Annotated in this window: 107 protein-coding genes, 7 tRNA genes, 1 rRNA gene and 2 pseudogenes (1 of these 117 running past the window's edge); 46 read left to right on the top strand and 71 right to left on the bottom strand. The window is 62.2% G+C overall.

What is annotated here, in order from left to right:
* The 4 genes from I8746_RS13940 to ycaC all read right to left on the bottom strand — a co-directional run.
* Positions 1-966 carry the 5' portion of an AI-2E family transporter gene (locus I8746_RS13940; RefSeq protein ID WP_003247421.1) on the bottom strand. 132 nt of this gene lie to the left of the window's left edge, so only the first 966 of its 1,098 coding nucleotides appear in the window; the start codon lies at positions 964-966; its stop codon lies beyond the left edge, outside the window.
* Between the two features lie 41 nt (positions 967-1,007).
* Positions 1,008-2,204 carry a monovalent cation:proton antiporter-2 (CPA2) family protein gene (locus I8746_RS13935; RefSeq protein WP_012051174.1) on the bottom strand — a complete coding sequence of 399 codons (1,197 nt, stop codon included), beginning with the start codon at positions 2,202-2,204 and terminating at the stop codon, positions 1,008-1,010.
* Between the two features lie 36 nt (positions 2,205-2,240).
* Complete coding sequence (ppk2, locus tag I8746_RS13930) at positions 2,241-3,056, bottom strand: polyphosphate kinase 2 (protein WP_012051173.1); 816 nt, start codon at positions 3,054-3,056, stop codon at positions 2,241-2,243.
* A gap of 106 nt (positions 3,057-3,162) precedes the next feature.
* Positions 3,163-3,783, bottom strand: coding sequence for an isochorismate family cysteine hydrolase YcaC (gene ycaC / locus I8746_RS13925; protein WP_003247424.1), 621 nt, complete (start codon positions 3,781-3,783; stop codon positions 3,163-3,165).
* A 211-nt stretch (positions 3,784-3,994) separates the two neighbouring features.
* On the opposite strand from ycaC, the gene I8746_RS13920 reads away from it, so the two are divergent.
* The 5 genes from I8746_RS13920 (at position 3,995) to I8746_RS13900 (ending at position 9,216) form a co-directional block, all read left to right on the top strand.
* Positions 3,995-4,384 carry a nuclear transport factor 2 family protein gene (locus I8746_RS13920; RefSeq protein WP_004575697.1) on the top strand — a complete coding sequence of 130 codons (390 nt, stop codon included), beginning with the start codon at positions 3,995-3,997 and terminating at the stop codon, positions 4,382-4,384.
* A gap of 92 nt (positions 4,385-4,476) precedes the next feature.
* Positions 4,477-5,976 (top strand): cytosine permease, encoded by a 1,500-nt coding sequence (locus I8746_RS13915; protein ID WP_192907557.1) that lies wholly within the window; start codon positions 4,477-4,479, stop codon positions 5,974-5,976.
* A 13-nt stretch (positions 5,977-5,989) separates the two neighbouring features.
* A complete protein-coding gene (locus I8746_RS13910) occupies positions 5,990-7,420 on the top strand; it encodes an aldehyde dehydrogenase family protein (RefSeq protein WP_221100764.1) in 1,431 nt (476 codons plus the stop codon).
* A 17-nt stretch (positions 7,421-7,437) separates the two neighbouring features.
* On the top strand, positions 7,438-7,599 hold the full coding sequence (locus I8746_RS13905) for a hypothetical protein (protein ID WP_158249204.1): 162 nt from the start codon (positions 7,438-7,440) through the stop codon (positions 7,597-7,599).
* A 399-nt stretch (positions 7,600-7,998) separates the two neighbouring features.
* Positions 7,999-9,216, top strand: coding sequence for a DUF3422 domain-containing protein (locus I8746_RS13900; protein ID WP_119714157.1), 1,218 nt, complete (start codon positions 7,999-8,001; stop codon positions 9,214-9,216).
* A 25-nt stretch (positions 9,217-9,241) separates the two neighbouring features.
* Here I8746_RS13900 and I8746_RS13895 read toward each other — a convergent pair whose 3' ends face one another.
* The 3 genes from I8746_RS13895 to I8746_RS13885 are packed head-to-tail and all read right to left on the bottom strand — an operon-like array spanning position 9,242 to position 13,436.
* A complete protein-coding gene (locus I8746_RS13895; protein WP_221100763.1) occupies positions 9,242-11,653 on the bottom strand; it encodes a DUF3772 domain-containing protein in 2,412 nt (803 codons plus the stop codon).
* Positions 11,654-11,709: 56 nt separating this feature from the next.
* Positions 11,710-12,762, bottom strand: coding sequence for a bifunctional DNA-binding transcriptional regulator/O6-methylguanine-DNA methyltransferase Ada (gene ada, locus I8746_RS13890; protein WP_012051167.1), 1,053 nt, complete (start codon positions 12,760-12,762; stop codon positions 11,710-11,712).
* A gap of 47 nt (positions 12,763-12,809) precedes the next feature.
* Entirely contained in the window at positions 12,810-13,436 is a 627-nt protein-coding gene (locus I8746_RS13885; RefSeq protein ID WP_041168291.1) for a DNA-3-methyladenine glycosylase, read from the bottom strand.
* A gap of 171 nt (positions 13,437-13,607) precedes the next feature.
* Between I8746_RS13885 and I8746_RS13880 the strand changes: the two genes are divergently transcribed.
* Positions 13,608-14,123, top strand: a complete 516-nt coding sequence (locus I8746_RS13880) for a sigma-70 family RNA polymerase sigma factor (protein WP_047605086.1) — start codon at positions 13,608-13,610, stop codon at positions 14,121-14,123.
* The gene (locus tag I8746_RS13875; protein ID WP_012051165.1) at positions 14,110-15,066 is read left to right on the top strand and encodes a FecR domain-containing protein; all 957 of its coding nucleotides are present in this window, start codon (positions 14,110-14,112) and stop codon (positions 15,064-15,066) included. The genes I8746_RS13880 and I8746_RS13875 overlap by 14 nt, the downstream gene beginning before the upstream one ends.
* Positions 15,067-15,073: 7 nt before the next feature.
* Here I8746_RS13875 and I8746_RS13870 read toward each other — a convergent pair whose 3' ends face one another.
* The 3 genes from I8746_RS13870 to I8746_RS13860 all read right to left on the bottom strand — a co-directional run bounded on the left by I8746_RS13870 (position 15,074) and on the right by I8746_RS13860 (position 17,770).
* Positions 15,074-16,231: an MFS transporter gene (locus I8746_RS13870; protein ID WP_221100762.1), complete on the bottom strand. Its 1,158-nt coding sequence runs from the start codon at positions 16,229-16,231 to the stop codon at positions 15,074-15,076.
* An 83-nt stretch (positions 16,232-16,314) separates the two neighbouring features.
* On the bottom strand, positions 16,315-16,452 hold the full coding sequence (locus I8746_RS13865) for a hypothetical protein (RefSeq protein WP_003247435.1): 138 nt from the start codon (positions 16,450-16,452) through the stop codon (positions 16,315-16,317).
* A 103-nt stretch (positions 16,453-16,555) separates the two neighbouring features.
* On the bottom strand, positions 16,556-17,770 hold the full coding sequence (locus I8746_RS13860; RefSeq protein WP_161774983.1) for an MFS transporter: 1,215 nt from the start codon (positions 17,768-17,770) through the stop codon (positions 16,556-16,558).
* 193 nt (positions 17,771-17,963) lie between these two features.
* On the opposite strand from I8746_RS13860, the gene I8746_RS13855 reads away from it, so the two are divergent.
* Positions 17,964-18,887: a FecR domain-containing protein gene (locus tag I8746_RS13855; protein ID WP_017148091.1), complete on the top strand. Its 924-nt coding sequence runs from the start codon at positions 17,964-17,966 to the stop codon at positions 18,885-18,887.
* 95 nt (positions 18,888-18,982) lie between these two features.
* Positions 18,983-19,059, top strand: a tRNA-Met gene (locus tag I8746_RS13850).
* 130 nt (positions 19,060-19,189) lie between these two features.
* On the opposite strand, the gene I8746_RS13845 is transcribed toward I8746_RS13850, so the two are convergent.
* Positions 19,190-19,804 carry a LysE family translocator gene (locus I8746_RS13845; RefSeq protein WP_012051161.1) on the bottom strand — a complete coding sequence of 205 codons (615 nt, stop codon included), beginning with the start codon at positions 19,802-19,804 and terminating at the stop codon, positions 19,190-19,192.
* A gap of 227 nt (positions 19,805-20,031) precedes the next feature.
* Here I8746_RS13845 and I8746_RS13840 point away from each other — a divergent pair, with 227 nt between their 5' ends.
* Positions 20,032-20,949: a LysR substrate-binding domain-containing protein gene (locus tag I8746_RS13840; protein WP_012051160.1), complete on the top strand. Its 918-nt coding sequence runs from the start codon at positions 20,032-20,034 to the stop codon at positions 20,947-20,949.
* Here I8746_RS13840 and I8746_RS13835 read toward each other — a convergent pair.
* The 3 genes from I8746_RS13835 to I8746_RS13825 form a co-directional block, all read right to left on the bottom strand.
* Positions 20,889-21,464, bottom strand: a complete 576-nt coding sequence (locus I8746_RS13835; RefSeq protein WP_033725220.1) for a D-Ala-D-Ala carboxypeptidase family metallohydrolase — start codon at positions 21,462-21,464, stop codon at positions 20,889-20,891. The genes I8746_RS13840 and I8746_RS13835 overlap by 61 nt on opposite strands.
* Before the next feature lie 138 nt (positions 21,465-21,602).
* The gene (gene rimI, locus I8746_RS13830) at positions 21,603-22,058 is read right to left on the bottom strand and encodes a ribosomal protein S18-alanine N-acetyltransferase (RefSeq protein WP_004575708.1); all 456 of its coding nucleotides are present in this window, start codon (positions 22,056-22,058) and stop codon (positions 21,603-21,605) included.
* Positions 22,055-22,840, bottom strand: a complete 786-nt coding sequence (locus tag I8746_RS13825) for a hypothetical protein (RefSeq protein ID WP_003247448.1) — start codon at positions 22,838-22,840, stop codon at positions 22,055-22,057. Before I8746_RS13825 ends, rimI begins: the two co-directional genes overlap by 4 nt.
* Positions 22,841-23,078: 238 nt before the next feature.
* Between I8746_RS13825 and mksB the strand changes: the two genes are divergently transcribed.
* The 3 genes from mksB to mksF are packed head-to-tail and all read left to right on the top strand — an operon-like array spanning position 23,079 to position 27,893.
* Complete coding sequence (mksB, locus tag I8746_RS13820) at positions 23,079-24,368, top strand: Mks condensin complex protein MksB (protein ID WP_003247449.1); 1,290 nt, start codon at positions 23,079-23,081, stop codon at positions 24,366-24,368.
* Complete coding sequence (gene mksE, locus I8746_RS13815; RefSeq protein WP_003247452.1) at positions 24,358-25,065, top strand: Mks condensin complex protein MksE; 708 nt, start codon at positions 24,358-24,360, stop codon at positions 25,063-25,065. Before mksB ends, mksE begins: the two co-directional genes overlap by 11 nt.
* Entirely contained in the window at positions 25,062-27,893 is a 2,832-nt protein-coding gene (mksF, locus tag I8746_RS13810; RefSeq protein WP_041168289.1) for an Mks condensin complex protein MksF, read from the top strand. The genes mksE and mksF overlap by 4 nt, the downstream gene beginning before the upstream one ends.
* A 257-nt stretch (positions 27,894-28,150) precedes the next feature.
* Here mksF and I8746_RS13805 read toward each other — a convergent pair whose 3' ends face one another.
* The 5 genes from I8746_RS13805 to rplU form a co-directional block, all read right to left on the bottom strand.
* A complete protein-coding gene (locus I8746_RS13805; RefSeq protein WP_012051156.1) occupies positions 28,151-28,612 on the bottom strand; it encodes a CreA family protein in 462 nt (153 codons plus the stop codon).
* Positions 28,609-29,727, bottom strand: a complete 1,119-nt coding sequence (gene proB / locus I8746_RS13800; protein WP_003247458.1) for a glutamate 5-kinase — start codon at positions 29,725-29,727, stop codon at positions 28,609-28,611. Before proB ends, I8746_RS13805 begins: the two co-directional genes overlap by 4 nt.
* A gap of 85 nt (positions 29,728-29,812) precedes the next feature.
* The gene (gene cgtA, locus I8746_RS13795; protein WP_003247460.1) at positions 29,813-31,039 is read right to left on the bottom strand and encodes an Obg family GTPase CgtA; all 1,227 of its coding nucleotides are present in this window, start codon (positions 31,037-31,039) and stop codon (positions 29,813-29,815) included.
* Positions 31,040-31,227: 188 nt separating this feature from the next.
* Complete coding sequence (gene rpmA / locus I8746_RS13790; protein ID WP_003247464.1) at positions 31,228-31,485, bottom strand: 50S ribosomal protein L27; 258 nt, start codon at positions 31,483-31,485, stop codon at positions 31,228-31,230.
* A gap of 38 nt (positions 31,486-31,523) precedes the next feature.
* Positions 31,524-31,838, bottom strand: a complete 315-nt coding sequence (gene rplU / locus I8746_RS13785; protein WP_003247466.1) for a 50S ribosomal protein L21 — start codon at positions 31,836-31,838, stop codon at positions 31,524-31,526.
* 244 nt (positions 31,839-32,082) lie between these two features.
* Here rplU and I8746_RS13780 point away from each other — a divergent pair, with 244 nt between their 5' ends.
* The 3 genes from I8746_RS13780 to I8746_RS13770 all read left to right on the top strand — a co-directional run bounded on the left by I8746_RS13780 (position 32,083) and on the right by I8746_RS13770 (position 33,882).
* A complete protein-coding gene (locus I8746_RS13780; RefSeq protein ID WP_003247469.1) occupies positions 32,083-33,051 on the top strand; it encodes a polyprenyl synthetase family protein in 969 nt (322 codons plus the stop codon).
* Between the two features lie 159 nt (positions 33,052-33,210).
* Entirely contained in the window at positions 33,211-33,552 is a 342-nt protein-coding gene (locus tag I8746_RS13775) for a zinc ribbon domain-containing protein YjdM (protein WP_003247477.1), read from the top strand.
* Positions 33,553-33,636: 84 nt separating this feature from the next.
* Entirely contained in the window at positions 33,637-33,882 is a 246-nt protein-coding gene (locus I8746_RS13770; RefSeq protein ID WP_010951938.1) for a hypothetical protein, read from the top strand.
* A 26-nt stretch (positions 33,883-33,908) separates the two neighbouring features.
* Here I8746_RS13770 and I8746_RS13765 read toward each other — a convergent pair whose 3' ends face one another.
* The 5 genes from I8746_RS13765 to I8746_RS13745 form a co-directional block, all read right to left on the bottom strand.
* Positions 33,909-34,526 carry an FKBP-type peptidyl-prolyl cis-trans isomerase gene (locus I8746_RS13765; RefSeq protein ID WP_003247482.1) on the bottom strand — a complete coding sequence of 206 codons (618 nt, stop codon included), beginning with the start codon at positions 34,524-34,526 and terminating at the stop codon, positions 33,909-33,911.
* A gap of 85 nt (positions 34,527-34,611) precedes the next feature.
* Entirely contained in the window at positions 34,612-34,917 is a 306-nt protein-coding gene (locus I8746_RS13760) for a DUF6482 family protein (protein WP_012051153.1), read from the bottom strand.
* A 217-nt stretch (positions 34,918-35,134) separates the two neighbouring features.
* Entirely contained in the window at positions 35,135-35,623 is a 489-nt protein-coding gene (locus tag I8746_RS13755; RefSeq protein WP_003247486.1) for a TIGR00645 family protein, read from the bottom strand.
* Between the two features lie 188 nt (positions 35,624-35,811).
* Entirely contained in the window at positions 35,812-36,150 is a 339-nt protein-coding gene (locus I8746_RS13750) for a hypothetical protein (protein ID WP_003247487.1), read from the bottom strand.
* Between the two features lie 162 nt (positions 36,151-36,312).
* Complete coding sequence (locus tag I8746_RS13745) at positions 36,313-38,751, bottom strand: Lon protease family protein (RefSeq protein WP_004575710.1); 2,439 nt, start codon at positions 38,749-38,751, stop codon at positions 36,313-36,315.
* Positions 38,752-39,000: 249 nt separating this feature from the next.
* Here I8746_RS13745 and I8746_RS13740 point away from each other — a divergent pair, with 249 nt between their 5' ends.
* The 4 genes from I8746_RS13740 to I8746_RS13725 all read left to right on the top strand — a co-directional run bounded on the left by I8746_RS13740 (position 39,001) and on the right by I8746_RS13725 (position 42,437).
* Positions 39,001-39,489 carry a DUF3015 domain-containing protein gene (locus I8746_RS13740; protein WP_003247492.1) on the top strand — a complete coding sequence of 163 codons (489 nt, stop codon included), beginning with the start codon at positions 39,001-39,003 and terminating at the stop codon, positions 39,487-39,489.
* Positions 39,490-39,560: 71 nt separating this feature from the next.
* A complete protein-coding gene (locus I8746_RS13735; protein WP_221100761.1) occupies positions 39,561-41,414 on the top strand; it encodes a DUF4105 domain-containing protein in 1,854 nt (617 codons plus the stop codon).
* Positions 41,415-41,515: 101 nt separating this feature from the next.
* Positions 41,516-41,872, top strand: coding sequence for a hypothetical protein (locus I8746_RS13730; protein ID WP_004575712.1), 357 nt, complete (start codon positions 41,516-41,518; stop codon positions 41,870-41,872).
* A 67-nt stretch (positions 41,873-41,939) separates the two neighbouring features.
* Positions 41,940-42,437 (top strand): GreA/GreB family elongation factor, encoded by a 498-nt coding sequence (locus tag I8746_RS13725; RefSeq protein ID WP_221100760.1) that lies wholly within the window; start codon positions 41,940-41,942, stop codon positions 42,435-42,437.
* Between the two features lie 198 nt (positions 42,438-42,635).
* On the opposite strand, the gene gdhA is transcribed toward I8746_RS13725, so the two are convergent.
* The 3 genes from gdhA to I8746_RS13710 form a co-directional block, all read right to left on the bottom strand.
* Positions 42,636-43,976 carry an NADP-specific glutamate dehydrogenase gene (gene gdhA, locus I8746_RS13720; protein WP_003247498.1) on the bottom strand — a complete coding sequence of 447 codons (1,341 nt, stop codon included), beginning with the start codon at positions 43,974-43,976 and terminating at the stop codon, positions 42,636-42,638.
* Between the two features lie 222 nt (positions 43,977-44,198).
* Positions 44,199-45,866, bottom strand: a complete 1,668-nt coding sequence (gene ettA, locus I8746_RS13715; protein WP_003247499.1) for an energy-dependent translational throttle protein EttA — start codon at positions 45,864-45,866, stop codon at positions 44,199-44,201.
* Between the two features lie 302 nt (positions 45,867-46,168).
* Entirely contained in the window at positions 46,169-46,567 is a 399-nt protein-coding gene (locus tag I8746_RS13710; RefSeq protein WP_088513535.1) for a hypothetical protein, read from the bottom strand.
* Between the two features lie 248 nt (positions 46,568-46,815).
* On the opposite strand from I8746_RS13710, the gene I8746_RS13705 reads away from it, so the two are divergent.
* From I8746_RS13705 to I8746_RS13695, 3 genes are all read left to right on the top strand, one after another.
* Positions 46,816-50,646, top strand: a complete 3,831-nt coding sequence (locus I8746_RS13705) for an EAL domain-containing protein (protein WP_221100759.1) — start codon at positions 46,816-46,818, stop codon at positions 50,644-50,646.
* 305 nt (positions 50,647-50,951) lie between these two features.
* Positions 50,952-52,205: a serine hydroxymethyltransferase gene (glyA, locus tag I8746_RS13700; protein ID WP_003247505.1), complete on the top strand. Its 1,254-nt coding sequence runs from the start codon at positions 50,952-50,954 to the stop codon at positions 52,203-52,205.
* Between the two features lie 288 nt (positions 52,206-52,493).
* Complete coding sequence (locus I8746_RS13695; protein WP_221100758.1) at positions 52,494-53,447, top strand: arsenic resistance protein; 954 nt, start codon at positions 52,494-52,496, stop codon at positions 53,445-53,447.
* A gap of 28 nt (positions 53,448-53,475) precedes the next feature.
* Here I8746_RS13695 and I8746_RS13690 read toward each other — a convergent pair whose 3' ends face one another.
* The 9 genes from I8746_RS13690 to I8746_RS13650 form a co-directional block, all read right to left on the bottom strand.
* Positions 53,476-53,823 (bottom strand): RidA family protein, encoded by a 348-nt coding sequence (locus tag I8746_RS13690; protein ID WP_256596083.1) that lies wholly within the window; start codon positions 53,821-53,823, stop codon positions 53,476-53,478.
* Positions 53,824-53,838: 15 nt separating this feature from the next.
* Positions 53,839-55,257, bottom strand: a complete 1,419-nt coding sequence (locus I8746_RS13685; protein ID WP_221100757.1) for an aldehyde dehydrogenase family protein — start codon at positions 55,255-55,257, stop codon at positions 53,839-53,841.
* Between the two features lie 12 nt (positions 55,258-55,269).
* Positions 55,270-56,313 (bottom strand): homoserine dehydrogenase, encoded by a 1,044-nt coding sequence (locus I8746_RS13680; RefSeq protein ID WP_221100756.1) that lies wholly within the window; start codon positions 56,311-56,313, stop codon positions 55,270-55,272.
* A 198-nt stretch (positions 56,314-56,511) separates the two neighbouring features.
* A complete protein-coding gene (locus tag I8746_RS13675) occupies positions 56,512-56,949 on the bottom strand; it encodes an Lrp/AsnC family transcriptional regulator (RefSeq protein WP_010951921.1) in 438 nt (145 codons plus the stop codon).
* Complete coding sequence (locus I8746_RS13670; protein ID WP_070096318.1) at positions 56,946-58,334, bottom strand: threonine synthase; 1,389 nt, start codon at positions 58,332-58,334, stop codon at positions 56,946-56,948. The genes I8746_RS13675 and I8746_RS13670 overlap by 4 nt, the downstream gene beginning before the upstream one ends.
* A 24-nt stretch (positions 58,335-58,358) precedes the next feature.
* On the bottom strand, positions 58,359-59,243 hold the full coding sequence (locus I8746_RS13665) for a LysR substrate-binding domain-containing protein (protein ID WP_014859427.1): 885 nt from the start codon (positions 59,241-59,243) through the stop codon (positions 58,359-58,361).
* Positions 59,244-59,288: 45 nt separating this feature from the next.
* Positions 59,289-60,728, bottom strand: a complete 1,440-nt coding sequence (locus I8746_RS13660) for an amino acid permease (RefSeq protein ID WP_010951918.1) — start codon at positions 60,726-60,728, stop codon at positions 59,289-59,291.
* Between the two features lie 142 nt (positions 60,729-60,870).
* Positions 60,871-62,142 carry a cystathionine gamma-synthase family protein gene (locus tag I8746_RS13655; protein WP_047605107.1) on the bottom strand — a complete coding sequence of 424 codons (1,272 nt, stop codon included), beginning with the start codon at positions 62,140-62,142 and terminating at the stop codon, positions 60,871-60,873.
* A gap of 167 nt (positions 62,143-62,309) precedes the next feature.
* Positions 62,310-63,194 carry a homocysteine S-methyltransferase family protein gene (locus I8746_RS13650; RefSeq protein ID WP_181318755.1) on the bottom strand — a complete coding sequence of 295 codons (885 nt, stop codon included), beginning with the start codon at positions 63,192-63,194 and terminating at the stop codon, positions 62,310-62,312.
* A gap of 118 nt (positions 63,195-63,312) precedes the next feature.
* Here I8746_RS13650 and I8746_RS13645 point away from each other — a divergent pair, with 118 nt between their 5' ends.
* Positions 63,313-64,134 (top strand): ABC transporter substrate-binding protein, encoded by an 822-nt coding sequence (locus I8746_RS13645; RefSeq protein ID WP_003247511.1) that lies wholly within the window; start codon positions 63,313-63,315, stop codon positions 64,132-64,134.
* Positions 64,131-64,952, top strand: a complete 822-nt coding sequence (locus I8746_RS13640) for an amino acid ABC transporter permease (RefSeq protein ID WP_003247513.1) — start codon at positions 64,131-64,133, stop codon at positions 64,950-64,952. Before I8746_RS13645 ends, I8746_RS13640 begins: the two co-directional genes overlap by 4 nt.
* Before the next feature lie 104 nt (positions 64,953-65,056).
* Here I8746_RS13640 and I8746_RS13635 read toward each other — a convergent pair whose 3' ends face one another.
* The gene (locus I8746_RS13635; protein ID WP_049586352.1) at positions 65,057-65,986 is read right to left on the bottom strand and encodes a malate dehydrogenase; all 930 of its coding nucleotides are present in this window, start codon (positions 65,984-65,986) and stop codon (positions 65,057-65,059) included.
* A gap of 432 nt (positions 65,987-66,418) precedes the next feature.
* Here I8746_RS13635 and I8746_RS13630 point away from each other — a divergent pair, with 432 nt between their 5' ends.
* Positions 66,419-67,804: a GntP family permease gene (locus I8746_RS13630; protein ID WP_221100755.1), complete on the top strand. Its 1,386-nt coding sequence runs from the start codon at positions 66,419-66,421 to the stop codon at positions 67,802-67,804.
* Positions 67,805-67,868: 64 nt separating this feature from the next.
* On the opposite strand, the gene I8746_RS13625 is transcribed toward I8746_RS13630, so the two are convergent.
* From I8746_RS13625 to I8746_RS13585, 10 genes and pseudogenes are all read right to left on the bottom strand, one after another.
* Complete coding sequence (locus I8746_RS13625) at positions 67,869-68,096, bottom strand: hypothetical protein (protein WP_003247523.1); 228 nt, start codon at positions 68,094-68,096, stop codon at positions 67,869-67,871.
* A gap of 678 nt (positions 68,097-68,774) precedes the next feature.
* Positions 68,775-69,185: an NUDIX domain-containing protein gene (locus I8746_RS13620; protein WP_088513546.1), complete on the bottom strand. Its 411-nt coding sequence runs from the start codon at positions 69,183-69,185 to the stop codon at positions 68,775-68,777.
* 87 nt (positions 69,186-69,272) lie between these two features.
* Positions 69,273-69,728 carry a GFA family protein gene (locus tag I8746_RS13615; protein WP_010951906.1) on the bottom strand — a complete coding sequence of 152 codons (456 nt, stop codon included), beginning with the start codon at positions 69,726-69,728 and terminating at the stop codon, positions 69,273-69,275.
* A 181-nt stretch (positions 69,729-69,909) separates the two neighbouring features.
* Entirely contained in the window at positions 69,910-70,380 is a 471-nt protein-coding gene (locus I8746_RS13610) for a helix-turn-helix domain-containing protein (RefSeq protein WP_088513547.1), read from the bottom strand.
* A complete protein-coding gene (locus tag I8746_RS13605; RefSeq protein ID WP_088513548.1) occupies positions 70,377-71,798 on the bottom strand; it encodes a type II toxin-antitoxin system HipA family toxin in 1,422 nt (473 codons plus the stop codon). Before I8746_RS13605 ends, I8746_RS13610 begins: the two co-directional genes overlap by 4 nt.
* 190 nt (positions 71,799-71,988) lie before the next feature.
* Entirely contained in the window at positions 71,989-72,378 is a 390-nt protein-coding gene (locus I8746_RS13600; RefSeq protein ID WP_121782825.1) for a hypothetical protein, read from the bottom strand.
* Positions 72,371-73,771: pseudogene (locus I8746_RS13595) on the bottom strand (PAAR domain-containing protein). Before I8746_RS13595 ends, I8746_RS13600 begins: the two are co-directional and overlap by 8 nt.
* A 118-nt stretch (positions 73,772-73,889) precedes the next feature.
* Positions 73,890-74,048 (bottom strand): annotated as a pseudogene (locus I8746_RS27590) (Fic family protein); the annotation flags it as partial.
* Between the two features lie 251 nt (positions 74,049-74,299).
* Positions 74,300-74,375, bottom strand: a tRNA-Thr gene (locus I8746_RS13590).
* Between the two features lie 71 nt (positions 74,376-74,446).
* Complete coding sequence (locus tag I8746_RS13585; RefSeq protein ID WP_012051131.1) at positions 74,447-74,857, bottom strand: pilin; 411 nt, start codon at positions 74,855-74,857, stop codon at positions 74,447-74,449.
* A 216-nt stretch (positions 74,858-75,073) separates the two neighbouring features.
* Here I8746_RS13585 and I8746_RS13580 point away from each other — a divergent pair, with 216 nt between their 5' ends.
* Genes I8746_RS13580 through yacG form a run of 4 tightly spaced genes read left to right on the top strand, consistent with a single transcriptional unit; the run spans position 75,074 to position 77,971 of the window.
* A complete protein-coding gene (locus I8746_RS13580; RefSeq protein WP_221100754.1) occupies positions 75,074-76,282 on the top strand; it encodes a type II secretion system F family protein in 1,209 nt (402 codons plus the stop codon).
* 2 nt (positions 76,283-76,284) lie between these two features.
* Positions 76,285-77,151 carry an A24 family peptidase gene (locus tag I8746_RS13575; RefSeq protein ID WP_221100753.1) on the top strand — a complete coding sequence of 289 codons (867 nt, stop codon included), beginning with the start codon at positions 76,285-76,287 and terminating at the stop codon, positions 77,149-77,151.
* Positions 77,151-77,774 (top strand): dephospho-CoA kinase, encoded by a 624-nt coding sequence (gene coaE, locus I8746_RS13570; RefSeq protein ID WP_004575721.1) that lies wholly within the window; start codon positions 77,151-77,153, stop codon positions 77,772-77,774. The genes I8746_RS13575 and coaE overlap by 1 nt, the downstream gene beginning before the upstream one ends.
* Positions 77,771-77,971 carry a DNA gyrase inhibitor YacG gene (gene yacG, locus I8746_RS13565; RefSeq protein WP_003247540.1) on the top strand — a complete coding sequence of 67 codons (201 nt, stop codon included), beginning with the start codon at positions 77,771-77,773 and terminating at the stop codon, positions 77,969-77,971. The genes coaE and yacG overlap by 4 nt, the downstream gene beginning before the upstream one ends.
* A 184-nt stretch (positions 77,972-78,155) precedes the next feature.
* Here yacG and I8746_RS13560 read toward each other — a convergent pair whose 3' ends face one another.
* Positions 78,156-78,863, bottom strand: coding sequence for an energy-coupling factor ABC transporter permease (locus I8746_RS13560; RefSeq protein WP_019437917.1), 708 nt, complete (start codon positions 78,861-78,863; stop codon positions 78,156-78,158).
* 86 nt (positions 78,864-78,949) lie between these two features.
* Here I8746_RS13560 and I8746_RS13555 point away from each other — a divergent pair, with 86 nt between their 5' ends.
* The 4 genes from I8746_RS13555 to I8746_RS13540 all read left to right on the top strand — a co-directional run bounded on the left by I8746_RS13555 (position 78,950) and on the right by I8746_RS13540 (position 81,752).
* On the top strand, positions 78,950-79,381 hold the full coding sequence (locus I8746_RS13555; RefSeq protein ID WP_012051128.1) for a hypothetical protein: 432 nt from the start codon (positions 78,950-78,952) through the stop codon (positions 79,379-79,381).
* Positions 79,382-79,436: 55 nt separating this feature from the next.
* The gene (locus I8746_RS13550) at positions 79,437-80,066 is read left to right on the top strand and encodes a DUF1780 domain-containing protein (protein ID WP_003247546.1); all 630 of its coding nucleotides are present in this window, start codon (positions 79,437-79,439) and stop codon (positions 80,064-80,066) included.
* A gap of 132 nt (positions 80,067-80,198) precedes the next feature.
* Positions 80,199-80,372: a DUF3094 domain-containing protein gene (locus I8746_RS13545; protein ID WP_008091951.1), complete on the top strand. Its 174-nt coding sequence runs from the start codon at positions 80,199-80,201 to the stop codon at positions 80,370-80,372.
* A gap of 84 nt (positions 80,373-80,456) precedes the next feature.
* A complete protein-coding gene (locus I8746_RS13540; RefSeq protein WP_014755235.1) occupies positions 80,457-81,752 on the top strand; it encodes an NAD(P)/FAD-dependent oxidoreductase in 1,296 nt (431 codons plus the stop codon).
* Between the two features lie 192 nt (positions 81,753-81,944).
* Here I8746_RS13540 and I8746_RS13535 read toward each other — a convergent pair.
* The 8 genes from I8746_RS13535 to rluD all read right to left on the bottom strand — a co-directional run bounded on the left by I8746_RS13535 (position 81,945) and on the right by rluD (position 87,346).
* Positions 81,945-82,020 (bottom strand) — tRNA-Lys (locus I8746_RS13535).
* Between the two features lie 5 nt (positions 82,021-82,025).
* Positions 82,026-82,102: transfer RNA gene (locus I8746_RS13530), tRNA-Pro, on the bottom strand.
* A 46-nt stretch (positions 82,103-82,148) separates the two neighbouring features.
* Positions 82,149-82,224 (bottom strand) — tRNA-Lys (locus tag I8746_RS13525).
* Positions 82,225-82,230: 6 nt separating this feature from the next.
* Positions 82,231-82,307: transfer RNA gene (locus I8746_RS13520), tRNA-Pro, on the bottom strand.
* Positions 82,308-82,311: 4 nt separating this feature from the next.
* Positions 82,312-82,387: transfer RNA gene (locus tag I8746_RS13515), tRNA-Asn, on the bottom strand.
* A 444-nt stretch (positions 82,388-82,831) separates the two neighbouring features.
* Positions 82,832-85,396, bottom strand: a complete 2,565-nt coding sequence (gene clpB, locus I8746_RS13510; protein ID WP_012051127.1) for an ATP-dependent chaperone ClpB — start codon at positions 85,394-85,396, stop codon at positions 82,832-82,834.
* A 250-nt stretch (positions 85,397-85,646) separates the two neighbouring features.
* Positions 85,647-86,387: a peptidoglycan editing factor PgeF gene (gene pgeF / locus I8746_RS13505; RefSeq protein ID WP_012051126.1), complete on the bottom strand. Its 741-nt coding sequence runs from the start codon at positions 86,385-86,387 to the stop codon at positions 85,647-85,649.
* On the bottom strand, positions 86,384-87,346 hold the full coding sequence (gene rluD, locus I8746_RS13500; protein WP_003247554.1) for a 23S rRNA pseudouridine(1911/1915/1917) synthase RluD: 963 nt from the start codon (positions 87,344-87,346) through the stop codon (positions 86,384-86,386). The genes pgeF and rluD overlap by 4 nt, the downstream gene beginning before the upstream one ends.
* Before the next feature lie 147 nt (positions 87,347-87,493).
* On the opposite strand from rluD, the gene I8746_RS13495 reads away from it, so the two are divergent.
* From I8746_RS13495 to I8746_RS13450, 10 genes are all read left to right on the top strand, one after another.
* On the top strand, positions 87,494-88,513 hold the full coding sequence (locus tag I8746_RS13495) for an outer membrane protein assembly factor BamD (protein ID WP_192907582.1): 1,020 nt from the start codon (positions 87,494-87,496) through the stop codon (positions 88,511-88,513).
* A gap of 94 nt (positions 88,514-88,607) precedes the next feature.
* Positions 88,608-88,838 (top strand): PP0621 family protein, encoded by a 231-nt coding sequence (locus I8746_RS13490; RefSeq protein WP_014755231.1) that lies wholly within the window; start codon positions 88,608-88,610, stop codon positions 88,836-88,838.
* Between the two features lie 267 nt (positions 88,839-89,105).
* The gene (locus I8746_RS13485; RefSeq protein WP_010951884.1) at positions 89,106-89,870 is read left to right on the top strand and encodes a FadR/GntR family transcriptional regulator; all 765 of its coding nucleotides are present in this window, start codon (positions 89,106-89,108) and stop codon (positions 89,868-89,870) included.
* A gap of 90 nt (positions 89,871-89,960) precedes the next feature.
* The gene (locus I8746_RS13480) at positions 89,961-91,163 is read left to right on the top strand and encodes an ABC transporter substrate-binding protein (protein WP_003247562.1); all 1,203 of its coding nucleotides are present in this window, start codon (positions 89,961-89,963) and stop codon (positions 91,161-91,163) included.
* 65 nt (positions 91,164-91,228) lie between these two features.
* The gene (locus I8746_RS13475) at positions 91,229-92,089 is read left to right on the top strand and encodes a branched-chain amino acid ABC transporter permease (RefSeq protein WP_003247565.1); all 861 of its coding nucleotides are present in this window, start codon (positions 91,229-91,231) and stop codon (positions 92,087-92,089) included.
* Position 92,090: 1 nt separating this feature from the next.
* A complete protein-coding gene (locus I8746_RS13470) occupies positions 92,091-93,110 on the top strand; it encodes a branched-chain amino acid ABC transporter permease (RefSeq protein WP_003247567.1) in 1,020 nt (339 codons plus the stop codon).
* Positions 93,110-93,862 (top strand): ABC transporter ATP-binding protein, encoded by a 753-nt coding sequence (locus I8746_RS13465; protein WP_012051121.1) that lies wholly within the window; start codon positions 93,110-93,112, stop codon positions 93,860-93,862. Before I8746_RS13470 ends, I8746_RS13465 begins: the two co-directional genes overlap by 1 nt.
* On the top strand, positions 93,862-94,557 hold the full coding sequence (locus I8746_RS13460) for an ABC transporter ATP-binding protein (RefSeq protein WP_010951881.1): 696 nt from the start codon (positions 93,862-93,864) through the stop codon (positions 94,555-94,557). The genes I8746_RS13465 and I8746_RS13460 overlap by 1 nt, the downstream gene beginning before the upstream one ends.
* Positions 94,558-94,670: 113 nt before the next feature.
* Positions 94,671-95,948, top strand: coding sequence for a Zn-dependent hydrolase (locus I8746_RS13455; RefSeq protein ID WP_259674147.1), 1,278 nt, complete (start codon positions 94,671-94,673; stop codon positions 95,946-95,948).
* A 1-nt stretch (position 95,949) separates the two neighbouring features.
* Entirely contained in the window at positions 95,950-97,359 is a 1,410-nt protein-coding gene (locus I8746_RS13450) for an amidase (protein ID WP_221100752.1), read from the top strand.
* Positions 97,360-97,571: 212 nt separating this feature from the next.
* On the opposite strand, the gene thiO is transcribed toward I8746_RS13450, so the two are convergent.
* The 5 genes from thiO to I8746_RS13425 are packed head-to-tail and all read right to left on the bottom strand — an operon-like array spanning position 97,572 to position 100,393.
* The gene (gene thiO, locus I8746_RS13445; protein ID WP_014755228.1) at positions 97,572-98,669 is read right to left on the bottom strand and encodes a glycine oxidase ThiO; all 1,098 of its coding nucleotides are present in this window, start codon (positions 98,667-98,669) and stop codon (positions 97,572-97,574) included.
* 54 nt (positions 98,670-98,723) lie between these two features.
* On the bottom strand, positions 98,724-99,113 hold the full coding sequence (locus I8746_RS13440) for a type IV pilin protein (protein WP_003247577.1): 390 nt from the start codon (positions 99,111-99,113) through the stop codon (positions 98,724-98,726).
* Position 99,114: 1 nt separating this feature from the next.
* Positions 99,115-99,579 (bottom strand): hypothetical protein, encoded by a 465-nt coding sequence (locus I8746_RS13435; RefSeq protein ID WP_221100751.1) that lies wholly within the window; start codon positions 99,577-99,579, stop codon positions 99,115-99,117.
* Entirely contained in the window at positions 99,576-100,214 is a 639-nt protein-coding gene (locus tag I8746_RS13430; RefSeq protein WP_012051115.1) for a PilW family protein, read from the bottom strand. Before I8746_RS13430 ends, I8746_RS13435 begins: the two co-directional genes overlap by 4 nt.
* Positions 100,211-100,393 carry a prepilin-type N-terminal cleavage/methylation domain-containing protein gene (locus tag I8746_RS13425; RefSeq protein WP_221100750.1) on the bottom strand — a complete coding sequence of 61 codons (183 nt, stop codon included), beginning with the start codon at positions 100,391-100,393 and terminating at the stop codon, positions 100,211-100,213. The genes I8746_RS13430 and I8746_RS13425 overlap by 4 nt, the downstream gene beginning before the upstream one ends.
* A gap of 109 nt (positions 100,394-100,502) precedes the next feature.
* On the opposite strand from I8746_RS13425, the gene I8746_RS13420 reads away from it, so the two are divergent.
* Complete coding sequence (locus I8746_RS13420; RefSeq protein WP_012051114.1) at positions 100,503-100,985, top strand: GspH/FimT family pseudopilin; 483 nt, start codon at positions 100,503-100,505, stop codon at positions 100,983-100,985.
* A 76-nt stretch (positions 100,986-101,061) separates the two neighbouring features.
* On the opposite strand, the gene ispH is transcribed toward I8746_RS13420, so the two are convergent.
* The 6 genes from ispH to murJ form a co-directional block, all read right to left on the bottom strand.
* A complete protein-coding gene (gene ispH, locus I8746_RS13415) occupies positions 101,062-102,009 on the bottom strand; it encodes a 4-hydroxy-3-methylbut-2-enyl diphosphate reductase (protein ID WP_004577287.1) in 948 nt (315 codons plus the stop codon).
* A 14-nt stretch (positions 102,010-102,023) separates the two neighbouring features.
* Complete coding sequence (fkpB, locus tag I8746_RS13410) at positions 102,024-102,461, bottom strand: FKBP-type peptidyl-prolyl cis-trans isomerase (RefSeq protein ID WP_003247607.1); 438 nt, start codon at positions 102,459-102,461, stop codon at positions 102,024-102,026.
* A complete protein-coding gene (gene lspA, locus I8746_RS13405; RefSeq protein WP_003247609.1) occupies positions 102,454-102,969 on the bottom strand; it encodes a signal peptidase II in 516 nt (171 codons plus the stop codon). The genes fkpB and lspA overlap by 8 nt, the downstream gene beginning before the upstream one ends.
* Entirely contained in the window at positions 102,962-105,793 is a 2,832-nt protein-coding gene (gene ileS, locus I8746_RS13400; RefSeq protein ID WP_221100749.1) for an isoleucine--tRNA ligase, read from the bottom strand. The genes lspA and ileS overlap by 8 nt, the downstream gene beginning before the upstream one ends.
* Positions 105,790-106,740: a bifunctional riboflavin kinase/FAD synthetase gene (gene ribF / locus I8746_RS13395; RefSeq protein ID WP_029611809.1), complete on the bottom strand. Its 951-nt coding sequence runs from the start codon at positions 106,738-106,740 to the stop codon at positions 105,790-105,792. The genes ileS and ribF overlap by 4 nt, the downstream gene beginning before the upstream one ends.
* Positions 106,741-106,858: 118 nt before the next feature.
* The gene (murJ, locus tag I8746_RS13390; protein ID WP_004577288.1) at positions 106,859-108,397 is read right to left on the bottom strand and encodes a murein biosynthesis integral membrane protein MurJ; all 1,539 of its coding nucleotides are present in this window, start codon (positions 108,395-108,397) and stop codon (positions 106,859-106,861) included.
* Positions 108,398-108,647: 250 nt separating this feature from the next.
* Between murJ and rpsT the strand changes: the two genes are divergently transcribed.
* Positions 108,648-108,926 (top strand): 30S ribosomal protein S20, encoded by a 279-nt coding sequence (gene rpsT / locus I8746_RS13385; protein WP_003247625.1) that lies wholly within the window; start codon positions 108,648-108,650, stop codon positions 108,924-108,926.
* A 235-nt stretch (positions 108,927-109,161) separates the two neighbouring features.
* Here the strand turns inward: rpsT and I8746_RS13380 are convergent, their stop codons facing one another.
* The 4 genes from I8746_RS13380 to rrf all read right to left on the bottom strand — a co-directional run.
* Positions 109,162-111,462: a PqiB family protein gene (locus I8746_RS13380; protein ID WP_004577289.1), complete on the bottom strand. Its 2,301-nt coding sequence runs from the start codon at positions 111,460-111,462 to the stop codon at positions 109,162-109,164.
* The gene (locus I8746_RS13375; protein WP_012051109.1) at positions 111,455-112,078 is read right to left on the bottom strand and encodes a paraquat-inducible protein A; all 624 of its coding nucleotides are present in this window, start codon (positions 112,076-112,078) and stop codon (positions 111,455-111,457) included. The genes I8746_RS13380 and I8746_RS13375 overlap by 8 nt, the downstream gene beginning before the upstream one ends.
* Entirely contained in the window at positions 112,065-112,724 is a 660-nt protein-coding gene (locus tag I8746_RS13370; RefSeq protein WP_012051108.1) for a paraquat-inducible protein A, read from the bottom strand. The genes I8746_RS13375 and I8746_RS13370 overlap by 14 nt, the downstream gene beginning before the upstream one ends.
* Before the next feature lie 241 nt (positions 112,725-112,965).
* Positions 112,966-113,051, bottom strand: a 5S ribosomal RNA gene (rrf, locus tag I8746_RS13365); the annotation flags it as partial.

Here is a 113,051-nt window from a genome sequence, read left to right as displayed (position 1 = left end):
TGCGCCGATCAGTACCACCGGCATTGGTACATCGACCCCGCGCCCCAGCAGCAGCGGCTTGAGCACGTTGTCGGCAAGGCCGGCGACAAAGGTGTAGACGGCAAAAATGATGGTCGCCACCGTGAAGCCTTCGGCGTTGAACACATAAATGATCACCGGCAAGGTCACCAGCGTCGCCGGGGCCTGTGCAATGCCCAGCATGAGGATGACGATGGCCAGCATCCCGGCACCGGGAACCCCTTTGACGATAAAACCAACACCGATCAGCAGCATCTGGATGAAGGCAATGCCAATCACCCCTTGTGCCACCGCGCGAATGGTAGCCGTACACAGCGTGGCCAGGGGTTTACCGCGCTCTGCGCCTGAAACCCGCATGGCGATGCGCTGGGCAGCGATTTCACCGCGTTCACCGAAGGCCATGATGACCCCGGAAATGATGATTGCGCCGATGAACAGAAGGAAAGCCCCACCGGCGCTGGCCGCAGCGCCCAGCACCGTTAGCCCGGCCCCCTTGATCTGGGGCATCCACTGATTCAGCACACTGGCCATGTTTTCGGAGGCCGCCAACCACAGCGCATGCACCTTCGGCCCGATCAGTGGCCAGGTCGCCACGGAATCAGGCGGGACCGGCACGCTCCAGGCGCCGCTCTTGAGTAGCGTCACCAGGCTGTCCACCGATTCGCCAATCGACATCATCACCAGGTAGATAGGCACCAGCAGCAGCACCAGAACCAGTAGCACCACCAGCGTCGCCACATAGCCTTGCTTGAGCCCGGTGCGGCGCTGGATACGGCAATGCAACGGGTACAACGTAACCGCCAGGATCACCGCCCACATCATCAACTCCAGGAACGGCTGAAACACCTGGAAAGCGAAGATCACCAAGGCTGCCACCAGACCGGCCTTGATGAGCACATCGAGCAAGCCCCGCGAAAGGGCGCTGTCCAGCTTGAAACTCGACTGCATGATTTCACCTCCCGATACTCAATGCGCCAGCAAGGCGCAATTCACTGCCCCGTTTCAGGGGATGCCTGTACAGGGCTGTCATCGCGCAGCTGCCGCGCCAGGGCCATCATGACCAAGGGCACCACCGCCATCGACAAGGTGATGGCCAGCACCAGCAGGTCGTGTACCTGTTGGGTGAGTACCTGGTGCTCCAGCGCCAGCTTGAACACCACGAAGGCAAACTCGCCGCCCGAAGCCAGCACTACGCCCAGGCATAACGCCTGGGCCTGGTTGAGCCCACCGACCGTATGCCCCAGGCCATACAGCAAGGGCAGCTTGATGGCCACCAGCAGCATGGTGAGGCCCAGCACCATCAGCGGCATGCCGAACAGCAGGCGCAGGTCGGCACTCATACCTACGCCAACGAAGAACAATCCAAGCAGCAGGCCTTTGATCGGCTCGATCTGGGTTTCCAGTTCGTGGCGGAACGGCGACTCGGCCATCAGCACACCGGCCAGAAACGCACCCAGCGCCATCGACACACCCACATGCTCCATCAACCAAGCGGTGCCCAGCACGACCAGCAAGGCCGTGGCGGTCGACAGCTCAGGCAGGCCCGAACCCACCGTCCACTTGAATATCGGGGTCAGCAGATAACGGCCAAAAACAATCAGCACACCAATGCCGACAGCTACAGCTAACAAAGGCCAGGCACCTTCGTCAGCAGTGCTGACATCGCCACCGAGCAGCGGCACCACGGCAATCAAGGGAATGGCGGCAATGTCCTGGAACAGCAGGATGGCCACGGCCAGGCGGCCATGGGGTTTGCCCAGGTCCTTGCGCTCGGCCAGTACCTGCAAGCCAAAGGCGGTGGACGACAGCGCCAGGCCCAGCCCCAGCACGATGGCGGCGGGTTTCGATTGGTCGAACAGCCAGAATGCCAGTAGCCCAAGCAGCACGGCGGTCAGCCCCACTTGCAAACTGCCGACGCCAAATAGCGCCCGGCGCATGGTCCACAGGCGCTTTGGGGACAACTCCAGGCCAATCACGAACAACAGCATGACCACGCCCATTTCCGACAGCCGCGCCACGTTGTCCGGGTTGCCGAGCAGGCCAAACACCGACGGACCAATCAAGATACCCGCCAAGAGATAGCCCGGTACTGCGCCCATTTTCAGACGCTGCGCCAGCGGTACCAGAAGCACCACAGCCAGAAGGAATACTACCGTCGCCTGCAACAGGCTGCCGTCATGTGGCATGAGCTCGTACCTTCGCAGCGCCCTGCAGGGAGGGGTTCAGAAACGTTCTTCGACGAACTTGAACGGGTAGGCGACCGCCTTGTACTTGCCGATCTTGCCGCGTTTGGGCAGCTTCACGTGCTGGTCGCGGGTTATATCCTTGTAGGGAATACGGCTGAGCAGATGGCTGATGATATTCAGCCGGGCGCGACGTTTGTCGTTGGAGTTGGCCATGAACCACGGCGCCCAAGCGGTATCCGACGCCTGGAACATTTCGTCACGCGCTTGGGTGTATTCATCCCAGCGGCTATACGACTTGAGGTCCATCGGTGACAACTTCCACAGCTTGCGGCCGTCGTTGATGCGATCCTGCAGGCGCCGGGTCTGCTCATCGGCGCTGACTTCAAGCCAGTACTTGATGAGGATGATCCCTGAATCGACCATGACCCTTTCGAACCCGGGTACTCCGGTCAGAAACTTGTCCACTTGCTCGCCAGAGCAAAAGCCCATTACCCGCTCAACGCCCGCACGGTTGTACCAACTGCGATCGAAGATCACCACTTCACCCGCCGCAGGCAGATGGCCCAGGTAACGCTGCACGTACATCTGGGTCTTTTCCCGCTCGGTCGGTGCGGGCAGCGCCACTACACGAAACACCCGCGGGCTGACACGCTCGGTAATGGCCTTGATGGTGCCACCCTTGCCGGCGCCATCGCGGCCTTCGAAGACAATGCATACCTTCAGGCCCTTGGCGACCACCCACTCCTGTAGCTTCACCAACTCTACATGCAGGTTCTTGAGCGCTTTTTCGTACGCCTTACCGCCCAGCTTTTCTGGCTGTTTTTTGAAGGGCTTCCTGGACGGCTTCGACATGACACGCTCCTGAAGGCGAATGAAGAGTGAGTATGGTCGATTAATGCCAGTTTGCCGCTTCGCTTGCAGATTGATGTGGGGGCTGTCGTGCAGCCCCCGGGAGGCACTATTTGGCCAGCTTGTTGTAACTGGTCATCAGGTTGCGGTAGTCCGGGATATGGTTGGAGAACAGGGTACCCAGCCCTTCGATGTCGTTGCGCCAGTCACGGTGCAGTTCGCAGGCCACACCGAACCAGGTCATCAGCTGCGCCCCGGCAGCCTCCATGCGTCGCCAGGCCGAATCACGGGTCAGTTCGTTGAACGTGCCAGAGGCGTCGGTGACGACGAATACCTCGAAGCCCTCCTCCAACGCCGACAGGGCCGGGAAAGCCACGCATACTTCAGTGACCACGCCAGCAATCAGCAGCTGTTTCTTGCCGGTGGCTTTTACCGCTTTGACGAAATCCTCGTTGTCCCAGGCGTTGATGTTGCCCGGGCGTGCAATGTAGGGGGCATCAGGGAACTGCTCTTTCAGCTCCGGCACCAGCGGGCCGTTGGGCCCCGTCTCGAAGCTGGTGGTGAGGATGGTCGGCAGCTTGAAGTATTTGGCCAGGTCAGACAGGGCCAAGACGTTGTTCTTGAAGCGGTCGGGGTCGATGTCCCTTACCAGCGAGAGCAAGCCGGTCTGGTGGTCGACCAGCAGTACGGCTGCGTTGTTCTTGTCCAGACGCTTGTATTGGAAGGTCACAGTGGATCTCCTTGCTTCAGCGGGTTGGGAATATCAGCGTAGGCAAGGATAGAGGGTGGGAGAGACCGTCAGTCGGCTTGCCTGTACTGCCATGTGCCCCATCAGTTCACAAATTCCTGAACTGATTATTTGCCGCCAGCGATTTTTCCCCTCGCCAACCGCCACCAGAATCGCTTCACCACAATCACAAAAAAACCGTGAGGCCACTCCCGTGGACCAGACACTCCAAGTGCGGCAAGCCGCCGCCGACCTCGTCGCGGCGTTCGCCAGCAACGACACCGCCCGCTATTTCGCCTGCTTCAGCGAAGACGCCACCTTTCTGTTCCACACCTTGCCGTATCCGCTGCTGTCGCGTCGCGCCTATGAAGAGCTGTGGGCCCAGTGGCAGGCCGAGGGCTTCACCGTGCTTGCCTGCGAATCGGGCAACGCCCATGTAAGCCTGCAAGGCGACGTGGCTGTTTTCATGCACGATGTGGCCACGCGTATCCGCATCGGCGGTGAAGAGCACCCGTTGAGCGAGCGCGAGACCATTGTCTTCCGCCGCCATGGTGACCAGTGGCTGGCCTGCCACGAGCACCTGTCGGTCGTAACACCGGCCTGATCACCCTTTACGCGGCGCTGCCGCCCTGCCATCGCACCCACAAAAAGGCCCGCGCACTGCGCGGGCTACAACAACCGCGCTGGAGCACCACCATGAGCCACTCGACCGGTATCGAGACCAACGGCGTCGAACAGATCCCCGCCGATCAACGCGACGCCTCCCCGCTAGACCTGTTCCGCCTGATCTTCGGCGGTGCCAATACCTTCGCTACCGCCGTACTGGGCAGCTTCCCGGTGCTTTTCGGGTTGTCATTCCAGGCGGGTGTGTGGGCGATTCTGCTTGGCGTTGGCATCGGCGCGCTGATCCTTGCACCGATGGGGCTGTTTGGCGCGCTTAACGGCACCAACAACGCTGTTTCATCGGGCGCGCACTTTGGCGTACACGGGCGCATCGTCGGCTCGTTCCTGTCGCTGCTTACGGCGGTGGCGTTTTTCTCGCTCTCGGTGTGGAGCTCGGGCGATGCGTTGGTCGGTGGTGCCAAGCGCCTGGCCGGCCTGCCAGAGACCGACCTGACCCTGGGGCTGGCCTATGGTTTGTTCGCGGTGCTGGTCCTGGTGGTCTGCATCTTTGGCTTCCGCTTCATGCTGTGGGTCAACAAGATTGCCGTGTGGGCCTCGAGCCTGCTGTTCCTGCTGGGCATCGTCGCCTTTGCCGGGCCCTTCGATGCCGGTTACGCAGGCAGCGTCAACCTTGGCCAGGCAGGCTTCTGGGCTGCGTTCGTCGGCGCGGCGATCCTGGCCATGAGCAACCCGGTGTCGTTTGGCGCCTTCCTGGGTGACTGGTCGCGCTACATTCCACGCGAAACCCCCAAGGCACGCATCATGCTGGCAGTGATCGCGGCACAGGGGGCGACGCTGATTCCGTTCCTGTTCGGCCTGTGTACGGCCACCCTGGTCGCCACCCAGGCGCCGGACTACATTGCCGCCAACAACTATGTCGGCGGCCTGCTGGCAGTTGCCCCTAGCTGGTTCTTCCTGCCGGTGTGCCTGATTGCGGTGATCGGCGGCATGTCCACCGGCACCACCGCGCTGTATGGCACCGGCCTGGACATGTCCAGCGTGTTCCCGCGCCTGCTCAGCCGTGCTGGCGCTACGCTGCTGATCGGCGTGCTGGCGATTGGCTTCATCTTCATTGGCCGCTTCACCTTCAACCTCGTGCAGAGCGTATCGACCTTTGCCGTGCTGATCATTACCTGCACCAGCCCGTGGATGGTGATCATGATCCTTGGCCTGATTACCCGCCGCGGCTTCTACCACGCCGACGACCTGCAGGTATTCACCCGCGGCCAGCGTGGTGGCCACTACTGGTTCCTGCACGGCTGGAACTGGCGCGGCATGGGAGCGTGGATCCCCAGCGCGGCGGTCGGCCTGTGCTTCGTCAACCTGCCGGGGCAGTTCGTCGGCCCACTGGGTGACCTGGCGGGCGGCATCGACCTGAGCCTGCCGGTCACGCTGGGGCTGGCTGGCGTGCTGTACCTGCTGTTGCTCAACCTGTTCCCTGAACCTGCTGGCGTGTATGGCCCCTTGGGCCCGCGATGGGTGCGTTGCAAAAGCACCGCGCATACGCCTGTGACCACTGCCAAGATGGCCTGACTGGAAACCGACCATGACCACTTCCCACTATATCGCCGGCCATTGGGTCGAAGGCCAAGGCAGCGACTGCATCAGTGTCAACGACCCTGCACTGGGGCAACCGTTCGCCGAGCTGATGGCCGCCAGCGTGAGCCAGGTCGACCAGGCCGTCGCCGCTGCCCGCAGCGCCCTGCCCGCCTGGAAAAGCACCTGCGCCAGTGAACGTGCCGCCTTCCTGCGTGGTTTTGCCGAACAGCTCGGGCAACGCCGTGAAGCGCTTGTCACCCTGCAGATGCGCAATAACGGCAAACCGCGTCACGAAGCGGAAATCGACCTGGATGACGCCATCGCTACCTTTGGCTATTACGCCGAGCTGGCCGAGCAACTGCCATCGAAAAACTGCACCGTGCCGCTGGCTGCGCCGGGTTTCACCGCCCGCACCCGCCTTGAACCGGTGGGCGTGGTCGGCCTGATCGTGCCGTGGAACTTCCCGTTGGTGACCAGCGCCTGGAAACTTGCTCCGGCCTTGGCCGCCGGTTGCACCGTGGTGCTCAAGCCTTCAGAGGTCACCCCGCTGATCGAGCAGGCCTACGGCCAGATCGCCGACGCCCTGGGCCTGCCCGCCGGGGTGCTGAACATCGTCAACGGCAAGGCCGAGACCGGCGCCGCACTGAGCAACCACAACGGCCTGGACAAGTTGTCCTTCACAGGTAGCAACAGCGTCGGCAGCCAGGTGATGCGCAGCGCTTCGGCGCAGTGCCGGCCGGTGACGCTGGAACTGGGCGGCAAGTCGGCCATCGTGGTGTTCGATGATTGCGATGTCGACCAGGCGGTGGAATGGATTGTTGCCGGCATCAGCTGGAACGCCGGCCAGATGTGTTCGGCCACATCGCGGCTGCTGGTGCAGGACGGCATTGCCGATGCACTGCTGCCGCGCTTGCAGGCGGCGCTGGAAAACCTGCGGGTGGGTAATCCTTTGACCGAAGAGGTCGACATGGGCCCGCTGACCAGCCAGGCGCAATGGCTGAAGGTGGCCAGCTACTTTGCCACGGCGCGGGAAGAAGGTTTGCAGTGCCTGGCTGGCGGCCATGCACTGGACCGTGAAGGCTGGTTCGTCAGCCCGACGCTGTATACCGATGTGCCGAAAGACAGCCGCCTGTGGACTGAGGAAATCTTTGGCCCGGTGCTCTGCGCACGGCGCTTTGCCAGCGAGGAACAGGCCATTGCCGAAGCCAATGACAGCCGCTTCGGGCTGGTCGCCACGGTGTGCTCCGCCGACCTGGAGCGCGCCGAGCGCGTGGCCGATGCGCTGGATGTTGGCCATGTGTGGATCAACTCGGTGCAGGCGGTGTTCGTCGAAACGTCCTGGGGGGGCACCAAGGGCAGCGGGATCGGCCGTGAGCTGGGGCCTTGGGGGTTGTCAGCCTATCAGTCGGTCAAGCATGTAACCCGCTGTCTGGGCTGATACCGCAAGGGGCCGGGTTGAAGCTTTTCACCGGTGTCAGTCGACAGGCAGCAACCTGCAGCTTCAACGGCGGCAATGCCTGGAAAGGCTTTGAAATCGAGGTGATTAATCATCAAACCGTGGGGCAAGGCGAAATCTATGGTTTTCCGGCCTCCTCGCGGGTAAGCCCCCACAGGTAATCCACAACACCTCAGCCCTGTGGTCATCTTGTGGGAGCGGGCATGCCCGCGAAGAAAACCAACGCGGTGGATGGCACCGGCTTTGCCGGTGTTCGCGGGTGAACCCGCTCCTACAACGGCCTGTGCTGTGTGTAGGAGCGGGTTTACCCGCGAATACGGTGGCGGCTGCGACGGTGAGCGGCGGGTGGAAATTGGCCAGCAGGGCCGGCCCTTTCGCGGGTGAACCCGCTCCTACAGGCCACCGCGAAGGCTTTTAAAATGTTGAGCGCCCACGAGCAGTTTCACCCGCGAAGAGGCCGGTACAGGTCATACAAACATTCCCCCGCGTGACTTTCTCCATTGCCCGCAAAGTCCCACTTCCTGGTACCCCCATAATCACAACACCAGGCCGGACCACCCATGCACCCTCAACGCACCGCCTTGCACAATGAACTGCACGCCCGTCCGTCACTTTATTTCGACGGCCCGGCGCATGTCTTCCACCTGGCCTTGCTCGGCGGCGATGCTGCCTGTACAGCATTGCTGCAGCGCTGCTGCCCTGATGTTTCGGACACCGGTGCCGCACAAGGCATCACTGCCATGGATGGCCACCCGTTCAAATGGGAGCGGCACACCGAGTTCTTCACGTTGACGCTGGTTGTGCCATGCACCACAGCCGATACCACATGGCAAACCCTGCCGCCGGTGCTGGCCGAGGCGATTGCGCCGCAGGTGGCGCAGGTGATCAATGCAGTGCAGGTGCTGGTACGTCACGAACAGGACCTGAACCTGGCCGATTACGGCTTCAAAGACCCGTGCGGCTCGTGCGTGGGTGGTGGCGATGCGGTGGTGTGGAGCGACTTCCGCCTGACCGAGGATGGCACCAACCGCTTCCTGTTCATCAACAGGCGCCTCAATGCCTACCGCCAGGGCCGCATGATCCGCCGCCTGCTGGAAATCGAGACGTACCGCATGATGGCTTCGCTGACCCTGAGCACGGCCAAGCAACTGAGCCAGGAACTGGATACTTTCGACAAGACCCTGGTCTGCCTCTCCGAGCGCAGTGCCGGGGTCGATGGCCATGATTCCAAGGGGCTGCTGGAAGCCATTGCCCACCTGTCACGTCAGGTTGTAAGCCGCACGGTAAAAACCCGTCACCGCTTTGGCGCCACCCAGGCCTACGCACAGCTGGTGTTCGAACGCCTGGGGGAGTTGCGGGAAAGCCATGTGGGCGACTGCCAGCGCCTTGGGGTATTCATCGAGCGCCGGTTCAAGCCGACCGTGCGTTACTGCGCAGCTACCGAGCAACGGCTGGAGCAGTTGGCGAAGAACGTGGCCAACCTGGGCGATTTGCTGCAGGCGCGGGTGCAAGTTGAGATGGAGGAGCAGAACGCCGAGATCTTGCGCAGCCTCAATGCCCGGGCAGATGCCCAGGTGAAAATCCAGCGAGCGGTGGAGGGGCTGTCGATCATCGCCATCACCTATTACCTGCTGAATCTGTTCAAGCTTTTGTATGGCGGGCTGAATGTACTGGGGTTGGGACTGACGGCGCGCGATGGCTTGATGGCCATGGCGCCGCCAGTCCTGCTGGTGCTGCTGGTGATACTGCTGCGTATCAGGCAGGCCAAACAGCATTGAGTTGGGGGGCCTTGCCCCCCGATGCCTACACCGACTCGTCAGCCGGCCGCGCACCTTCCTGCACCAGCACCATGCTCTGCGGCGAAGACAGTGGAATGCCTTCATCACGCAACCGGCCAAGAATGGTGAACAGCAGGTCGCTGCGGGTGCCCGATACCTGCCGCGGCCCAGCCACATAGCCACTCACACCGATCACCATACCGCTGGCCGTCAGGTCCTTGAACGACACCGAGGTAGCTGGCGCATCCAGAATCGCCTCGTGCTCATGGTAAGCCGCCAGCAGCAGCTCACGCACACGGTTGGCATCGGTCTCCAGCGGCAGTGTCAGGGTAATGCTGACCACGCCCAGCGCGTTGCCCATGGTCACGTTGCGCACGTTCTGCGAGATGAACTGCGAGTTGGGCACGATCACCGTGGAACGGTCAGACATCTGGATCTCGGTGGCGCGGACATTGATGCGGCGGATATCACCCTCGACACCCGCCAGGCTGACCCAGTCGCCGACCTTCACCGGGCGCTCGGTCAGCAGAATCAGGCCGGAAATGAAGTTCTGCACGATCTGCTGCAAACCGAAACCGATACCGACCGACAGGGCACTGACCACCCAGGTCAGGCTGGTGAGGTTGATACGCAAGGTCGACATCACCAGCATGGCCAGGAACAGGAAACCCAGGTAACCCACCAGGGTTACCAGCGAGGCCCGCATGCCGGCGTCCATCTCGGTTTCCGGCAGCAGGCGGTCGCTCAGCCAGCGCTTGACCACACGGATGGCGAACAGGCCGCCGAGGAAGATGGCCAAGGCCAGCAGGATGTCCTGCGGCACGATGTTCAGGTTACCGAGCAGCTTGCCGCCGGTCCCATCCCAGTCGCCCAGACTCAACAGCAATTCGCTAGGGCTGGTGCCCGACGGCATCAACACCAGCAACAGTGCCAGGAACAGCACGACCGTGCGGCCGATGCCGGCCAGTATGGTACTGGCCTGGGCCTGGTGGCGAGGGGCCAGGCCCAGGGTCGACGCCAGAGCCAGGCCACCGGGCTGGCGGGGTGACAGCAGGGTTTCGCACAGGTCGCCGAAGAAGGTGGTCAGCAAGTAGGCACAGGTGATCACCAGGCTGACCCACAACAGCTTGGCGGTGAGGAAATAGGCGAGTGTCAGGTAGCCGGTGAGCAGCGCCAGCAGGATCAACGTCAGCCAGATGACCATCACGAACGGGATCAGCCCGGCCAGGCCCGTCGGGCGCTCCAGGCCATGCTTGCGCAGGGTGCGGCGGTAACACAGCAGCGCGCCAGCAAAGGTGAGCGCCACCACCAGCGCGGTCAGCCCGTTGACGGCCACCGTCAGGGCCAGGCTGGCGCCGATCACGCTGTTCATGCGCTCCATGGTCATCATGACCATCAGTGCCAATGCCAGCACCTTCGGGAACCAGCCCAGCGCACTGGCGACTTCGTCGTGGATCGCCGGCAACCGCCAGGACGGACGCTGCAGCATCAGCATGGCGCGGCCCAGGCCGGTGATGAAGGCACTGAACACCACCAGGGTGAGAATGTGATTGGTCAGGCTGGCGATATCCGAACCCAAGCGTGCATTGCTTTCCAGCCCCCAGCGCAGCAACGACACCGAGCCGGCGATGGTGCCCAGGGTTGCCAGGCTAACGCCCAGAGCCAAGGCGCTGCGGCGCAGGCGGCCCTCCGGCAGCCAGTGAACCATTGCACTGGCCAGCAAGCGTTCAAGCACGCGCCGCACCAACGTCCACACCAGAATCGCCGCCACCAGGCTGGCAACGAACAGCCAGCGGTTTTCGGCGCTGAAGGCGCTGCTGATGGCATCGGCCGCCTCGCCGCGCAGGTCACGCAGGCGCGCCACGTCGTCCTGGGTGGGGCGGATGATGCTCTGCCAGAAGGCTGGGCTCAGCGGCGAGGCTGCACGGCTGGTGATTTGCGAGTTGAACTGACTGCGGCGCAGGTTGACGATTTGCGTGGACAGGTCACGGGCCGACTGGGTCAGCTTGGTGGCCTGATCCTGCTGGGCTACCAGCGCCTTTTTCTCGGCCTCCAGCGCTTTGCGCTGCTGCGTCAGGGTAGCAGCCTCGTCCGGCTGGGCCGGGCCGATGACCTTCAGCTGGTCGTCGAGTTTTCCCACATCGGCAGTGCGCTGTGTACTCAGTGCATCAGCTTGACGCTGAACCTGCATCGCGCCCAGGCGCAGTTGCGACAGCACGTCGTCGTTGGCCTCGCTGGTGACGCCTTGGCGGATCAGGTCCAAGCGGTCACTCAGCTGTTCGAGGCTGGCGTTTTCGTCCAGTGCGGGCGCTTCGGCAGCCGCCAAGTTGGACAATGGCGTGGCCGGGGCCGACCAGGCCGGGCTGACAAGCAACAGCATCAGGGCCAGCAGGGCAATCAGACCTGGGCAATAACGGGCAAGGCTGACACGCCTCATCGAATATTCCTCTTTGCAATTCGATTTGGCGGGGGATTCTACGCGGCTTCGGGCCGTCAGGAGAGTGCCGTTTCTCGCTTCAGCAATTGCTGTTTGCGCTCCACGCCCCAGCGGTAACCGCTGATGTCGCCATCCCGGCGCACTACGCGGTGGCAAGGGATGGCCACGGCAATACGGTTGGCCGCGCAGGCCATGGCTACCGCCCGTACGGCCTTGGGGGCGCCAATGCGCTCGGCGATGTCGGTATAGCTGACCCGGCTGCCGGCCGGCACCTCACGCAGCGCCTGCCACACCCGCTCCTGAAACGCGGTGCCTTGTACATCCAGCGGCAGAGCCAGGCCCAAGGCGGGCGCTTCGACGAAACCGATCACTTCGGCCACCCTCTGTTCGTAGGCGCTGTCGCCGCCAATCAGGTGGGCCTTGGGGAACTGATCCTGCAGCTCGTGTAACAAGCTCTCGGGGTCGTCGCCCAGCAGAATCGCGCAGATGCCCTTGTCGCTCTGGGCGACCAGTATTGCACCCAGCGAGCACTGCCCGAGGGCGAAGTGAATGGTTGCCCCGGCACCGCCGGCGCGGTATTGCCGGGGACGCATGCCCAGGCGCTGGTCGGCGCTTTCGTAGAAGCGGCTGTTGGAGTTGTAGCCGGCGTTGTAAATAGCATCGGTGACAGAGTGCTGGCCGTCTTCCAGGTGCGCACGCAGGCGCCGGGCCCGGAAGGCCGTGGCGTAGGCTTTGGGCGTAACCCCGGTTTCGGCCTTGAACAGCCGATGCAGGTGGAAGGGGCTGATGGCCAGACGTGCACTGAGTTGCTCGAGGCTTGGCGCGGGGTCGCTGGTTTCGATCAAGCGGCAGGCGTGGGTAACCAGCTGGCTGTGGCGGGTGGCGCTGGCCTTGCTGATACAGCGTTTGCAAGCACGGTAGCCGGCAGCCTCGGCGGCTGCGGCAGTGTCGTAGAACTCGACGTTCATGCGCTTGGCCTGGCGTGATTTGCAGCCGGGGTGGCAGTAGACGCCGGTGGTACGTACGGCGTAGACAAAGTGGCCTGTGGCGGCAGTGTCGCGGCTCTCTACGGCTTGCCAGCGTTGGTCGGGGGTGGTGTAGGGGTTCATCTTTGTTTCCCGGATATGTTGTTGCCTGTACGGGCGATGCAAAAACCTCAGGCCCGCCACAGGTACCAGGCCGCCACGGTACGAAACGGCCGCCAGGCGCCGCCCAGCGAACGCATTTGCGCCGGTGTCGGCGCCGTCTCCAGCCCTTTGAGCCGCCGATACCCCTCGCGCACGCCAAAATCGTCCACCGGCAAAATGTCAGAACGGCCCAGGCTATAGATCAGCAGCATCTCCACCGTCCACCGCCCTACCCCACGCAGCGCCACCAGGCGTTCGATCAACGCCTCGTCAGCCATGGTTAACGCCTGCTCCCGCGTCGGTACCAAGCCCTCCAGGGTGGCTTGAGCAATGCCCTGGACCGTCACCAGCTTGCTCGCCGAAAAGCCGCAGGCACGCAGGGTTTCCGGGGATACCGCCAGCAACTGCTCTGGCTGCGGAAAATCATCTGCCGGGAACAGCGCCAGCAAACGCCCCAGGATCGCCTCGGCGGCGCGGGCGTGCAGTTGCTGGTAGGCAATCGCCCGCACCAATGCCTCATAAGGCTCACGTCGCGGCGTAGCCTGGTGCAGGCAGGGCCCGATCGCTGCGATATGCCGCGACCAGTCCGGGTCAAGTGCCGCCAGGTGTTGCGTGGCCTCGTGATAGGCCTCAGGCGAAAGGTCGGCCAGCATCATGGCACCTCCATCAAGTCGATTGCAGGTCCAGCTTAGCGCAGCCGTTCATCGGGCAAACGCCGGTTCTTGCGCAGCTAATCTTTGGCATGCCATTGCTCGGCGCCATCTTCCCCGCATAGAATTGAGAACTATTCACAATCGCACACATCACTGGACTGGGCCTTCTCTACGATGCAGATCAACGACACGCTCAAGCCCACCGAGGTCGCTCTGCTCTACCAGTCTCACCATGCCTGGTTGCGCGGCTGGTTACGCAGCCGGGTCGGTTGCAGTGAACATGCCGCAGACCTGGCCCAGGATACCTTCGTGCGGTTGTTGCGCGCCCGCCAGGTGTCGCCGCTCAAAGAACCGCGCGCCTACCTCAGCAGCATCGCCCGTGGCTTGATGATCGACCAGTTCCGCCGCCGCGCGCTGGAGCGGGCCTACCAGGAAAGCCTGGCTCACCTGCCCGAAGCAGAAGTGCCCAGCGAAGAGGATAAGCTTGTCATCCTCGATAGCCTTGAACGCCTCGACCGCGCCTTGCACCAGTTGAAACCGCGCGTCCGCCAAGCGTTCCTGCTGGCCCAGCTAGACGGTTTGAGCATCGTGCAGGTTGCCCAACGTCTGGAGGTGTCCAGGGCCACCGTTGAGCGCGATCTGGCGAAGGCCCTGGGCGTCTGCTACCGGTTGCGCTATGCCGATGCCTGATGGTACGCCCGCTCAGGCGCAGGTCGATCAGGCCATCGACTGGCTGGTGAAGCTGCGTTTCGACACCCCTAGCCCGCGCACCGAGCAGCAGTTTCAACACTGGCTGGCCAGCCACCCACACAACCGCCTGGCCTGGCAGCGGGTCAGTCATCTGGGCGATGAACTGGCCGGGCTGCCCAAGGACCTGAGCCGGCGCACCCTGGACGCTAGCCAGCACCCCAAAGCCAGCCGCAGGGACCACCTGAAGTTGCTGGGGCTGTTGGCCGTGGGCGGCAGCCTGGGCTGGGCCGCGCGCGAACCGCTGGGCCTGCCACAACTGCTGGCCGACACCAGCACCGCCACCGGTGAACGGCGCCAATGGCAAGGCAGTGACGGCAGCCGCATCCAGCTCAACACTGCCAGTGCCATCGACTTGCACTACAGTGCGGAACAACGCCAGCTGAAACTGATCCATGGCGAGGTCAGCCTGGACAGCAACCCCAACGACAACCGCCCATTCCACGTCGCCACCCCTGTCGGCCCGCTGACCACCTTCGATGGCCAGCTGTTGCTGCGCGAAAACAGCCAGGGCCTGCTGCTGTCGGTGCGGCGTGGTGAAGTCACGCTGTTCCCTGCCTCGGCGTCAGCGAGGCAGGTGCTGCCCGGTGAAACCTTGCAAGTCAGCGCCAACGGCAGCATTCAGGCCAGAACACTGCACAACGACCCCTGGGGTTGGACCGAAGGTGTACTCAGCGTGCAGCAGATGCCGCTTGCCGAGTTTGTCAGCGAACTCGGCCGCTATCGACCGGGCCTGTTGCGCTGCGCTCCAGAAGTGGCAGGCTTGAAGGTTTCCGGCACCTATCAGCTGGATGACACCGGGCAAATCCTGCAACTGCTCACCCGCAGCCTACCCGTGCGGGTCGAGTACCGAACGCGCTATTGGGTCAGCATCGGCGCGGCGTAAAGGGGTATCACTGCGCCACAGCCCGCATCCGCCCACGGCGCCGGTATGACTGCCTGGCAAAGCACACGAACAGCCCGGCCATCAGGGCCAGCGCCATGGGCAAACCGTGGGGCGCGACATTCATGGCCGCCCCACTGACCAGCGGCCCGACCAGGCTGCCTACACCCCAGAGCAAGCCCACACTGGCATTGGCAGTGACCAGGTCCTGGCCCTTGAAGCGCTGCCCGATCAGCACCAGCGCCAAGGTATAGATGCCCCCCGCCACCGCGCCCAGCACCACCAGCAGCGGCCACAGCAGCCAGGTCAGATTCAGCAGCCAAGGCAAACCGATGCCGATCACCATCGCCACCAGCCCGCACACCAGGTGCAACCCTGTGCGCTCAACCCGGTCGGCCAGCCAGCCCAGCGGCAGCTGGAACAGCATGTCGCCGGCAAACACCACCGTCACCATCAACGCTGCCACGCCAACGGCAAAGCCATGGCTGGTGGCGTACACCGGCAGCAGCGACAGCACCACGGCATCGAAGAACGAGAAGAACAGCACCGCCATGCACAACGCCGGTGCCACCCGGAAGAACCCGGCCAGGCCGAAGCTTTTTTCGCCCTCTTCGTGCTCGACATGGTCGTTGGGCACCGTCAGCACAATGCACAGCAACGCCAGCGCATAACAGACCGTGACGACACCCGTGATCCACGGGCTATCGGCGCCCAACACTGCCAGCATGGCCGGGCCCAGCACCTGAAAGCCCGTAAAGCTGGTGGCGTACAGGGCCATGATCTTGCCGCGGTTATGTTCGGGGCACAGTTCGTTGACCCACGACTCGCCGAGGATGATGGCGATCCCCATGCCAAGCCCCAGGCCCAGGCGCAGCAACGCCAGCAGCCACAACGAGCCGAACGCGGACTCGAGCAAGGCGATGCTGACCGTGCACAGGCTGAAACACAGCAGATAGATAGTGCGCCGGGTGAGATGGCGGCAGCAGACGTCGACCAGAAAAGCAGAGAGCATCATGCCGGCGGCAGGGATGGCCGAGATGATGCCGATTTCCAGGGTGCTCGCCCCCGCTTCATGCAGGCGCAACGACACCAGCGGCAAGCTGGCCCCCAAACTGAAACCCACGACAGAAACGGCGAACAACAAGCCCGCCAATAAACGCATGTTCATGTACCACTCCTGGCAAACCGAAAAGACGTGCAGAAACAGGCGCGCACGCCGAGACGGCGAGCGACGCTAAAGCGCAGATCCGTTCAGGCGAGGTGTGGTGAGAAGGTGAAGGCAAACAGCACGCTGCGGCGGCGCTTGAGCACCGTGTCACTCGGCCATGCACGACGCAGTGCCTGGAAGGCAGGCTGGCGGGCGTGTGGGAGGGACTGGGTACGGCGCATTGCTTTGGCTACTACGCAGGTGATTGAAAAAAGAGGCGGCACTCTAGCCACCTCCGGGGGGCTCGTCAATTGCCCAGGGGCCTCTGCCAGGCCCCCGGCGCGTTCAGCGTTTACCTGTACTTGGCAGAAACACCGCCAACAACCCGAACAATGGCAGGAACGAGCACAAGCCGTACACATACTCGATACCACGCAGGTCTGCTACGTACCCCAACAGCGCAGCGCCAATGCCACCAAAGCCGAACATCAGGCCGAAGAAGATCCCGGCGATCATGCCCACGCTGCCCGGCACCAGTTCCTGCGCATACACCACGATCGCGGAAAACGCAGAAGCCAGGATAAAGCCGATCACCACGCTCAGCACCGTGGTCCAGAACAAGTCGGCATACGGCAGCGCCAGCGTGAACGGCGCCACGCCCAGTATTGAAAACCAGATGACTGCCTTGCGCCCGATACGGTCACCGATCGGCCCGCCAAAGAAGGTGCCCGCCGCCACTGCGCCGAGGAACAGGAACAGGTGCAGCTGCGAGCTGGCCACCGACACGCCGAACTTCTCGATCAGGTAAAAGGTGAAGTAGCTGGTGAAGCTGGCCATGTAAAAGTACTTGGAGAACACCAGCAGGCCCAGCACGATCAGCGCCGCAAATACCCGATTGCGCGAAATGCCGTGGGTGGCCTGCACCGCCTTTCGCGCCTTGGCCTGATTGAGGTGCTCCTTGTACCAGCCGCGCAGCATCAGGGTAACGCCGAGGAAGAACAGCCCGGCCAGGCCGAACCAGGCCACATGGGTCTGGCCGAACGGAATGACGATGGCCGCTGCCAACAGCGGGCCCAGAGCGGAGCCGGTGTTGCCACCGACCTGGAAGGTCGACTGGGCCAGGCCGAAGCGCCCGCCCGAAGCCAGCCGTGCAATACGCGAGGTTTCCGGGTGGAAGGTCGACGAGCCAATGCCCACCAGCGCCGACGCCAGCAGGATCATCGGGAAACTGCCAACGAAGGCCAGCATCACGATCCCCACCAACGTGCACAGGGTGCCTAGCGGCAACAGATTTGGCGTGGGCCGGCGGTCGGTGAAGAAGCCGACCCAAGGCTGCAATAACGAGGCGGTGATCTGGAACGTGAGCGTGATCATGCCGATCTGGGCGAAGCTCAGGTCGTAGTTGGCCTTGAGCATCGGGTAGATCGCCGGCAGCACCGACTGGATCAGGTCGTTGATCAAATGCGCCAAGGCGCAGAAACCGATGATGCGCATCACCATCGGCGAGGCTTGGCTTGCCGCTGCCGGGGTGGATGCGGTGGAGGCACTACTGGTGGCCATTTGCCTGAATCTCCATCCTCTGGTTTGGGATCCGATTATCAGGAATCAAATAGATACATAGCTACCTTTTTTATCCCCCTGTCGCCACGTACTTGAAAATGGTTCTCAATATAATTAGCATCCTCTGCCAATGACTCCTGTCATCGTTAGGCCAAACGGCCCCTATCGTGAGCAGACCGCCCCCATGAGCCCGATGTCCGCCAAGCAGCTGCAGCCCGATCCACAACAGGAAGCGCTGGCGTGGTTTTCGTTGTTGCGCCAGCCCGGTTGCGACGAAACGCAGCGCCAGGCATTTGCAGCCTGGTGCCAGGTACAAGAGAACGCCCACGCCTACGCCGAGCTGGAGACGTTCTGGCAACAGCTGCAACCCGCACCTGCCCGCCCTCGCCCACGGCATGTCACTGTCCGTCGCAGTCACCTGGGTAAAGGGTTGGCGCTTGTGTTCTTGCTAGGGTTAGGCGCTGCTGCTTACCTGTACTGGCCGCTGATACAGCGTCTGGCCAGCGAGCTGCACACCGACGTGGGAGAGCGCCGCAGCATACGCTTGGCGGATGGCACGACATTGAACCTGGACAGCGCCAGCGCGATGAACGTCGACCTGCGCGGCCGCACCCGCCAACTGCACCTGGTGCAGGGCCAGGTGCATATGGAAGTCGTGCTCGACGGGCGGGCCATGGACGTGGAAGTGGGCAACGCACGCATCCAGGTATACGGCACTCGCTTGCAGATAGCCCGCCATGCAGGGCGTGACGAACTCGTGGTATTCAGTGGCAAGGCCATGGTCACCCAGGGGGGTGAGCAGCGAATGGTCTCGGCAGGTGAGCGGGTAACCTTCGATGACACACGCATCGACCCGGTGCGGAAGGCTGATCTGAAAACCGCTGACAGTTGGCGCAACGGCCGCCTTAAAGCCACAGACATGCCATTGAGGCAGGTGCTGGAGCGCCTTGCCGGTTACCAAGGGCAGCGTCTGTGGATGATGGATGAACACGTGGCTCATCGCCGTGTGAGCGGCGATTTCAACCTCGACCGGCCTGGCCAAAGCCTGCAATCCCTGGCTGCAGCCCAGCAGCTGCAGTTGCTGGGTGTGCTCGGGCACTGGCTTGTGGTGCGCTAAAACCGGGGCTGGCCGCTAAGTTTTTGAAAGCGTGCAAATTTTTTTTGAAATGAGTGTTGACAGAGGGGGCGTTCAAGAGAATAATGCGCGCCATCGGCTACATAGCTCAGTTGGTTAGAGCATAGCATTCATAATGCTGGGGTCCGGGGTTCAAGTCCCTGTGTAGCCACCAAACAAGACGAAGGGCTTACCGCAAGGTAAGCCCTTTTTCTTTGCCTGCGAAAAAGTTGCTGGGGCCCGCGCTAACCCATCCAGCAGCAGCCGGGCGCCGAACCACAGGTTTCGGCGCTGCTATCGTCGCCTCAACGTATTCCGGTCACCGCCACAGCCAGGCCAAGCCCGATCAATGCCAGACCAATGGCCCGGTCCACCAGCACTTGCCGCTCGATCATCGCCCTGCGCAATGCCGTACTGGAGAAAAATACCGCCACGAGGCTGAACCATAGCCAATGGGCAACGGACATGAACGCACCGTAGGCGAAGTTCAGCGCCAGCGGGCTGCCAGGCTGCACTACCTGGGTGAAGGCACTGATGACAAACAGCATGGTCTTGGGGTTGAGGGCGTTGGTCAAAAAGCCGGTGCGCAGCGCTTGCAGTACGCTGGCAGCAGACTGGCCAACCCCGTCCAGGTTGATACGTTGCGTGTTGGTCAATGACTTGTACCCGAGGTAGATCAGGTAGCCCGCACCCAGCACTTTCATGACGAAGAACAGCGCCGGGCTCTGGCTGATGATTACGGCAATGCCCAACACCGTGTACAACACATGCACCTGCACCCCCAGTGCGATACCTATGGCGGCCGCCAGCCCGGCCTTGCGCCCCTGCGCATAACTGCTGCGGGTGACCATGGCGAAATCGGCGCCAGGGCTGATGACGGCGAGCAAGGTGAACAGGGCGACGGCGATGAGTTCGGTCATGCTGAGGGCTCTCGATAGGCGATGGAAATGCACAGACCGCCGATTATCGAGCGCTTACGGATGCGGAAAAATCGATTTATGCTGAGATGAATCTGTTAGTTTTATTCACAGATATGTACAGCCTGCCTCGGCCTCTTCGCGGGTAAACCCGCTCCTACAGGAGAATATGTGGCCATGTAGGAGCGGGTTTACCCGCGAAGAGGCCGGCACAGCTGAACAGGGATATCATGAAACTGCCGCCACTCAACGCCTTCCGCTACTTCGACATCGCCGCCCAGACCGAGAGCTTCGTGCGCGCCGCCGAACACTTGCACGTCACTCACGGCGCGGTCAGCCGCCAAATACGCCTGCTGGAAGAAAGCCTTGGCGTGGAACTGTTCGAACGCCGCAACAGGGCCATTTTCCTCACCCCTGCCGGCCGCGCCCTGCATGGCACCACCCAGGCGATCTTCGAGCAACTGGAAGGCGCCGTGCAGCGCTTGCAGCACCAGGTCCGCGACAATGTGCTTGTGCTGTCCTGCGAGCCGACCATCGCCATGCGCTGGCTGATCCCGCGCCTGCCGCGCTTCCATGCCACCCATCCCGACCTGCAGTTACACCTGGTGGCTGCCGGCGGGCCGCTGGACTTCGCCCGCAGTGGGGTCGACATGGCCATCCGCCGTGACGACTTCCACTGGAATAACCAGCTGTTCAACCAGAAGGTCTGCGATGAATGGATCGGCCCGGTGTGCCACCCCGCCGCCAGCGCCAGACTCGATGGCCAACGGCTGCTGCACAGCACCACACGCCCTGCTGCCTGGCCCACCTGGCTGCGCCTGAGCGGCCAACAGGCGCGGCACTGCGAACGCAGCGACTACGAGCATTTCTACCTGTCGATCCAGGCCGCCAACGCCGGCCTGGGCCTGGCCATGGCCTCAGCCCTGATGGTGTGCGACGAACTCGACAGCGGGCAGTTGCAGGCACCGTACGGTTTTGTGCGCGATGGCTCGGCCTACCACCTGCTTAGCCCACAGCCTCTGGCCGACAGCGGCAAGTGCCAGCGCTTCGCAGAGTGGCTAATGGACGAATGCCGGGGTTGCCTGGCTCATTTGGGTTTGACGCAGAACGACGACCCCGCACTGCCATCGCCGCCCCAGGTGCGATAGCCGGCGGTATCCACATGAATGCGGCCTGATGGGTAGCGGCCCAGGCCCATGTTCCAGGCTTGGCCGTGCTGCTGCCAGAAACGGCACAGCGGATTGGGATCGGCCCAGGCCGGCAGCAGTATATCGACGGCGAACGCGCGGGTATGCGCACTGTTGGCTGCCCCGCCCGCACAGGCGTTCAGGCGCGGCTCACGGTAAGCCGAAACCACCTCGAACTGGCGCAGGATGCCTTGATCGTCGAGTGCCCTGATCAACGCGAGGGTCGAGCGTACAGCCGCCCAATTGCCGGGGGGCGGTACAGCGAAAGGCGATGCGTGGCACAGTTTCCAGTCCGAAGCCGAGCGCAGCAACTGGTGAATTGGCACTACACCGTAAAGCCGGGCATCTACCAGCATTTCACGGAAAGGGCGGGTTTGATGATCACCCGCCCACTGGGCGAACATCCACACGTCGCGCTCGTCAGCGTGGGCAACGCTCGCTAAACACAAGCCCGCTGCCAAAAGCAGTTTTCTCATTCTTCATCCGTCCCTGCAGAGAACAAAGCCTGCGCTCCCACCGGAACTCATACTAGTTCAACGCGCAACCGTTACTGCAGCGTCAGCGGGTGGCCGAAGCAGAGGGGTGCCTGCGTGACGGGGTAAGCCGCTGGAAAGTCAGTCTTCAAACAGGGTACAGGCCATCACCAGGGCGTCTTCACGGCCGCCGGCGATCGGATAATAGTCGCGGCGGCGGCCAATTTCGTTGAAACCGTAACGCTCGTATAAACGATAGGCCGACTGGTTGCTGGCGCGCACTTCCAGAAAGCATTCGCGGCCATTGAGCTGATAGGCCCGGGCCATGAGGTGCTCGAGTAGGCGCAGGCCCAGGCCGCAGCCTTGGTTTTCCGGTTTTACGGTGATGTTGAGCAGGTGCGCTTCATCGATGATCACATTGATCACACCATGGCCCACTTGCTGCTGGCCATCGAACATCAGCCAGACTTCGTACGACTTGAGCGCATCCTGAAAGATTCCACGGGTCCAGGGATGACTGAATGCGGCATATTCGATCTTAAGTACGGCATCCAGATCCGCCTCGGTCATCGGGCGGAAGCTGATCGAGTCACTCATTCAACGCTCTTCCAGCGCGCCATCAGCTGGCGCATGGCTTTCCAGACGTCCGCCTTGCGTTGCGGCTCGTCCATCAACAGTTCAAGGCCCGGCAATGCCCAGGCGTCGCCCAGGCTGTCGAGCGTCAGGGTTTGGTAATAGGCGTCGGCGTCGACATTGGCGGCAAAACGCAGTGCCGGCAGGCCGACCAGCCACAGACAGGTACACGGGGCGTCTTCCAGGCGCGCCTGAACGAAGCCCTGGACGAAATCGCGCGCAGCCTCCGGCCCCTGGTCCATGTTGCCGCGCACCAGCAGTGGCCAGCGTACCGGCTCGCCGATGATCTGCGGGGCGTCGGGCAGGCCGGCGGCGCGCAGCATGTCCTTGAGCAGCAGATAGGAGGGATCGCGGCTCTGGAACGGCTGACCGGTGGCCAGTTCAACCAGCAGCAGGCAACTGCCGGCGCGCAACAACTGCAGCGAGAAGCGCGGTGGCGGCACCGGTGCCGGGCGCGGAGCAGCGGGCTGCTCTTGTGCCTCGGCAGGCTTGACGGCGGGTTTTGCCACACTGCCCGGGCGCGGGATCTCGATTTTCGGCCGCTCGCCGGAGCGGGCCTGGGGGGTGACAGGCGCTTCGTTGGTTACCGATGCCGGCCTGACCTCGAAATCGATGTCCTCGACTGGCACAACCGGCAGCAGCAGCTCGGGCCGCGACGGTGCGGCGAACGGCAGCTCGGCGCGCGGCAGCCAGTGCACCACTTGCATGGCGGAAAGGTAGGCGCGGCGACGGGGTTCGGTCAGCAAGGGGCGGATATCCGAGGGGGTGAAGGCAATTGGGCATTCTAACGTGTACGCCGTGGTTTTTGCAGCGCCTATCAGACCGAGCGCCGCGCGGGCGGCGCTCGATCTCACGAGTGCCACTAGAACAACGACATACACCCACAAACCTAAAGGTTATCTCTCATTACAGACCAAGGGGTAAAAACCACCCCCGCGAATGCAGTACAATCGCCCCCTTTTTCTTGGCAACGAGTCGAAGCCAATGATCGAACCCAAGCGCGTCCTGCGCGCCCTAGCCGAACACTGGGCCCTGATCGAGCCGCTGTGCGAGCGTTTCGACCAGGGCACCCTGAGCCTGGTCGAACTGCGCCAGCATGTGGCCCGCCAGCAGCTCGAAAGCACCCCGCAGGACATCACCCAGCTACTCGACGTGTGGATCCGCCTGGATATCCTGGTCCCGGTGGCCAAGAGCCCGAACCGTTTCGAGCTCAACGCGCAGATCCACGACTTCCTCGCCTACCTGCGCCGCGAACACCGGCTGGGCCTGTGCCTGGAGATCGAAGCCTACTTGCGCCACCTGGAGCGCCTGGCCGGGCACATCCAGGATGCCTTCGACAACCGCGACAGCGACGACCTGGCACGCCAGCTGCGCCTGCTCGACATGCGTGTGCGCGATGTGCTGAAAAAGCTCGACAACGACGAGCAGGCACTGGTGGCCGTGGCCGAACGGGCCAAGACCAGCAACCGCCAGATTCCGCTGCGCCAGCGTTATGCCGAAGTGCTGGCCACCTGGGACGAATACGTCGAGCCGATGATCCAGCTGGTCAACGCCGACGGCGCCTTCGAGCAGGGTGTACGCAAGGTCGAGACCGTGCTGCTGAAACTGCTGGGCGAACAGGCGCGCCTGGGCCACCTGGTCGACGACGACATGCTGCTGCGCACCCACGCGCGCATTCTGGAAATGCAGACCAGCGCCCAGTTGACCCTGCGCCACGCCCGCGAACTGCTGCTGCCGCTGCGCGAAGAAGCCCGCCGCCACAACGCCGTGACCCGCGGCGCTGCACTGGCCCTGTCGGTGATCCGGCGCAAGGGCATCGATGCCGTGCCGCAGGCGGCCATGCCGATGTTCACCCGCCCGCAAAGCACCTTCCTTGGCAGTGCCAGCCAGGTCGAGGCCTACGTTTACGCACTGGCCCGCTTCGAGCCCAAACCGGCGCGCTTCCCCAAAGCCCACAAGACCCAGTCCGGCGCCCTGCCCCGTGCCCCGCGCACGGTCAAGGAAATGGCCGAACGCTGCGAACAGGCCCTGCCACTGCCCGACTTGATGGTCTGGCTGCTGGAGCAGGAGCCCGAAGGCGCCACCGACGAGCTGCTGTACTGGTTCTCGCGCCTGTCGCGGGAAAAGCGCTTCAAGCGCGAACGCCTCGACCGCCGCGAATACACCACTCAGGAACATTTGGTCAGCCTGCATTCGTTCGCCCTGACCTCCAGCCGCGAAGACGCCCCTAGCGCGCCTACCGAACCCAACGCGAGCCCAGCCCATGCATCTTGATCTTTCCGAACTGTCCCAGCTCGCGCCGATCTTCCGCGAGCTGTTCAAAGGCTTCCACGTCAGCCGGCGCGACCCTGAGCTGTACGCCCAGCTGTCGAACTTCCAGGACCAGTACCGCACCCTGTTCAAGGCCTTGGGCTTCGAACTGGTGTGCGATACCCGTGGTTTCTACTACTTCGTACCGGACATGACCGCCGCGCAGGTCAACAAGACCGCGCAGCGCCTGTCGCTGTTCACCTTCATCCTGGTCGAGCACCTTGCTGACCAGGGCCGCGACCCGATGGCCGTGCTCGATGGCGGCAGCATCGGGCGCGACGAACTGCCCTCGCTGCTGGACAAGTACCGCGACCTGTTCCTGCAGGCCGAAGTGCAGACCGTGGACGAGCTGGAAGAAAAAATCCTGCGGCGCATGACCCAACTCGGCTTCGCCCATGAGGAAGGCGGCATCTATCGCTTCCTGCCGCCCATGCATCGCTTCCTCGATGTGTGCCTTTCGGTGCAGCAGGACCGCGACCTGGCCGCCACCCTGCACAGCGCCCTGCCGCTGCCGACCCCGGTACTGGTCGAGGAAGAAAGCGCCGAAGAACTCAACCGTACCGACGACCCGCTCGACCTCACGCCTTTCCAGGGCGAGGAAAGCGAAGAGGACGCCTTGGCCCGGGCCATCCGCGAAGAGCAACAGGAGATTGACGCATGAGCCAGGAACGCTACGGCATCCGCCGCTTCGCATTGCTCAACACCGCCGGCTACAGCCTTGGCCTGTTCCCGCTGGAGCACCCGCTGTCGGTATACGGCGCCAACAACCTGGGTAAATCGGCTTCGATCAATGCCCTGCAGTTCCCGATCCTGGCACGTATGTCGGACATGAGTTTCGGCAAGTACAGCCTTGAGCAATCGCGCCGCTTCTACTTCGCCAGCGACACGTCGTACATTCTTTGCGAACTGAGCCTGCCCCACGGCACGCACGTGATTGGTGTGGTAGGGCGCGGCCCGGGTGGCGGTTTCGGCCACCAGTTCTTCGCCTACAAGGGCGAACTGGACCTGGCCCACTACCAGAAGAACGACACCTGCCTGCGTCAGAAAGAGCTGTTCACCAACCTTGAACGCCTGGGGATCAAGGCTTACGAACTGAAGCCGGACGAACTGCGCCGGCTGCTGGTGGGCGGACACACTTCGGTGCCGCTGGACCTGACCATGATCCCGCTGCGCTCCACCAGCGAGCAAAGCCTGAAAACCTTCCGCGCGCTGTTCATCAACCTGCTGCACATGCGTGAGATCACCGCCGCCAAGCTCAAGCAGCTGTTCCTCGACGCCTTCGAGCACAGCCTGCGCTCGGGCAGCGTCGACTACATCGCTGCGTGCGAGGAAGCCTTCCGCGACGTACGCCGCATGGAGCAGGACTACAACGCCCTGGTGGCTGCCGGCCCGTTGGTCGAGGCCCTGGCCGGTGGCGTGGCCCAGCGCGACATCCTGCGTGGCAAGCTGCACCGCATTTCGCCTGTGCTCGACACCCTGCTGGGCACCTGGCAGGAATACGCCATGGCGCGCAAGGAAGAGCTGGTCATCCAGTCCGAGCACTACCGTGGCGAGCAGGACCGCCTGCAGAACGACCAGCGTGGCGGCACCCAGGAGCTGATGCGCCTGGAGCGTGAAATTACCGGTATCCAGCGCTGGCTAGGCGAGCTGTCGGTGCTCAAGCACCGCTTTGCGCTGGTCGATGACGTCAAGGTACTGGAGCAGCAACTGCTGGCAGCCAAAGACGCCCACGACGAGCTGGCCGGCGCGCTGGCCCAGTCACGGCAGTTCAGTGCCGAAGACCTCGACGAGCGCGTACGCGACCTGGAAAAACGCCTGAAGCAGGTCAAGCAGCAGCTGGACCACGCTGACAACAACAGCTATGCCCGCCTGCGCGAAGAGTTCTCGCAGCAGGACGTCGACCGCCTGATGCGCCTGTTCAACGGCGCGCTGTTCAGCCTGCCGCTGGGCGACCGCGGCATCGAGCTGGACGACAGCGACCTGTGGGTAAAATCGCTGGAAGCGGTGCTGGACGGCTTCAAGGGCGAGCGCTTCGAGGCCCCGGGCCTGGCCATCGACCTGACCCACATCGACCCACCGGCCCTGCAGGCCCTGGCCGACCGCGCCGCCCTGCGCGACCAGAAAGAGCGCCTGGAAAAAGAACTCAAGCAGCTCAAGACCCAGCAGGCCGTGGCCGCCGACCGCTCCGCGTCCAAAGCGCAGACCGAAACCCTGTACCAGGAAGTGCTGGACGCGCAGAAGGCGCTGGAAGACTTCCGCCGTAGCCAAACCCTCACCGCCGAAGAACCCGAGAAGCTGGAACAGCTCTCGCAGCTGGAAGCGGCCCAGGACGAACTCAAGCGCTCCAGCGACGCCTTCACCGAGCGCGTCCAGCAGCTGTCAGCCAAGTTGCAACTGGTTGGCCGCCAGCTCGGCGACCTCGAGTCCAAGCAGCGCACCCTGGAAGACGCCCTGCGCCGTCGCCAGCTGCTGCCGGCCGACCTGCCCTACGGCACGCCATACATGGAAGCCATCGACGACTCGATGGACAACCTGCTGCCGCTGCTCAATGACTACCAGGACAGCTGGCAAAGCCTGCAGCGGGTGGACAACCAGATCGAGGCGCTGTACGCCCAGGTGCGCCTCAAAGGCGTGGCCAAGTTCGACAGCGAAGACGACATGGAACGCCGCCTGCAACTGCTGGTGAACGCCTACGCGCACCGTACCGACGAAGCCCTGACCTTGGCCAAGGCACGCCGCGCTGCGGTCACCGACATCGCCCGAACCCTGCGCAACATCCGCAGCGACTACGACAGCCTTGAGCACCAGCTGGCCCTGTTCAACCGCGAGATCAACAAGCGCCAGGTGTCCAACCTGGAAAGCTTCCGTGTGGTACTGGCGCCGAACAAGGAAGCGCTCAAGCACATCGACCAGATTATCCACAGTGCCGGCCAGTACGAAGAAGGCGAAACCCTGTCGGTCTTCGACCTGACCCAGAGTGCAGACCAGGACAACAAGAACGAAGAGGCCAAGGAGTACCTGGCACGGCTGGTGGCGGCCAACCACAACCAGCTGGGCCTGAAGGACCTGTTCGAACTGGCGTTCGAGATCACCAAGGTCAATGGCCAGCCGATCATCCACGCCGACATCGACGGTGCGGCGTCCAACGGCACCACCATGACCATCAAGGCGCTGACCAACATGTACCTGTTGCTGCACCTGATGGACCGTGACCTGGCCGGGCGCATTCGCCTGCCGTACTACCTGGACGAAGCGGCAGACATCGACGAACGCAACCAGGCGGCACTGCTGGAGACCAGCCAGCAACTGGGCTTCGTACCGATCCTGGCGAGTGTGAAACCACAGGTCTCGGCGCACGTTGCGATCGACCTGGAAGGTGGCAGCGGGCCGAACGGCATCTACATCGACGAGGCGGACTGGAAGTTCATCAGCCGGCTGGATGAAGTGAAGGCGGTTGTGCGTGAGGATCAGGCCGAGGAGCTGGCCTGAGATAGCCGGGGCCGCGTTGCGGCCCATTCGCGGGTAAACCCGCTCCTACGGCGGCCTGTGTCCAGTCACCGATGCGTACGACGGCCTGCGCCCAACCACCGATGCGTGTGTAGGAGCGGGTTTACCCGCGAATACGGTGGCGACGGCAACGGTGAACGGCGGGTGGAAATTGGTCAGCAGGCCCGGCCCTTTCGCGGGTGGACCCGCGCCTACGACGGCCCGCGCCCAACCACCGATGCGTATGTAGGAGCGGGCTATCAATGAGCCCAAGGCAGGATCGGAATGGCAGTCACCGCATTCTGCGGGCTGCCTTCGATCATGCGGTCGCTGTACACCAGGTACACCAGCGTGTTGCGCTTCTTGTCGAGAAAGCGCACCACCTGCATGGTCTTGAACACCAGCGAGGTGCGTTCCTTGAACACTTCCTCGCCATCTTTGAGCTCACCCTTGAAGTTGATCGGCCCGACCTGACGACAGGCAATCGATGCCTCCGCCCGGTCCTCGGCCAGCCCCAAGCCCCCCTTCACGCCGCCCGTCTTGGCACGTGACAGGTAGCACGTCACGCCCTCAACCTTAGGGTCATCGAACGCCTCGACCACAATGCGGTCGTTCGGCCCGAGGAACTTGAACACGGTGGACACCTGGCCGACCTCTTCGGCGCCAGCCAACAACGGCAGCACGCACGCAGCCACCGCGATTACGCTCTTCAGCAGGCTCATACCAGCACCAGGTTGTCGCGGTGTACAAGTTCCGGCTCGGCGCTGTAGCCAAGGATCGACTCGATGGCTTCGGACGACTGACCAATGATCTTCTGCGCCTCCAGGGCGCTGTAGTTGGCCAGGCCGCGAGCCACTTCAACACCGTCCGGGCCGACGCACACCACCATCTCGCCACGACGGAAGCTGCCCTGCACAGTCTTCACGCCAACCGGCAGCAAGCTCTTGTTGGCCTGACGCAGCGCTTGCACGGCACCAGCATCCAGCACCAGGGTGCCACGGGTTTGCAGATGACCGGCCAACCACTGCTTGCGCGCCGCGAGCATGCCGCGCTCAGGGGACAGCAAGGTGCCCAGGCGCTCGCCCGCCTTCAGACGGTCCAGCACACGCTCGATGCGGCCACCGATAATGATGGTGTGGGCACCGGAACGGGCAGCCAGGCGCGCCGCACGCAGCTTGGTCTGCATGCCGCCACGGCCCAGGGCACCACCGGTACCACCGGCCACGGCATCCAGCGAGGGATCGTCGGCACGGGCTTCGTAGATCAACTGCGCCTCGGGGTTGTTGCGCGGGTCGGCATCGAACATACCATCGCGGTCGGTGAGGATCACCAGCAGGTCGGCCTCGACCAGGTTGGCCACCAGCGCCGCCAGGGTGTCGTTGTCGCCAAAGCGGATCTCGTCGGTGACCACGGTGTCGTTTTCGTTGATCACCGGCACCACACCCAGATCGACCAAGGTGCGCAGGGTGCTGCGGGCATTCAGGTAACGCTTGCGGTCGGACAGGTCGTCATGGGTCAGCAGGATTTGCGCGGTGTGCTTCCCGTGCTCCCCGAAGCTCGACTCCCAGGCCTGCACCAGGCGCATCTGGCCGAGCGAGGCAGCCGCCTGCAGCTCGTTCATCGCACTCGGTCGCTTGGTCCAGCCCAGCTGGCTCATGCCGGCAGCCACGGCCCCGGAGGAGACCAGTACCAACTCCACGCCTGCCTCACGCAGCGCGACCATCTGCTCGACCCAAACGGCCATTGCACCGCGGTCGAGGCCCTTGCCATCGGCGGTCAGCAGAGCACTGCCAATCTTAACGACCCAGCGCTTGGCGCCCGTCACCTTGCTTCGCATCTTCTTCCAACCTATGTCGAATCTGTAGATACCGTGGATACAAAAACGCCGCTCCAGAGAGCGGCGTTTAGTGTACTGCAACCGATCAGTCGCGCACGTAAATGATTTCCGGACCGTCTTCGTCGTCCTCGAAATCATCGTCCCAACCGTCATCGTCGCCAATGTCGTGCACGCTCTTGACGCCGGTACGGCGCAGGGTACGGGCGTCGTCCAGGGCCTGCAGCTGGGCACGGGCTTCGTCTTCGATACGCTGGTCGAGGTCGGCCAGCTCTTCGGCGTAGGCCGGGTCGTTGGCCAGGCGGTCGGCGCGGTCTTCAAGGTAGCGCATCAGGTCGTGGCTGAGCTTGTCGGTGCCCTGCTTGGAAATAGCCGAGATCACGTAGACCGGGCCTTCCCACTCCAGACGATCGATCACTTCCTGCACACGCTCGTCACGCTCGTCGTCCATGACCATATCGGCCTTGTTCAGCACCAGCCAGCGCTCACGCTCGGCCAGCGACGGGCTGAAGCGGGTCAGCTCGTTGACGATGACTTCGGCGGCATCGGCCGGGCTGCTTTCGTCCAGCGGCGCGATGTCCACCAGGTGCAGCAGCACGCGAGTACGCGCCAGGTGCTTGAGGAAGCGAATACCCAGACCGGCACCTTCAGAGGCGCCTTCGATCAGGCCGGGGATGTCGGCGATGACGAAGCTCTTCCAGCGGTCGACGCTGACCACGCCCAGGTTTGGCACCAGGGTAGTGAACGGGTAGTCGGCGACTTTCGGCTTGGCGGCCGAGACCGAACGGATGAAGGTACTCTTGCCAGCGTTCGGCAAGCCCAGCAGGCCGACGTCGGCCAACACCTTCATTTCCATCTTCAGGTCACGCTGCTCACCCGGTTTGCCTGGGGTGGTCTGGCGCGGTGCACGGTTGGTGCTCGACTTGAAACGGGTGTTGCCCAGCCCGTGCCAGCCACCTTGCGCGACCATCAGCTTCTGGCCGGGGGTAACCAGGTCACCGATCACTTCCTGTGTGGAAGCATCGATCACGGTGGTGCCGACCGGCACGCGCAGGAACAGGTCTTCACCCTTCTTGCCGGTGCAGTCGGTGCTACCGCCGTTGGAGCCACGCTGGGCTTCATGGTGACGGGTGTAGCGGTAGTCGACCAGGGTGTTCAGGTTTTCGTCGGCAATCATGTACACCGAGCCACCGTCACCGCCGTCACCGCCGTTAGGGCCGCCGTTCTCGATGAACTTCTCGCGACGGAAGCTCATGCAACCGTTGCCACCGTCACCGGCCTTGACCCGAATGGATACTTCGTCAACAAACTTCATTAAAACCGCCTCTCGTCGGTAGACGAGCTGAATGACTCAAAAACATGAGGCTCTTGCAAAAATGAGCGCGGCGGCCCCGTACGACCGTAGAAACCAACGCCGGCAACCCAGACAAACAGCTTTGCAAGAGGCTCACCACAAACGAAAAAGCCCCGTCGCATGACGGGGCTTCTGGAGCGACGTCGCGATTAAGCGGCGACGATGCTCACGTAACGGCGCATGAACTCGCCTTTCTTCTCGAACTTGATCACGCCTTCGATCTTGGCGAACAAGGTGTGGTCCTTGCCCATGCCAACGCCGTAGCCAGCGTGGAATTCGGTACCGCGCTGACGGACGATGATGTTGCCTGGCTTGATAACCTGGCCGCCATACATCTTCACGCCAAGGCGTTTAGATTCTGAGTCGCGACCGTTACGAGTACTACCACCAGCCTTCTTGTGAGCCATGGTTCAATTCTCCAAATAAATTCAGGGGATCTAGGGGATTAAGCCTGGATGCCGGTGATTTTGATCTCGGTGAACCACTGGCGGTGGCCCATACGCTTCATGTGGTGCTTACGACGACGGAACTTGATGATGCGAACCTTGTCGTGGCGGCCTTGCGAAACGACTTCGGCCACTACTTTAGCGCCAGCAACAACTGGAGCACCGATGGTGACTTCTTCACCGTTGGCGACCAGCAGAACGCGATCGAAGGTCACGGATTCGCCAGTGGCGACTTCCAGTTTTTCGATCTTGAGGAATTCACCTTCAGCGACTTTGTACTGCTTGCCGCCGGTAACGATTACTGCGTAAGACATGGTATTTCTCCGATAATCCTGCTCACCCAGCGCTTTATATGATGAGTATTGGCTGGCATGGCTGCACAGGGCTGGAACGGCCCGGCGCAATTGCGTAAGGCAGGTGCTGCCCAGGAAGTTAGGGTGCGCGATTGTACGCAACCGCGGTTTTGCTTGCAAGTGCCGCCCCCGGCCAGCGGGCACCGCGCCTTGACACACCGGGACCTGCGACCTAGCATGCCGCGCAACCTCACTGGAGCAGCCGATGCAACCCCAAACCTTCTACCGCGCGGTGGCTGATGATTTCAGCGCCGTCGACGAGATCATCAAGAAGCAGCTGACCTCGCGCGTGCCGCTGGTATCGAAGATCGGCGACTATATCACGTCCGCCGGTGGCAAGCGCCTGCGTCCCCTGCTGGTACTGCTGTGTGGCAAGGCCCTGGGCCGCGAAGGCGACGACCTGCGCCTGCTGGCCGCCACCATCGAGTTCCTGCACACCGCCACCCTGCTGCACGACGACGTGGTCGACATGTCCGGCATGCGCCGTGGCCGCTCTACCGCCAATGCCCTGTGGGGCAACGCGCCGAGCGTGCTGGTGGGCGACTTCCTTTATTCGCGCTCGTTCGAAATGATGGTCGAACTGGGCTCGATGCCGGTCATGCAGATTCTGTCCAAGGCCACCCGGGTGATTGCCGAAGGTGAAGTGCTGCAACTGTCGCGCGTACGCGACGCCAGCACCACCGAGGAAGTCTACATGGAGGTCATTCGCGGCAAGACGGCGATGCTGTTCGAAGCGTCTACCCACAGTGCTGCGGCACTGGCCCAGGCCACCGACGAGCAGCGCGAAGCCCTGCGTACCTTTGGCGACCATCTGGGCGTGGCCTTCCAACTGGTCGACGACCTGCTGGACTACAAGGGTGACTCGCAGACCCTGGGCAAGAACGTCGGTGACGACCTGGCCGAGGGCAAACCTACCCTGCCACTGATCTACACCATGCGCGAAGGCACTGCCGAGCAGGCGGCGCTGGTACGCCAGGCGATCCAGAAGGGCGGCCTGGAAGATCTGGAACAGATTCGCGTCGCGGTCGAAGAGTCGGGCGCGCTGCAGTACACCGCCGAGCTGGCGCGCGATTACGTGAAGCGTGCCATCGCCTGCCTCGAAGTGCTGCCTGCCAGTGAATACCGGGATGCGCTGGTTGAACTGAGCGAGTTTGCGGTCGCGCGTACGCACTGACAGACCGAGTCGCCTTCATTCGCGGGCAAGCCCGCTCCTACACCATTTGTGGGAGCCGGCTTGCCCGCGATGCTTTTTGTCCGGACATAATCACTTCCGGGAAATTACCTTTTACAATGTGGGCTTTTAACCGCCCGTCTGTTTGTTTGAGGAACCGAAGTGAGCACTCTGCCACCCTGCCCAAAATGCAATTCCGAATACACCTATGAGGATGGCACTCAGCTGATCTGCCCTGAATGCGCCCACGAGTGGTCGGCCGGCGGCGATGCCGAGGCGGCCAGTGACGAGGTGGTGAAAAAGGATTCGGTCGGCAACATCCTGCAAGACGGTGACACCGTCACCGTGATCAAGGACCTCAAGGTCAAGGGTTCGTCCCTGGTGGTCAAGGTTGGCACCAAGGTCAAGAACATCCGCCTGTGCGACGGCGACCACGACATCGACTGCAAAATCGACGGCATCGGTGCCATGAAACTGAAGTCCGAGTTCGTCCGCAAAGTCTGATTACACAAAAATCCGGCAATTGGCGCTTGCCATTTACGTAATAAGAATTATTCTCATTGGAATTGCTGTCCAAGGAGAATTGCCATGACTTATCTGATCGACGCCTGGCTGGAACGCCCTCACCCCTACCTGCGCATTCTTCATCGGGAAACCGGCGAAGTGTGCGCGGTGCTTGAAGAAGAAGCCCTCGACGAACTGCGTGACCAGGGTGACCTGGACATGAGCGGGCTGAATTCGAGTGAGCCGGGGGTGCTCAAGGAACTGGTACGGAATCTGTTTCTGTTCTGCTATGCGCGGGCATTGCGCCCTGGGGGGACAGACTGGAATTGAGGCCGGCAGGGCCGGCCTCTAGGGCATTACAGAACGTCGAGCAGCTCGACGTCGAACACCAGTACGCTGTGCGGCGGGATGCTGCCAACGCCTTGGGCGCCGTAAGCCAGCTCGCTTGGCACGTACAGGCGCCATTTGCTGCCAGCGTTCATCAGCTGCAGGGCTTCGGTCCAGCCAGCGATCACGCCGCCGACCGGGAATTCAGCCGGCTGGCCACGCTCGTAGGAGCTGTCGAACACGGTGCCGTCGATCAGGGTGCCGTGGTAGTGCGTACGCACGTTGTCTTCGCGGGTCGGCTTGGCGCCTTCGCCAGCGGTCAGCACTTCGAACTGCAGGCCCGAAGCCAGCGTGGTGATGCCTTCACGCTTGGCGTTCTCGACCAGGAACTCCTTGCCAGCAGCAGCGGCGGCTTCGGCCTTGGCTGCAGCTTCGGCTTGCATCACCTCACGGATGACCTTGAAGCTGGCCGACAGGTCGGCTTCGCTGACGCGGCTGTCGGCACCGTTGAAGGCGTCGGTCAGGCCGGCCAGGATGGCTTCCAGGCTAACGCCTGGTGGCGGGTTGTCGCGCAGCTGGCCGCCCAGCTGACGGCCGATACCGTAGCTGACGCGCGTTTCGTCGGTAGACAGGTTGAGTTCGGACATTGTCGTGCTCCACTGCAGGGCGCAATGCAGCCGCGCCCTTGATAAAAAGGGCGAGCAGCCTAGCACACTGGGGCGCTGCGAGCAGCTACCAGGCCGAACGCTGGGAAATCGGCACCTTCAGGTCTTCTTCCGGGTGCGTACCCATGCCGCACATTTCGTCCTGCACCGACCAGTGCACCAGGTTCATCGAGACCATGGGGATGGTTAGCAGCAACTTGCGCGCATCCTCCACCGAGTGCACGCGCAAGCGTTCACCGCGGGTATCGGACAGGGGGTGAGCATGGCCTTTGACCCGGGCCTCGAGCAGGTAGTCACCGCCCTCGATGGCGATCAGGTTCAGTTCTTCGACATGGCCAGCCCTGGCCTCGGTATTGAGCTGATGCAGGTTCATGAGAGCACCTCGCAATAGGAACCACGCATGAGAGCTCATTTTTTGTACAGGAAGGGAGAATGCGCAAGGCATGACTGACGCCACTCGTCAGTTGAGCCTCGATCTCTGTGGGAGCGGGCGTGCCCGCGAAGCAGGCCACGCGGTGGCTGGCACCGGCTTTGCCGGTGTTCGCGGGCATGCCCGCCCCCCCAGGAATTGCAGTGAGGCCTGGCGGGACTCAGTGCTTGGTCAGCTTGTCCAGGTAGCCCATGCAGAACGCCGAGACCACGAAGGTCATGTGGATGATCACGTACCACATCAGGTAATCGGTGGAGATGTTCTGCGCATCCATGAACACCCGCAGCAGGTGAATGGACGAAATCGCCACGATCGACGCGGCAACCTTCATCTTCAGCGACGAGGAGTCCATCTTGCCCAGCCAGTTGAGCTTTTCCTTGCTTTCATCGATGTCCAGCTGCGAGACGAAGTTCTCGTAACCGGAAATCATCACCATCACCAGCAGGCCACCGACCAGCGACATGTCAATCAGCGACAGGATCACCAGGATCAGGTCGGCTTCGCTGAGGGCAAAGACGTTGGGCAGGACGTGGACCACTTCCTGGAAGAATTTCAGCGCCAGGGCCAGCAGGCCGAGGGACAAGCCGAAGTAGATCGGTGCGAGCAGCCAGCGCGAGGCATACATCGCGTTTTCGAGGATACGTTCCATGAAGTTCAGGACTCATCAGGTGACTAAAAAAGCGACGGCGAGTATAGCCAGCCACCTGTTACAGCAAAAGCCCGGGGCTGCTCCGCAGCCTGAACGCGACACAAGGCCACACTCTCACAGCAAGGCGATGCTGTACCTGTGGGAGCGGCCTTGTGTCGCGATGGGCCGCAAAGCGGCCCCGGCATTCTTCAGGTCTCAGGATGAAACTGGTAATCCCCCAGGTTGCGACACCGCTCACCATTGATCCGCCGCAACTGCGCCTGCAAATGCAAACACCAGATCTGCGGGTCCTCGGCCACCTGGTACCCATGCAGGGTCAGGCTGTCGACAATGGCATTGAGCACCGATTCGGCCACCAGTGGCCCATGGAACGGGCCCTGCGCCTTGATCGCGGAGGGTTGTTCACCGGCCATGCCGGCGGCGAACAGCAACGTCCACATGCCGTTGTCACCGGCCAGCGGGCGGATGCTGCATTCGATACGGGTCACCAGGCCCAGGCACTGGCGTGTGAGGCTGAGGTTGCGCATGGCCGCGTCCCCTCCAATGAGCCTTGTTCAGCCCGAAACCCTCAGGCTGTTTCCATCCTGAACGCTGTACCGTCCTTAAGTTCCAGCATAGAGGAACAGTACAGAAAGTTGGAAAACTGGCGCTGAACGGTAGCACATCGCCGCCAGCGCCAGTTTATTGACTCAGGCCGGTTTGGCCTGGGCAATCACCTCTTCCAGGCGTTCCTTTTCTGCCTTCTCGATGTCTTCCTCGCTGATCATCTCGGCAATTTCACGCAGGCGTTCCACCACCCGAGCATTGACGCTGCCCTCGGTGAACAGCCCCTTGTCGTCGAGTACCCCGGCCTCCTCGCCCACCAGCAGGCTCAGCGCCTCATCAGCCTGGCTGACCGCGTAGACGTGGAACATGCCGTTCTCCACCGCCTGCAACACGCGCTCGTCAAGCATCAGGGTGGCGACGTTGGCACGCGGAATGATCACCCCCTGCTCGCCGGTCAGGCCACGCGCCTCGCAGAGGCGGAAGAAGCCCTCGATCTTCTCGTTCACCCCACCCACCGCCTGCACTTCACCGAACTGGTTGATGGAACCTGTGATGGCGAAGCACTGCTTGAGCGGCGTGCGCGACAAGGCCGAGATCAGCGTGCAGGCTTCGCCCAGCGAGGCGCTGTCGCCGTCCACGTAGCCGTAGGACTGCTCCAGGGCGATGCTCGCGGAGATCGCCAGCGGGAACTCCTGGGCATAGCGGCTGCCCAGGTAACCGGTGAGGATCATCACCCCTTTGGAGTGGATCGGCTGGCCAAGGTTGACCTCACGCTCGATATCGACAATACCGCTGCCGCCGGGGTAGACGGTGGCCGAAATACGCGCGGGCATGCCGAACGCCGAGTCACCCACTTCCAGCACGGTCAGGCCGTTGCACTTGCCGATGGCCGCGCCTTCTGTGTCGATCAGGATGATGCCGGCGAGCATGTCGTCCAGCACCCGTTGCGACACACGGCCGGTACGGGTGGCCTTGGCCTTGAGCGCACGCTCGATGTGGCCTGCGTCGGTCATTTCGTCACTGGCCAGCTGGCGAATGAAATCAGCCTCGCTGACCAGCTGGAACAGGTCGCCGATACGCGCCGACAGGCGTGACTGGTTTTCAGCCAGACGCGCACTGTAGGTGGCCAGACGCGCCACCGCGTCACTGGTCAGCGGCGCCATGCCCTCTTCGTTGGTGCGGGTGCGCAACAGCTGGGCGAACTGCTCCAGGTTCTCGTCGACCATCGGCATGTCTTCATCGAAGTCCACCAGCACGCGGAACATCTCCTGGAAGTCCGGGTCGTGGTCCTGCAGCGCGTAGTACAGCTGGCGCGAGCCGATGATCACCAGTTTGACGTTCAGCGGAATCACCTGCGGCTGCAGGCTGACAGTGGCAACACGGCCCAGCTCACCGATTGGCGACTCCATCTTCAGCTTGCGCGACTGCAGCGCACGCTTGAGCGCGTCCCATACGAACGGCTCGCCCAGCATTTTCTCGGCTTCCAGAATCAGGAAGCCGCCGTTGGCCCGGTGCAGCGCGCCTGGGCGCAGTTGGCGATAGGAGGTATACAGCGCACCTTGGTCGGTGCTGTATTCGATACGGCCAAACAAATTGTCGTAGGTCGGGTGCGGCTCGAACACCACCGGCGCACCACCGTCAGCGTGATGGCCCACCACCAGGCTGGGCGCGTACTGCTCTTCGAGCAGCTTGCGGGCCACGGCGTCGGACTTGCTGTCATCGACCAGTTGCTCGACCAACGTACGCAACAGGTTCAATTGCACCGATTGCAAGTAGGCGCACACCGCCGCGTTTTCGGCGTACTTTTCCGACAGCGGCGCCAGCAACGGCTGCAGTGCCAGGGTGATGGTTTCTTCGTTGAGCTGGCGCAGCTGGTTGTTCGACTCGCGCTTCCATTGCGGCAGGCTGGCCAGCTCTTCGTTGAGGCGCTCCTCAAGCAGGGCAATGTCCTCGTGGAACTGCTCGCGCACCTCCTCCGGCAATTGGGCAAATTCAGCTTCATCCAGCGCCTTGCCATCAGCCATCGGCGTGAAGGCGACGTTGCTGGCATCGCGGTACAAGGCCACGTCCTTTTCCAGCGACGCGCGCTCGATCACATCCAGAGCACGGTCATAACGCTGGTTGAAAGCGCGGTCGATGGCGCCCTTCTTCTGCTGGTAGGACGGGTGTTCGAACACCGCCGGGAACGTCGACAGCAGGTTGTCGATCAATCCGCCCATGTCGCTGATGAACTCGGCGGCGCTTCCGGACGGCAGCTCCAGTGCACGTGGTTCACGGGTGTCGTCGAAGTGGTTGACGTAGACCCAGTCGGCCGGGGTCTGCTGGCGCTTGCCCTCGGCCTTGAGGTAGCGCTTGACGAACGAGAAGCGCCCGGTGCCGGGCTCGCCCATCACATACACATTGTAACCAGGACGCGGCATGGCCACGCCAAACTGCAGGGCCTCGACAGCACGTTCCTGGCCCAGAACTCCGCGAAACGGCTCCAGATCGTCGGTATGGGTGAAAGCAAACTGCTCGGGGGAGAAACGCCGGGTCAGGGCTTCAGGCGCAAGACGCAGGCGCGCAGCGACAGGATCGGGCATTGGGTTTCCTTACTTCGGCGGGCAGATACGCAGCATTCTGGCGCTGCCCGCGCGCGCCTTGCAAGGCTCCACGGGACTTTATGTCGCAGCCGGTGCAGTCCTGTGACAGCAAATTTTTCGCAATCAACAACGCAACCTTTAGATCGTGCCTAAACTCCAAGCTGCGCGGGTGGGTGAAAAGCTTTCCCGACCTGGCAACCGAGTTGCCAGAAACCCTGACCCTTGGTTAAGACAAAGAGAACAAATGCTATGAAACGGATTCTTCTGGGTACTCTGTTCACCGTGGTCTCGCTGAACGCCATGGCCGAAGCGCCTGGCGGCCCGAACTGCGGCTGGGGCAACATGCTGTTCGAAGGCCAGCGCGGCACGCCGGCACACTTCCTGGCTTCTACCACCAACGGCACCTCCGGTAACGCCACCTTCGGCATGACCTCCGGCACCAACGGCTGCTCGACCAAGGCTTCGCTGACCTACGGCGGCAAGTCCTGGTTCGCCATGAACGGCATGATGAACGAGCTTTCCGAAGACATGGCCATGGGCCAGGGCGAAGCACTGACCACCTATGCCGTCGTTCTCGGCGTAGCACCGGAGGACCGCAGCTACTTCAACTCGGTCACCCACCAGCACTTCAACCAGATCTTCAGCAGCGCCGACGTCACTGCCGAAACTGTCCACAGCAACACCCTGGCCGTTCTGAAGAGCGACCCCCGTCTGGCCAAATACGCTACCGAGGCCTAAGCACAGCTGCTCCCGCCCCAACCGGGGCGGGTTTCGCCTTTTTCGGCATCGTCAAGAAGTAGTTGCCCGATATGCTCAAACGCCTCGCTGCCCTGGCACTGTGTGCCTGCGCCCCTGTTCATGCCGCCCCCCTGCTGGATCCAGGCCGTCTCCAGCAATTGGCCAATACCCCTTACTGGCTCGCCATTGGACATTACGAAACCGCCAAGCTCGGCGGCTGGCGCAGCTATGTGGATGATGATGCGTTCTTCCTCGCCGAAGATGGCGCGCACCATCCGGACCAGGAACTCAAGGCTACGGTCGATGCGCTGTATGCCCCGGCCAGTCTCGGTGACAAGCACGCCCAGTGCGTATTCCCCGCGCGCACCCGCTGGCTGCGCGAACAGCTCGACCTGCAAGACTTGCCACAACCGGACTGCCAGGAATTCAAGACCTGGTACCAGTCGATCGACCCGCACAGCGCCGCGTTGATCTTCCCGGCAGCCTACCTGAACAGCCCATCGTCGATGTTCGGGCACACCCTGCTGCGCATCGACCAGTCCAACACCCGCAGCGACGACACCACGCTGCTGAGCTACGCCATCAACTTCGGTGCCTATATCGAAGGCAGCGACAACAGCATCCTGTACGCCTGGAAAGGCCTGATGGGTGGCTACCCGGGGCTGTTCGCGCTGATGCCCTACCAGGAAAAACTGTCCGAATACCGCAGCCTGGAAAACCGCGACCTGTGGGAATACCAGCTGGACCTGACCCCCGAAGAAACCGGACGTATGGTCGAGCATGTGTGGGAGCTGAAGCAGATCCAGTTCGACTACTTCTTCTTCGACGAAAACTGCTCGTATCGCCTGCTGGAGCTGCTGCAAGTGGCCCGGCCAAGCCTAGACCTGACGTCTCAGTTCCCGCTGACCGCCATTCCCACCGACACGGTGAAAGCCGTGAAGCAGTCCGGCCTGGTCGCCAGCGAAACCTACCGCCCCTCTCGCGAACGTGAATTGCTGGCCAGGGCCGAGCCACTCGACCCCAACGAAAAGCGCCAGGTGCTGGCTGTAAGCGCCGACACTGCGCAATTGCAAAGCCCTGAATTCCAGGCCCTGCCTCGCGAACGCCAAGCGTTGGTGCAAGATGCCGCGTATCGCCTTGAGCGGTATCGGGCCAATGGCCAGGAACGCGACCCAGGGCAGGCCAAACGCAGCTTCGAGTTGCTGCGGGCGATCAACGGCAACCCGCCGCCGCCCCTGCAGATCGAGCGCCCCGGCCTGCCCGAGGATGGCCATGACTCGCGCACCTGGCAACTGGGCGTGGGCACCCGTGAAGACCGCGCCTACGCCGAATATGGCCTGCGCATGGCCTACCACGACCTGAATGACAACGCCTATGGCTTCCCGCTGGGCGCACAGATCGAAATCCTGCAATTGAAGCTGCGCCAGTACGAAGGCAACGATTGGCAGGTGCAGCGCCTGGACCTGGCCACCATCCGTTCACTGACACCCCGTAACGAGCTGCTCAAGCCTTGGTCATGGCAAGTGGCTGGGGGGCTGGAGCGGGTGCCGGGCAAGCATGATGACGAAGTGCTGGTGAGCCATGTGAATGGTGGCGCTGGCGGCACCTGGCAGCTGGCCGACGGTTTGCTGGGATTTGCCTTGGGCACGGTGCGGGTCGAGCATCACAACGACTTCGCTCAGTTCATTGCCCCGGCGGCTGGCTTCAATGGCGGGCTGCTGTGGCGCAATGGGCTGGGCAACATGACGCTGGAGGCCAAGGGCGATTACTTCACCAACGGCGAAGTGCGACGCAGTGTAAGCCTGAACCAGCAGTGGGAAATCAGCCAGAACCTTGGTCTTCGGTTGAGCGCCTCGCGTGAGTTCAGCCACCTGGCCACGGCACAGAACGAGGTGATGCTCGAGCTGAAGTGGTATCACTACTGACGTGAATTGTGGGAGCCATCCGACTCTTTGACACTGTTTTGACACCTACCCGACAAACCGCCACCTAGACTTCCCATCATCAACTGGAGGGCTTTGTGGCTATGTCGCGGTACTGGTTCGGCGTGTGCATTGCGGTGTTGCTGTCAGGTTGCGAAACCACCCACGAGCAGATGGTCAACCACGGTTACCCGCCCGCCTATGCGGATGGCTTCCAGGACGGCTGCAGCAGTGGCCGCCAGGCGGCCGGGCTGATGGTGGGCAACTTTCGCAAAAACGTACCGCGCTACCTGCACGAGCGTCAGTACGAAACCGGCTGGGACGATGGCTTCCGCCAGTGTCACGCCATGCAGAACAGCGAAGAACAGCGCCAATACCACGAGCGCTTCTGGGACCAGCGCGACCGCGAGTGGGAGCAGGAAAAGGACCGCGGCGCTGCCAAGGCCTATCGCCACAATTGAGTCGCAAACGGACATTCCTTTAAACCGGCGGCCTGCCATGATGGTCTCATGCACAAGGAGGCCCTACATGAGCCGAGCATTCGTCAACGAAGACCAAGCCGCCGACCAGGCCGACCAGCCGGTCGAGCGGCGCATCAGCGAACAGCCCAACTATGTGACGGGCAGCGGCCTGCGCCAGCTGCAGACGCGGGTGGCCGAGCTGAATGCCTTGCGCAGCGAACTGCAGGCGCAGGGCGAACAGGGCGACAAGCAACGGCTGGCCGATACCGAGCGGGATCTGCGCTACTTCAGCGCGCGGGTGCAAAGCGCCCAGGTGGTACCGGCGGCGACTTCGCATAGCAAGGTACAGATTGGTAGCCGGGTGCGGTTTGTCGACGCGCATGACCAGGAGCAGGTGGTGCGGCTGGTAGGCGAGGATGAGGCGGATGCCGGGCACGGGTTGATCAACTGGGGTTCGCCACTGGGGCGGGCTTTGCTCGGGGCTGGGCCGGGGGATGAGGTGGTCTGGCGGCGGCCGGTGGGGGAACAGGTGATAGAGGTGGTTGAGATTCTGGGCGAGGGTTGAGGGCCCTGGGGCTGCTTTGCAGCCCATCGCGACGCAAGGCCGCTCCCACAGGGCCTTGACTGCCTGGTTGTCCAACTTCTCGGGTGCAGTCCAGCCTGTGGAAGCAACTGTCTTGCTCAATTTCTAAAAGCTGGCGCCATCCCTGTGGGAGCGGCCTTGCGTCGCGATGGGCCGCAAAGCGGCCCCTACGGCCTCAGATCAGACCACGCCCTGAGCCAGCATCGCATCGGCCACTTTCACGAAGCCCGCGATGTTCGCCCCCTTGACGTAGTTGATCCGGCCATCCGCCTCTTCACCGTAGTGCACGCATGCATGGTGAATAGACTGCATGATGTTGTGCAGCTTGCTGTCCACTTCACCGGCCGTCCACAGCAGGCGCATGGCGTTCTGCGACATTTCCAGGCCCGACACGGCTACGCCGCCCGCATTGGAGGCCTTGCCCGGGGCGTACAGAATGCCGGCGTCCAGGAAGATATCCACAGCCTCGAGGGTAGTCGGCATGTTGGCGCCTTCGGCCACACAGATACAGCCGTTACGCAGCAAGGTGCGGGCATCTTCGGCGCCCAGCTCGTTCTGCGTGGCGCATGGCAGGGCGATGTCGCACGGCAGGCTCCACGGGGTCTGGCCCTTGCGGAACTCCAGGCCGAATTGCCCGGCCAGCTCGCTGATACGTCCACGCTTGACGTTTTTCAGCTCCATCAAGGCATCCCACTGAGCGTCGGTCAGCCCGGCTTCTGCATACAAGGTACCTTCAGAGTCAGACAGCGAGATCACCTTGCCGCCCAGGTCCATGACCTTACGCGCAGCATACTGGGCGACGTTGCCCGAACCAGACACCGCCACGCGGCGGCCGTCGATACGCTTGTCCTGACGCTTGAGCATTTCTTCGGCGAAGTAAACGCAGCCATAGCCGGTGGCTTCCGGGCGGATCAGGCTGCCGCCATAGGTCATGCCCTTGCCGGTCAACACCGAGGTGAACTGGTTGGCCAGGCGCTTGTACTGGCCGAACATGAAGCCGATTTCGCGGGCACCCACGCCGATGTCACCGGCCGGTACGTCGCAGTCAGCGCCAATGTGGCGATACAGCTCGCTCATGAACGCCTGGCAGAAGCGCATCACTTCGGCGTCGCTCTTGCCTTTCGGGTCAAAGTCCGAGCCGCCCTTGCCGCCGCCCATGGGCAGCGAGGTCAGCGAGTTCTTGAACACCTGCTCGAACGCCAGGAACTTCAGCACGCTGAGGTTCACCGAGGGGTGGAAGCGCAGCCCGCCCTTGTACGGGCCAATGGCACTGCTCATCTGAATGCGGTAACCGCGGTTGACCTGCACCTTGCCCTGGTCGTCGACCCAGGAGACGCGGAACAGTACGGCGCGCTCGGGCTCGACCATGCGCTCGAGGATGCCGGACTGCAGGTAGTGGGGGTTGGCTTCAAGGAATGGCCACAGGGTGCGCAGCACCTCTTCCACCGCCTGGTGGAATTCCGGCTGGCCTGGGTCACGCTGCTTTAGGCGTGCAAGGAAATTGTCGACAGATTCGATCATGGTAGACATCTCACCAAGAGGATTGGACTTATTGGTTTTTTTCAGAAATGTACCAAGAAGCAATCGCACCGGAATAGGGCGAAATGTCGTTTTTTTGAAATTATTTGGTGCGTTTTATGTAAGTGTATACAAAATACACCTTCGCCTCGCCCTTTATAGCGGTCCGCCAGGCCCAAAAATGGGGCCCCTTGGGGCCCCATTCTTGTGCATCAGAAAACCGGCTTACTGGGCCAGTTTCTTGTGCCGTACACGGTGCGGCTGGGCTGCAGCATCACCCAGACGCTTCTTGCGGTCGGCTTCGTACTCGGTGTAGTTACCTTCGAAGAACACCACGTTCGAGTCATCTTCGTACGCCAGGATGTGAGTAGCCACACGGTCCAGGAACCAACGGTCGTGGGAAATCACGATCGCGGCGCCCGGGAAGTCCAGCAGGGCTTCTTCCAGCGAACGCAGGGTTTCGACGTCGAGGTCGTTGGACGGTTCGTCGAGCAGCAGAACGTTACCGCCTTCCTTCAGGGTCAGGGCCAGGTGCAGGCGGCCACGCTCACCACCGGACAGGTCCTTGACGAACTTCTGCTGATCGCCACCTTTGAAGTTGAAGCGGCCAACGTAGGTACGCGAAGGGATCTCGTAGTTGCCGATGCGGATCTGGTCGGAACCGTCGGAGATCTGCTGGAACACGGTCTTGGCGCCGTCCAGGTCCTCGCGGCTTTGGTCAACACAGGCCAACTGCACGGTTTCACCGATCTCGATGCTGCCCGAGTCCGGTTGCTCCTTGCCCATCAACATGCGGAACAGGGTCGACTTACCGGCACCGTTACCACCGATCACGCCCACGATGGCACCTTTGGGCATGGCGAACGACAGGTTGTCGATCAGCACACGGTCACCGTAGCCCTTGGTGACGTTCTTGAACTCGATAACCTTGTCACCCAGGCGCGGACCGGCCGGGATGTAGATTTCGTTGGTTTCGCTGCGCTTCTGGAATTCCTGCGACTGCATTTCTTCAAAGCGCTGCAGACGGGCCTTGGATTTGGACTGGCGGGCTTTGGCGCCTTTGCGCACCCACTCCAGTTCCTCTTTCATGGCCTTCTCGTGGGCGCTCTGCTGCTTGGATTCCTGCGCCAGACGCTCCGACTTGGCTTCCAGCCAGCCCGAGTAGTTGCCTTCGTACGGGATGCCGGCGCCGCGGTCCAGCTCCAGGATCCAGCCGGCGACGTTGTCGAGGAAGTAACGGTCGTGGGTAATGGCTACCACGGTACCCGGGAAGTCGTGCAGGAAGCGCTCCAGCCAGGCCACCGAGTCGGCGTCCAGGTGGTTGGTGGGTTCGTCGAGCAGCAGCATGTCGGGGGCCGACAGCAGCAGGCGGCACAGGGCCACACGGCGCTTCTCACCACCGGACAGGTGTTCGATGCGCGCATCCCAGGCGGGCAGGCGCAGGGCGTCGGCAGCGACGTCCAGCTGGCGCTCCAGGTTGTGGCCATCAGCGGCCTGCAGGATGGCTTCCAGCTTGGCCTGCTCGGCGGCCAGCTTGTCGAAGTCGGCATCCGGCTCGGCGTAGGCCGCGTAGACCTCGTCCAGGCGGGCCTGGGCGTCCTTGATTACGCTGACCGCTTCCTCGACCACTTCACGCACGGTCTTGGTTGGGTCCAGTTGCGGTTCCTGTGGCAGGTAACCCACGTTGATGTCGGGCATCGGACGGGCTTCGCCGTCGAATTCCTTGTCGACGCCCGCCATGATCCGCAGCAGGGTCGATTTACCGGCGCCGTTCAGGCCAAGTACGCCAATCTTGGCGCCTGGGAAGAACGACAGGGAAATGTTCTTGAGAATTTCCCGCTTCGGCGGCACGACCTTGCTCAGCCGATGCATGGTGTAGACGTATTGAGCCAAAACCAAGCCCTCTAATCAGATAGGTAAAGACATCGCCGATCGCCCCGGCAGCATGGCCAGGGAGATGTGTATTGGGGGTGTCATTGAACAAAGTCGACCATTCTACGCCAACGCGCGGCGTTGCATAGGAGGGGCCGATGGTGGGGTGTGATCAGTGCGGTCCCTGGGATGAATTCATTGCCTGTGCCGGCCTCTTCGCGGGCATGCCCGCTCCCACAGAGTCACCACAGAGTCTGAAGAATCCACGATTCCTGTGGGAGCGGGCGAGCCCGCGAAAGGGCCGGCACAGCAGCCGAAGAGGCTCAGACGTGACGCTGCTTGGCCTTGCCCCGCGGCAAGCGGCAACGGTCGCCCTGCTCGGCCAGGCGTGCGGCCCAGGCGGACTTCACGCTGAAGCCGCCGCTGCGGGCAGGTTGCTGCTCGGCCGCCTTGGCCGGTTTGGCAGGCGCAGTGCTGACCACCTTGGCTGCCGGCTTGGCCGCCGCCACGGCAACAGCCGGCTCTGCTGCCACCTTGGCGGTCTTGCGCAGTTCAGCCAGCGATGGGGCCTTGCTTTTGGCGGCAGCGGCTGCCTCGGGTTTGCCCAGCGAGCGCTGGCAAGACTTGCAGGATACGTCCTCGGTCACGGCAGTGCTGACAAGGGTCTGACTGCTGCGCCCGCAGGCGGAATCGAGGCCATTGGAGGAAAAGTGAGTAACCAAAACCGAACATCTCCGATGCGTTGTCATGTATAGCGGGCGCTATTCTCGCACAGGTTACAGGGGCTTGCCGAACCACCGGGCAGCCACCACCGGTCAACATGGCTGGCACTTCGCCATAATCCGAGGCATGCTAGCCGGTTTCGGGTGTCCGGCCTTATAGTGCGCCACCGCGGTGCGCAAGCCCGGCGCCGGCACGCTCCGTGCACGATCATTCCCTGCCATCGCCAGCCCAATCGCAGGATCAACGCTTGACCAACCTTACTCATCCGTCGTCATTGCGTTCCGCCCCACAAGCACCCGCAACTATCCTGCGCGGGTCGATCAAGGGTGCGCTGGCGCTGCTGGCCCTGATCCTGCTGGGCCTGCTGCTGTGGCAGCTGTTCGCCCAGTTCAATCATACCCAGGCCGAATTGCGCAAACAGAGCCTGGACGCCTCAGCGGAACTGGCCGACCACCTGAGCCTGAACATGGCGCTCAAGGCGCAACAGGCCGTTAACGTGGTGCAACCCTACCTTGATGCACCAACACCTGCCGCCCTGCCCAGCCTGCTCGGTACCCTGCGCGAGCGCCTCCCCGCCCTGCAGAGCGTGGCCTGGCTGGACAACACCGGGCAGCTACGCGCCGACAGCCTGGCCGGCAGCCCTGACCGCCAGTCGCTTGACGAGTTGCTCGTGCTGAGCCAGGGACGCCCGTACTTCTTCACCAATTCGGCCGACAACCACCTCCTGTACCTGTTGCTGCGCCAGGATGCCGCACAGGGTAGCGGCTACTGGCTACTGCGCCTGTCACCGGACTATTACCGCGAGCTCACCCTCCACCTCGAGGGCAGTGGCCACCCGCAGTGGCTGCTGGAAAACAGCCGCAGCGGCGAGGTGCTGCAGCGCCATGCCGCAGCCGACACCAGCGACGAGCCGCTGCAAAGCGTGATGCTGGCCTTCATCGAAAACAGCACCTGGCAGCTACGCGGTCTGTTCGACGCCAAACTGGCCCGGCAAAAACTATTGCCGGCGCTGTTCGGCAAGTGCCTGCTGGTGCTGTTCTGCGCCCTACTGCCGGTGCTGGCGCTGATCAACATGCGTCGCCGCCAGCGGGCGCTGCAGGAAGACCGCCGGCGTTATCAGGAAATTTTTGAAGGCACCGGCGTTGCCCTGTGCGTGCTCGACCTGTCCAGCCTGCCCGGCCAGCTCGATCGCTACCACCTGCGCAACCGGGCCGCACTCAAGCACAGCCTGGCGCTGGACCCGAACCTGCGCCGCTCGCTGCTGCTGGAGCTGAAGATCACCGAGGTCAACCAAGTGGCGCGCCAGCTGCTGAACATCGACTGCCACGAAGGTGCCTGGCAGCGGCTGATCAATGGCACTGGCGACAGCCGAGACAGCGTCGGCATGCAACTGATCGACGCACTGATCGAACAACGCCCGCTGCTGGAGCTGGAAGTGCGCTTGCCGACACCGCAAGGCGACGAGCTGCACCTGTGGCTGATGGCTCGCATGCCGCTGCAGCGTCGTGATTATCAGGCGGTTATCCTCAGCATCAGCGATATCACCAGCCGCAAACAGGTGGAGCTGTCGCTACTGGAGCGCGAAAGCTTCTGGTCGGACGTGGTACGCACCGTACCCGACCAGTTGTATGTGCAGGATGTGCCCAGCCAACGGATGATCTTCAGCAACCGCCACCTCGGCCAGACCCTGGGCTACGACCGCACCGAGCTGGCACAGATGGGCGACCGCTTCTGGGAGCTGCTGCTGCACCCCGAGGACGCCGCACACTACCAGGCACTGCGCCAGCAACAGCGCGACAGCGGTCATGACCAACCGCTGCACTGCCAGCTGCGCTTCCGCCACCGCGACGGAAGCTGGCGCTGCTACGACATCCGCGAGCAAGTGCTGACCCGCAACGCCGAAGGCCTGGTGACGCGCATCATCGGTGTGGGCAAGGATGTGACCGTTCAGATCGAGGCCAGCCAGTCGCTACGTGACAGCGAGCAACGCTACCGCATGCTCGCCGAAAGCATCAGTGACGTGATCTTTTCCACCGACAACCAGCTCAAGCTCAACTATGTCAGCCCCTCGGTACAGAGCGTGCTGGGCTACCAGGCCGACTGGATCTTCGCCAACGGCTGGCAGTCGATCGTCGCCAACCCGGCCCAGCTCACCGGCATTTACAGCCTGATGGAGCGTGTCAGCAAGGCCATGGGCGATCCGGCGCAGATGGCGCAACTGTGCAGCCAGTTACCCACCCAACTGTTCCTGTTCGACTGCCTGCGTGCCGATGGCCGCAAGATCCCGATCGAGCTGCGCCTGGTGCTGGTGTGGGACGATGACCAGCGCTTCGAAGGCGTACTCGGGGTGGGCCGCGACATCAGCCAGCAACGTCGTGCCGAAAAAGACCTGCGCATGGCCGCGACCGTATTCGAACATTCCACGTCGGCGATCCTCATCACCGACCCGGCCGGCTATATCGTCCAGGCCAACGAGGCGTTCAGCCGCGTCAGCGGTTACGCCGTCAGTGAAGTGCTCGACCAATTACCGGGCATGCTCACTGTCGACGAACAGCAGGAAGGCCATCTGCGCTATGTGGTCAAGCAACTGCACCAGCGCGGCAGCTGGGAAGGTGAAGTGTGGCTCAAGCGCCGTGACGGCGACCATTACCCGGCCTGGGTCGGCATCACTGCGGTACTGGACGACGAAGGCGACCTGGCCAGCTACGTGTGCTTCTTCACCGACATCAGCGAACGCAAGGCCAGCGAACAGCGCATCCACCGCCTGGCCTACTACGACGCCCTTACCCACCTGCCCAACCGCACACTGTTCCAGGATCGTTTGTACAATGCCCTGCAGCAGGCCGAGCGGCAGAAGGCCTGGGTGGTGCTGATGTTCCTCGACCTCGACCGCTTCAAACCGATCAACGACTCCCTCGGCCATGCGGCCGGCGACCGCATGCTTAAGGACATGGCCCTGCGCCTGCTGGCCTGCGTGGATGACGACGACACGGTGGCACGCATGGGCGGCGACGAGTTCACCCTGCTGCTGCAGCCGCGCCCCACCCGCGAAATGGCCCTGAACCGCGCCATCCACGTGGCCGAGAACATCCTAGGCAGCCTGGTGCGGCCGTTCGTGCTGGAAAACCGCGAGTTCTTCGTCACCGCCAGCATCGGCATCGCCCTCAGTCCGCAGGATGGCAGTGAGCTGAGCCAACTGATGAAGAACGCCGACACCGCCATGTACCACGCCAAGGAGCGCGGCAAGAACAACTTCCAGTTCTACCAGGCCGAAATGAACGCCAGCGCCCTGGAGCGCCTGGAGCTGGAAAGCGACCTGCGCCATGCCATGGAGCAGAACGAGTTCATCCTCTATTACCAGCCGCAGTTCAGCGGCGACGGCAAGCGCCTGACCGGCGCCGAAGCGCTGCTGCGCTGGCGTCACCCGACCCGTGGCCTGGTGCCGCCGGGTGACTTCATCCCGGTGATCGAGGAACTGGGCCTGGTGGTGGACGTGGGCGACTGGGTGCTGCGCGAGGCCAGCCGCCAGCTCAAGGCCTGGCACAAGGCCAAGGTGAGAGTGCCGAAAGTGTCGGTGAATATTTCGGCGCGGCAGTTCTCCGACGGCCAGCTGGGCACGCGGATTGCCAACATTCTGGAAGAAAGCGGCCTGCCGCCGGCATGCCTGGAACTGGAGTTGACCGAAAGTATCCTGATGCGTGAGGTGAACGAGGCGCTGCAGATTCTTGCCAGCCTGAAAAACCTCGGCCTGAGCATTGCGGTAGACGACTTCGGCACCGGCTACTCGTCGCTCAACTACCTCAAGCAGTTCCCCATCGACGTGCTGAAGATCGACCGTACCTTCGTCGACGGCCTGCCCGAAGGCGAGCAGGACGCGCAGATTGCCCGGGCGATCATCGCCATGGCCCACAGCCTCAACCTGGCAGTCATCGCCGAGGGCGTGGAAACCCACGAACAGCTGGAGTTTCTGCGCGAGCATGGTTGCGACGAGGTGCAGGGCTATCTGTTCGGGCGGCCGATGCCGGCGCATCAGTTCGAGGCGCAATTCTCCAACGAGACCTTGTTCATGTTCCATTGACCCGCACGCTGCCTGCTCGCAAGGTCCCGGTAGGACCGGGTTTACCCGCGAACACCGGCGAAGCCGGTGCCATCTACCGCGCCGGCTTCTTCGCGGGTAAACCCGCTCCTACACGTACGGTGTCGCGACACAATCCTGCATAAAAAGCGGACCTCCAGGTCAACTCCTGCCCCCGCCCAGCCCAGAAACGGCGCGGGATGCAAGATGAAGCCCATTGGTCTGCGACTTGACGCCACTTCATATGCCAGCCGCGAATCAATCGGTTAGAATGCACACCCAAATTACCCCGATCCTTGAGGACCGCCATGTTCAGCCGTGATTTGACCATTGCCAAGTACGACGCCGAGCTCTTCGAAGCCATGCAGCAAGAAGCTCTGCGCCAGGAAGAGCATATCGAGCTGATCGCTTCGGAAAACTACACCAGCCCGGCAGTCATGGAAGCCCAGGGCTCGGTCCTGACCAACAAGTACGCCGAAGGCTACCCAGGCAAGCGCTACTACGGCGGTTGCGAGTACGTCGACGTCGTCGAGCAACTGGCCATCGACCGTGCCAAGGAGCTGTTCGGCGCCGACTACGCCAACGTACAGCCGCACGCTGGCTCCCAGGCCAACGCTGCCGTCTACCTGGCCCTGCTGTCGGCCGGTGACACCATTCTGGGCATGAGCCTGGCCCACGGTGGCCACCTGACCCACGGCGCTTCGGTAAGCTCCTCGGGCAAGCTGTACAACGCCATCCAGTACGGCATCGACGGCAATGGCCTGATCGACTACGACGAAGTCGAGCGCCTGGCTGTCGAGCACAAGCCCAAGATGATCGTTGCCGGCTTCTCGGCCTACTCGCAGGTTCTGGACTTCGCCCGCTTCCGCGCCATCGCCGACAAGGTCGGTGCCTACCTGTTCGTCGACATGGCCCACGTTGCCGGCCTGGTTGCCGCTGGCGTGTACCCGAACCCTGTTCCGTTCGCCGACGTGGTTACCACCACCACCCACAAGACCCTGCGCGGCCCGCGCGGCGGCCTGATCCTGGCCCGTGCCAACGCCGACATCGAGAAGAAGCTGAACTCCGCCGTCTTCCCGGGCGCCCAGGGCGGCCCGCTGGAGCACGTCATCGCGGCCAAGGCCATCTGCTTCAAGGAAGCCCTGCAGCCAGAGTTCAAGGCTTACCAGCAGCAGGTCGTGAAGAACGCCCAGGCCATGGCCAGCGTGTTCATCGAGCGCGGTTTCGACGTGGTTTCCGGTGGCACCCAGAACCACCTGTTCCTGCTGTCGCTGATCAAGCAGGAAATCTCCGGTAAGGATGCTGACGCCGCACTGGGCAAAGCTTTCATCACCGTCAACAAGAACTCGGTACCGAACGACCCGCGTTCGCCGTTCGTCACCTCGGGCCTGCGTTTCGGCACCCCAGCCGTGACCACCCGTGGTTTCAAGGAAGCCGAGTGCAAGGAACTGGCCGGCTGGATCTGCGACATCCTGGCCGACCTGAACAACGAAGCGGTGATCGACGCCGTCCGTGAGAAGGTCAAGGCCATCTGCAAGAAGCTGCCGGTTTACGGCAACTGATTGACGCTTGCCTGAAGTGAAAAAGCCCGGCCCAGTGCCGGGCTTTTTCGTTTGATTTCGTTTGTTTCACACACACTGCTGCTCTTTGGAGGAGCAACTGTCTTGCTCAATTTGTAAAAGCTGGCGCGATCCCTGTGGGAGCGGCCTTGCGTCGCGATAGGGCCGCGCAGCGGCCCCAGGATCGCGGCATCATGCATAGACTGCAGGGGCCGCTTTGCGGCCCTATCGCGACACAAGGCCGCTCCCAGAAAGACCGCGTTCCCAGTTGATCACCGCACAGGCCACACCTTGACCAGAGAACAACTCGAGACCCACCAGATCCCGATCTACTTCGCTGCCGTGCTCGCAGCCGTTGCCTTCGGCTTGATGGCCAGCCACAGCGCACGGCATCTGGAAGCCCTGATCACTCCCGCCATCGCCGTGTTGATGTACGCGATGTTCCTGCAAATACCCTTCCTCGACCTGCGCCAGGGCCTGGGTAACCGCCGCTTCATCACGGCCCTGCTACTGGCCAATTTCATGCTCGTTCCGCTGCTTGTCTGGGCCATCACCCGCGGGCTGGTGGAACACCCGGCGATCCTTGTCGGGGCCCTGCTTGTGCTGCTTACGCCCTGCATCGACTACGTGGTGGTGTTCACCCACATTGGCAAAGGCGACTCACGCCTGACACTGGCCGCAACCCCCGTGTTATTGCTGGCGCAACTGGTGCTGCTGCCGGTGTACCTGGCCCTGATGCTGGGTGGCAGCCGCCAGGTGGCAATTTCCATCACCCCGTTCGTGGAAGCCTTCGCGCTGTTGATCGTGTTGCCGATGGCCCTCGCGGTGCTCACCAGCGCCGGTGCCCGGCGCTCGCGCGCAATCGCGACGTGGAACGACGCCTGGGCGTGGTTGCCGGTGCCGGCGATGGCCTTGGTGCTGATGGTGGTGATCGCTTCGCAGATTGTCGTGGTACTGCGTGATTTCGACCGTTTGCTGCCGGTGGTTCCGGTATACATCGGCTTCATGCTGCTGGCGCCGGTGCTCGGCTTCATCTGTGCGCGCCTGCTGCGCCTGCCGGCCAGCGAGGCACGCTCGGTGACCTTCAGCGCAGCCACGCGCAACTCGCTGGTGGTGCTGCCGCTGGCGCTGGCGCTGCCAGAAGAGATGCGCGGGTTGGCGGCGGCAGCCGTGATCACGCAAACCCTGGTAGAGCTGGTGAGCGAACTGATCTATGTACGGGCGGTACCACGGTTTGTGCGTTGACCCGTGGTACTCGTCATAGAGAAAAGGACTATTCGGGGCACACAGCGAACACCTGCACCTCTACCAGGTAGCCAGCCCCCAGGGCGGCGCCCACGCAGGCCCGCACCGGTTTTGCACAGCCTTGCAACCAGGCGTCGTACACTTCGTTGACCAGGTCGAAGTGGCGGTAGTCGGCCAGCCACATCTGAACCCGCGTCAGCTGCGCCTTGCCGACGTTGGCTTGCACCATCAGGCCGTCGATCACGCTCAGCGCCTGACGCAACTGCCCCTGCACATCCTGTTGCAGGTCATCGGCCACGATGCCTGCCGTTTCGAAAAGGCCCCTGTAACTGACCGCCAGTGACATCCGCGCGCTTGATCCGTAGCGAGTGATCATCGAGGTGCCCCCCCCTCAACCCATCTGGTTGAAGCAGACGACTTTGGGTTGGGTCATGTCCTCGTAGGCGAACCGCACCCCCTCACGCCCAAGACTCCCATACTTGGCCCCACCAAATGGCATGGCATCGAAGCGGTAGTCGGAAGAGTCGTTGATCATTACACCGCCGGCCTCGATACGCCGGGCCAGGCTCAACGCCAGCGACAGGTCACGGGTGAACACACCGGCATGCAAGCTGTACTCCGGGGCATTGGCCAGCGCTATCGCCTGCTCGACAGTCTCGAAGGGCGCCAGCATCACCACCGGCGCAAAAACCTCTTCGAGCCACAGCCGGCTGACGGGATCAACGCTTTCGAGCACTGTCGGCGCATAGACCGCCCCCTGACGCTGGTGGCCGCAGAGCAGGCGGGCACCGCCCTCAAGCGCCTGGTTGACGCGTGCTTCGATCTGCCGTGCAGCCGCTTCGGTGATCATCGGCCCCATATCGGTTTCGCGCCGGCCCGGATCGCCCCAGACCATCGCCTGGGTCAATGCCACAAAGCGAGCACGAAACGCCTCGTAGATCGAGGCATCCACGAGAATGCGCTGGGTGCCGATGCAGTTCTGCCCTGCGGCCCAGAACGCGCCCGACACACACGACTCGACCGTGGCTTCAAGGTCGCAGTCCTTGAGCACCAGCACCGGGGCATTGCCGCCAAGGTCCATGGCAAGCTTTTTCAAGCCAGCCCCGTGCGCAATCTGTTCGCCCGTCGCGAAACCGCCCGTAAAGGAAACCATGCGCACCTCACGCACAGCCACCAGCGCCTTGCCCAGTTCGGCGCCCCCTGTGGCTACGGTGACGACGGCCTCCGGCAACCCTGCCTCCACCAGGTACTGCACCAGTTTCAGGGCAGAAAGAGGGGCCAGGTCCGAGGGTTTCAGAATGACCGCATTGCCCCCTGCAAGTGCTGGCCCCAGCTTGTGCGCCACCAGGTTGAGCGGGTCGTTGTACGGGGTAATGGCCAGGATCAACCCCAACGGCTCACGGGTGAACCAGCCCTGACGCGATTCGGAGCCTTCATAGGCATCGAAAGGCACCACCTCACCGGCGTTGCGCCGCGCCTCTTCGGCAGACAGCTTGAGCGTGTTGATGCAGCGTTTGACCTCTTTTTCGGCCTGGCGCAGGGTCTTGCCCGCTTCATCGACGATCAGGCCGGCAAAGTCTGCCGCATCCCGTTCAATGAGCTGAGCGGCGTGCTCCAGAATAGCGGCCCGGCGGTGCCGGGGCAGCGCCGCACTTTCACGCACACCCTGACGGGCACGGGCGAGCAAGGCAGGCACCGCTTCTGCGCCGAGGTTGTCGACGCTGCCAACCAGGCTGCCATCGAAGGGGTTGTACACATCGATCAAGGCGGGTTGCTGAACAAGCGCCCGCGATACGGAAGTCAGGCTCATGAACGTTGCTCCTCAGGCCGAATGGCCGGCGGTGTGAATGGCGACAATGTCCGACAGCAGGGCAAAAGCCGTTTCGATGCGCCCCGCCCCCGGGCCGGACACGGTTACAGCCCCCAGCAACTCGGTGTCGAACGCCAGCGCATTGGTGGCGCCCGAAATACCCGCCAAAGGGTGATGGCCAGGCAACAGCTTCGCTTCGACGCTGGCTCGCACCGAACCATCGGCTTCACGGTGGGCGCTGCCGATCAGCTTCCAGCGCTCGGCCGCCGCCTGTGCCCGCTCGATAGCTGCGCTGTCGATGGCACTGATACCGCTGCAGGCCACATCACCCACCTGCAGACAGGCGCCGAGCAACTCATTGGCGAGGATCACCACCTTCAGGCGTACGTCATGGCCTTCCACATCGGCGGTCGGGTCAGCCTCGGCAAAGCCAAGCGCTTGTGCCTGGGCCACCGCCTCGTTGAAGCCAAGCCCTTCCTCCATGCGCGTGAGCACATAGTTAGAGGTACCGTTGAGAATGCCCTCGAAACCTACCAAGCCCGCGCCCGCCAGGGTCTGGCGCGCCATGCGCAGCACCGGTGTGCCGCTCATTACGGCGCCTTCGTATTCGAACGACACATCGTTGGCCTTGGCCAAGGCCTTGAGCGCCTGGGCATGCAAGGCAATCGGCCCCTTGTTGGTGGTGACCACGTGCTTGCCCGCCTCCAGCGCCCAGCGGCAGAAGGTTGCCGCCGGCTCACCGTCCTTGGGGTTGGTGAATGTGGCCTCGGCGATGATGTCGGCGCCTGATTGCTTGATCACCGCCTCATTGAACGCCTCGGCCGAACCTTGAGGGATTTGCGCCAGTGCGCCCTTCTGAGCCGGCAGCGCGGCCAGCATGGCGGCATCCAGGCCGTCGCGGTCGATCACCGACCCCAGGAACAAGTCGGTGACACCAACGATTTTCAGGCCAAAGCCCAACTCGTGCTGCCAGCGCGCATTGCGTTCGGCGATCAGTTGGGCAAGCGCGCGGTTAACGCCACCAAAGCCAACGAGTGCAATTTTGTATTCGGTCATGGTTTGCTGTCCTGTCCAGGCAGTGGGTCGATGAGGACTAGCGTAAGAGCCGTGCACTGCCAGTTGAATATGGCAATCCGCTGTATTTATTGGCCAATCTGGCCAGTGCAAAGCGCGCACCTGCGCCAGGGCAAAACGCACAACGCCGCCTGGGCGCGAACCCAGGCGGCGTTGTGCTAGCCGATGCAAAGACGCGCTTCAGACCACCGCGGCCAGGACGAACGAAGTCACCGTGTTCTCCACCCCGGGCATGGCAGCGATTTCCTTCCACACATGGTGAACTCGCTCCGGGCTGGAGGCCTCGACGCGCAACATCAGGTCGAACTCGCCGCTGAGCACTTCACACTGGATCACCTCGGGGATCTGGCGCAGCGCATCGAGTACCGCCTCACCGCGCATGCGGTCATAGCGGTAGACGAAGATCACCGCGTTGATCAACGACGCCGGCCGTCTGCCCTCACCGATGCGCAGGGTATAACCCTGAATGGCGCCGTCGCGCTCCAGGCGCTCGATGCGCTGGCGTACCGCATTGCGCGACAGGTTCACCTTCAACCCCAACTCGGCGTGGGCAATACGCGCATTGGCGGTGAGCTCGGCGAGAATGCGCTCGTCCAGGGGGTCGAGGATGCGCTTCATCGCCCAGCCTGCAACCGGGCCAACAAGGCATGAACACCGGCCAGGTCGTCAGCTGCCAACAGCGGCCCATCGCCCGCTGTGCCGACCGCACCGGCGGGCACCTCGCCGTGCCAGGCCCCCAGCTCCGCCAGCAGCCCGGCAGACTTTTCGGGGGCAAACTGCCCCAGCGTGACGATGGGCGCACCGATGTTGCGCCGGTGCAGGCGCCCGGCGAATACCCCTGTCGCGGCATGAGGGTCTACTGCGCTGCCCGTTTCGTGGAACAGCGTGACAATTTCTTCGCGAATCAGCACGTCGTCCACGGCATAGGAGTCGAACAGCATGCGCGCATGCAACCACTGGCGGTTGCCGATGCTCAGCTCACCACACGCCTCGAAGTGCTCCATCAGTGCCCGGGTCGCCCCGCCATCGCGGTCATACAGTTCCCAGACGAAGCGCTCCAGGTTGGAGAACAGCGAAAAGTCCATGACCGGTGACAAGGTCTGGCTGGTTGAACCACGGCTGTAGCGGTTGCAGTGGATGAACCGGTGCAGGGCATCGTTGCGGTTGGTGGAGACGATGATCTGGTTGATCGGCAGGCCCATTTTCTGGGCAATGAACCCCGCGTAGATCTCGGCAAAACTGGCCGTGGGGATGCTGAACCCGACCGGGCGTATCCCGCCACCGAGCTGCAGCGCCGCATGGAAATAGAACACGATCTGCGCCAGCACACCGACCCAGTTGGTGGAGTTGAAGCTGACCGGAATCAGCCCGGGGCATGGCCAGTCACGCAGCAGCGCCGACACCAGCGACTGGCAATCGTCAAAGCTGCCATCCACGGCCACGCAGCTCACGCTGTCGGACGCGGCACTGCGCATCACTGCCGCGCGGTCAGCGGGCGTGCCTGCGCTGGGGTATAGCGCCAGCAAGCCTGCTGCAGGGCAATGCCGAAGCGCTTCGATAGCCGCTACTGCGGTATCGCCGTTGCTGGCACCGACCAGCATGACCCGCTCGCACTCCGCCCCCAGAAAGTGCCGGACAAAGCGCGCCTGCAACTGCGCGGCAAAGTCCTTGGAGGACCGGGTAGGGCCATGAAAAAGCTGCAGGATCCATTCGTTATGGCCAAGCTGCTGCAACGGCGCAATGCCGCGGTGGCGGAACCCGCGATAGCTGTCGCTGACCAGCGCCCTGAGGGTAGGCTCGTCGAGGGTATCGCCGACAAACGGTGCCATCACCCGCCAGGCCAGTTCGTCGAAGGGCAACCACGACCAGCTGGCAATTTCCTGTGGGCTGAACACCGGCACCGAGATGGGCACATAAAGCCCGCCATCGTCGGCCAGGCCAGAAAGCAATGCCGTGCGGAAATCGACCCGTGTCTCGTTGCCGCGCGTGGATGTGTACTGCATCGGTGCTCCAGATAGCTACGTAAATTAACGATGCGCCATGGCCACCAGCCAATGGCTGAACGCCTGGGCATCGGGGGACAACGCTTCACCCAGGCCGCGTACCAGGAAAAACGACTCGCTTGCCTCGATACGCTGGGCAAAGGGAGCGACCAGCCGCCCCTCCTGCAGCAGGTCCTCGACCAGCGACGAGCGTGCCAGCGCCACCCCGAGCCCCAGCTCCGCCATGCGCAGGGTCGACACCAGCGTGTCGAACTGCAGGCCACTGGAAGAGTCGACCTGATCGGCGCCGACCCGCTCCAGCCAGTAGCCCCACCCCTCCTCGTAACCCAGCACATGCAGCAACGGCACACGGGCCAGGTCGCGCGGGTCGCGCAGCGGGCAACCGGCCAGCAGCGCGGGTGCGCACACCGGCACCAGCATGTCGCGGGTCAGGCGCTGCGCCTCTACCCCGGCCCACTGCCCGCTACCCCAGCGGATTTCCAGATCATCTTCGGCATCCAGCTCCTTGACCCACAGGTTGCTGATGTAGCGGATGTCCACCTGCGGGTGCGAACGCCGAAAGTCGGCCAGCCGCGGGGCCAGCCAGAAGTGCAGGAACGACAGGCTGCCCCGTACCTTCAGCGGCCGACGTTGGCGTTGCCCGAAGATTTCATTGGTGCCGACCGCAAGGCGGCTGATGGCGTCCTGCACCACCGGCAGGTAGGACTGCCCTTCTTCGGTCAGCCCCAACCCGCGTGGCAGGCGCTTGAACAGCGCCACACCCAATTGGCTTTCCAGGTGACGAATCTGTTGGCTCACGGCCCCTTGGGTAAGGTGCAGCTCTTCTGCCGCATGGGTGAAGTTCAAGTAACGCGCCGACACTTCGAAGGCTCTCAGCCAGTTCAGGGGGGGCAAGGTTTTCTGGGTCATCGGCGGCTTCTCGTGGCTAGGTTCCGGTGGCCTAGTATCACCTGCTCAGGCGGCCTCGGAACCTGGGGCGACGATTTCCAGCGGGGCCGTACGGCGGCTGCGGTACTTGCACGTCAGCCAATAGGCCAGGTAGCACCAGGCAATGAAGGGCAAGCCGAAGTACAGGGCAACCCGCTGAGCAGGGTCGAAGGCAATGCCGACGCAGGCCAGTACGCAGCAGAAAATGGCCCCCAGTGGTACGAACGGGTAGCCACGCACCCGGAACTTGAGGTCCTCGAGCTTGCCGCCGCTGGCGATGTAATGACGGCGGAATGCGATCTGGCTGGCCGCGATGCTGATCCACACCACCACCACGGCCAACCCTGAAATCGACACCAGCGCCAGGTAGATGGTGTCGGGGGCAAACACACTGCTCAACAGCGAAGCCATGCCGCCAGCCATGCTCAGCACGATTGCATTGAAGGGTGTGCCGCGGCGCGACAGCGTGGCGTAACGGCGGGGCATGTTGCCTTGGTCGCTGAGGGTCCAGAGCATGCGCGAAGCGGCGTAGAGGCCGGAGTTGGCGGCAGACAGCAGCGCGGTGATGATGACGAAGTTCATGATATCGGCCGCATACGGGATACCAATCATCGCAAAGACCATCACGAACGGGCTTTCAATAACCCCGGCCTGTTCACGCGGCAGCAAGGTGGCCAGTACAAAGATGGTGCCGATGAAGAACAGCGCCAGGCGAAGGACCGTGGTGCGAATGGCCTTGGGGACGTTCTTTTCCGGGTCTTTGGTTTCGCCGGCAGCGATGCCGATCAGCTCGGTACCCGAGAACGCGAAGGCCACTGCCAGCAGGGTCATGGCAATTGACCAGAAACCGGTGGGGAACAACCCTTCACGGGTGAAATTGCCCAGCCCTGCACTGTGCGCCTGCTGGATCTCGAAGCCACCCAGAATGGCCCCGCCGCCCACCACCAGAAAGGCGATGACGGCCAACACCTTGACCAGTGACAACCAGAATTCGGTTTCGGCGAACGATCGCACCGAAATGATATTGCTGATGAACACCGCAGCGCCGAACAGCGCACTCCACATCCATACCGGCGTGTCGGGGAACCAGCGCACCATCAGGATGCCCGCGGCGGTGAATTCGGAGCCGATGGCCACCGTCCAGGTCAGCCAGTACATCCAGGCCACCATGTAACCGGTGCCCGGGCCGAGGTAACGCGTGGCGTAACTGCTGAACGAGCCGACTTCCGGCATGTGTACCGCCAGCTCGCCCAGGCACATCATGACCAGGTACACCATGATTGCGCCGAGTATGTAGGCGATGACCGCGCCCAACGGGCCGGCCTGGTTAACGGTGTAGCCTGACGTGAGAAACAGGCCGGTGCCTATCACACCGCCCAGTGCCAGCATGACGATGTGGCGGGTTTGCATATCCTGCTTGAAGGTATGCGCCGAGGCATTTCTAGTTGTGGTTGTCTGCACGGACATTGTGGGTTACTCATGAAAGTTGGCGGGCAAGGACGTAGCAACGACCTCGTCTTGGCAGAGCGAATCGAGTTGCCTTGCATATTGTTTTTGTTCGACTTCATGAAGTGGCACCCACCGCACGGGTGAGTGCTACGCGCCAGCCTCAGGCCTGCACCGGGCGCTGGCAGGCGTCTGCGTCAGCGTGCAATTCCTTTGCGACGGCCAGTTCCTCACGCACCGATGCACAGGCCTGTGCCAGGTCCGCCAGCAGGTCATCGGTTTCCTCGATGCCCACTGAAATGCGCACCAGCCCTTCGGAAATGCCCAGCGCCAGGCGCTCTTCCAAAGTGTTCTCGACATGGCTGGTGGTGCGCGCCGGGCCATAGATGGTTTCTACCGCGCCAAGGTTGCCGGCCCGGTGGGCATACTTCAGCCGCGGCAGCAAACGGGCCACGGTCGGCATGCCGCCTTTCAGCACGAAGCTGACAATGGCGCCAAACCCGCGCATTTGCGCCTTGGCAATGGCATGCCCGGCATGCGCCGGCAAACCTGGGTAGTTCACCGCCTCAACCAACGGCTCAGTGCTCAGGTAAAGGGCCAACGCCATGGCACTGGCTTGCTGCTGGCGCAGGCGCACTGCCAGGGTCTTGATACCGCGGATGATCAGGTAGGCCGAGAACGGGTCCAGCGCCGCACCGTTGATTTCCCGGTAGTGCCGCACCTGGGCCATCAGCACCTCCGCGCCGCACACCACCCCACCCAGCACGTCACCATGCCCGGACAGAAACTTGGTTGCGCTGTGCACCACCACATCCACGCCCAGCGCCAGCGGGTTCTGGTTCAGTGGCGTGGCAAAGGTGTTGTCGGCCACCACCAGCGCCCCCACCTTGTGCGCAGCGGCGCTCAGCCGACGAATGTCCAGCACCTTCAGCGTCGGGTTGGTGGGGGTTTCCAGGTAAAGCAGGTCGCAACCGGCGGCAATCTCGCGCTCCAGCGCTTCAGTGTCCAGGGTATCGCACAGGCACACTTGCACGCCCATGCGCGGCAGGAACTCTTCGAAGATCTTGTTGGTGCCGCCATAGCTGTCGCGGGTCGACACCACGCGTTTGCCGTTGGACAGGAAGGTGTGCAGCACAGCACTAATGGCCGCCATGCCGCTGCTGAACGCGACTGCCGACTCGGCTTGCTCCAGCTCGGCCAGTTTTGCTTCCAGCGTGGCGACCGTTGGGTTGCTCATGCGGCTGTAGATGAAGCCCGGCTGCTTGCCCTGCGCCACGTCGTACCAGGCATCGATATCGTTATAGCCATAAGCGGCGCTGACCACGATCGGGGTCTGCGTGGCGTTGTACGGGTGCTGTACCTGTTCCCCGCTCCACACAACCCGCGTCCCCACACCGGCCGCAGCATTGCCCTCGATTTTTTCGTTGTTGTTCATATCCGGTTCCCGCCCAGCTGAGTTGTGTACACCGATGCAGCATCGGCCTTCAGCGGACTATAGGGAGATGGCGGGGGCCTGAAAAACGATGGAATCCGGGTCTGACTGGCGTTTTTTTTAATGGCTGCGGGCCGGGCGCTGCAAAAGCCGCCCGGTCACGTGGGCGCTTAGGCCAGGTTGCGTTTCAGCTCGGCGATATGCTCCGGGCCGATGCCACAGCAACCGCCGACCATGCTGGCACCGCGCGCACGCCAGTCCTTGGCCCATGCCAGGTAACCCGGCGGATCGAGGTCTTCGCGCAGTTCGTCCAGGCCATCGTTGGCAGTGGCTTCTTTGGGCTGCGGCGGGAAGGCGTTGGCATAGGCACCGATGGCAATCTCGGCGTTGTGCCGCTCGATGACGGAGCGCGCGACATCAATGGCGGCGCCGATCACCTCAGGCTGGCTGCAGTTGAACAACACCGCAGCCACCCCCAGGCTGACTGCAGCTTCGATGGCGTCGGCCACCGGTTCACCGGAGCGCAGGCGCGGAACATCGTCGACGTCCTCGTCCTGCAGGGTGAAGGACACCCAGAACGGCCTGCCGTCTGCCGGCAAATGGCTATGAATGGCCCGCACTTCGGCCACGGAACTCTGGGTTTCGGCCAGCCACAGGTCAACATGCGGGGCCAGGCCCTGGAGCAACGGGGTCAGCACCTCTGCCACACGCTCGGGCTGGAACAGGTCGGGGCGGTAGGACCCGAACAGCGGCGGCAGCGAACCGGCCACCCTGACCGGGTGCGCGCCGCTATCTGCCGCGTGCCGCGCAAGCTGGCCTGCGATATGGGCCAGCTGTCGCCCTTCGGCGGCAAAGCGTTCTTCACCGATGTGGAACGGCACTACTGCATAGCTGTTGCTGGTGATGACCTGCGCACCCGCCTCGATGAAGGCTGCATGCACGCCCACGACCGCCTCCGGCGCCTCGCTCAGCGCCAGCGCCGACCACTCGGGCTGGCGAAACGGTGCACCACTGCGCTGCAGCTCTCGGCCCATGCCACCGTCCAGAATTACCATCGTTCGCTCTGCCATATAACTTCTCTGAAGGTTCTTATGAATAAAATTCATTATGGGGATTAGGGTTATAACTATTAAATACCCTATCACCCATTTGCCCAACATATCAGGTATGTACATGCGATTTTCTTCTCTGCTGGGTGCGGGCCTTGTACTGCTCGCAACTGCCACCCAAGCCTTTGCTGGCGCCACGTTGGAGCGAGTTGAATCGCGCAAGGAAATGGTTAACGTGCTGATGGAAAGCTACCCGCCGTTTTCCTTCCTCAATGACCACAACCAGCTCGACGGTTACGATGTGGACGTGGCCAAGGCAGTGGCCGACAAACTCGGCGTCAAACTGCGCCTGGAAACACCGTCCTGGGACGTGATTGCCGCTGGCCGCTGGAGCGGGCGCTACGACATCTGCATTTGCTCGATGACCCCGAGCAAGGCGCGCGCCGAGGTATTTGACTTCCCCGTGGAGTACTACGCATCGCCCGCCGTGATCGTGGTCAATGCCTCGGATGAGCGCATCCATGGCGCCAAAGACCTGGAAGGCCGCAAGGTGGGTTCGATCAGTGCATCGAGCTACGAAAGCTACCTGAACAAGAACCTGGTCATTGAAGGCAAGGAAGACCAGAAGATCGATTACCCGTTCGACTTCGTGCAGGCTGCGCCCTACGACACTGAAAACGTCGCCTTCCAGGACTTGGGCCTGGGCACTGGCGTGCGCCTGGACGCCATCATTACCAACCTGGTGACCGCGCAGCCGCGCCTGCAGCAGGACAAGCGCTTCAAGCTGGCCGGTGCGCCGCTGTATGAAGAGCCCAACGCGGTAGCCATCGAAAAAGGCGACCCTGAGTGGGATGCCAAGGTACGCCAGGTGTTCGCCGAGCTGAAGGCTGATGGCACCCTGGCCAAGCTGTCGCAGAAATGGATTGGTGCCGACATCAGCAAATGAGCACCTTCCCTCCCTCCCCCAAGCCCGTGGCAAAGCCTGCGGGCGCCGGCCTGTTCGGCTTTCGCACCCGGTTACTGCTGACCTGGCTGGCGCTGTTCGGGCTGTTTGTCGCCTTCTTCCTCAGCTTTGACCTGAAGTTCGCCATCATTCTGGAGAAGTTTCCCAACCTGGCCGGTTTCAAGCTGGGGCCCAATGGTTTTCTGCAAGGCGCCGCACTGACCCTGTTCCTGTGCCTGTGCTCGATGGTGGTATCCGTGCTGCTCGGCTTTGCCGCCGCGCTGGCACGGTTATCCAACAGCGCGGTGTTGGTGGGTGTGGCCAGCTTCTACACCTCGTTCTTCCGTGGCACGCCGCTGCTGATCCAGATTCTGCTGATCTACCTGGGGCTGCCGCAGGTGGGCCTGGTACCCGGCGCCATCAGCGCCGGCATCATTGCCTTGTCGCTGAACTACGGGGCCTACCTGAGCGAGATCTTCCGCGCCGGCATCCTCGGCGTGGCCCGTGGGCAACGTGAAGCAGCATTGGCCCTGGGCATGCGCACGCCGCAGATCTTCTGCCACATCATCCTGCCCCAGGCCATGCGGGTGATCATTCCGCCCACCGCCAACCAGTTCATCTCGATGCTCAAGGACTCGTCGCTGATTTCCGTGATGGGGGTTTGGGAGGTGATGTTTCTGGCGCAGTCGTATGGGCGTTCAAGCTATCGCTACCTGGAGATGCTGACCACCGCCGCCGTGATCTACTGGGTGCTGTCGATACTGCTGGAGCTGCTGCAGGCGCGCCTGGAACGGCATTTTGGCAAGGCTTATCAGCGCTGAGGGCTGCACACGGCCCCTGCGAAATCATCTACGCAGGCATGACGCGCAGGAGCGCCACCAGGGCGCTCCCGCATCTACTGCGTTAACTGAAGCCGCTTTGCTGCTCACAACGCCTTCATCTCGGCAATATCCCTCGCCACCTGATCTGCAGAGTGGTCGAACATCGCCTGTTCCTGCGCATCCAGCGGCAACTCGATAATCCGCGCAAGCCCCTTCTCTGCGAGTACACAGGGCACACCCATGGCGATATCCGTTCGCCCATACTCGCCCTCAAGAATCGCCACCGCCGGCAAAATACGGTTCCGCCCATTGGCGATCGCATCGACCATCTGCGCAATGGCCACGCCGGGTGCATCGCAGGCGCTCCCCGTCTTCTTCAACCCCAGAATCTCGCCGCCGCCCTTACGGGTGCGCTCGACAATCTGTTCGATCTGCTCGCTGGACAGGAAGTGCGACAGCGGCACCGAGCCGATCTGGCAGTAGCGCATCAGCGGCACCATGCTGTCGCCATGCCCGCCCAGCACCAGCGCCGTGATATCCCGTGCAGAAAACCCGGTTTGCTCGGCGATGAAGCACTTCATGCGCGCGGTATCCAGCACCCCCGCCTGCCCGAACACCTTGTCGCGCCCCTGCCCGCTGACGCTCCAGGCGCGATAGGTGAGCACATCGACCGGGTTGGACACCACCAGCACCGTCGCTGTCGGCGCGTGGTGCTTGATATCCGCCATGATGCTGTCGAGGATTGGCAGGTTGGTACTCAATACATCCTGGCGCGACTGGCCGGGCTTGCGCGGCACGCCCGCCGTGATCACCACCAGCTCGGACCCCTCCAGCATCTCGGCTTTGGCCCCGCCGTGAACATGGGTATCGGAACCTGAATCCACCGCAGCCTGCCAAACGTCCAGCGCCTTGCCCTGCGCCAGTTCACCCTGCACGTCCATCAACACCAGCTCACGGCACAACTCATCCCGGGCGATGATCTGCGCCGCCGCCTCGCCGACCAGGCCGGCACCCACAATCGTTAATTTGTTCACCAGACACCTCCCAGCGGCGCGCGCCACCAGGAACACGCCTGCGTATAGAGAGAAGTATTGCCTGCCGGGGCTAAATGGCCACCCAAGACGATGCGACGACCTTCACTTGACAGTATTCCATGGCAGCGCGAATACTTTGACCTGATTCATATAGATGACCATACAACAAGGTGAATCAACCGATGACTATGCTGCCCAAGCGCCCCGTCGCCACACCACCGCCCACCGGCTTCAGCGCCACGCCTCCCTGCTGCCCATCTTCCGTTACCAGGCGGCCGCCTGTGAGCGGCAGCTAGCGCAAAGCTGCGTTCCCTTCCTCGAAACCGTAGCAGCAGCCGCAACGGCAGCCACCTGGGCATGCCCCGTGGAAACGCCCGTCACGCCTTCAAACCCTGAGTGCAGCCGAGCGCCAGCCCAACCGAGACTCCTTGAATGACTCCCTTAGATATACAGCTATTACTGACGGCACTGGCCAGTGTTCTGGTGCTGGTGGCGCTCATCGTTTCGCGCCTGAAAATGCACCCGCTGCTGGCCTTGCTGGTGGTGTCCATTGGCGTGGGCTTCGCGACGCATATGGCGCCAGGCAGCATCGTCGCCCACCTGCTCACCGGCGCCGGCAAGACACTGGGCGCAGTGGGGGTGGTGATCGCGCTGGGTGCGATGCTCGGCAAGATCCTGGCTGACGCTGGCGTCACGGAACAGGTCGCGGATGTCATCCTCAAGCGCACCTCCGACCGCATGATCCCTTGGGCCATGATGCTGGTTGCCTTTGTCATTGGCATCCCCATGTTTTTCGAAGTCGGCCTGGTGATCATGCTGCCGCTGATATTCAGCGTGGCGCGCAAATTGGAAAGCAAGGCGCGCTTCAAAGGCTCGGCGTATGTGTATGTAGGTGTGCCGGTCATTTCGGCGCTTGCCGCCATGCACGGCATGGTACCGCCGCACCCAGGCCCCCTGACCGCCATCGCCGTGCTCAAGACCTCGGTCGGGCCCACCATGCTCTATGGCTTCCTTGCCGCCATTCCGGCAATGATCCTGGGCGGCCCGCTGTACGGCATGTTCATTTCACCGCGCATGAACACGCGGCCCGATCAGGCATTGCTGGACCAGTTCACACTGGCTGAAAAAGCCGATGGCCAACCCCGCCCCGGGGTAATGGTCGGCATGCTGGCCGCATTGCTGCCGGCCATCCTGATGCTGGTGCATGCCGTCGCCGAGATGCTGCTGCCCAAAGGCAATGCGCTGCTGGAGATGGCCAGCTTCCTGGGCAACCCGCTGATCGCCATGCTGCTGGGCGTGCTGTTCGCCGGCGCCAGCCTGGTGCTTGCGCGCGGCGGCGACGCCGAACAGCTGCGCGATGCACTGGGCAAAAGCCTCAAGCCGATCGCCTCGATCATCATGATCATTGCCGGTGGCGGTGCCTTTCAAGAAATGCTGACCAGCGCCAAGGTAGGCGATGCCATTGTGCACCTGACCCAGCAATCTGCCTTCCCTCCCCTGATTCTGGGGTGGCTGATCGCGATGCTGCTCTCGGTGTCTACCGGTTCCGCCACGGTCGGTATCGTAGGGGCTGCCGGCTTACTGGCGCCGCTGGCAGGTGCAGACCCCAGCCTCAACCTGCCTTTGCTGGCCTTGTCCATCGGCTGCGGTTCGCTGTTCTTCAACTATGCGAACCATGCAGGCTTCTGGATGGTGAAAGAATCCTTTGGCATGACCATGGGCGAAGCCACCAAGACCATCTCGGTGGTGCAGTCTATCGTGGCGGTGGTTGGCTTGATCGTGGTGTTGCTGCTGAACGCGGCCATCACCATAGGTTGAACTCGAGTCAACGGGGGCTGCGCAGCAGCCCCAATCTGGCCCCACCCTCGAGCAACGATCTGGCCTAACGTTCCAGATCCTGCTCGCTTCGTTCCATTACCTTCCCACACTGCTCACTGGCCAACCGGCTGATGATCCGGATCGCCTGATGGATACCGGCCGTGTTGCGAAAGCTCAGACGCGGGTTGTGTTCGCATTCGAGCATTTCGTCGTGCTGGACCAGGGCCTCGCCTAGCAGTTCGAGGGTCCAGGCGTAGCTTTGGATGGTGGAGAGGCGTTCTTGGTCAGACATGGCGGGCCTCCGGTTGGGTGGAGACGAAGCGGGGCTTGCTGAAGGTGAAGTAGCGCAGGGCCGTTGCGGAACGGCGGAGGAGAACGGATGCGAGGATCCTGGATGGACTTGAGATGAGCATGCATGCGGTCCTTTTCGATTGAAGCACCACGCTGACCGTCGCCAAACGATTAGGGTGGCAGCTGTACGCAGGTTGGCGAACCGAGGAAAAGGAACTCGGCAGACCCGAAGGTCTCCCACGCACAGCCGCCATTACACGAAACTGCGGACGCAAAAAAAGCGCCTGCAATCGTGATCGGGGGCGCCGATGCGCCTTTTCGTTCGGGTCGCCAAACCCGGTCGCGGAGTTGGCCGCGACTGGAGCACGGTAGCGTCGTGGGGGCTGCAATGCAAGGTTTGGGGGGATGTGAATGGACGCTGGGAGTTGTAGGAAACGTCGGCTAAAACGGGTTGGTATCAAGATCTAGTTGAAGGTTGGTAGCGGCGTAAATGGGGAGACAGGAGTCGAATCAGGCACCTGAAAGCTAAAAAAACCATCGAATCAGTTATTAGATCTTCTCGAACGTATACCTAAATCCAAAGATACAATCTGCGACACCTCACTCACAGTCTTTGCTGCAAAGGTGCGCTGACTAGCGCGATGCCGGTCTGACTACCCAGGAAAAGCTGTAAGCGCACTTAGGCGTCAGTGAGCCTTTTCCGAAGAAAGCTCAAAGCATCCTTGAAAACCTGATACCAATTTTCAGAGGGCTCGCTCATGAGAGGATGCCAAAAGAATCTGAATTCATGGCCTCCATCATCTTCTGCAAAATGCACCCAAGTATCAGGAAGGTCTTGGTCAACATAACATTCATGAAATGCCCATGTGTGTCCAGTTACGATGGAACGCCTCTCCCCCAAATGTCGCCCAACTGTCGACTGAATACCTGCTTCTTCTTTCAGCTCTCGAACTGCAGCCAGGTCGGTTGACTCACCTGGCTCGACACTGCCTTTGACCAGCTGAAAGCCTGCTAATGGATGCTCGAACGCTAAAATTTCCAGCGTTTCTCGGCCTCGCAGGACTACAGGACAAGATTTTTCTGCTTCCATGCCGTCACACCTCCGATCCTTACACGTGAGTTGGGAAGCATAAGCGAAGCAAGCTGCCTGACCGATGAGCCCGCCTTCATCTTGACCTCACCCTTGACCCCACTCCGGGTTACCTTCATACCGCAGCCACCCCGCAACCCCCACTCCCCCATCTACCCGATCCTTAGGATGAACACGCCCTTCACTAACCGGCACATCTGCAAAATCAAACGGACTCATCCCCTCAATACACGCAACATTCACACCATACTGATCCGGCGCAGAACGCCGCTGGTGGAAGGTATAGATACCGCACCTCGAGCAGAAGTAATGCTTAGCTTCCCGTGTATGGAACTGATAAAGGGTCAGTGCCTCCTCCCCTTGCGTCACAGTGATATCGCCTAGATTGGCTGACACGGCCACGGCCCCGCGCATGCGGCAGAGCGAACAGTTGCACCTGCGCGCGGTACGCAGACCATCGGTCAAACGCAGTTCAAACCGTACAGTCCCGCAATGGCAGGCTGCTTGGTAAACAGGGCGATCATCCTTTTTTTCATCAGTCATAACGTTCCCCTGCCTGAGAAGGCAACCTGGATATCCACGAGAGAAAGGCCCAAATCTATGTACTTTAGCCTGACACTATGATTGCCTCCCGGGAGGTGGTGTAACTGAACCAGACTTAATGCCGCAACCAATGAGTTAGATAAAAAGTGGTATGAGACTTTATTTGCATACCACATCAATCTCACTGTTCCTGACTGCTTTTCCTTGCCCGTGACGATGCCGGCCTCGACACTGCCTTCTTCGCTTTTGCTGCCGCTGGGCTTTTCCCTCGTTTCGGTCCGGCCACCACGCAGGAACTGGCCAGCGGCGCGGCCACAGCGATTGGCCCACCAACCTTCAACTGGCCGACAGTGTTGCCGACGAGCGTTGCAGTGGGCTTATCTTTGGTAGTCATCACCATCCCCATCCGCACACCAAAGAGACGCAGCACGGCCTCCAAAGTGCTGAGCTTCGGATTCGACTTCCCGCTTTCCAGTTCGTACAGGCTTTTCGTGGACATCTTGCACATGGCCGCGAAGGTCTCTTGGTCAAGCCCGGTGACTTCGAGCCGTAGACGGCGGATGGATGCCCCAATTGGATCGAGCCCCGCCGCGTTGCGCTTGACGATATCCTCTACAAGCTGGGCGCGCTCTTCAGGCTGTAGTTTTTTCATCGCAGTCCCCACTCCACGAGTCGCTTGTCCAGGTTATTCACGGGTAGAGAGGCTGCATTGCGCATCGATTCGGGCGCATCGGTCAGCAGATCGGGCAACGCCCTGAATGCCTCAGCCGCATTCATCAACCGTTGCAGCAGGACATCGGGATCAGTGTAACCAACAAGCTCAGCGCAGTTGTCGCGCCAATTAGAAGACCCCTTGCGCTCTGCTGCCCACTTCGTCGTCCGTGTGATGCCCTCTTCATCGAGGATCATTGGCGCGAGGTCATAGATTGGCGCCAAACAAAACCTCCCACCCACACGCATGATGGAAGTGTTGCGGCCGTGGTTATCGGTGTTCCCTAGAATGCGGTTCAGCAGATCGCGCCGCACATACTCGAACACCAGGTCGTCCACCTCATCCTGCTGGCCGTTATCGATCCATAGGCCTACCAGTCGGTGAACCACTTCGGCATGCGCCATCGGATGCGCGTAGCCGGTAATACCGCAGATCGAGTACACCGACTCCAGCGGTATCCGCTCCACCACGCCATCCACTACTCGGCGATCAAATCGTGGCATCCAGAGGCTTGGCTTCACTGCCTCTTCAAGCGCCAAACCATCAGTGGGAACCGTATCAAGGCCGAGGCCAGCAACCGCCTTGTAGTAATGAAACTCTGTTCGCAGGATGTCCTGGTCGCGCTCGCCGCCTCGATTACGCGCGAACTTGATCAGCCAGTGACGGCACGCCTGGTCATCGGGGAGCATCGCATCCGCATACAGAGCACCGCCGTGGGCTTCGGTCATGACCAGCTTGGGGGCTTGCCCGTTGGCACCGGTAGCACCGCCCAACGCCGCGCCGGTTTCATAGGCGTACTCAAGAAATTCGTTCGTCCTGTCCACGACCTCAGCACGCGCGAAAGCCTCGCTCCGATCCGGCTGAAGGCCTTCCACCGATTCCTTGATGCGCAGGTGCCCAATAGGCGCCGGCGTGAAGCGCTCCAGAAGGTAAAGCCCCATTTCCACACCTTCGGGCTTAAGACGCCCATAGCGGGATTCAAGAGAGTCCTTGGCAGCACCAGAGGGAATGATGTCGTAGAGGAATGCTGGATATCCTTTGACGTCATGGTGGTCCCAGTTCAACGGAAGGTTAACGCTTAGGGCGAGTTCGCAACGATCCTCCATGCGATCAACGTTCGCGATGATGTAGTCGCCGTCGTAGGCGACAAGGCACCTTCCATCAGCAACACGCTCGGGGTTCTCAACCGTGAGTGTCGCTGCATCGCGCCATGCACCATCGGAGAAAGCCTGGATCGTGAGTCTGAGCGGCATCGGGACACCTTTAATCAGTACTTTAATGCTGATTATCATAGTGCGCATGGCAGGAATCGGCAATATTTTGCTGATTAAAAGCTTAAGCACGGATAAAACCGGCATCACACTACCGATTATGCATTCACAGCGCGCGGGAGGGCGGGCTAGAGGTCGTTGCTGCGCCTGGAAGGCAGGAAGTGTGATTCAACCTTTGGGTTATAGGACCATGTTTAATTGCGTTGGGTAGGTGGTGGATGGCACGGGCTTCGCCCGCGTTCGCGGGTAAACCCGCTCCTACAGGGGGGTGGAACGGCTACGCCTTGATGAATCCATAGGTCACCCACATCCAAGCGAAGCCTAAGGCCGTCAGCCACGTGGATACCTGTAGAGCCAACTTAAGTTTTGCAGGGAAGTTTTCTAGTTCTTCGATGTCCAGATGCCCTCGGCGCATATGTACGCCAGGCCAAATGAGTATTCCACAAAGAAACGTTATCAGCAGCCACCGAGCGCCAAAGCGCCGCGTGCCCAAAAACAGTTTCATTTGCTCCAAGCCGGGATGACTTTGGATAGCCGAGGTTGCAACAGTGAAATTTCTTGTACCCGCGATGAATGCACTGACCGCACAACCGGCCAACGCGATCACGAACGGACACGCCAGCATTATCCACTTCAGCCACACGGGCCAACTCTCGAACTCAGTCATAATGTGATTCGTAGATCAGCTCGCCCATTTGCTCACCGCCCTCCGCACCGGCGATGCTCCCAGCAAAAGCCCCTCCCCCGACCAGCGCAATGCCACATACCGGCGCCCCGAAACCCGCGGTACCAGCAGAGAACACCCCACATACAGCGAGCGCAGTGATCCCAGCAATCTTGCCACCCACTATCCCTCCCGCCAGCCCCCCAGCGAAAGCACCTGCCTCAGACAAACGAATTTTTTTGCAGGCTTCGGTTTCCCCTGCACGGCAGGCCTCTTGGACTTTCAGATAGGAAGATGTACCACCTAAGCCAATTCCGACATGCCCACCATACCGAAGGTACTTACTAAGCTTCGCCACTTTGTCCAAGTATGTGGCGTACCCAGGAATCTGCCCTGGCCCACCGGCTTTTGACCAATGATGCACAAGGCTCTTGGTCGAGATATTCAAGCTTTTCTTCAGCCGCTCGTAGGCACCTAGATTCAGATGTTTATTTAGAAAAGTCGCCTTCAGCTGACCATCTAGCTGCTCCAATAACAGCCGTCGTTCGGCAAAGAACGATGGACTATTCAGATGGCCATGGCGCAGAAATTCTTGCTGATGCAAACGCTCGATGTTGCCAAGTGTGCTGCGAAGCTGCCGGAGGCCGTGGTCCATCATGTCCTTACCCACACCCATGGAGAGACTGGCGTCACTAAGCAGTCCGGCAATTTCAGCCTGATACTCCATCATGAAATCTGACTCGGCAAAATCGAGTACAGCCAAGGAACGTCGTGCGCGCTCGGCGGCCGCCATGAGTTGGCCCTCCTCCTGGGTGCAGGCATAACCGTTATCCGGATCGCCGATGACGAAGATTTCCCCTGCCTTGAACCCCTGCTCGAAAGTCGGGTTCAGGCGTTGCAGGTACGAAATGGGCAAGGTCGAATCATGGCTAGTCAGCTCCAACAGAATCTGCGGGAACGACATGCTCCGCGGCACCACATAGAATCCCGGCTGCATCTGCCCAGGCAACCCGCCAACCATAGCGGGCGAAGCCCCTGCCAAAGCGCTAGAGCTCCCAGAGCCAGCGGGTTTGAGGCTAGTGCGTACGGCAACCGGCAGCCGCGGCGGGGGCATTTCCCCTAAAGGCGCCACCACCCGGTTGCTACCCTCTGGGCAACCGCAATCAACTAACGCGCCATCCATCGCGACTGGCTGGCCATCCGAGATGAAGTGTCACACCCCTTCGACGACCTTTCCTTCCAGCCCGCAAAGTGGACAAGGTGTGGTGGGATCTCCCATCCTCAGGACCATTCGTCCCTCGTCGAGGTAACCTTCCCCGGTGGCGATGCAAATCGCACCTGTGGTGGTTACATCACCGTCTACTGCTTGGCCAAGCCCATCCAGACTGACGCGCATTTCAGAGTCCCTTGCGAACTGTAGGAGCGAAAGAACCTAACAGCTAAGAAGGGGCAAATGAGGCCTCGAGCAGCTAACGAGACGATTCCTACGAGCAACGCGGATTTAGGACTAGGCACGACCTAACGGTTTGAGAACTAGACTCTGTCTGAAAAAAGCCGTCGTCCCTTTCCAGCCTCAGCTTGCGCAGAAATTCGAGCTCGGCCAGAACGGCAACCAGCGGCGAGTCGAAGGACGGGTTCAGTAGCTGCAGGTCGCGGTGAGAAAACTGGGGCATCTCAAAATTTTCTCTAAACGGGAAAATCATTATCTAGAAAAATTTCGGTTCTCACCCCGTAAACACTGGCCAAAACCTGATCGACAGCTAACCATTATCTAAAAATACGTCCAACCCTAAGTGGAAAACTGCGAACCGTTACGTCAAAAACACGCAGATCCGTGGGGAAAAAAGCGGGAACAAAAAAACCCGCACAAGGCGGGCTTCTATTGGTGCCAGGTAGCGATAAATCGCCATAGGCCAACTGATTCTGGTGCCGGAGACAGGAATCGAACCTGCGACCTTCGCGTTACGAGTGCGCTGCTCTACCGACTGAGCTACACCGGCGTGTAGCGCAACGTACCACTGCTCACACCCGTAACGCAAACCCCTGTTTCCGCTGGTTTATTGCCCTGCCCTCAAGCCCCCTTGCACCCTTTGGGCGCCAGGTCTTCCTCGATGTCGGTCGTGCACGCCCAACCGCTGGCCGAACGCGTCAGGGTCAGGGCCTTGCCCAGCGCGTTGGCCGGCGCATCCACCAGGGTGCAGACAATGCTGCCGCTGCCATCCGCAGCCTTGCCGCTCGCCGTGATCGCACAATGCGCCGTCGCCGGCTGGCCACCCAGGGCGGCGACATCCGCGACATCCTTTCCATCATTCAGCCGCAGATCCATCGCCGTCTTCAGCGCGCTGATCTCCAGCAACCCGGCCGCGGCCTTGGAGCGTGCCTGGTGGTTGGTGTACATCGGTAAGGCGATGGTCGCCAAAATGCCGATGATCGCGACGACGATCATCAGTTCGATCAGGGTGATACCGCGTTGCCCTTTCATGAACGTAGTTCCTTTTTGATTCGCTTACACATTGAGGTCAGTTGCGCCCCAACCGGCAGCGGCGCAGTAGGCCTGAACAGACACCTTTTGTCACCCCTGCCCGCACGGGCGTCATCTTCGCTGAACTACTCTAGTGAGCATCACGGACGCGTGCCCTTGCATGGACGCGGCAAGCTGTTTCCAGGCTTGTCGCCGGGGCTGAACAAGGACCTTTGCATGACTTCATCTTCACTTCTGTACCGCTGGCACGGCACCGACGCCAATGGCACGCCGGTCAGCGGCCAAACACCCGGGCGCAGCCCGGCTTATGTGCGCGCCGGGCTGATTCGCCAGGGCATCACGGTGGCGAGTTTGCGGCCGGCCAGCGGGCTGGCGTTCAGCTTGCCAAAGCGGCGCGAAAAGGCAGACCCGGCGGGGTTCAGCCGGCAGTTGGCGACGTTGCTCAAGGCCGGCGTGCCGCTGCTGCAGGCGTTCGAGGTGATGGGCCGCAGTGGTTGCGATGCGGCGCAGGCGGGGTTGCTGGAAAGATTGAAACAGGATGTGGCCTCAGGCCTGGGGTTGGCGGATGCGTTGCAGCGTCACCCGGCATGGTTCGATGCGCTGTATTGCAACCTGGTACGGGTGGGCGAGCAGTCCGGTACGCTCGACCGGCAGCTGGAGCAGCTGGCCGGCATGCTGGAACAGCGTCGGGTGCTGCACAAGAAGGTGCGCAAGGCGATGATCTACCCGCTGCTGCTGTTGCTGACCGGGCTGGGGGTGTCGGCGATCTTGTTGCTGGAGGTGATTCCTAAATTCGAGAGCATGTTCTCGGGCATGGGCGCGGCGTTGCCGGCATTTACCCAATGGGTGATCAACTTGTCCACAGGGCTGAGCCGGTTTGCGCCGCTGCTGCTGGTGATGGGCGTGGTGCTGGGTGTTGCCGTGCGCCAGCTTTACCGGCAGCACGCGCCAGCGCGCCTGTGGATATCTCGGCGGGTGCTGGGCTTGCCCGTGTTTGGCAAGTTGCTGGGGCAGGCCGCGCTGGCGCGGTTTGCGCGCAGCCTGGCAACGTCCTACGGCGCCGGGGTGCCGTTGCTGGATGCGCTGGGTACGGTGGCGCGGGTAACGGGTGGCGACCTGCACGAGCAGGCGGTGTTGCGGCTGCGCCAAGGCATGGCCAATGGGCAAGGGCTGAACCAGGCGATGGCCGGTGAACCGCTGTTCCCCCCCTTGCTGGTGCAGTTGACAGCCATCGGTGAATCCAGCGGCACGCTGGACCAAATGCTGGAAAAAGCCGCCAGCCATTACGAGGAACAGGTCAGCCAGGCGCTGGACCAGTTGACCAGCCTGCTGGAGCCGGCCATCGTGCTGATCCTGGGCTTGCTGGTGGGTGGCCTGGTGGTGGCGATGTACCTGCCGATCTTCCAGTTGGGTAGTTTGATCTGAACATGACTTTATGGGCTTTGCTGGCTGAACAGCCAGCGTATTTCCTCACCCTTGCCACGGTGCTCGGCCTGCTGGTGGGCAGCTTTATCAACGTGCTGGTATATCGCCTGCCGATCATGCTGGAGCGCCAATGGCAGCGTGAGGCGCAAGAGGTATTGGGGCTGCCGACCACGCAGCACCCGCGTTTCGACCTGTGCCTGCCCGCCTCCCGGTGCCCACACTGCGCGCACCAGATTCGTGCGTGGGAGAACATTCCGGTCATCAGCTACCTGGCCTTGGGCGGGCGCTGTTCGTCCTGCAAAAACCGCATCAGCCTGCGTTACCCGGTAGTGGAAGTGGCCAGCGCGCTGCTGTCGCTGGTAGTGGCCTGGCGCTTCGGCGCTTCGGTAGAGGCGTTGCTGGCGTTGCCGCTGACCTGGTGCCTGCTGGCGCTGAGCCTGATCGATGCGGACCACCAGCTGCTGCCGGATGTGCTGGTGCTGCCGACCATGTGGCTAGGGCTGATCGTCAATACCTTTGGCATCCATGTGCCCCTGGCCGACGCACTGTGGGGCGCAGTGGCCGGGTACCTCAGCCTGTGGACGGTGTACTGGGTGTTCAGGCTGGTCACCGGCAAGGAAGGCATGGGCTATGGCGATTTCAAGCTGATGGCGCTGATCGGGGCGTGGGGGGGTTGGCAGGTGCTGCCGTTGACGCTGCTGTTGTCGTCGGTGGTGGGGGCGCTTGTTGGCCTGTGCTTGCTGCGTTTTCGCCGGCATGCCTTGGGCACGGCTATCCCGTTTGGCCCTTATCTGGCAATTGCGGGGTGGATTGCCGTGCTCTGGGGTGATGAAATATACGCCTCATACATACAACTGCTTGGATACTGATGACCACTGCGGCCTTTACCCCCTGGATTCTCGGCCTGACCGGCGGCATTGGTAGCGGCAAAAGCGCCGCTGCCGAGCGCTTTGTCGAGCTTGGCGTGCACCTGGTCGATGCCGACCAGGCGGCGCGCTGGGTTGTCGAACCTGGTCGCCCGGCCCTGGCCAGCATCGTCGAGCGCTTCGGCCCGGGCGTGCTGCAGGGCGACGGCCAGCTCGATCGCGCCGCCCTGCGCCAGCTGATTTTCGCCGACCCAGCGCAACGCAAATGGCTGGAGCAACTGCTGCACCCGCTGATCGGTCAGGAGATTTTCAGCTATCTGGCCAAGGCGCAGTCGCCTTATGCGGTCTATGTGTCGCCGCTGCTGATCGAATCGGGCCAGCACCATAAGACCCAACGCGTACTGGTGATCGATGCGCCGCAGGACCTGCAAATAGCCCGTACCCTGGCGCGGGACAACACCAGTGCCGAGCACGTGCAGGCCATTTTGCAGGCGCAGTTGGCCCGTGAGGATCGCCTGCGCCATGCCGATGATGTGGTGGTCAACGACGGCGGCCTGGCCGCGCTGCATGAGCAGATTGACCGCCTGCACCACTTTTACCTGACTTTGAAAGGAGGCCAGCCATGAGCCAGCCATTGACCGTCGATTGCCCAACTTGCGGCGCGCCTGTGGAATGGAGCGAAAAAAACGCGTTCCGACCGTTTTGTTCGGACCGTTGCAAGCTGATCGACCTGGGGGCCTGGGCGGCTGAGGAGCACAAAATTGCGGGGTCGGAAGGGTCCGAAGATGAGCTGTATTCGGGGGACCTGGAGCCGCGGCATTGAGCTGATTGCAAGGCGGCTGTGCCGACCTGTGGGAGCCTTGTGTCGCGAACGGGCTGCGAAGCAGCCCCGGCATTTTTTGAGTTACCACCGAATCTGGGGCTGCTTCGCAGCCCTTTCGCGACACAAGGCCGCTCCCACAGAGACCGCGTCAGGTTTTAGATGTGATGGCAGAGCCGCCGCATGATCACCGCTCATCTTCCTTCCAGGGCGCCTGCAAATACCGTGTGCGGTTGAAGGTTTCCAGCCACTCGGGGCAAAACACCACCAGCGCACTGATCACCATGCCGTTGATGAACGCCTCGGGGAACATCATCAGCCACAGGTAGCCGACAAAGTCGCTGAGCCATTCCGGCAGGGCAAACCGCCCGTCGAGCCACAACAACCCTAGCGCCGCCGGTACGCAAACCAGCACGGTGAGCGCTGCCGGGAAGAACCCCGAACAGAAGATATAAACGAACAGGTTTCGCGGCTGGGCGCGCTCGACCACTATCGCGCACACTTCGGTAATCAGCACTGGCAAACCAATCAGCAACAAGCCGTTCACCCCCAACGCCGCCAGGTCTTGTCGCCCAAGCGCCAGCAAGCCAAGCTGGGCCATGAAGCCACCCAGCACCGCCAGCGGCCAGTCCAGCAACAGGGTGACCGCCGTCATGCCAATAAAGTGGTACGACACCCCGGTATCAAAGTCGCGCCGCACCAGCCACAGCGCAAACAGGCAGAACACCGTGCCAAACAGCAAATGCTGGCGGCGCCGGTCGGTAAACAGTTCAACCCAGCGAACCCGGCTCACCGCCCAGATCAACAACGGCACATAACCCAGCCAGCCAAGGGTAAGGGTGGTGCCGGATAACACCTGCGCGCTGATCACCTGAACAATACCCTTTGCGGCCATGTGGATAAAACCGAGTCTACACCCATTCTCCCATTCCTTCGGCTGCGGTAGGCTGACGCTTCCATTCGATGCAGGAAGCATTGGTCATGCTGGAAGGAACCAACCCCGCCCTGCTACTGGCAGCGGCACTCAACGCCATCATCGGCGTACTTCACCTGGCCATCATCGCCGTGGGGCCGCGTTGGTACCGTTTGTTCGGGGCCGGTGAGCGCATGGCGGTGGCCGCCGAAAAGGGCCGCTGCTACCCGGCGCTGATCACCGCTGCCATCGCCTGCGTGTTGCTGGCCTGGTCGGCCTATGCGCTGTCGGCTGCCGGTGCGATCGGGCGGCTGCCCTTGCTGCTGCCAGTCATTTGCCTGATCACCCTGGTGTACTTGCTACGCGGCCTGCTGGGGCCAGGATTGCTGGCGGGCACCGGGCGTTCGCAGCGGTTTATCGTGGTCAGTTCGCTGATCTGCCTGGGCTTTGGCGTGGTGCATCTGGTCGGGCTGGTGCAGCAGTGGCCGGTGCTGGGCTGATTTTCACGCTTAAACAGCATCTTACCGTCATCGATTAGCGGCTAAGCTTGTCTGCATGGATGACTCAGACTACCTGCGCCTGCTTACCATCCAGGCCGAACAAGCCAATGCCTTTCTCTCCAACGCCCGTAAGTGGGAGCGGGAGCGATGGGTGTGCCAGCGCCTGTTGCAGGGGCTGAACATTCCCTACCGCAGCGAGGACTTCACCCCGGCGGGGCAGGAGCCACCAGACGTGCTGTTCCGCGACGCCGCCTTCGAGGTGTTTTTCGTGCTCGACGAGGGCCGCCGGCTGAACGATGAATGGCGCGAGGAACTGCAGCGGCGACGCAGTGCGTTTTCCCTGGCGCAGCTGGTACGCCGCGAAGCACGCCCGCGGCGCATCAGTGCCACCGAACTGCTGGGGCGCCTGGCGCCCACCTTGCGCAAGAAGGCGCACAATTACCGGGAACGCGGGCTGGAGCTGAACGAGCTGGACATCATCGCGTTCTCCAGCCTCAAGCGCGAAGTGCTCGACCTCAACACCCACTTCCCGCCGCCTACCGAATACCTGCGCCAAGGCTGGCGCTCGCTGTCGCTGGTCGGGCCAACCTTTGCCCGGGTACTGTTTGCCCACCCCGATGCGCCGGATTTCCTGCGCGGCAACCTGGGCCGCAGCATCGTCTTCGACGTAGGCATCAGTCTTTGATCCAGTGCAGCGACTGTTTGCGATGGCGTACACTCGGCGCCAGGGATAGAAAGCATTATCATTTGTTTCAAGCGCCTGCGCGAACGCTGTAGCGTTTGCGCAGTCACAAACGTCTACCTGACGAGGCCCACCATGACCAGTCGCCTGAACCCGGAAGATCAGCGTCGTGTCGATGAGTATCTGCGAGCCCCCCAGCACCAAGTCGAGCGCAGGCCCTTCCGGCCGTGGCTGCTCCTTGTGCTGGTGCTGGCCGTGACCATCGGGTTGGGTCTCATCAGCCGCCTGCTGAGTGGACTGGTGCTATGAGCTGCGTCGCGCTCGCCCTCCCCTCGTGCAGTTTGCGGCCGGCCCCCAGGGCCACGAATTCCGTAAACCTTATGAGATATTCCCATGACTCATCGCATCGTGATTGTCGGCGGCGGCGCCGGCGGCCTGGAACTGGCGACCCGCCTGGGTAAAAGCCTGGGCAAGCGCAAGCAGGCCGAAATCACCCTGGTCGACACCAACCTCACGCACATCTGGAAGCCACTGCTGCACGAAGTGGCCGCCGGCTCGCTGAACTCCTCGGAAGACGAACTGAACTACGTGGCTCAGGCCAAGTGGAACCACTTCAATTTCCAGCTGGGGCGCATGAGCGGCCTGGACCGTGAAGGCAAGCAGATTCAACTGGCTGCCACCCTCGACGAAGAGGGCCGTGAGCTGCTGCCTGCGCGCACCCTGGGCTACGACACCCTGGTGATTGCCGTGGGCTCCAACACCAACGACTTCGGCACCCTGGGCGCAGCGCAGCACTGCCTGTTCCTGGATACCCGCAAGCAGGCAGAGCGTTTCCACCAGCAACTGCTGAACCACTACCTGCGAGCCCACGCCGGCGACGTGGCCAGCGAGAAAATCAGCGTGGCCATTGTCGGCGCCGGTGCCACCGGTGTAGAGCTGGCGGCCGAGCTGCACCACGCTGCCCACGAGCTGGCGGCCTATGGCCTGGACCGCATCCAGCCCAAGGACATGCACATCACCCTTATCGAGGCGGGCCCGCGCGTTCTCCCGGCGCTGCCGGAGCGCATCAGCGTACCGGTTCACAAAACCCTGGAAAAACTCGGGGTGAAGGTGATGACCAACGCCGCAGTCAGTGAAGTGACCGAGGACGGCCTGAAAACCAAGGACGGTGAAGTGATCCAGGCCAGCCTGAAAGTGTGGGCAGCCGGTATCCGCGCGCCAGGTTTCCTCAAGGACATCGATGGCCTGGAAACCAACCGCATCAACCAGCTGGTCGTGCGCCCTACCCTGCAAACCACCCGCGACGACAACATCTTCGCCTTCGGTGACTGCGCCGCCTGCCCGCAACCCGGCAGCGACCGTAACGTGCCGCCGCGCGCACAGGCGGCGCACCAGCAGGCTTCGATGCTTGCGCAAAGCCTGAAGGCGCGCCTGGAGAACAAGGCCCTGCCGACGTACGCGTACAAGGACTATGGCTCGCTGGTGTCGCTGTCGCGCTTCTCGGCGGTGGGCAACCTGATGGGTAACCTGATGGGCAGCGTGAAGCTGGAAGGCTGGCTGGCGCGGATGTTCTATGTGTCGCTGTACCGCATGCACCAGATGGCGCTGTACGGGTTCTTCCGCACGGCGTTGATGATGCTGGGCAGCAAGATTGGCCGGGGTACCGAGCCGCGCCTGAAGCTGCACTGACAGGCGCCCGCATGCCCTGTAGGCGCGGGTTTACCTGTGAATGCGATGGTGGCTGCACTGCCGCATTCGCGGGTGAACCCGCTCCTACAAAGGGGGCGGTGTGGCAAATAGATGCAGGTGGGATTTGCACCGATGGGCGCATTTTTCGAGGCAAAAGAAAAAGGGCATCTCATGCGAGATGCCCTTTGTTCATGGTGGGTCGTGTAGGATTCGAACCTACGACCAATTGGTTAAAAGCCAACTGCTCTACCAACTGAGCTAACGACCCAAAAATGGTCGGGGTGAGGGGATTCGAACTCCTGACATCCTGCTCCCAAAGCAGGCGCGCTACCGGACTGCGCTACACCCCGAGTGTTTCAAAAAAAAGGGCATCTCTTTGAGATGCCCTTTTCTACATGGTGGGTCGTGTAGGATTCGAACCTACGACCAATTGGTTAAAAGCCAACTGCTCTACCAACTGAGCTAACGACCCGGAAAATGGTCGGGGTGAGGGGATTCGAACTCCTGACATCCTGCTCCCAAAGCAGGCGCGCTACCGGACTGCGCTACACCCCGAGATTGGCTCCGCGACCTGGACTCGAACCAGGGACCCAATGATTAACAGTCATTTGCTCTACCGACTGAGCTATCGCGGAACTGAACTTCGGTACAACTCCGAAGACTGCGTTCGCTTCGGACTCTTTAGCTTCTTCGCTTTCGCGTTGTCGCTGCTGAGGCCGGCTATTCTACATTCTTCGTTTTGCTTGTCAACCACTTTTTTTCATTCAACTTACTGATTTGTAAGTTGTTTTGCGATCACTGATGTTGCTGGTGATTCGCTTAGTGCCTGACAACGCGGCGTATATTAGGGGCACTCTAAATTTGATGCAAGCAAAAATTTCAAAAATTTCAGACGGTTACCCCGGATTGGCGCAAAGGCCCGAAATAGCTGGGCTGTGCCGGCCCTTTCATGGCTAAACCCGCGCCTACGAGGGGCTGCATAGCCTGCAAAAATCTGCGCAGGGTTGGCCGCGAAGAGGCCGACATGGGCAACAGGCAGAAAAAAGCCCCGCAAACGCGGGGCTCATGGTGCAACACAATCAGCCAAAGACGATTTCGTCGCCTTCCACCTTGGCGGTGATCGCCGTACCGGGCAGGAACTTGCCGGCCAGAATCAGCTGCGCCAGCGGGTTCTCGATCCAGCGCTGGATCGCCCGCTTCAGCGGCCGTGCGCCGTATACCGGGTCGTAACCCACGGCAATCAGCTTGTCCAACGCCTCTGGGCTCAGGCTCAGCGACAGTTCGCGCTCCAGCAGGCGGCTGCGCAGGCGGCCGAGCTGGATTTCGGTAATACCGGCAATCTGCTCGCGGCCCAAAGGCTCGAACACCACCACTTCGTCGATGCGGTTGATGAACTCCGGACGGAAGTGCGCCCCCACCGCATCCATCACTGCCGCACGCTGTGCCTCGCGGTCACCCACCAGTTCCTGAATCTGCGCCGAGCCCAGGTTGGAGGTCATCACGATCACGGTGTTGCGGAAGTCCACGGTGCGCCCGTGGCTGTCGGTCAGGCGGCCGTCCTCCAGCACCTGCAACAGCACGTTGAACACATCCGGGTGGGCTTTTTCCACCTCGTCCAGCAGCACCACCGAGTAAGGCTTGCGCCGCACGGCCTCGGTCAGGTAACCGCCCTCTTCATACCCTACATAGCCTGGTGGTGCACCGATCAGGCGCGCTACGGAGTGCTTCTCCATGAATTCGGACATGTCGATGCGCACCATCGCCTCTTCGGTGTCGAACAGGAACTCGGCCAGCGCCTTGCACAGTTCGGTCTTGCCCACACCGGTCGGGCCGAGGAACAGGAACGAACCACTTGGCCGGTTCGGGTCGGACAGCCCGGCACGCGAGCGGCGCACGGCGTTGGCTACGGCGGTTACCGCCTCGCTCTGGCCAATCACGCGCTGGTGCAGCAGCTCTTCCATCTTCAGCAGCTTCTCGCGCTCGCCTTCGAGCATCTTGGCCACAGGAATGCCGGTCCACTTCGACACCACTTCGGCAATTTCTTCCTCGGTGACCTTGTTGCGCAGCAACTGGTTTTCGGTCTTGCCGTGCTGGTCGACCATCTGCAGGCTGCGCTCCAGGTCCGGGATCACCCCGTACTGCAGTTCGGCCATGCGGCTCAGGTCGCCTTTGCGACGGGCGGTTTCCAGCTCCTGGCGAGCTTGCTCGATCTTTTGCTGGATCTGCGCCGAACCCTGCACTTCAGCTTTCTCCGAAGCCCAGATTTCTTCCAGGTCGGAATACTCACGCTCCAGCCGCTCGATTTCTTCGGTCAGCTTCTCCAGGCGTTTTTTCGCCGCTTCGTCTTCTTCTTTCTTCAGCGCCTGCGACTCCACCTTCAGCTGGATCAGGCGGCGATCAAGGCGGTCGAGCACTTCCGGCTTGGAGTCGATCTCCATGCGGATGCGGCTGGCCGCTTCGTCGATCAGGTCAATGGCCTTGTCCGGCAGCTGGCGGTCGGTAATGTAGCGGTGGCTGAGCTTGGCCGCAGCGATGATTGCACCGTCGGTGATGGCCACCTTGTGGTGCACTTCATAGCGCTCTTTCAGGCCACGCAGGATGGCGATGGTGTCTTCCTCGCTCGGCTCCTCGACCAGCACTTTCTGGAAACGGCGCTCCAGGGCGGCGTCTTTTTCGATGAACTGGCGGTACTCGTTCAGCGTGGTGGCACCTACGCAATGCAGCTCGCCGCGGGCCAGGGCCGGCTTGAGCATGTTGCCGGCGTCCATGGCGCCCTCGCCTTTGCCGGCGCCGACCATGGTGTGCAGTTCGTCGATGAACAGGATGATCTGGCCTTCCTGCTTGGACAGTTCGTTCAGCAGGCTTTTCAAGCGCTCTTCGAACTCACCGCGGTACTTGGCACCGGCAATCAGCGCGCCCATGTCCAGCGCCAGCAGCCGCTTGCCTTTGAGGCCGTCGGGCACTTCACCATTGATGATGCGCTGGGCCAGGCCTTCGGCAATGGCGGTTTTACCCACGCCAGGCTCACCGATGAGCACCGGGTTGTTCTTGGTACGGCGTTGCAGCACCTGCACGGTACGGCGGATTTCATCGTCACGGCCAATGACCGGGTCCAGCTTGCCCTCTTCGGCACGCTTGGTCAGGTCGACGGTGTATTTGTCCAGCGCCTGGCGCGACTCCTCGGCGTTGGCGTCATTCACTGCCGCGCCACCACGCAGGTTGTTGATGGCATTTTCCAGCGCTTTCTTGCTCACGCCCTGGCTCAGCAGCAGCTTGCCGAGCTTGCTGTTTTCGTCCATGGCGGCCAACAGCACCAGCTCGCTGGAAATGAACTGGTCGCCCTTCTGCTGTGCCAGGCGGTCTGCCTGGTTAAGCAGGCGTGCCAAGTCCTGCGACATGTTCACGTCGCCGGTAGGGTTCTGTATTTTTGGTAGTTGGTCGAGCTCTTTCACCAGCCCCTGGCGCAGGCCATTGATGTCGAAGCCTACCTGCATCAGCAGCGGTTTGATGGAGCCGCCCTGCTGTTCGAGCAGCGCCTGTAACAGGTGCACGGGCTCGATGGCTGGGTGGTCCATGCCAACGGCCAAAGATTGGGCATCGGATATTGCAAGTTGCAGCTTGCTGGTTAAACGGTCTATTCGCATGGTGTACCTTCCTTTAAAGGGCAGGTCGGAGCGATGGACAGCGCCTGTTTATAAAGAAACCTGCCTGAGATGCCTTTATAGATAAGGCTGATTCTGGAAGATTCAAGCGTAGCGGGGTTGACCAAAGTCAACCTGTTGGATTAATGGGGGGCCATTCGCGGGCATACTCGCCCCCACAGGTACACCACCGGTTTCAACGTTTGCGGAATCTCTGTGGGAGCGGGCGTGCTGGCGAAGAGGCCGGTACAGGCTAGCGCGGGTCCAGCCAGACCAACGATGCAAAACGCCCACCCTGCGGGGTACGGCGATAGGAGAAGAACCGCGCATCACTGACCGTGCACAAACCACCGCCATAAACAGCAGTCACGCCACGGGCAGCCAGGCGAATACGCGCCAGCTCATAGATATCCGCCAACAGCTTGCCTGGCCGTTCGCCGTCGACGAATGCCCGAGCTGCTTGCGGGTGCACGGCGGTAAAGGCATCACGCACTTCCAGCCCCACTTCGAACGCTTGCGGGCCAATGGCAGGCCCCAACCACACCAGCACCTCTGCTGGCGGCAGCGCCAGCCGGTCCAGCGTGGCTTCCAGCACGCCACCCGCCAGCCCGCGCCAGCCCGCATGTGCCGCCGCCACGCGGGTGCCGGCACGGTCGCAGAACAGCGCAGGCAGGCAATCGGCGGTCATCACGGTGCAGGCAATGCCAGGCTGGTGGGTCCAGCTGGCATCGGCCTCGGCGACCACCGCCGGGTCGGCATCCGCCACCACCCGCCCATGCACCTGCTTGAGCCAGGCCGGTTGGATGGTGAACTGTTCGCTCAGGCGGCGGCGGTTCTCGGCAACCGCGGCAGGGTCATCCCCAACATGGTCGCCGAGGTTGAAGGTTTCGTAAGGCGGCAAGCTGACGCCGCCCTGACGGGTGGTGACACAGGCGCGCACCGAGGCCGGGGCCGGCCAGTCGGGGAACAGCAACGCCTGCGTCAGGTCACTCATCCGATGAAGCTCTCGCGGTCCTGGTTCAGCAGCGACAGCAACCAGACGAAGTCATCCGGCAGTGGCGATTCCCACTTCATGACTTCACCGGTAATCGGGTGGGCCAAGGCGAGGAAACGCGCATGCAGCGCCTGGCGCGGGAAGGTCTTGACCGCCTCGACCATGGTCGGGCTGGCAGCGGGCGGAATACGGAAGCGCCCGCCGTACGTCTGGTCGCCAACCAGCGGGAAACCCACGTGGGCCATGTGCACGCGAATCTGGTGGGTACGGCCGGTTTCCAGCTTGACCCGCACATGGGTGTGCGAGCGGAAGCGCTTGAGTACGCGGTAGTGGCTGACCGCCGGCTTGCCGCCGTCGGTTACAGCCATGCGCTGGCGCATGCCGCCATGACGGCCGATGGGCGCGTCGATCTTGCCACCGGCAGTCACCACGCCAATCACGATGCACTCGTAGATGCGGCTGACCTTGCGGGCCTGCATCTGCTCGACCAGCTTGGTCTGCGCCTGCAGGGTCTTGGCCACCACCATCAGGCCGGTGGTGTCCTTGTCCAGGCGGTGCACGATACCGGCGCGCGGCACGTTGACGATGTCTGGCACATGGTGCAGCAGCGCGTTGAGCAGGGTGCCGCTGGCATGCCCGGCCGCCGGGTGCACAACCAGCCCGGCAGGCTTGTTGATCACCAGGATGTGGTCGTCTTCGTAGACGATATCCAGTTCGATATCTTCTGCGATCCACTCGCCCTGGGCCTCTTGTTCAGCCTCCAGGGCAAGCAGAGAGCCGCCATGAACAAGGTCGCGAGGGCGCACGACTGCACCATCGACCGTCAGGCGGCCCTCTTTGATCCACGAAGTTAGCCGCGAACGCGAGTACTCGGCGAACAATTGGGCGGCGACCTGGTCGAGGCGTTGGCCGCCCAGTTCGGACGGTACCTCTGCGCTAAGTTGAATGATCTCGGACATGCTCGATTCGGCGGGCGCACAGCCTTTGGTTTCGGCTGCGAGCTTGTGGTTAAATACGGCTTCTTTTGTCCCGGGGTTGGCCGGGGCGCTCATCATAACAGGACGGCACCGCCCAAGACAGCGGCCGTCAAAGGGACGCAAGCCGCCATGCAAGTGAAACACCTGCTGCTGATCGCCATCCTCGGGCTTACCGCGGCCTGTTCCTCTAATAAAGAGGTCATTGACGAGAACCTCAGCGAGGCCGAACTGTACCAGCAGGCCCAGGCTGATCTGGACAACTCCAGCTACACCAGCGCCGTGAACAAGCTCAAGGCCCTGGAGTCGCGCTACCCGTTCGGCCGCTATGCCGATCAGGCGCAGCTTGAGCTGATCTACGCCAACTACAAGAATGCCGAGCCCGAGGCCGCCAAGTCGGCCGCCGAGCGCTTCATCCGCCTGCACCCGCAGCACCCGAACGTCGATTACGCCTACTACCTCAAGGGCCTGACCTCGTTCGACCAGGACCGTGGCCTGCTGGCGCGCTTCCTGCCGCTGGACATGACCAAGCGTGACCCGGGCGCCGCCCGCGACTCGTACAACGAGTTCGCCCAGCTGACCAGCCGCTTCCCCAACAGCCGCTACGCGCCAGACGCCAAGCAGCGCATGATCTACCTGCGCAACCTGCTGGCTTCGTACGAAATCCACGTGGCCGACTACTACCTGAGCCGCCAGGCTTATGTAGCGGCTGCCAACCGTGGCCGCTACGTGGTCGAAAACTTCCAGGAAACCCCGTCCGTCGGTGACGGCCTGGCGGTGATGGTCGAGTCGTACCAGAAGCTGCACCTGGACGAACTGGCCGCCACGAGCCTGGAAACCCTCAAGCTCAACTACCCGGACCACCCGAGCCTGGTCGATGGCGAGTTCCAGCCCAAGCAGACCGAGTCTGACGGCCGCGGCTGGCTGTCCAAGGCCACCTTGGGCCTGATCGAAACCGATACCCCGCTGCCGCCAGGCGAAACCCGCGCCAACCAGGACGTGGTCAAGCAGTTCCAGGACGCGCGCGACGAGATGCCGCGAGAGCTGCTGCCTAAAGACGAGAACGGCGACCCGATCGTGCCGGAAGGCCCGAAAGAAGCCGAGAAAGACCGTTCCTGGTTCAGCTACATGACCTTTGGTCTGTTCGACTGACCTTCAGCGGTGAATGAAAGGGAGGCCTTGGGCCTCCCTTTTTTATTGGCCGCGTCCTAGACTGTTGGCTTCTTCAATCGACAAGCTGGACACCATGGTTCGCCTACTTTTCTGGATCGCCCTGATCGCCGCCGCGTTCTGGCTGTGGCGCAAGTTCAAAGTCAGCCAGCAGTCGCACCCCGAGGCGAAGCTGGATGCGCCGCTGAAGATGGTGCGCTGTGCCCATTGCGGCGTGCACCTGCCCAACGACCGGGCGCTGCAGCAGGGTAATGAGTGGTATTGCAGCCAGGCCCACCTGCAGCAGGGCCCTGGCCACCAAGGCTGAACACGATGTCTGTTCAATCCTGAAACCCATTCGAAATCTGTGGGAGCGGGCTTGCCCGCGAAGCAGGCACCACGGTGTATGGCACCGGCTTCGCCGGTGTTCGCGGGCACGCCCGCTCCCACAGTTTTTATCTGCAATTTCGTGTTCCACATATCCCTCCCCGACCCTTTCACACCATTTACGACCCCTCCCCCAGCACCAGCATTGACCCGCCCGGCCAAAATTCGCTAAATCCTATTTATCCGCATAAATATGAAAAATAGCGAAATGCTCAAACCCAAACGCAAGCGCCAGAAGCTGTCCGATGTGATCGTCGAATCAGTCAAGCGCTCGATCGTCACCGAAGCGCTACACCCCGGCGACCGCCTGCCCACCGAGCGTGAACTGATGGAGCATTTCGAATGTTCCAAGGGCACCGCCCGCGAAGCGCTCAAGGCGCTCGAAGTGGAAGGCCTGGTCAGCACCCGCACCGGCCCGACCGGGGGCGCCTACCTGAACGAAGTGGGCACCGAGCCAGCCAGCCGCGCGCTGCGCAACTACCTGCATTTCCAGCACCTGGACGGCGAACAGGTGTACCAGCTGCGCAAAGTCATCGAGGTAGAACTGGCGGTGTCGGTGATGGGCAAGCTGAGCGAGGCCGATTATGCCGCGCTGCAGGCCAACATCGACTTCTGCAGCGCGCCGGAAGACAGCGAAGAAGGCCAGCGTGAGCAGCGCTTGGCGGAGCTTGAATTCCACACCCTGCTGGCCGACCGCTGCCCCAACCCGTTGCTGCGTTTCATGGCGGTGTTCCTCAACGACCTGCTGCGCGACCTGGTGGTGCTGAAAAAGGCCTACCTGCCCAAGCGCCAGCAGTTCGCCGCCGCCAACATCGGCTACCACAAGCAACTGCTGACCGCCTTGCGCGCCAGCGACGAACCCGCCGTACGCCGGCTGATGCACGAACACATGTGCGACGCCGAGCACCACATGACCGCGCTGGAAGGCGAGGTTGCCCGTAACTTCCTGCTGGAGTTCGATCACCACCACTGATGCGCCTGTAAAGAGGCCTGCACACAGGCCCGGCCGTACCCGCTTTGTCATTGCCACTCCTGCCTAATAACCACAAACAAGGAGTTACTCATGCAAAGACGTACCCTGCTCAAGGCAGGCCTTGCCCTGGGTGCCTTAGGTAGCCTCCCCTTGGGGGCACACCGGGCATTCGCCGACCAACCGCTGACCTTCTATGGGCTCAAGTCCATGTCGGGCGCCTTCGCCAGCTACGGCAAGTACGCCGACATGGGCTCGCGCCTGGCCATCGCCGAGCACCCGCAGTTGCTCGGCCACCCGCTCAAGTACAAAGTCATCGACACCGAAGGCAACGCCGGCAAGGCGGTGCGCAAGGTGCAGGAAGCCATCGGCCAGGATGGCGCACGCTTCTTCCAGGGGTGCACCCTGTCGTCATCGGCACTGGCGGTGTCCAAGGAAATCCACAAAGCCGGCGGCGTGTTCATGACGCCTGTGGGCGCCGATGAAATCACCGGCAAGGACTGCAATGCCTCAACCTTCCGCTGGTCGGTGCCCACCTATGGTGCCATCCGCGAAACCCTGGTGCCGATGAGCCGCCAGCTGCCCCAGGCCAAGCGCTGGTACACCATCACCCCGCAATACGTATTCGGCGATGCCCTGCTGGACAACGCCCGCAAAGTGTTCGCCGAGCTCGGCGTGGAACACATCGGCAACAGCTACCACTCGCTGCAGGAGCAGGAATTTTCCGGCTACCTGACCAACGCCATCGCCGCCAAGCCCGACGTGCTGGTGCTGCTCAACTTCGGTAGCCAGGCCTCCAACGCCCTGCGCCAGGCGGTCAACTTCGGCATCAAGGACCGCATGAAAGTGCTGATGGTGTGGTCTGCCGGCCTCGACCAGTTCCAGGAGCTGGGCAGCGACGTGCTCGAGGGCGTGTACCTGGGTGCGCAGTACTGGCACCAGGTCGACACCCCGCTGAACAAACAGTTGGTCGCCGCCACCCGCAAGGCCTATGGCATCAACCCCAACTACCCGCTGGCCGCCGACTACATCGGCACCAAGGTGATGCTCGAGGCCATCGTCAAGGCCGGCAGCCTGGACGGGGCCGCCGTGTCTGCGGCATTGCAGGGCATGCGCTTCCAGGGCCCGACCGGCGAAGAACTGATCCGCCCGGGTGACCACCAGGTGCTCAAGGATTACTACCTGCTGCGCGGCAAGCCCCAGGGGCAGATGCGCGACGAGGACGACCTGGCCGAAGTCATCAGTTCGGGCCGCTCCTTCGTCGAGGTCGATCACACCGGTTGCGCCCTGGCCTGAAGCTGCGGCGTTAGTCACAAACACTTGTACAGGCAGCCGCCCGGCGCGCTGTCGAGGGCACGCTCATGCTCGATTTGTACCTGTTCCAACTGCTCAACGGCCTGGGCCTGGGGATGATCTACTTCCTCATCGCCGTGGGCCTGACGATCATTTTCGGCCTGCTCAACTTCGTCAACTTCGCCCACGGCGCGTTTTTCTTGCTGGGCGCCTACCTGTGCTATACCGCCGTGGCCGTCACCGGCAACTTCTGGCTGGCGCTGCTGATTGCGCCACTGGTGGTGGCCGCGCTGGCCTGGGCGGTCGAGCGCCTGTTGATCAAACGCATCTACCACCTGCCGCACACCTTCCAGATCCTCGTCACCCTCGGCATCGCGCTGATCATCCAGGAAGCGTCGGTGCTGATCTGGGGCCCGGTGGGCAAGAACATTGCCGTGCCACCTGAACTGCGCGGGGTGCTGATACTTGGCGACTTCATCTACCCCTACTACCGCTTGTTCCTGATCGGCTTCGCAGCGCTGATCGGTATTGGCCTGTGGCTGCTGCTGGAACGCACCCGTTTCGGCGCACTGGTGCGGGCCGGTAGCGAAAGCACCGAGACCGTGTCGCTGTTGGGCACCAACATTTTCCGCCTGTTCTCCCTGACATTCGCCCTGGGCGTGGGCCTGGCAGGTGTGGCGGGTGTGCTGTTTGCGCCGCTACGGGGCGCCCAGCCCTTCGTCGGCCCGGAAATCCTCGGCATTGCCTTCGTGGTGGTGGTGATTGGCGGCATGGGGTCGTTCGGCGGGGCGCTGGTTGGCGGCCTGCTGGTGGGTGTGGTGCAAAGCATGATGACCAGTCTCTGGCCGCAAGGCGCCAGCCTGATGATCTATGGCGCCATGGCAGCAGTGATTCTGGTCCGTCCCTACGGCCTGTTCGGGAGAGCCTGAGATGAGCGAGAAAAACCCATTGCCAGTCGCCAAGGGCCGCGCCCCGGCGCTGCTGTCGCTGGTAGTTGCCAGCCTGGTGGCGCTGCCGCTGTTGCTGCCCTCGGCCACCCTGGCTACCGAGATCCTGATCTTTGCCATGGCCGCACTGGCCTGCAACCTGCTGCTCGGCTACACCGGACTGCTGTCGTTCGGCCAGGGCATCTTCTTTGGCGTGGGCGCCTATGGCGCAGCGCTGCTGATGATCCACCTGCAGTGGGGCATGTTCGCCGCGCTGCTTGGCGCAGCTGTGTTCGGCGCCTTCCTCGCGCTGCTGGTGGGCGCACTGGCGATCCGTCGCACGGGCATCTACTTCGTCATGCTGACCCTGGCCTTCAGCCAGATGGCCTACTTCCTGGCCTATACCCTCAGCGGCTGGACCGGCGGTGACAACGGCCTGCTTGATGTGCCACGGCCGAATATCGAAATCGCCGGCCATGTGCTGGTCGACCTGGCCGATCCGCGGCACTTCTATGTGTTCGTCGCGGTGCTGTTCCTGTTGATCTTCGCCGCAGCCCTGCGGGTGATCCGTTCGCCATTCGGCAGCACCCTGCTGGCTATCCGTGAGAACGAGACCCGCGCCGCCGCCATCGGCTACGACACCCGCCATTTCAAGATTCTGGTGTTCATGCTGTCGGGCGCCATCACCGGCATCGCCGGGGCGCTGTACGCCATGCTGCTGCACTTTGCGCCGCTGTCGAACATCGACCTGATGATGAGCGAGAACATCCTGATCATGACCATCGTTGGCGGCACCGGCTCACTGTTCGGCTCGCTGCTGGGGGCTGGCGCCATCGTGCTGCTGGGTGACGTGCTGTCGGAACTTTGGCCACGCTGGCTGATGCTGCTGGGGGTGATCCTGATTCTGGTGGTGGTGTTCATGCGTGGCGGCCTGTGGGGCGGCCTGACCGAACTGGGCAAGCGCCTGCTGGCCACCCGCAATGCCGATGACAAACCCCAGGCCAAGACCAAGGAGACCCTGTGATGAGCGACTACCTCCTGGAAACCCGCCAGCTGGAGCTGGCCTACGGGCCGTTCAAGGCGGTCGCGGGCGTTGACCTCAAAGTGCGCGCCGGCACCATCCACACCATTATCGGCCCCAACGGCGCCGGCAAGACCAGCCTGTTCCACTGCCTGACCGGCGAACGTCAGGCCACGGCCGGCAAGATCCTGTTCAATGGCCAGGACATCATTCGCAAGCCGTCCCACGGGCGGGTGGCACTTGGCATGGCGCGTTCGTTTCAGCTCACCAGCCTGTTCCAGAACCTTTCAGTGCGCGAGAACCTGCGCCTGGCCGCCCAAGGCCGTGATGGCCTGGGCGCGCTGAACTTCTGGCGCAGCGTCGAGCACAAGCGCAGCCACTGGAACACCGCCGACCAGGTGCTGGAGCGCCTGAAACTGAGCGCCCGTGCCGAAACCCTGGCGGGCGAGCTGTCGCACGGCCAGCAAAGGGTGCTGGAAGTGGGCATGTCGATCTGCGCCAAGCCCACCCTGCTGATGCTCGACGAACCCACTTCGGGCATGGGCATCGACGACATCCCGGTGATGACCGACCTGATCAGCGACCTTGGCCGCGACCATACCGTGCTACTGATCGAGCACAACATGAGCATTGTCATGTCGATCAGCCAGCGCATCACGGTGATGAGTCACGGCCAGATCCTGGTCGAGGGTACCCCTGAACAGGTGCGCAACGACGAGCGCGTACGCACCGCCTACCTTGGAGAGGCCGCCTGATGCTCAACGTCGATTCGATCCATTCCTACTACGACAAGAGCCATGTGCTCGAAGGTGTCTCGCTCAAGGTTGAGGCTGGCGAACTGGTAACGCTGCTGGGGCGCAACGGCGCAGGCAAGACCACCACCTTGCGCAGCATCCTTGGCATCGTCCGCCCACGGCAGGGGCAGATCAGCTTCAACGGCCAGCAGTTGGTCGGACGCGAAATTTTCGATATCGCCCGCCTCGGCATTGCTCTGGTGCCGGAACACCGCGGCATTTTCCGCCAGCTCAGCGTGGAGGAGAACCTGAAGATTGCCGTGCGCAAGACCAGCCGCTGGCAGCTGGAGGACGTGTACAGCATGTTCCCGCGCCTAAAGGAGCGTCGCCGCAACGGTGGTTTTGCCCTATCCGGTGGCGAGCAACAGATGCTCGCCATCGCCCGCGCCCTGCTCAACGGCCCCAGGCTGCTGATCCTCGACGAACCCACCGAAGGCCTGGCCCCGGTGATTGTCGATGAACTGGTGAAGATCCTGCGACGGATCAAGGACGAAGGGCTGTCGATCCTGCTGGTAGAGCAGAACCTGATGGTCTGCGATGCCCTTGCTGATCGCCACTATGTGCTGGAGCAGGGCCGCGTCGCTTACCAGGGCAGTGCAGCGCAGTTCCGCGAGGACCCGAGCATCAAGAACCGTTACCTGGCCCTTAGCGCCTGATCAGCAGGGAAGCACGCCCGCAAAGACCTCTGGCCTGTGGATGACCTGTAGGAGCGGGCTTGCCCGCGAAGAGGCCAGTACAAGCAACTGATTACTTTCAGGAGAGCTGAACCATGAACACCCGCATCGATCCCTCGCAGCACCTGCTCGGCCAAGGCCCGTTGGTCAGCCGCGAGCGCCTGTGGCAATCATTGATGGACCTGGCCCAACTCGGCGCCACCGCCAAGGGCGGCGTGTGCCGCCTGGCCCTGACCGACCTCGACCGCCAGGCGCGCGACCTGTTCGTACACTGGTGCGAACAGGCCGGCTGCACGGTCAGCGTCGACGCCATCGGCAATATCTTCGCACGCCGCCCCGGGCGCAACCCTGCCCTGCCGCCCATCATGACCGGCAGCCACATCGACACCCAACCCACCGGCGGCAAGTTCGATGGCTGCTACGGCGTCATGGCCGGCCTCGAAGTGATGCGTACGCTCAACGACTTGCACCTGACCACCGAAGCACCGCTGGAAGTGGTGGTATGGACCAACGAAGAAGGTTCGCGCTTCCCGCCCTGCATGATGGGCTCGGGCGTGTTTGCCGGTAAGTTCGGCCTGCAGGAAACCCTGGAAAAGATCGATGACCAAGGTCTGTCGGTCGGCGCCGAGTTGCAGCGCATCGGCTACGCCGGCCCGCGCGTGCCCACCGGGCATGCCGTGGGCGCCTACTTCGAAGCGCATATCGAGCAAGGCCCGGTGCTGGAAGACCAACGCACCACCATCGGCGTGGTCCAGGGCTGCCTGGGGCAAAAATGGTTCGACCTGACCCTTACCGGCGTCGAGGCGCATGCAGGCCCCACGCCCATGCACCTGCGCAAGGACGCACTGGTCGGCGCTGCCGAGGTGGTGGCTGCGGTCAACCGCGTCGCTCACGCGCACCAGCCACATGCCTGCGGCACGGTCGGCTGCCTGACCTTGCACCCAGGCTCGCGCAACGTCATCCCCGGCCAGGTGCACATGACCATCGACCTGCGCCACCTCGACCCTGGGCTCCTCGACGCCATGGTCAGCGAAGTGCGCGCAGCCATCGAAAACAGCACGGCGAAACATGGCCTGAGCTATCAGCTAACCCCGACAGCCGACTTCCCGCCGCTGTACTTCGCCGAGCAGTGCGTGGATGCCGTGCGCCAAGGGGCGCGTGCGCTGGGCCTGAGCCACATGGATATCGTCAGCGGCGCCGGTCACGATGCGATCTTCCTCGCCGAGCTGGGCCCGGCCGGGATGATCTTCGTGCCATGCGAAGGCGGCATCAGCCACAACGAAATCGAAAATGCCGCGCCCCAGGACCTGGCCGATGGTTGCGACGTCCTGTTGCGCGCCATGTTCCAGGCCGCCAACCCGGGAGCCCGTTGAAATGCCCCAGAAAACCGCGATTGGCGAACTCACCGCCGTAGAACTGCTCGAACTGTACCAGCGCCGCCAGTTGTCACCCGTCGAGGTGGTCGACGATGTGCTGGCGCGCATCGACCTGCATAACCCGGCGGTCAACGCCTACTGCCATGTCGACGGCGAAGGTGCCCGCGCCGCCGCCCGCGCCAGCGAACAACGCTGGCAGCGCGGCGAGCCCTGTGGCCGACTGGATGGCGTACCCGCCTCGATCAAGGACCTGACCCTGACCCGCGGCATGCCCACCCGCAAAGGCTCGCGTACTACCTCGGGTTCCGGGCCGTGGGAAATCGATGCGCCCTTCAGCGCCTTCATGCGTGAAGCCGGTGCTGTGCTGGTGGGTAAGACCACCACGCCGGAGTTCGGCTGGAAAGGCGTGACCGACAACCCGCTGTACGGCATTACCCGCAACCCTTGGGATACCAGGCTGACTGCCGGTGGTTCGTCTGGTGGTGCTGCGGCAGCCGCCGCGCTGAACCTGGGGGTGCTGCATCAGGGCAGCGATGCCGGTGGTTCGATTCGCATCCCTTGCGCCTTCACCGGCACCTTCGGCATCAAACCGACCTTCGGCTATGTGCCGCAATGGCCGGCCAGCGCCATGACCGTGCTGTCGCACCTGGGGCCGATGACGCGTACCGTGGACGACTCGGTGCTGATGCTCGACTGCGTAGCGCGCCCCGATGCCCGCGACGGTTTGGCCGGCGCACCCCGGCAGGCGCCTTGGCTCAGCCAGCAGCAAGATCTGAGTGGGCTACGCATCGCCTACAGCGCCAACTTCGGTTACGTGCAGGTCGCCCCACAGATCCAGGCACTGGTGGCGCAAGCGGTGCAGCGCCTGGCGCGGTTGGGTGCGCAGGTAGAGGAAGTGGACCCGGGCTTCAGCGACCCGCTGGAAACCTTCAATACCCTGTGGTTTGCCGGTGCGGCGCGGTTGGCCAGTGCCTTGAGCGATGAGCAGAAAGCGTTGCTTGACCCGGGGCTGCGCTGGATTGCCGAACAAGGCGCACAGATCAGCCTTGGCGAATACACCCAGGCGCTAGAGGCACGGGCAGAATTGATTGCGAAGATGAATGCCTTTCATCAGCGATATGACGTGCTGGTATCGCCGATGCTGCCGTTGGTGGCGTTCGAAGCCGGACACAACGTGCCGCCTGGGTCGGGGATGGCGCAATGGATGGAGTGGACGCCGTTCAGCTATCCGTTCAACCTGACCCAACAGCCGGCAGCCTCGGTGCCCTGCGGGTTTACCCGCGAGGGGTTGCCGGTGGGCCTGCAGGTGGTGGCCGGGCGCTTTGCCGATGAGCAAGTGCTGCGGGTGTGCAAGGTGTATGAGCAGCATTATCCGAGCCGGCACTTGCAAGCACCGATTACTGGCTGAAATCTGTATGGGGCTCTGTGGCCCTTTCGCGGGTGAACCCGCTCCTACACGCACCGATTACTGGCTGAAATCTGTATGGGCCTCTGTGGCCCTTTCGCGGGTGAACCCGCTCCTACACGCACCGATTACTGGCTGAAATCTGTATTGGCCTCTGCGGCCCTTTCGCGGGTGAACCCGCTCGTGTGGGAGCGGGTTTACCCGCGAAGAGGCCCTCAGCCCAAACGCCCTTCTGGCGCATACGGCGCCGGGTCGATCATCGGCTCGGCCCCTGTCAGCAAATCGGTAAACAGCTGGCACGAAGCCGGCGCCAACACCAGCCCATTGCGATAATGCCCACAATTCAGCCACAACCCTTCATGCCCTGGCACAGGCCCAATGTAAGGGATGCCTTCTGGCGACCCCGGCCGCAGTCCCGCCCAGTGCGCCACCACTGTGGCGCCTTCAAGCTCTGGCAACAACTCCACCGCCGATGCCTTCAGACTTTCCAACGCATCCCCGGTCGGGGTCTTGTCATACCCGGCGTGTTCCAGCGTGCTCCCCACCAGAATGTGCCCGTCACGTCGCGGGATTGCATAACGTCCCTTGGCCAGCACCATGCTCGGCAAGAAGTCTTCAGCGCACTTGAACAGGATCATCTGGCCCTTCACGGGCTCCACCGGCAGTTCAAGGCCAAGGGTACGCAACAGGTCGCCACTCCAGGCGCCAGCACTGAGCACAACCTCATCCGCCGCCAGTACGCCATCAGCCGTCTGTACACCGGTCACGCGCCCCTTTTCCTGCACGAAGCCGGTGATCTGGCAGTGTTCGCGCAAGGTCACGTTTGGCAGCGCCAGCAACGCCGCTTTCAGCGACTTGACCAAGCGTGGGTTGCGCACATTGGCCACGCCAGCCATGTAGATGGCGTGCTTGAAGCCAGGGCCCAGCACCGGCACCGCATCGTAGGCCGCCGAAATATCCACGGCACTCAGCGGCCGCTGCTCGCGCGCGGCCCAGGCCAACGCTTCAGCCTCGTCGTCCAGGTCGAGCCAGTACAGCCCGGTGGTGTGAACTTCGGGGTCGACGCCAGTGCTGGCGAACAGACGCTCGCCCAGCTGTGGATAAAAGTCCTGCGACCAATGCGCCAGAGCGGTCACTGCGGCGCTGTAGCGCCACGGGTACAACGGCGAGACAATGCCTCCGCCAGCCCAGGACGACTCTCGGCCAACCTCACCCTGATCGCACACCACCACCTGGCCGACCTTGGCTGCCAGGTTGAATGCCGTCAGCAGGCCGATCACCCCGCCGCCGACCACCACTACTTGCTTGCTCATCTGTCGATCCAACACCTGAAGTAAAACCGCGATGCACCGGGCATCATTGAACCTTCAGCTTCCCCAGCAGTGCGTGCTGTGCTCAACGGCACCCGGATTGCGCTGCATGCCAGCCTGGTCGAGCTGGAAATCGCCACAGCCATCCTGCGCCATCAGCCCATGCGGTAGCCGCCGGGCGCGCAGCGTGAAGGTGTCACTGTCGCGCTGGGCCTGAAGGCTGTAGTAGCGGGTACCTTCGGGCAAGACCAGGTCGCCCTCGGCGTATTGGCCAGTGCGCACGCGGTGGCGCTCCAGGCGCAGGGCGGCATCATGCAGCAGGCCAACCACTTCGCTGCGCGCGGCTCGCCGAAGCTGGTCGCTGTAACTGGGGTAGGCAATGGCTGCCAGAATGCCGGTCACGGCCAGCACAATCAACAACTCGATCAGACTCAAGCCTTGCTGCATGTCAGTCTCCTCGCAATCTTTGCCGCCAGGTGATGCGTTGGGTTTGATTGCCAGCCACGGCGTAGACCGCTTCCAGCACATGCCGTGAGCGGCTTTGCTTGCTGACGGCGGTAATCCGGAACAGGCTAACCGGCTGCCCTTCGGGCATGTGCGCGGCACGTGTGCTGACACCCAGGTTCTGCAGCTGGAAAAAGCCGGTCTGAGTACCTTGCCACTGCCCCACCAGATCGTGCGGCCTGGGCGGCGGCAGGCACGCGTTACAAACGTCAGGGGGCGCCCGTTCAAGTTCGCGTACCCCGGCCAGCAAAGTGGCCTCAGCCTCTTCCAGCGCCAGCAGGCCATCGCTCAGGTAGCCGGTCATCCGCGTTTCCACCAGCGCGTCACGCAGGGCAGATGTGGCAAGCAGGCCCAGCAGGACGCTGAGCACCAACGCCAACAACAGGACAACACCCCGCTGGCGGTTCATGAAGCCGGCACCGGGTTACGCAATGCCACGCTCAGCGTATGGTGCTGCTCAAGCTGCAAGGTCGGCTCATACAATGTCAGCTGAAGATCGATCCGCTCTCCAGCCACCTGCACCACACGCAGTTCGCGCACGTGATCGACCAAGGGCTGATTGCGGCCGCGCCGCTCGAAGTAAAGCGTACTTCCAACGTGAGCATAGCGATGCCGGCTGACAGGCACAGCCATAAGCGTGTCGCTACCTTGCGCGCGCTCCTTGTGTACCTCCACCGTGTTGATACAGTTTGTCAGCAAGGTCCAGTCGGGGTCGCCGGCATACCCTGGTAACTCAGCGACGACCAGGCTCAAACTTGACGGGCCGCTCGCCAAGGGCCGGGTAAAGGCCTGCTCCGCGCCGGAGACCAGAAAGTCGTCTGGGGTCAGGCGCAGGCAACCGAACATCCCGGCCATGCGGATATCCTGCGCCATGCGCAGCAATGCAAGCCGCGCAGAATCCTGCATGCGCACTGCCGTACTTTGCAGGCGCCAAGTCTGGTGCGCAGAGACAAAAAGCTGGCTGGCCGCCGCCAGCAGCATCAATCCGATCGCCAGCGCCACCACCATCTCAAGCAAGCCAAACCCTGCCTGACAGCGCCTCATCGCCGCCTGCGCTCATGTTCGCTGTGCAGCGCCATCGCCACCTGGCCATCCCGGCGCGCGCTGTCCGCAGCCTGCAATGCCTGCAATTGCATCGCAGCCGTTGCGAACAGACCTGCGGCCACGATCACGATCGCCAACAGCACTTCCAGAAGCGTCATGCCCCCTTGCCTTGCGTGCATCCCTGCACCTCCTGCGACTTTTCCGGTCATTGCTTTCAACTTGGGCGACTGGACCTCTTGTCCAACCGCCAGGAAGCTATAGCCAAGCACGTCCAGGGAGGAATGCACGGTGAAGCAACGCGGCGTAACACTGATACAAATGTTGTCGGCCTTGGCCGTGGCGGTCTTGCTGACCCAACTGGGCATGCCGGCCTACGCCCGAATGAGCGATGACCTGCACCGGGCGGCGGCTGCCCGTGATCTGGCGCAGGCGCTGCGCAGTGCACGCAGCCATGCCATGCTGCAAAGCCAGCCGGTGCTGGTGCTGGCGCTGGACGGTAATTGGGGGAATGGTTGGCGGGTAGTGCTGGAGCATAACCGGCAGGTGCTACGCGAACAGCGCCTTTCAAAGCCGCTGAAAATAACCAGCAATCGCGGCGAGCAGTTCAAATTCAGTGCGCTGGGCGTGCCAATGACGTCGGGCAACAGCTGGTTGGGCGCAACACTGGAAATGTGCGAACGCGCCGCTGCTCGCAGCCGATATCAAGTGGCGCTGGCATCAAGCGGCAGAGTCAGGTTGCTTACGGAGGACCGGAGCAATGACCGCTGCTAGCGCGGTCATTGCAGGAACAGTCTTGAGTCGCGCAAGGGCTGCAAAGCAGCCCCAGCATTGGCAGCGGTGCAGCCCGTTAGATCAGCGAGCGAACCCGCAGCTCTTTGGGCATTGAAAAGGTGATGTTCTCTTCGCGCCCGTCCAGCTCTTCTGCGCCGGTAGCGCCCCAGGCCTTGAGCTGTTCGATCACGCCACGCACCAGCACTTCGGGTGCCGAAGCACCGGCGGTGATGCCGATCCGCGCGGTCTGGTCAAACCAGCCGCGTTGCATGTCCTCGGCACCGTCGATCAGGTAGGCCGGGGTGCCCATGCGCTCAGCCAGCTCGCGCAAACGGTTGGAGTTGGAACTGTTCGGGCTGCCCACCACCAGCACCACGTCGCTCTCGCCGGCCAGTTGCTTGACGGCGTCCTGGCGGTTCTGGGTGGCGTAGCAGATGTCGTCCTTGCGCGGGCCACCGATGTTCGGGAAGCGCGCACGCAGCGCATCGATGACGCGGCTGGTGTCGTCCATCGACAGTGTTGTCTGGGTGACGAAAGCCAGGTGGTTCGGGTCGCGCACCTGCAGGTTGGCAACATCTTCCTCGTCTTCGACAAGGTAGATGGCGCCGCCGTTGCTGGCATCGTACTGGCCCATGGTGCCTTCGACTTCCGGGTGCCCTTCGTGGCCGATGAGAATGCACTCACGGCCATCGCGGCTGTACTTGGCCACTTCGATGTGAACCTTGGTCACCAGCGGGCAGGTAGCATCGAACACTTTCAGGCCACGGCCAGCAGCTTCCTGGCGCACAGCCTGGGAAACACCGTGGGCACTGAAGATGACGATGACATCGTCCGGCACCTGGTCCAGCTCTTCGACAAAGATGGCGCCGCGGTTACGCAAGTCTTCCACCACGAACTTGTTGTGCACCACTTCGTGGCGCACATAGATCGGCGGGCCGAAGACTTCCAGCGCGCGGTTGACGATCTCGATCGCCCGGTCGACCCCGGCGCAGAAGCCGCGCGGGTTGGCGAGTTTGATTTGCATGCTCGGCTCCAGGCTTACAGGGCCTTCACCTCGAGGATCTCCACCTCGAAGGTCAGGGTCTTGCCAGCCAGTGGGTGATTGAAGTCGATGGTGACCTGGTCGTCATCGAACGCTTTGACCACACCCGGCAGCTCGGTGTTGGCGGCGTCGTTGAAGATGATCAGCAGCCCTTCGGACAACTCCATGCCTTCGAAGTTGGACCTCGGCATGACCTGCACGTTCTGCGGGTTAGGCTGGCCGAAGGCGTTCTCCGGGGCAACCACCACGGTGCGCTTGTCACCGGCCTTGAAACCGAACAGGGCGTTTTCAAAACCCGGCAGCAGGTTGCCATCCCCCACTTTGAAGGTGGCCGGGGCTTTATCGAACGTGCTGTCGACGGTGTCGCCGTTTTCCAGGTGCAGCGCGAAGTGCAGGGTGACTTCGGTGTTCTGGCCGATACGGGTGTCAGTCATGAACCGGATCCTCGGACTTCTTGCTCTTGAACATATCCAGCGCCAGCATCACCGCACCAACGGTGATGGCGCTGTCGGCCACGTTGAAGGCCGGGAAGTAATGACGGTTCTGCCAGTGCACCAGGATGAAGTCGACCACATGGCCCAGCACGATGCGGTCGTACAGGTTGCCAATCGCCCCCCCCAGCACCAGCGCCAGCGCCACGGCCAGCCAGGTCTCGTTGCGCCCCAGGCGCTTGAGCCAGACGACCAGTACCGCGCTGACCACCACGGCGATCAGGGCGAACAACCAGCGCTGCCAACCCGCTCCGTCAGCCAGGAAGCTGAACGCGGCACCGGTGTTGTAGGCCAGGGTCCAGCTGAAGTAGTCAGGAATGACCACGATCTGCTGGTACATGGTCAGGGCGTTGTTGAAGTACAGCTTGGTGGCCTGGTCGATGACCAGGACCAGCAAGCTCAGCCACAGCCATGCAAGGCGCCCGAAGCGCCCCGCTGCAGGGTTAGGCATAGTGGCGCACCTCACCCGAGCCTGTCAGGTTGTCGACGCAACGGCCGCAGATTTCCGGGTGCTCCGGATGGCTGCCGACGTCGGCGCGGAAGTGCCAGCAACGGCCGCACTTGGTGTGACCGGACTTGACCACTTGCAGCTTGAGGCCTTCGACTTCGGTGGCTACCGCTTCGGCCGGCGCCTGTGCGAACGGCACCACGCTGGCGGCCGAGGTGATCAGCACGAAGCGCAGCTCGTCGCCCAGCTTGCCCAGGTCGGCACTCAGGCCTTCGTCGGCGTACAGGGTCACTTCGGCTTGCAGGTTGCCGCCGATGACCTTGGCGGTGCGCTGGTTTTCCAGCTCCTTGTTGACCGATGCCTTCACTGCCATCACGCGGTCCCAGTAGGCGCGGTCCAACTCGGTGCCTTCCGGCAGCTCGCTCAGGCCTTGGTACCAGCCGTTGAGCATGACCGACTCGTTGCGCTCGCCCGGCAGGTACTGCCAGATTTCGTCGGCAGTGAATGCCAGGATCGGCGCGATCCAGCGCACCAGCGCCTCGCTGATGTGGTACAGCGCAGTCTGGCAGGAACGGCGGGCGACACTGTTGGCGCCGGTGGTGTACTGGCGGTCCTTGATGATGTCGAGGTAGAAGCCGCCCAGCTCCTGTACGCAGAAGTTGTGCACCTTGGAGTAGACGTTCCAGAAACGGTACTCGCTGTAGTGCTCTTCCAGTTCGCGTTGCAGCAGCAGGGTACGGTCCACGGCCCAGCGGTCCAGCGCCAGCATGTCTTCCGGGGCCAGCAGGTCGCGGGCCGGGTCGAAGCCGGACAGGTTGGACAGCAGGAAGCGGGCGGTATTACGGATACGCCGGTAAGCATCGGCGCTGCGCTGCAGGATCTGCTCGGAAACCGCCATTTCACCGGAATAGTCGGTGGCCGAAACCCACAGGCGCAGGATATCGGCACCCAGGGTGTTGTTGACCTTCTCCGGCTCGATGGTGTTACCCAGCGACTTGGACATCTTGCGGCCGTTCTCGTCCACGGTGAAGCCGTGGGTCAGCAGCTCGCGGTACGGCGCGTGGTTGTCGATGGCGCAACCGGTCAGCAAGGACGAGTGGAACCAGCCGCGGTGTTGGTCGGAACCTTCCAGGTACAGGTCAGCGCGCGGGCCGGTGGCGTGGCCGATGTCGTGCGAGCCACGCAGTACGTGCCAGTGGGTGGTACCGGAGTCGAACCACACGTCGAGGGTGTCAGCGATCTTGTCGTACTGATCGGCTTCAGCGCCCAGCAGTTCGGCGGCGTCCAGCTTGAACCAGGCCTCGATGCCTTGCTGCTCGACACGCTTGGCCACTTCTTCCATCAGTTCGACAGTGCGCGGATGCAGCTCGCCGGTCTGCTTGTGCAGGAAGAACGGGATCGGCACACCCCAGTTGCGCTGACGCGAGATGCACCAGTCCGGGCGGTTAGCGATCATCGCGTGCAGGCGCGCCTGGCCCCAGGCCGGGACGAACTTGGTGTCTTCGATGGCTTTCAGCGCACGCTCACGCAGCGGCTCGCCGGTGCTCGGCTGCTTGTCCATGCCCACGAACCACTGCGCGGTGGCGCGGTAGATCAGCGGGGTCTTGTGGCGCCAGCAGTGCATGTAGCTGTGGCTGATGGTTTCGGTGTGCATCAGCGCACCGACTTCGCTCAGTTTCTCGACGATGGCCGGGTTGGCCTTCCAGATGAACTGGCCGCCGAAGAATGGCAGCGACTCGACATACACGCCGTTGCTCTGCACCGGGGTAAGGATGTCGTCGTTGACCATGCCGTAGCGCTTGCAGGTGACGAAGTCGTCTTCACCGTAGGCTGGCGAGGAATGCACCACGCCGGTACCGGCACCCAGCTCGACGTAGTCGGCCAGGTAGATTGGCGACAGGCGATCGTAGAACGGATGGCGGAAGTTGATCAGCTCCAGCGCCGAACCTTGGGCGGTGGCAACAACCGAACCTTCCAGGTTGTAGCGCTTCAGGCACGACTCGACCAGCTCTTCAGCCAGCACCAGCAGGCGCTCGCCGGTGTCGACCAGGGCGTACTTGAATTCCGGGTGGATGTTCAGGGCCTGGTTGGCCGGGATGGTCCACGGGGTGGTGGTCCAGATCACGATGGCGGCCGGCTTGGTCAGCGAGGCCAGACCGAAGGCGGCGGCCAGCTTGGCCTCATCGGCAACCGGGAAGGCCACGTCGATGGTCTGCGACTTCTTGTCGGCGTACTCGACTTCCGCTTCAGCCAGCGCCGAACCGCAATCAAAGCACCAGTTCACCGGCTTCAGGCCCTTGAACACGAAGCCTTGCTTGACCATCTCGGCCAGGGCGCGGATTTCACCGGCCTCGTTGGCGAAGTTCATGGTCTTGTATGGGTTGTCCCAGTCACCCAGCACGCCCAGGCGGATGAACTCGGTCTTCTGCCCTTCGATCTGCTCGGCAGCGTACTCGCGGCACAGCTCGCGGGTGCGGTCGGCGGAGAGGTGCTTGCCGTGGGTAACCTCGACCTTGTGCTCGATCGGCAGGCCATGGCAGTCCCAGCCCGGTACATACGGCGCATCGAAGCCGGCCAGGGTCTTGGAACGGACGATCATGTCCTTGAGGATCTTGTTCAGCGCATGACCGATGTGAATCTTGCCGTTGGCATAGGGCGGGCCGTCGTGCAGGACGAACTTGGGACGATCCTTGCCAATTTCGCGCAGCTTCTGGTACAGGCCAATGCTGTCCCAGCGCTGCAGGATCTGCGGTTCGCGCTGAGGCAGGCCGGCCTTCATGGGGAAGGCGGTGTCCGGAAGGTTAAGCGTGGCTTTGTAGTCGGTCATTTCAGGCTCTTCGTTAGCGGTTGAGCGTGCCAATGTGCACGTGCGGCGGCGATATCCGCATCGATCGCCGACTTCAGCGCCTCCAGGGAGGCGAATCGCTGCTCTTCACGCAGCTTGTGGTGGAACTCCACCGTCAGGCGCCGGCCGTAAAGATCGCCGGCAAAGTCCAGAAGATGAATCTCCAGGTGCGGGCGCCCATCACCGGCAACGGTGGGGCGCACGCCGATATTGCCGACACCCGGCCAAGCTTTGCCGTCGATCACGATGCTGGCCAGGTATACCCCGGACAGCGGCACGCGACGGCGCTTGAGCTGGATGTTGGCGGTTGGTGTGCCGAGCTGGCGGGCCAGCTTCTGGCCGTGCAGCACGCGGCCTGTAATGCGGTACGGGCGGCCCAGCAGGTGTTCGGCCAGCTCGAAGTTGCCCTCGGACAAGGCCTTGCGCACTTCGGTGCTGCTGACCCGCAGGCCGTCCTGGATGACCGTGTTGGCGGCCTCGACGGTAAAGCCGTACGCGTTGCCGGCCTCGACCAGGAAAGCGAAGTCGCCAGCGCGGTCGCAGCCGAAGCGGAAGTCATCGCCCACTTCGAGATGACGCACGCCCAGGCCGTCGACCAGGATGGCCTTGACGAAGGCATCGGCACTGAGCTTGCTCAGACGATGGTTGAACGCCAGGCACAGCACCCGGTCGATACCTTCGGTCGCCAGCAGCTCTATCTTGTCGCGCAACCGGGCCAGGCGCGCTGGCGCGGTATCGGGTGCGAAGTACTCGCGTGGTTGCGGTTCGAAGATCACCACGCAGGTCGGCAGGCCCAAGGCCTGACCGCGCTCGCGCAGGCGCGCCAGGATTGCCTGGTGGCCGCGGTGAACCCCGTCGAAGTTGCCAATGGTGGCGACACAGCCCCGGTGCTCGGGGCGCAGGTTGTGAAGACCTCGAACCAGCTGCATAACGCGCTTCTTGCTCATAAAGTGGCCGATTATAACCACACCCGGGCGCTGGTGACAGGCAGCAGCGCCCAAGGGCGGCGTGGAATGCGAAAAACCGACGCCTGACCCGCCAAAAGCCTCAGTGCAAGGCCTTGCGAGCGAAATGCCGGGGCCTGAAGCCACACAGGTACAGGCAGCCAAAATACGTCACGACGCCCGCCAGGATCAGCGCCCCAAGCCGCAGGAAGCGCTCAAGCATAATGCCCTGCTCCCAGGCCGGCATATAGTGCATGCCCGCCAGCAATACTGCCGACATCAGCGTCACTGCCAACACAAGCTTGAGCAGGAACACTGCCCAGCCAGGCTGAGGCTCGAACAGCTGCTGACTGCGCAGCTTCCAGAACAGCAAACCGGCATTCAGGCAAGCACCGAGGCTGATCGCCAATGCCAGGCCGGCATGTGCAAGCGGGCCGACCAGGGCAAGGTTGAACAGCTGGGTGCAGACCAAGGTGAAGACTGCGATCTTCACCGGCGTGCGAATATTCTGCTGCGCATAGAAGCCAGGTGCCAGTACCTTGATCAGAATGATCGCCAGCAAGCCCACGGAATAGGCGATCAACGCCCGCTGGGTCATGGCCGCATCAAACGCGCTGAACTTGCCATATTGAAACAGCGCAACGGTCAGCGGCTCGGCAAGAATGGCCAAAGCCAGGGTGCAGGGCAGCACCAGCAGGAAGCACAGGCGCAGGCCCCAGTCGAGAATCCGTGAGTACTCCTCGCGGTCCTTGTTGGCGTAGGTCTTGGCCAGGGTCGGCAGCAGGATGGTGCCCAGAGCAACGCCCAACACACCGGAAGGCAGCTCCATGAGGCGGTCGGCGTAGTACATCCACGACACCGAGCCGGCCACCAGGAAGGAGGCGAAGATGGTGTTGATGATCAGCGAGATCTGGCTCACCGACACCCCCAGGATCGCCGGCAGCATCTGCTTCAGTACCCGCCACACACCCGCGTCCTTGAGGTTCAGTCGCGGCAGCACGAGCATGCCGATCTTCTTCAGCGCTGGCAGCTGGTACAGCAACTGCGCCAGGCCACCCGCCAGCACGCCCCAGGCCAATGCCATGATTGGCGGGTTGAAGTACGGCGTCAGCAACACGGCGAAGGCGATCATCGCCACGTTCAGCAAGGTAGGCGTGAAGGCCGGCACCGAAAAGCGGTTCCAGGTATTGAGGATCGCTCCGGCCAGGGAAGACAGCGAGATCAGGAATATATAAGGAAACGTCACCCGCAACAGGTCGGTGGTCAGCGCGTATTTTTCGGTGCTGTCGACAAAACCCGGGGCCGTCGCCCACACAACCCACGGTGCAGCGAGGATGCCGATGGCGGTCACCAGGGCCAGCACCAGGGTCAGAAGGCCGCTGACATAGGCAATGAAGGTGCGCGTCGCCTCCTCGCCCTGCTGGGTCTTGTACTCGGCCAGAATCGGCACGAAGGCCTGGGAGAATGCGCCTTCGGCGAAGATGCGCCGCAACAGGTTGGGCAGCTTGAACGCGATGAAGAAGGCATCGGTAGCGACACCAGCACCAAAGATGCGGGCCAGGATGGTGTCGCGAACAAAGCCCAGCACCCGCGAAATCATGGTGATCGAGCTTACTGCAGCCAGGGATTTGAGCAGGTTCATCGAAAAGATTCACGCCAATGACAGAGGACGCTGCCAGACAGCGTCCGAATGTGCGATACTCCCGCGCCTTCGCAGGGGAGCCAAAAATTCCCGAGTGTACAGGTCGCGCAGCAGAAAGGAATCTTTCCCGCTTGTTGGCGCACCGCTCGGCGGAACCTTGCAGGTGGCCTTGACATCCGCTCGACTGATCGGCATGATTCGCGGCCTATTTTGTTTGCTATTTACCTAAAGTCTTTCGAGGAGCTCGACGGTGGCCAACACACCTTCCGCCAAGAAACGTGCAAAACAGGCTGAGAAGCGTCGCAGCCACAACGCCAGCCTGCGTTCCATGGTCCGCACCTACATCAAGAATGTAGTTAAAGCCATCGACGCAAAAGACGCCGAAAAAGCGCAAGCCGCTTACGTTCTGGCTGTACCTGTAATCGACCGTATGGCCGACAAGGGTATCATCCACAAGAACAAGGCTGCTCGTCACAAAGGCCGTCTGAATGGCCACATCAAGGCGCTGAAAGAAGCTGCAGCTGCCTAAGCGACGCGCTAGTCGAAAAACCGACCCTAGGGTCGGTTTTTTGTTGCCTGCGATTTATGCTTGCGGGCACAGCTCCATGTGGGACTCAATCTCTGTGTGGCGCGAAAGGGCTGCAGAGCAGCCCCGGCAATCTCAGCTTCTGCGCTGAGACCGAGGGGCCGCTACGCGCCCCTTTCGCGACGCAAGGCCGCTCCCACAAAAAAGCGGGGCCGCGTTTGGCGGCCCTACTTTTACATCACTTGGCGATTTGAATCTTCGGTGCCCACTGCAGCCATTCATCCTCGGCCTTTTCGAACAAGGCAAAGGTCTGTTGCGGCCGTGCCGGGTTACCCATCTGCTCGCCATCTGGCGTTGCAAAGGCGATACCGCCATCGATCAGGGTTTCCACCGACTCGGTACGCACTGTAGCGCCCTTGAACAGACCCCAGTCGAAACCGAAACCACTGCTGTTCCAGAAGCGGCTACCGCTGCGCACCAAGGCGGCATAGCGCGGCTCGATGAGGATATGAATCAGCACGCGGTCAGCGCTCTGGCCCAGCTCGAAGCCTGTCACCTTGCCCACCGTAACCTCACGATAGGTAACCGGTACACCCGGCTTGATCGAGCCGCGGCGTGGCGCACTGAGCGTCAATGGCAGGCCGACCTCTGGCCCTGCTACCTGCGGTGCTTCGGCCAAGGCGATGAAATCGCGCTGTGGCCCACGGTTCTTGGCTGCTGGCTGCACTTCCAGGTACTGCCCACCTATCAAGGTGTCCAGGTTTTCAGTGCGCACCAGGCCCAGGGCCGGCTTGACCACCCAGAACTGCGTACCGGCACGGGCAATACGATCCGCCGCTTCGGTAATGCGCGCCCGTAGCAGCACCGCCTGCAGGTCATCGGTGAGGTCGACGCTCTCGATGCTGCCCACATCCAGGCCGCGGAAGCGGATGGCCGTGCCCGGTTTCAGGCCATCGGCACGCTCTACACGGATGGTGATCAACGTACCCGCACGGTTTACCGCCTCCTGACTGTCATGCAGGCGGAAGCGTGGAATGTGTCGCTTCAGCGGTACATCGGGCCGTGGCGTATCGAACGCAATACCGCCGGCCATCAGTGTTTGCAGCGACTCACTCTTGATCTTGATGCCCGACAGGCCGCCGGTCAGGGTGATCCCACTGACGTTCCAGAAGCGCGACGAACCATTGACCAGCTTCTCGTACTCCTTCTCGATATGCACACCGATCAGGATGCGGTTGCTGTTACGGGCGAACTGATAGCTCTGCACGCTACCCACCTTCACCTGGCGATACATCACCGGGCTGCCGATTTCCAGCGAACCCAAGGTGTCGGCGAACAACACCATGTGCAGGCCCGGCGCTTTGAGGTCGAGCGGCGGCGCCTTGGCACGCGCCTCGAACTCACGCTCTGGCCGTGCGCCCTTCTCACCAGGACGAATGGCGATGTAGTTACCTTTGACCAGCGCCTCCAGGCCCGTGATTCCCGCCAGGGAAATCGACGGTTTGACTACCCAGAACTGCGTCCCGTCTACCAGGTAGTCCTCAGTCAGCGGGTCGAGTGTCAACTCGGCCGAAGCGCTGGCCAGGTTGTCTTCCATCTTCAGGGCTTTCAGCGAGCCCACCTGGATACCCTTGTACATGACCGGCGTGCGACCCGCCTGCAGGCCTTCATAATCGCTCAGCTTCACTTTTACCCGGATACCCGCCTGTGCTGCATCGAAGTCCTCGTACAAGCGGAACGGCAGGCTCGGATCGGTGGGCGGGCTGTCCTTGCGGTACTCCGGCGTGGCGAAGGCGATACCACCCGCCACAATGCTCGACAACGACTCACTGCGCACCTTCACACCCGAAAGCGAAGCATCGATGCTGACACCGCTGGCGTTCCAGAAACGCGTGTGCTTGCGCACCAAGCTGGCGTAGGCCGGCTCGATGAAGACTTTCACCTCTACGGTGCTCTGGTCCTCGGACAGGCGGTAGCTTTTCACCCGGCCAACCTGAATCTGCTTGTAGAACACCGGGCTGTCACGGTTGAGCGAGCCCAGCCTGTCGGCCTTGAGGGTCAGGTGTAGGCCTGGTTCAGAATCCGAGAGCGGTGGCGCCACCTTCAATGCCACAAAGCGTTTGGTACGCTCCCCCTCACCCGGGCTAACAGCGATGTAGTTACCCGACACCAGTGTTTCAAGGCCAGATATACCAGCCAGGCTGACACTCGGCTTCACCAGCCAGAAACGCGTGCCTTTGGTTAGATGGGGCTCGGCAGCCTTGTTCATCTCGATGGTAGCGATCACCCCCTGCGTGTCGCCCTTGGCGTCGAGCACCAGGCTTTTCACCTTGCCAACCGGCATGCCTTTGTAGATGACCTCAGTCTTGTTGGCGACGATACCCTCTCCCGACTCGAAGCGGACCTCAATTTCCACGCCAGCGTCGCGGTAGGCCTGCCACGCGAGCCAGCCACCGATCATCAGCGCAATCAAAGGCAGGATCCAGATGGCCGACCAGTTCGAGGCTGGGCGGGTTTTAGCCGTTGGCAGGTCACTCATGGTCGTCATCCGACTCCGTGTTATCCCAAATCAGTCGGGGATCGAAAGTTAAAGCGGCAAGCATTGTCAGGATCACCACAGTTGCGAAGGCGACAGCGCCCAGGTTGGCTTCGACACTGGCTATTCGGCCAAAATTCACCACTGCCACCAGGATGGCAATGACGAAGATATCCAGCATGGACCAGCGCCCAATGAATTCGATGAAGCGGTACATCAATATCCGCTGCCGGGCCGAAAGCGGTTGCCGCCGCTGAACGGAGTACAACAGCAAGCCGATGCCCACCAGCTTGAACGTGGGGACCAGGATACTGGCAATGAACACCACAGCCGCAATGGGCACCATGCCATGCTTGAGCAGGGTGATGACGCCGGACATGATGGTGTCCGGGCTGCCCTGACCGAGGGTACTCACGGTCATGATCGGCAGTATGTTGGCCGGGATGTAGAGGATCGACGCCGCAATCAGCAACGCCCAGGTGCGCACGATACTGTTCGGCCGGCGTGCATGCACGACAGCGCCGCAGCGTGTGCAGGTTTGCGAAGTGCTGTCTGGCTCTTGCCTGTTCAGCTCGTGACACTCATTGCAGACAACAATGCCTGCGTCAATCGCCCGCATGCAGGTCCTCCCCCGATAGCGCACTCCAGATCTGGTGGGGCGACATCACCACCTCGAGCCACACCTGGATCAATAACAGACTGATGAAACAGAACAGCCCAAGGCCCACGGTCAGTTCGGCCAGGTCCACCAGCTTGACGATGGCCACCAGCACCCCCATGAAATAGACCTCGAGCATGCCCCAGTCACGCAGATGGTGATAGATGCGGTAGAAGACCAGGCCGTAGTCACGCCCGAAGTTCAAGCGGATGCTCAACAGCACAGCCAGCTGACAGAGCAGTTTCGCCAGCGGAATGACCATGCTGCAGAGCAACACCACTACGGCAACACCGCGCATTCCCGAGTTGTACAGGCCTAGCACGCCACTCCAGACCGTATCGTCCGAAGTCTGACCAAGCAGGTGCAACTGCATGATCGGCAGGAAATTGGCCGGCACGAACAGCAAAAGGGCCGACAGTACCAAGGCCAGGCTGCGATTGACCACATTGTGCCGGTGGGCATAGAGCTCGTAGCCGCAGCGCGGGCATTGGGCTTTCTCATCATGCTGCAGCACGGGCTTGCGCAGCAGCAGGTCACATTCATGGCAGGCGACAAGCTCGTCCAACGGCAGCTGGTCCAGGGTTTCAGGTTCGACAGAATTGGACATATGGCGCTTCTGAATAGGTGCGTGGTGGCTATTCTAGTGTTCTGGCTCGAATTGTGGGAGGCGACATTGGCCTGGAGGGTATGCGCCCCTGCCTGGCGTTGCCCCCTTCCCCGTAGGAGCGGGTTTACCCGCGAACACCGGCGAAGCCGGTGCCATCTCCGCTCTCGAGCAGGTCAAGTTTTTTTGCCCACAAAGACAAAACCCCTACCTGCATGCGCAGATAGGGGTTTTGCGAAATGAATCTTGACGATGACCTACTCTCACATGGGGAAACCCCACACTACCATCGGCGATGCATCGTTTCACTACTGAGTTCGGGATGGGATC

The organism is Pseudomonas sp. USTB-Z, assembly GCF_019691255.1.
Taxonomy (GTDB): Bacteria; Pseudomonadota; Gammaproteobacteria; order Pseudomonadales; family Pseudomonadaceae; genus Aquipseudomonas; species Aquipseudomonas alloputida.
Note: the sequence above shows the minus strand (reverse complement) of the source record. Positions and strands in the feature narration are given on the sequence as shown.

Excerpts from the sequence above, each read along its gene's own strand:
- I8746_RS13450 (WP_221100752.1), top strand. The coding sequence starts at position 95,950 with ATGCCCCAGAAAACCGCGATTGGCGAACTCACCGCCGTAGAACTGCTC.
- I8746_RS13625 (WP_003247523.1), bottom strand. The coding sequence starts at position 68,096 with ATGTCTGACCAAGAACGCCTCTCCACCATCCAAAGCTACGCCTGGACC.
- I8746_RS13745 (WP_004575710.1), bottom strand. The coding sequence starts at position 38,751 with ATGCCCGATCCTGTCGCTGCGCGCCTGCGTCTTGCGCCTGAAGCCCTG.
- I8746_RS13915 (WP_192907557.1), top strand. The coding sequence starts at position 4,477 with ATGAGCCACTCGACCGGTATCGAGACCAACGGCGTCGAACAGATCCCC.
- I8746_RS13455 (WP_259674147.1), top strand. The coding sequence starts at position 94,671 with ATGAACACCCGCATCGATCCCTCGCAGCACCTGCTCGGCCAAGGCCCG.
- I8746_RS13735 (WP_221100761.1), top strand. The coding sequence starts at position 39,561 with ATGCTCAAACGCCTCGCTGCCCTGGCACTGTGTGCCTGCGCCCCTGTT.
- I8746_RS13480 (WP_003247562.1), top strand. The coding sequence starts at position 89,961 with ATGCAAAGACGTACCCTGCTCAAGGCAGGCCTTGCCCTGGGTGCCTTA.
- fkpB (WP_003247607.1), bottom strand. The coding sequence starts at position 102,461 with ATGACTGACACCCGTATCGGCCAGAACACCGAAGTCACCCTGCACTTC.
- I8746_RS13660 (WP_010951918.1), bottom strand. The coding sequence starts at position 60,728 with ATGTCCGTGCAGACAACCACAACTAGAAATGCCTCGGCGCATACCTTC.
- mksB (WP_003247449.1), top strand. The coding sequence starts at position 23,079 with ATGATCGAACCCAAGCGCGTCCTGCGCGCCCTAGCCGAACACTGGGCC.
- I8746_RS13585 (WP_012051131.1), bottom strand. The coding sequence starts at position 74,857 with ATGAAAGGGCAACGCGGTATCACCCTGATCGAACTGATGATCGTCGTC.
- ribF (WP_029611809.1), bottom strand. The coding sequence starts at position 106,740 with ATGCAGCTGGTTCGAGGTCTTCACAACCTGCGCCCCGAGCACCGGGGC.
- I8746_RS13805 (WP_012051156.1), bottom strand. The coding sequence starts at position 28,612 with ATGAGCCTGCTGAAGAGCGTAATCGCGGTGGCTGCGTGCGTGCTGCCG.
- clpB (WP_012051127.1), bottom strand. The coding sequence starts at position 85,396 with ATGCGAATAGACCGTTTAACCAGCAAGCTGCAACTTGCAATATCCGAT.
- I8746_RS13485 (WP_010951884.1), top strand. The coding sequence starts at position 89,106 with ATGCTCAAACCCAAACGCAAGCGCCAGAAGCTGTCCGATGTGATCGTC.
- I8746_RS13600 (WP_121782825.1), bottom strand. The coding sequence starts at position 72,378 with ATGACTGAGTTCGAGAGTTGGCCCGTGTGGCTGAAGTGGATAATGCTG.
- I8746_RS13880 (WP_047605086.1), top strand. The coding sequence starts at position 13,608 with ATGCAGATCAACGACACGCTCAAGCCCACCGAGGTCGCTCTGCTCTAC.
- rpmA (WP_003247464.1), bottom strand. The coding sequence starts at position 31,485 with ATGGCTCACAAGAAGGCTGGTGGTAGTACTCGTAACGGTCGCGACTCA.
- I8746_RS13640 (WP_003247513.1), top strand. The coding sequence starts at position 64,131 with ATGAGCACCTTCCCTCCCTCCCCCAAGCCCGTGGCAAAGCCTGCGGGC.
- I8746_RS13835 (WP_033725220.1), bottom strand. The coding sequence starts at position 21,464 with ATGAGAAAACTGCTTTTGGCAGCGGGCTTGTGTTTAGCGAGCGTTGCC.
- thiO (WP_014755228.1), bottom strand. The coding sequence starts at position 98,669 with ATGAGCAAGCAAGTAGTGGTGGTCGGCGGCGGGGTGATCGGCCTGCTG.
- I8746_RS13765 (WP_003247482.1), bottom strand. The coding sequence starts at position 34,526 with ATGTCCGAACTCAACCTGTCTACCGACGAAACGCGCGTCAGCTACGGT.
- pgeF (WP_012051126.1), bottom strand. The coding sequence starts at position 86,387 with ATGAGTGACCTGACGCAGGCGTTGCTGTTCCCCGACTGGCCGGCCCCG.
- I8746_RS13895 (WP_221100763.1), bottom strand. The coding sequence starts at position 11,653 with ATGAGGCGTGTCAGCCTTGCCCGTTATTGCCCAGGTCTGATTGCCCTG.
- I8746_RS13840 (WP_012051160.1), top strand. The coding sequence starts at position 20,032 with ATGAAACTGCCGCCACTCAACGCCTTCCGCTACTTCGACATCGCCGCC.
- I8746_RS13865 (WP_003247435.1), bottom strand. The coding sequence starts at position 16,452 with ATGCGCCGTACCCAGTCCCTCCCACACGCCCGCCAGCCTGCCTTCCAG.
- I8746_RS13680 (WP_221100756.1), bottom strand. The coding sequence starts at position 56,313 with ATGACCGAATACAAAATTGCACTCGTTGGCTTTGGTGGCGTTAACCGC.
- I8746_RS13465 (WP_012051121.1), top strand. The coding sequence starts at position 93,110 with ATGAGCGACTACCTCCTGGAAACCCGCCAGCTGGAGCTGGCCTACGGG.
- I8746_RS13475 (WP_003247565.1), top strand. The coding sequence starts at position 91,229 with ATGCTCGATTTGTACCTGTTCCAACTGCTCAACGGCCTGGGCCTGGGG.
- I8746_RS13725 (WP_221100760.1), top strand. The coding sequence starts at position 41,940 with ATGAGCCGAGCATTCGTCAACGAAGACCAAGCCGCCGACCAGGCCGAC.
- I8746_RS13550 (WP_003247546.1), top strand. The coding sequence starts at position 79,437 with ATGGATGACTCAGACTACCTGCGCCTGCTTACCATCCAGGCCGAACAA.
- yacG (WP_003247540.1), top strand. The coding sequence starts at position 77,771 with ATGAGCCAGCCATTGACCGTCGATTGCCCAACTTGCGGCGCGCCTGTG.
- I8746_RS13605 (WP_088513548.1), bottom strand. The coding sequence starts at position 71,798 with ATGCCGGTTTTATCCGTGCTTAAGCTTTTAATCAGCAAAATATTGCCG.
- I8746_RS13495 (WP_192907582.1), top strand. The coding sequence starts at position 87,494 with ATGCAAGTGAAACACCTGCTGCTGATCGCCATCCTCGGGCTTACCGCG.
- I8746_RS13460 (WP_010951881.1), top strand. The coding sequence starts at position 93,862 with ATGCTCAACGTCGATTCGATCCATTCCTACTACGACAAGAGCCATGTG.
- I8746_RS13855 (WP_017148091.1), top strand. The coding sequence starts at position 17,964 with ATGTCCGCCAAGCAGCTGCAGCCCGATCCACAACAGGAAGCGCTGGCG.
- I8746_RS13875 (WP_012051165.1), top strand. The coding sequence starts at position 14,110 with ATGCCGATGCCTGATGGTACGCCCGCTCAGGCGCAGGTCGATCAGGCC.
- rluD (WP_003247554.1), bottom strand. The coding sequence starts at position 87,346 with ATGTCCGAGATCATTCAACTTAGCGCAGAGGTACCGTCCGAACTGGGC.
- I8746_RS13380 (WP_004577289.1), bottom strand. The coding sequence starts at position 111,462 with ATGAGTGACCTGCCAACGGCTAAAACCCGCCCAGCCTCGAACTGGTCG.
- I8746_RS13690 (WP_256596083.1), bottom strand. The coding sequence starts at position 53,823 with ATGATCACTCGCTACGGATCAAGCGCGCGGATGTCACTGGCGGTCAGT.
- ada (WP_012051167.1), bottom strand. The coding sequence starts at position 12,762 with ATGAACCCCTACACCACCCCCGACCAACGCTGGCAAGCCGTAGAGAGC.
- I8746_RS13545 (WP_008091951.1), top strand. The coding sequence starts at position 80,199 with ATGACCAGTCGCCTGAACCCGGAAGATCAGCGTCGTGTCGATGAGTAT.
- I8746_RS13580 (WP_221100754.1), top strand. The coding sequence starts at position 75,074 with ATGACTTCATCTTCACTTCTGTACCGCTGGCACGGCACCGACGCCAAT.
- I8746_RS13780 (WP_003247469.1), top strand. The coding sequence starts at position 32,083 with ATGCAACCCCAAACCTTCTACCGCGCGGTGGCTGATGATTTCAGCGCC.
- rplU (WP_003247466.1), bottom strand. The coding sequence starts at position 31,838 with ATGTCTTACGCAGTAATCGTTACCGGCGGCAAGCAGTACAAAGTCGCT.
- gdhA (WP_003247498.1), bottom strand. The coding sequence starts at position 43,976 with ATGATCGAATCTGTCGACAATTTCCTTGCACGCCTAAAGCAGCGTGAC.
- ppk2 (WP_012051173.1), bottom strand. The coding sequence starts at position 3,056 with ATGTCGAAGCCGTCCAGGAAGCCCTTCAAAAAACAGCCAGAAAAGCTG.
- rimI (WP_004575708.1), bottom strand. The coding sequence starts at position 22,058 with ATGAGTGACTCGATCAGCTTCCGCCCGATGACCGAGGCGGATCTGGAT.
- I8746_RS13440 (WP_003247577.1), bottom strand. The coding sequence starts at position 99,113 with ATGCAGCAAGGCTTGAGTCTGATCGAGTTGTTGATTGTGCTGGCCGTG.
- I8746_RS13370 (WP_012051108.1), bottom strand. The coding sequence starts at position 112,724 with ATGTCCAATTCTGTCGAACCTGAAACCCTGGACCAGCTGCCGTTGGAC.
- I8746_RS13675 (WP_010951921.1), bottom strand. The coding sequence starts at position 56,949 with ATGAAGCGCATCCTCGACCCCCTGGACGAGCGCATTCTCGCCGAGCTC.
- I8746_RS13730 (WP_004575712.1), top strand. The coding sequence starts at position 41,516 with ATGTCGCGGTACTGGTTCGGCGTGTGCATTGCGGTGTTGCTGTCAGGT.
- I8746_RS13655 (WP_047605107.1), bottom strand. The coding sequence starts at position 62,142 with ATGAACAACAACGAAAAAATCGAGGGCAATGCTGCGGCCGGTGTGGGG.
- I8746_RS13760 (WP_012051153.1), bottom strand. The coding sequence starts at position 34,917 with ATGAACCTGCATCAGCTCAATACCGAGGCCAGGGCTGGCCATGTCGAA.
- I8746_RS13845 (WP_012051161.1), bottom strand. The coding sequence starts at position 19,804 with ATGACCGAACTCATCGCCGTCGCCCTGTTCACCTTGCTCGCCGTCATC.
- I8746_RS13755 (WP_003247486.1), bottom strand. The coding sequence starts at position 35,623 with ATGGAACGTATCCTCGAAAACGCGATGTATGCCTCGCGCTGGCTGCTC.
- I8746_RS13935 (WP_012051174.1), bottom strand. The coding sequence starts at position 2,204 with ATGCCACATGACGGCAGCCTGTTGCAGGCGACGGTAGTATTCCTTCTG.
- cgtA (WP_003247460.1), bottom strand. The coding sequence starts at position 31,039 with ATGAAGTTTGTTGACGAAGTATCCATTCGGGTCAAGGCCGGTGACGGT.
- I8746_RS13665 (WP_014859427.1), bottom strand. The coding sequence starts at position 59,243 with ATGACCCAGAAAACCTTGCCCCCCCTGAACTGGCTGAGAGCCTTCGAA.
- I8746_RS13860 (WP_161774983.1), bottom strand. The coding sequence starts at position 17,770 with ATGGCCACCAGTAGTGCCTCCACCGCATCCACCCCGGCAGCGGCAAGC.
- I8746_RS13430 (WP_012051115.1), bottom strand. The coding sequence starts at position 100,214 with ATGAGGCGCTGTCAGGCAGGGTTTGGCTTGCTTGAGATGGTGGTGGCG.
- ileS (WP_221100749.1), bottom strand. The coding sequence starts at position 105,793 with ATGACCGACTACAAAGCCACGCTTAACCTTCCGGACACCGCCTTCCCC.
- I8746_RS13620 (WP_088513546.1), bottom strand. The coding sequence starts at position 69,185 with ATGGAAGCAGAAAAATCTTGTCCTGTAGTCCTGCGAGGCCGAGAAACG.
- ispH (WP_004577287.1), bottom strand. The coding sequence starts at position 102,009 with ATGCAAATCAAACTCGCCAACCCGCGCGGCTTCTGCGCCGGGGTCGAC.
- mksF (WP_041168289.1), top strand. The coding sequence starts at position 25,062 with ATGAGCCAGGAACGCTACGGCATCCGCCGCTTCGCATTGCTCAACACC.
- murJ (WP_004577288.1), bottom strand. The coding sequence starts at position 108,397 with ATGAACCTGCTCAAATCCCTGGCTGCAGTAAGCTCGATCACCATGATT.
- I8746_RS13435 (WP_221100751.1), bottom strand. The coding sequence starts at position 99,579 with ATGAACCGCCAGCGGGGTGTTGTCCTGTTGTTGGCGTTGGTGCTCAGC.
- glyA (WP_003247505.1), top strand. The coding sequence starts at position 50,952 with ATGTTCAGCCGTGATTTGACCATTGCCAAGTACGACGCCGAGCTCTTC.
- coaE (WP_004575721.1), top strand. The coding sequence starts at position 77,151 with ATGACCACTGCGGCCTTTACCCCCTGGATTCTCGGCCTGACCGGCGGC.
- I8746_RS13770 (WP_010951938.1), top strand. The coding sequence starts at position 33,637 with ATGACTTATCTGATCGACGCCTGGCTGGAACGCCCTCACCCCTACCTG.
- I8746_RS13490 (WP_014755231.1), top strand. The coding sequence starts at position 88,608 with ATGGTTCGCCTACTTTTCTGGATCGCCCTGATCGCCGCCGCGTTCTGG.
- I8746_RS13750 (WP_003247487.1), bottom strand. The coding sequence starts at position 36,150 with ATGCGCAACCTCAGCCTCACACGCCAGTGCCTGGGCCTGGTGACCCGT.
- I8746_RS13540 (WP_014755235.1), top strand. The coding sequence starts at position 80,457 with ATGACTCATCGCATCGTGATTGTCGGCGGCGGCGCCGGCGGCCTGGAA.
- I8746_RS13910 (WP_221100764.1), top strand. The coding sequence starts at position 5,990 with ATGACCACTTCCCACTATATCGCCGGCCATTGGGTCGAAGGCCAAGGC.
- I8746_RS13650 (WP_181318755.1), bottom strand. The coding sequence starts at position 63,194 with ATGGTAATTCTGGACGGTGGCATGGGCCGAGAGCTGCAGCGCAGTGGT.
- I8746_RS13630 (WP_221100755.1), top strand. The coding sequence starts at position 66,419 with ATGACTCCCTTAGATATACAGCTATTACTGACGGCACTGGCCAGTGTT.
- I8746_RS13885 (WP_041168291.1), bottom strand. The coding sequence starts at position 13,436 with ATGATGCTGGCCGACCTTTCGCCTGAGGCCTATCACGAGGCCACGCAA.
- proB (WP_003247458.1), bottom strand. The coding sequence starts at position 29,727 with ATGCGAAGCAAGGTGACGGGCGCCAAGCGCTGGGTCGTTAAGATTGGC.
- I8746_RS13645 (WP_003247511.1), top strand. The coding sequence starts at position 63,313 with ATGCGATTTTCTTCTCTGCTGGGTGCGGGCCTTGTACTGCTCGCAACT.
- I8746_RS13575 (WP_221100753.1), top strand. The coding sequence starts at position 76,285 with ATGACTTTATGGGCTTTGCTGGCTGAACAGCCAGCGTATTTCCTCACC.
- I8746_RS13900 (WP_119714157.1), top strand. The coding sequence starts at position 7,999 with ATGCACCCTCAACGCACCGCCTTGCACAATGAACTGCACGCCCGTCCG.
- lspA (WP_003247609.1), bottom strand. The coding sequence starts at position 102,969 with ATGCCTAACCCTGCAGCGGGGCGCTTCGGGCGCCTTGCATGGCTGTGG.
- I8746_RS13740 (WP_003247492.1), top strand. The coding sequence starts at position 39,001 with ATGAAACGGATTCTTCTGGGTACTCTGTTCACCGTGGTCTCGCTGAAC.
- I8746_RS13425 (WP_221100750.1), bottom strand. The coding sequence starts at position 100,393 with ATGCACGCAAGGCAAGGGGGCATGACGCTTCTGGAAGTGCTGTTGGCG.
- I8746_RS13470 (WP_003247567.1), top strand. The coding sequence starts at position 92,091 with ATGAGCGAGAAAAACCCATTGCCAGTCGCCAAGGGCCGCGCCCCGGCG.
- I8746_RS13870 (WP_221100762.1), bottom strand. The coding sequence starts at position 16,231 with ATGAACATGCGTTTATTGGCGGGCTTGTTGTTCGCCGTTTCTGTCGTG.
- I8746_RS13375 (WP_012051109.1), bottom strand. The coding sequence starts at position 112,078 with ATGCGGGCGATTGACGCAGGCATTGTTGTCTGCAATGAGTGTCACGAG.
- I8746_RS13555 (WP_012051128.1), top strand. The coding sequence starts at position 78,950 with ATGCTGGAAGGAACCAACCCCGCCCTGCTACTGGCAGCGGCACTCAAC.
- mksE (WP_003247452.1), top strand. The coding sequence starts at position 24,358 with ATGCATCTTGATCTTTCCGAACTGTCCCAGCTCGCGCCGATCTTCCGC.
- I8746_RS13560 (WP_019437917.1), bottom strand. The coding sequence starts at position 78,863 with ATGGCCGCAAAGGGTATTGTTCAGGTGATCAGCGCGCAGGTGTTATCC.
- I8746_RS13615 (WP_010951906.1), bottom strand. The coding sequence starts at position 69,728 with ATGACTGATGAAAAAAAGGATGATCGCCCTGTTTACCAAGCAGCCTGC.
- I8746_RS13670 (WP_070096318.1), bottom strand. The coding sequence starts at position 58,334 with ATGCAGTACACATCCACGCGCGGCAACGAGACACGGGTCGATTTCCGC.
- I8746_RS13685 (WP_221100757.1), bottom strand. The coding sequence starts at position 55,257 with ATGAGCCTGACTTCCGTATCGCGGGCGCTTGTTCAGCAACCCGCCTTG.
- I8746_RS13610 (WP_088513547.1), bottom strand. The coding sequence starts at position 70,380 with ATGAAAAAACTACAGCCTGAAGAGCGCGCCCAGCTTGTAGAGGATATC.